This window comes from Propionimicrobium sp. BV2F7 (genome assembly GCF_000510445.1).
Classification (GTDB): domain Bacteria; phylum Actinomycetota; class Actinomycetes; order Propionibacteriales; family Propionibacteriaceae; genus Propionimicrobium; species Propionimicrobium lymphophilum.
Map to the genome: position 1 here is coordinate 401,996 of NZ_AZIS01000003.1, position 115,343 is coordinate 517,338.

95 protein-coding genes, 1 tRNA gene, 1 other RNA gene and 1 pseudogene (2 of these 98 running past the window's edge) are annotated in these 115,343 nt (G+C 52.1%); 41 read left to right on the forward strand and 57 right to left on the reverse strand.

Annotated elements, in window-relative coordinates:
* The 7 genes from hisI to gatC all read right to left on the reverse strand — a co-directional run.
* On the reverse strand, positions 1-52 hold the beginning of the coding sequence (gene hisI, locus HMPREF1255_RS02855; RefSeq protein ID WP_036916796.1) for a phosphoribosyl-AMP cyclohydrolase. The gene continues 296 nt to the left of window position 1, outside the view; only the first 52 of its 348 coding nucleotides appear in the window; it begins with the start codon at positions 50-52; its stop codon lies off the left edge, out of view.
* Positions 53-151: 99 nt separating this feature from the next.
* Positions 152-1,030: a class C sortase gene (locus HMPREF1255_RS02860; protein WP_024110981.1), complete on the reverse strand. Its 879-nt coding sequence runs from the start codon at positions 1,028-1,030 to the stop codon at positions 152-154.
* Positions 1,031-1,109: 79 nt separating this feature from the next.
* Complete coding sequence (locus HMPREF1255_RS02865) at positions 1,110-2,594, reverse strand: SpaH/EbpB family LPXTG-anchored major pilin (RefSeq protein ID WP_024110983.1); 1,485 nt, start codon at positions 2,592-2,594, stop codon at positions 1,110-1,112.
* A 73-nt stretch (positions 2,595-2,667) separates the two neighbouring features.
* Positions 2,668-5,211 carry a collagen binding domain-containing protein gene (locus HMPREF1255_RS02870; protein ID WP_024110920.1) on the reverse strand — a complete coding sequence of 848 codons (2,544 nt, stop codon included), beginning with the start codon at positions 5,209-5,211 and terminating at the stop codon, positions 2,668-2,670.
* A 385-nt stretch (positions 5,212-5,596) separates the two neighbouring features.
* Positions 5,597-7,084, reverse strand: coding sequence for an Asp-tRNA(Asn)/Glu-tRNA(Gln) amidotransferase subunit GatB (gatB, locus tag HMPREF1255_RS02875; protein ID WP_024110845.1), 1,488 nt, complete (start codon positions 7,082-7,084; stop codon positions 5,597-5,599).
* Entirely contained in the window at positions 7,081-8,592 is a 1,512-nt protein-coding gene (gatA, locus tag HMPREF1255_RS02880) for an Asp-tRNA(Asn)/Glu-tRNA(Gln) amidotransferase subunit GatA (protein ID WP_024110725.1), read from the reverse strand. Before gatA ends, gatB begins: the two co-directional genes overlap by 4 nt.
* Complete coding sequence (gene gatC / locus HMPREF1255_RS02885) at positions 8,592-8,888, reverse strand: Asp-tRNA(Asn)/Glu-tRNA(Gln) amidotransferase subunit GatC (RefSeq protein WP_016455923.1); 297 nt, start codon at positions 8,886-8,888, stop codon at positions 8,592-8,594. The genes gatA and gatC overlap by 1 nt, the downstream gene beginning before the upstream one ends.
* A gap of 150 nt (positions 8,889-9,038) precedes the next feature.
* Between gatC and HMPREF1255_RS02890 the strand changes: the two genes are divergently transcribed.
* The gene (locus HMPREF1255_RS02890; RefSeq protein ID WP_016455922.1) at positions 9,039-9,542 is read left to right on the forward strand and encodes a hypothetical protein; all 504 of its coding nucleotides are present in this window, start codon (positions 9,039-9,041) and stop codon (positions 9,540-9,542) included.
* Between the two features lie 212 nt (positions 9,543-9,754).
* Here the strand turns inward: HMPREF1255_RS02890 and mnmA are convergent, their stop codons facing one another.
* Positions 9,755-10,843: a tRNA 2-thiouridine(34) synthase MnmA gene (mnmA, locus tag HMPREF1255_RS02900; protein WP_024110759.1), complete on the reverse strand. Its 1,089-nt coding sequence runs from the start codon at positions 10,841-10,843 to the stop codon at positions 9,755-9,757.
* 25 nt (positions 10,844-10,868) lie between these two features.
* Positions 10,869-11,987: a cysteine desulfurase family protein gene (locus HMPREF1255_RS02905; RefSeq protein WP_024110803.1), complete on the reverse strand. Its 1,119-nt coding sequence runs from the start codon at positions 11,985-11,987 to the stop codon at positions 10,869-10,871.
* Positions 11,988-12,168: 181 nt separating this feature from the next.
* Here HMPREF1255_RS02905 and glgX point away from each other — a divergent pair, with 181 nt between their 5' ends.
* The 5 genes from glgX to HMPREF1255_RS02930 all read left to right on the forward strand — a co-directional run bounded on the left by glgX (position 12,169) and on the right by HMPREF1255_RS02930 (position 20,135).
* Positions 12,169-14,271, forward strand: coding sequence for a glycogen debranching protein GlgX (glgX, locus tag HMPREF1255_RS02910; RefSeq protein ID WP_024110715.1), 2,103 nt, complete (start codon positions 12,169-12,171; stop codon positions 14,269-14,271).
* Positions 14,272-14,364: 93 nt separating this feature from the next.
* Positions 14,365-16,338, forward strand: a complete 1,974-nt coding sequence (locus HMPREF1255_RS02915; protein ID WP_024110585.1) for a maltotransferase domain-containing protein — start codon at positions 14,365-14,367, stop codon at positions 16,336-16,338.
* Positions 16,339-16,354: 16 nt separating this feature from the next.
* Entirely contained in the window at positions 16,355-18,250 is a 1,896-nt protein-coding gene (gene glgB / locus HMPREF1255_RS02920; protein WP_024110663.1) for a 1,4-alpha-glucan branching protein GlgB, read from the forward strand.
* Positions 18,251-18,405: 155 nt separating this feature from the next.
* The gene (brnQ, locus tag HMPREF1255_RS02925; protein ID WP_024110699.1) at positions 18,406-19,752 is read left to right on the forward strand and encodes a branched-chain amino acid transport system II carrier protein; all 1,347 of its coding nucleotides are present in this window, start codon (positions 18,406-18,408) and stop codon (positions 19,750-19,752) included.
* Positions 19,753-19,841: 89 nt separating this feature from the next.
* Complete coding sequence (locus tag HMPREF1255_RS02930; RefSeq protein WP_197016962.1) at positions 19,842-20,135, forward strand: YciI family protein; 294 nt, start codon at positions 19,842-19,844, stop codon at positions 20,133-20,135.
* On the opposite strand, the gene HMPREF1255_RS02935 is transcribed toward HMPREF1255_RS02930, so the two are convergent.
* The gene (locus HMPREF1255_RS02935; RefSeq protein ID WP_024110690.1) at positions 20,132-21,019 is read right to left on the reverse strand and encodes a tetratricopeptide repeat protein; all 888 of its coding nucleotides are present in this window, start codon (positions 21,017-21,019) and stop codon (positions 20,132-20,134) included. The genes HMPREF1255_RS02930 and HMPREF1255_RS02935 overlap by 4 nt on opposite strands.
* 110 nt (positions 21,020-21,129) lie before the next feature.
* On the opposite strand from HMPREF1255_RS02935, the gene pgm reads away from it, so the two are divergent.
* Both pgm and mce read left to right on the forward strand, forming a co-directional pair.
* On the forward strand, positions 21,130-22,764 hold the full coding sequence (pgm, locus tag HMPREF1255_RS02940) for a phosphoglucomutase (alpha-D-glucose-1,6-bisphosphate-dependent) (RefSeq protein ID WP_024110922.1): 1,635 nt from the start codon (positions 21,130-21,132) through the stop codon (positions 22,762-22,764).
* Positions 22,765-22,813: 49 nt separating this feature from the next.
* Positions 22,814-23,251 carry a methylmalonyl-CoA epimerase gene (gene mce, locus HMPREF1255_RS02945; protein ID WP_016455911.1) on the forward strand — a complete coding sequence of 146 codons (438 nt, stop codon included), beginning with the start codon at positions 22,814-22,816 and terminating at the stop codon, positions 23,249-23,251.
* Between the two features lie 44 nt (positions 23,252-23,295).
* On the opposite strand, the gene HMPREF1255_RS02950 is transcribed toward mce, so the two are convergent.
* From HMPREF1255_RS02950 to HMPREF1255_RS02965, 4 genes are all read right to left on the reverse strand, one after another.
* Complete coding sequence (locus HMPREF1255_RS02950; protein ID WP_197016963.1) at positions 23,296-25,053, reverse strand: LpqB family beta-propeller domain-containing protein; 1,758 nt, start codon at positions 25,051-25,053, stop codon at positions 23,296-23,298.
* The gene (gene mtrB, locus HMPREF1255_RS02955; RefSeq protein ID WP_155948443.1) at positions 25,013-26,482 is read right to left on the reverse strand and encodes an MtrAB system histidine kinase MtrB; all 1,470 of its coding nucleotides are present in this window, start codon (positions 26,480-26,482) and stop codon (positions 25,013-25,015) included. The genes HMPREF1255_RS02950 and mtrB overlap by 41 nt, the downstream gene beginning before the upstream one ends.
* A gap of 58 nt (positions 26,483-26,540) precedes the next feature.
* The gene (gene mtrA, locus HMPREF1255_RS02960; RefSeq protein ID WP_036916805.1) at positions 26,541-27,245 is read right to left on the reverse strand and encodes an MtrAB system response regulator MtrA; all 705 of its coding nucleotides are present in this window, start codon (positions 27,243-27,245) and stop codon (positions 26,541-26,543) included.
* A 92-nt stretch (positions 27,246-27,337) separates the two neighbouring features.
* Positions 27,338-27,898: a YqgE/AlgH family protein gene (locus HMPREF1255_RS02965; protein WP_024110734.1), complete on the reverse strand. Its 561-nt coding sequence runs from the start codon at positions 27,896-27,898 to the stop codon at positions 27,338-27,340.
* 88 nt (positions 27,899-27,986) lie between these two features.
* Between HMPREF1255_RS02965 and HMPREF1255_RS02970 the strand changes: the two genes are divergently transcribed.
* Positions 27,987-29,276 (forward strand): DUF2254 domain-containing protein, encoded by a 1,290-nt coding sequence (locus HMPREF1255_RS02970; RefSeq protein ID WP_024110982.1) that lies wholly within the window; start codon positions 27,987-27,989, stop codon positions 29,274-29,276.
* 41 nt (positions 29,277-29,317) lie between these two features.
* On the opposite strand, the gene add is transcribed toward HMPREF1255_RS02970, so the two are convergent.
* The 3 genes from add to HMPREF1255_RS02985 are packed head-to-tail and all read right to left on the reverse strand — an operon-like array spanning position 29,318 to position 33,542.
* On the reverse strand, positions 29,318-30,313 hold the full coding sequence (add, locus tag HMPREF1255_RS02975; protein WP_024110891.1) for an adenosine deaminase: 996 nt from the start codon (positions 30,311-30,313) through the stop codon (positions 29,318-29,320).
* Between the two features lie 8 nt (positions 30,314-30,321).
* Positions 30,322-32,082: an adenine deaminase C-terminal domain-containing protein gene (locus HMPREF1255_RS02980; protein WP_024110705.1), complete on the reverse strand. Its 1,761-nt coding sequence runs from the start codon at positions 32,080-32,082 to the stop codon at positions 30,322-30,324.
* 32 nt (positions 32,083-32,114) lie between these two features.
* Positions 32,115-33,542, reverse strand: a complete 1,428-nt coding sequence (locus tag HMPREF1255_RS02985; RefSeq protein WP_024110842.1) for a cytosine permease — start codon at positions 33,540-33,542, stop codon at positions 32,115-32,117.
* 344 nt (positions 33,543-33,886) lie between these two features.
* On the opposite strand from HMPREF1255_RS02985, the gene HMPREF1255_RS02990 reads away from it, so the two are divergent.
* From HMPREF1255_RS02990 to HMPREF1255_RS03000, 3 genes are all read left to right on the forward strand, one after another.
* Positions 33,887-35,716, forward strand: a complete 1,830-nt coding sequence (locus HMPREF1255_RS02990; RefSeq protein WP_024110516.1) for a BCCT family transporter — start codon at positions 33,887-33,889, stop codon at positions 35,714-35,716.
* Positions 35,717-35,871: 155 nt separating this feature from the next.
* On the forward strand, positions 35,872-37,572 hold the full coding sequence (locus tag HMPREF1255_RS02995; RefSeq protein WP_024110905.1) for a dihydroxyacetone kinase family protein: 1,701 nt from the start codon (positions 35,872-35,874) through the stop codon (positions 37,570-37,572).
* Between the two features lie 18 nt (positions 37,573-37,590).
* Positions 37,591-38,634, forward strand: a complete 1,044-nt coding sequence (locus HMPREF1255_RS03000; RefSeq protein WP_024110628.1) for an alcohol dehydrogenase catalytic domain-containing protein — start codon at positions 37,591-37,593, stop codon at positions 38,632-38,634.
* Between the two features lie 197 nt (positions 38,635-38,831).
* Here the strand turns inward: HMPREF1255_RS03000 and HMPREF1255_RS03005 are convergent, their stop codons facing one another.
* From HMPREF1255_RS03005 to HMPREF1255_RS03035, 6 genes are all read right to left on the reverse strand, one after another.
* Positions 38,832-39,476 (reverse strand): molybdenum cofactor guanylyltransferase, encoded by a 645-nt coding sequence (locus HMPREF1255_RS03005; RefSeq protein ID WP_024110807.1) that lies wholly within the window; start codon positions 39,474-39,476, stop codon positions 38,832-38,834.
* Positions 39,477-40,263: 787 nt separating this feature from the next.
* Positions 40,264-43,812 (reverse strand): InlB B-repeat-containing protein, encoded by a 3,549-nt coding sequence (locus tag HMPREF1255_RS10030; protein WP_024110804.1) that lies wholly within the window; start codon positions 43,810-43,812, stop codon positions 40,264-40,266.
* Between the two features lie 648 nt (positions 43,813-44,460).
* Positions 44,461-45,309, reverse strand: coding sequence for an HAD-IIB family hydrolase (locus HMPREF1255_RS03020; RefSeq protein WP_024110862.1), 849 nt, complete (start codon positions 45,307-45,309; stop codon positions 44,461-44,463).
* Positions 45,310-45,445: 136 nt separating this feature from the next.
* The gene (locus tag HMPREF1255_RS03025) at positions 45,446-45,736 is read right to left on the reverse strand and encodes a hypothetical protein (RefSeq protein ID WP_024110957.1); all 291 of its coding nucleotides are present in this window, start codon (positions 45,734-45,736) and stop codon (positions 45,446-45,448) included.
* 225 nt (positions 45,737-45,961) lie between these two features.
* The gene (locus tag HMPREF1255_RS03030) at positions 45,962-49,336 is read right to left on the reverse strand and encodes a tetratricopeptide repeat protein (RefSeq protein ID WP_036916812.1); all 3,375 of its coding nucleotides are present in this window, start codon (positions 49,334-49,336) and stop codon (positions 45,962-45,964) included.
* A gap of 101 nt (positions 49,337-49,437) precedes the next feature.
* Entirely contained in the window at positions 49,438-49,884 is a 447-nt protein-coding gene (locus HMPREF1255_RS03035) for a hypothetical protein (protein ID WP_024110937.1), read from the reverse strand.
* Between the two features lie 336 nt (positions 49,885-50,220).
* On the opposite strand from HMPREF1255_RS03035, the gene HMPREF1255_RS03045 reads away from it, so the two are divergent.
* Both HMPREF1255_RS03045 and HMPREF1255_RS03050 read left to right on the forward strand, forming a co-directional pair.
* The gene (locus HMPREF1255_RS03045) at positions 50,221-51,033 is read left to right on the forward strand and encodes a class I SAM-dependent methyltransferase (protein WP_024110683.1); all 813 of its coding nucleotides are present in this window, start codon (positions 50,221-50,223) and stop codon (positions 51,031-51,033) included.
* A 16-nt stretch (positions 51,034-51,049) separates the two neighbouring features.
* Positions 51,050-51,388, forward strand: coding sequence for a cupin domain-containing protein (locus tag HMPREF1255_RS03050; RefSeq protein ID WP_024110836.1), 339 nt, complete (start codon positions 51,050-51,052; stop codon positions 51,386-51,388).
* Positions 51,389-51,542: 154 nt separating this feature from the next.
* On the opposite strand, the pseudogene HMPREF1255_RS10155 reads toward HMPREF1255_RS03050, so the two are convergent.
* The 9 genes and pseudogenes from HMPREF1255_RS10155 to HMPREF1255_RS03090 all read right to left on the reverse strand — a co-directional run bounded on the left by HMPREF1255_RS10155 (position 51,543) and on the right by HMPREF1255_RS03090 (position 62,490).
* Positions 51,543-52,043, reverse strand: a pseudogene (locus tag HMPREF1255_RS10155) (DUF4411 family protein).
* Positions 52,043-52,654 (reverse strand): ImmA/IrrE family metallo-endopeptidase, encoded by a 612-nt coding sequence (locus HMPREF1255_RS09915; RefSeq protein ID WP_197016966.1) that lies wholly within the window; start codon positions 52,652-52,654, stop codon positions 52,043-52,045. Before HMPREF1255_RS09915 ends, HMPREF1255_RS10155 begins: the two are co-directional and overlap by 1 nt.
* 72 nt (positions 52,655-52,726) lie before the next feature.
* Positions 52,727-53,200: a hypothetical protein gene (locus HMPREF1255_RS09920; protein WP_024110882.1), complete on the reverse strand. Its 474-nt coding sequence runs from the start codon at positions 53,198-53,200 to the stop codon at positions 52,727-52,729.
* A 102-nt stretch (positions 53,201-53,302) separates the two neighbouring features.
* Positions 53,303-53,917: a hypothetical protein gene (locus HMPREF1255_RS09795; RefSeq protein ID WP_024110829.1), complete on the reverse strand. Its 615-nt coding sequence runs from the start codon at positions 53,915-53,917 to the stop codon at positions 53,303-53,305.
* 537 nt (positions 53,918-54,454) lie between these two features.
* Positions 54,455-55,228 carry a respiratory nitrate reductase subunit gamma gene (gene narI / locus HMPREF1255_RS03070; protein WP_024110764.1) on the reverse strand — a complete coding sequence of 258 codons (774 nt, stop codon included), beginning with the start codon at positions 55,226-55,228 and terminating at the stop codon, positions 54,455-54,457.
* Positions 55,225-55,887 (reverse strand): nitrate reductase molybdenum cofactor assembly chaperone, encoded by a 663-nt coding sequence (narJ, locus tag HMPREF1255_RS03075; protein WP_024110730.1) that lies wholly within the window; start codon positions 55,885-55,887, stop codon positions 55,225-55,227. Before narJ ends, narI begins: the two co-directional genes overlap by 4 nt.
* The gene (gene narH / locus HMPREF1255_RS03080) at positions 55,884-57,413 is read right to left on the reverse strand and encodes a nitrate reductase subunit beta (RefSeq protein WP_024110668.1); all 1,530 of its coding nucleotides are present in this window, start codon (positions 57,411-57,413) and stop codon (positions 55,884-55,886) included. The genes narJ and narH overlap by 4 nt, the downstream gene beginning before the upstream one ends.
* Complete coding sequence (locus tag HMPREF1255_RS03085; RefSeq protein ID WP_016455881.1) at positions 57,413-61,135, reverse strand: nitrate reductase subunit alpha; 3,723 nt, start codon at positions 61,133-61,135, stop codon at positions 57,413-57,415. The genes narH and HMPREF1255_RS03085 overlap by 1 nt, the downstream gene beginning before the upstream one ends.
* Before the next feature lie 23 nt (positions 61,136-61,158).
* Positions 61,159-62,490, reverse strand: a complete 1,332-nt coding sequence (locus tag HMPREF1255_RS03090) for a NarK/NasA family nitrate transporter (RefSeq protein WP_016455880.1) — start codon at positions 62,488-62,490, stop codon at positions 61,159-61,161.
* Between the two features lie 303 nt (positions 62,491-62,793).
* On the opposite strand from HMPREF1255_RS03090, the gene HMPREF1255_RS03095 reads away from it, so the two are divergent.
* From HMPREF1255_RS03095 to HMPREF1255_RS03100, 3 genes are all read left to right on the forward strand, one after another.
* A complete protein-coding gene (locus HMPREF1255_RS03095) occupies positions 62,794-63,300 on the forward strand; it encodes a molybdenum cofactor biosynthesis protein B (protein ID WP_024110573.1) in 507 nt (168 codons plus the stop codon).
* Positions 63,301-63,458: 158 nt separating this feature from the next.
* Positions 63,459-63,599, forward strand: coding sequence for a hypothetical protein (locus HMPREF1255_RS09800; RefSeq protein WP_155948445.1), 141 nt, complete (start codon positions 63,459-63,461; stop codon positions 63,597-63,599).
* A gap of 171 nt (positions 63,600-63,770) precedes the next feature.
* Entirely contained in the window at positions 63,771-64,844 is a 1,074-nt protein-coding gene (locus tag HMPREF1255_RS03100) for a hypothetical protein (protein WP_155948447.1), read from the forward strand.
* A gap of 222 nt (positions 64,845-65,066) precedes the next feature.
* Here the strand turns inward: HMPREF1255_RS03100 and HMPREF1255_RS03105 are convergent, their stop codons facing one another.
* From HMPREF1255_RS03105 to HMPREF1255_RS10160, 3 genes are all read right to left on the reverse strand, one after another.
* Positions 65,067-67,517 (reverse strand): YhgE/Pip domain-containing protein, encoded by a 2,451-nt coding sequence (locus HMPREF1255_RS03105; RefSeq protein ID WP_024110828.1) that lies wholly within the window; start codon positions 67,515-67,517, stop codon positions 65,067-65,069.
* Entirely contained in the window at positions 67,514-70,168 is a 2,655-nt protein-coding gene (locus HMPREF1255_RS03110; RefSeq protein WP_231477443.1) for a YhgE/Pip domain-containing protein, read from the reverse strand. Before HMPREF1255_RS03110 ends, HMPREF1255_RS03105 begins: the two co-directional genes overlap by 4 nt.
* 179 nt (positions 70,169-70,347) lie before the next feature.
* Positions 70,348-70,659, reverse strand: coding sequence for a DUF6363 domain-containing protein (locus tag HMPREF1255_RS10160; RefSeq protein ID WP_285113415.1), 312 nt, complete (start codon positions 70,657-70,659; stop codon positions 70,348-70,350).
* Positions 70,660-70,671: 12 nt separating this feature from the next.
* Between HMPREF1255_RS10160 and HMPREF1255_RS03120 the strand changes: the two genes are divergently transcribed.
* Complete coding sequence (locus tag HMPREF1255_RS03120) at positions 70,672-72,222, forward strand: recombinase family protein (RefSeq protein WP_051394972.1); 1,551 nt, start codon at positions 70,672-70,674, stop codon at positions 72,220-72,222.
* Here HMPREF1255_RS03120 and ssrA read toward each other — a convergent pair.
* The 7 genes from ssrA to prfB form a co-directional block, all read right to left on the reverse strand.
* Positions 72,201-72,569, reverse strand: a transfer-messenger RNA (tmRNA) gene (gene ssrA / locus HMPREF1255_RS09585). The two genes, HMPREF1255_RS03120 and ssrA, sit on opposite strands and share 22 nt — an antisense overlap.
* A gap of 85 nt (positions 72,570-72,654) precedes the next feature.
* Entirely contained in the window at positions 72,655-74,502 is a 1,848-nt protein-coding gene (locus tag HMPREF1255_RS03125; RefSeq protein WP_024110881.1) for a DUF2207 domain-containing protein, read from the reverse strand.
* Positions 74,499-74,975 (reverse strand): SsrA-binding protein SmpB, encoded by a 477-nt coding sequence (gene smpB, locus HMPREF1255_RS03130; protein WP_024110538.1) that lies wholly within the window; start codon positions 74,973-74,975, stop codon positions 74,499-74,501. Before smpB ends, HMPREF1255_RS03125 begins: the two co-directional genes overlap by 4 nt.
* Positions 74,976-75,152: 177 nt before the next feature.
* Positions 75,153-76,484: a M23 family metallopeptidase gene (locus tag HMPREF1255_RS09365; RefSeq protein WP_024110986.1), complete on the reverse strand. Its 1,332-nt coding sequence runs from the start codon at positions 76,482-76,484 to the stop codon at positions 75,153-75,155.
* 27 nt (positions 76,485-76,511) lie between these two features.
* The gene (ftsX, locus tag HMPREF1255_RS03140; protein ID WP_016455869.1) at positions 76,512-77,426 is read right to left on the reverse strand and encodes a permease-like cell division protein FtsX; all 915 of its coding nucleotides are present in this window, start codon (positions 77,424-77,426) and stop codon (positions 76,512-76,514) included.
* Between the two features lie 21 nt (positions 77,427-77,447).
* Positions 77,448-78,134, reverse strand: coding sequence for a cell division ATP-binding protein FtsE (ftsE, locus tag HMPREF1255_RS03145; RefSeq protein ID WP_024110868.1), 687 nt, complete (start codon positions 78,132-78,134; stop codon positions 77,448-77,450).
* A 60-nt stretch (positions 78,135-78,194) separates the two neighbouring features.
* The gene (gene prfB / locus HMPREF1255_RS03150; RefSeq protein ID WP_016455867.1) at positions 78,195-79,304 is read right to left on the reverse strand and encodes a peptide chain release factor 2; all 1,110 of its coding nucleotides are present in this window, start codon (positions 79,302-79,304) and stop codon (positions 78,195-78,197) included.
* A 102-nt stretch (positions 79,305-79,406) separates the two neighbouring features.
* Between prfB and HMPREF1255_RS03155 the strand changes: the two genes are divergently transcribed.
* Both HMPREF1255_RS03155 and HMPREF1255_RS03160 read left to right on the forward strand, forming a co-directional pair.
* The gene (locus HMPREF1255_RS03155) at positions 79,407-79,874 is read left to right on the forward strand and encodes a GatB/YqeY domain-containing protein (protein ID WP_016455866.1); all 468 of its coding nucleotides are present in this window, start codon (positions 79,407-79,409) and stop codon (positions 79,872-79,874) included.
* Between the two features lie 65 nt (positions 79,875-79,939).
* On the forward strand, positions 79,940-82,153 hold the full coding sequence (locus HMPREF1255_RS03160) for an NADP-dependent isocitrate dehydrogenase (RefSeq protein ID WP_024110600.1): 2,214 nt from the start codon (positions 79,940-79,942) through the stop codon (positions 82,151-82,153).
* On the opposite strand, the gene HMPREF1255_RS03165 is transcribed toward HMPREF1255_RS03160, so the two are convergent.
* Positions 82,150-83,478, reverse strand: a complete 1,329-nt coding sequence (locus HMPREF1255_RS03165; RefSeq protein ID WP_024110770.1) for an MATE family efflux transporter — start codon at positions 83,476-83,478, stop codon at positions 82,150-82,152. The genes HMPREF1255_RS03160 and HMPREF1255_RS03165 overlap by 4 nt on opposite strands.
* 181 nt (positions 83,479-83,659) lie before the next feature.
* Positions 83,660-83,733: transfer RNA gene (locus HMPREF1255_RS03170), tRNA-Val, on the reverse strand.
* A gap of 88 nt (positions 83,734-83,821) precedes the next feature.
* Between HMPREF1255_RS03170 and HMPREF1255_RS03175 the strand changes: the two genes are divergently transcribed.
* Complete coding sequence (locus HMPREF1255_RS03175; RefSeq protein WP_036917035.1) at positions 83,822-84,523, forward strand: HNH endonuclease family protein; 702 nt, start codon at positions 83,822-83,824, stop codon at positions 84,521-84,523.
* On the opposite strand, the gene HMPREF1255_RS03180 is transcribed toward HMPREF1255_RS03175, so the two are convergent.
* Positions 84,520-85,329 carry a cytochrome c biogenesis CcdA family protein gene (locus HMPREF1255_RS03180; protein WP_024110659.1) on the reverse strand — a complete coding sequence of 270 codons (810 nt, stop codon included), beginning with the start codon at positions 85,327-85,329 and terminating at the stop codon, positions 84,520-84,522. The two genes, HMPREF1255_RS03175 and HMPREF1255_RS03180, sit on opposite strands and share 4 nt — an antisense overlap.
* Positions 85,326-86,039 (reverse strand): thioredoxin domain-containing protein, encoded by a 714-nt coding sequence (locus HMPREF1255_RS03185; RefSeq protein ID WP_024110958.1) that lies wholly within the window; start codon positions 86,037-86,039, stop codon positions 85,326-85,328. The genes HMPREF1255_RS03180 and HMPREF1255_RS03185 overlap by 4 nt, the downstream gene beginning before the upstream one ends.
* 205 nt (positions 86,040-86,244) lie before the next feature.
* Here HMPREF1255_RS03185 and HMPREF1255_RS03190 point away from each other — a divergent pair, with 205 nt between their 5' ends.
* Genes HMPREF1255_RS03190 through HMPREF1255_RS03200 form a run of 3 tightly spaced genes read left to right on the forward strand, consistent with a single transcriptional unit; the run spans position 86,245 to position 88,888 of the window.
* A complete protein-coding gene (locus tag HMPREF1255_RS03190; RefSeq protein WP_024110756.1) occupies positions 86,245-87,042 on the forward strand; it encodes a sirohydrochlorin chelatase in 798 nt (265 codons plus the stop codon).
* Positions 87,043-87,098: 56 nt separating this feature from the next.
* Positions 87,099-87,686 (forward strand): DUF3000 domain-containing protein, encoded by a 588-nt coding sequence (locus HMPREF1255_RS03195; protein WP_016455859.1) that lies wholly within the window; start codon positions 87,099-87,101, stop codon positions 87,684-87,686.
* Complete coding sequence (locus tag HMPREF1255_RS03200; RefSeq protein ID WP_024110660.1) at positions 87,683-88,888, forward strand: HRDC domain-containing protein; 1,206 nt, start codon at positions 87,683-87,685, stop codon at positions 88,886-88,888. The genes HMPREF1255_RS03195 and HMPREF1255_RS03200 overlap by 4 nt, the downstream gene beginning before the upstream one ends.
* Here HMPREF1255_RS03200 and dxs read toward each other — a convergent pair.
* The 3 genes from dxs to HMPREF1255_RS03215 form a co-directional block, all read right to left on the reverse strand.
* Positions 88,877-90,781: a 1-deoxy-D-xylulose-5-phosphate synthase gene (gene dxs / locus HMPREF1255_RS03205; protein ID WP_024110784.1), complete on the reverse strand. Its 1,905-nt coding sequence runs from the start codon at positions 90,779-90,781 to the stop codon at positions 88,877-88,879. The two genes, HMPREF1255_RS03200 and dxs, sit on opposite strands and share 12 nt — an antisense overlap.
* Before the next feature lie 141 nt (positions 90,782-90,922).
* Positions 90,923-92,368 carry an FtsX-like permease family protein gene (locus tag HMPREF1255_RS03210; protein ID WP_024110852.1) on the reverse strand — a complete coding sequence of 482 codons (1,446 nt, stop codon included), beginning with the start codon at positions 92,366-92,368 and terminating at the stop codon, positions 90,923-90,925.
* Positions 92,365-93,063 (reverse strand): ABC transporter ATP-binding protein, encoded by a 699-nt coding sequence (locus HMPREF1255_RS03215; protein ID WP_016455855.1) that lies wholly within the window; start codon positions 93,061-93,063, stop codon positions 92,365-92,367. Before HMPREF1255_RS03215 ends, HMPREF1255_RS03210 begins: the two co-directional genes overlap by 4 nt.
* Positions 93,064-93,175: 112 nt before the next feature.
* Between HMPREF1255_RS03215 and HMPREF1255_RS03220 the strand changes: the two genes are divergently transcribed.
* From HMPREF1255_RS03220 to HMPREF1255_RS03230, 3 genes are all read left to right on the forward strand, one after another.
* Positions 93,176-93,913: a sensor histidine kinase gene (locus tag HMPREF1255_RS03220; protein WP_024110917.1), complete on the forward strand. Its 738-nt coding sequence runs from the start codon at positions 93,176-93,178 to the stop codon at positions 93,911-93,913.
* Positions 93,906-94,574 carry a response regulator transcription factor gene (locus HMPREF1255_RS03225; RefSeq protein ID WP_016455853.1) on the forward strand — a complete coding sequence of 223 codons (669 nt, stop codon included), beginning with the start codon at positions 93,906-93,908 and terminating at the stop codon, positions 94,572-94,574. Before HMPREF1255_RS03220 ends, HMPREF1255_RS03225 begins: the two co-directional genes overlap by 8 nt.
* 86 nt (positions 94,575-94,660) lie before the next feature.
* Positions 94,661-95,563: a universal stress protein gene (locus tag HMPREF1255_RS03230; protein WP_016455852.1), complete on the forward strand. Its 903-nt coding sequence runs from the start codon at positions 94,661-94,663 to the stop codon at positions 95,561-95,563.
* Positions 95,564-95,624: 61 nt separating this feature from the next.
* Here the strand turns inward: HMPREF1255_RS03230 and acnA are convergent, their stop codons facing one another.
* Entirely contained in the window at positions 95,625-98,300 is a 2,676-nt protein-coding gene (acnA, locus tag HMPREF1255_RS03235) for an aconitate hydratase AcnA (protein ID WP_024110720.1), read from the reverse strand.
* Positions 98,301-98,372: 72 nt separating this feature from the next.
* Positions 98,373-99,470 (reverse strand): septation protein SepH, encoded by a 1,098-nt coding sequence (sepH, locus tag HMPREF1255_RS03240; RefSeq protein ID WP_016455850.1) that lies wholly within the window; start codon positions 99,468-99,470, stop codon positions 98,373-98,375.
* Between the two features lie 257 nt (positions 99,471-99,727).
* Here sepH and HMPREF1255_RS03245 point away from each other — a divergent pair, with 257 nt between their 5' ends.
* On the forward strand, positions 99,728-100,021 hold the full coding sequence (locus HMPREF1255_RS03245; protein WP_016455849.1) for a DUF4193 domain-containing protein: 294 nt from the start codon (positions 99,728-99,730) through the stop codon (positions 100,019-100,021).
* On the opposite strand, the gene HMPREF1255_RS03250 is transcribed toward HMPREF1255_RS03245, so the two are convergent.
* Complete coding sequence (locus HMPREF1255_RS03250) at positions 100,018-100,290, reverse strand: DUF4235 domain-containing protein (RefSeq protein ID WP_016455848.1); 273 nt, start codon at positions 100,288-100,290, stop codon at positions 100,018-100,020. The two genes, HMPREF1255_RS03245 and HMPREF1255_RS03250, sit on opposite strands and share 4 nt — an antisense overlap.
* A gap of 59 nt (positions 100,291-100,349) precedes the next feature.
* On the opposite strand from HMPREF1255_RS03250, the gene dut reads away from it, so the two are divergent.
* From dut to msrB, 9 genes are all read left to right on the forward strand, one after another.
* Positions 100,350-100,820: a dUTP diphosphatase gene (gene dut / locus HMPREF1255_RS03255; RefSeq protein WP_024110768.1), complete on the forward strand. Its 471-nt coding sequence runs from the start codon at positions 100,350-100,352 to the stop codon at positions 100,818-100,820.
* Positions 100,821-100,848: 28 nt separating this feature from the next.
* Complete coding sequence (locus HMPREF1255_RS03260; RefSeq protein ID WP_016455846.1) at positions 100,849-101,535, forward strand: DUF3710 domain-containing protein; 687 nt, start codon at positions 100,849-100,851, stop codon at positions 101,533-101,535.
* On the forward strand, positions 101,532-102,683 hold the full coding sequence (locus HMPREF1255_RS03265; protein WP_024110703.1) for a class I SAM-dependent RNA methyltransferase: 1,152 nt from the start codon (positions 101,532-101,534) through the stop codon (positions 102,681-102,683). The genes HMPREF1255_RS03260 and HMPREF1255_RS03265 overlap by 4 nt, the downstream gene beginning before the upstream one ends.
* Before the next feature lie 462 nt (positions 102,684-103,145).
* Positions 103,146-103,610 (forward strand): class I SAM-dependent methyltransferase, encoded by a 465-nt coding sequence (locus HMPREF1255_RS09925; RefSeq protein WP_197016967.1) that lies wholly within the window; start codon positions 103,146-103,148, stop codon positions 103,608-103,610.
* Positions 103,564-103,686 carry a class I SAM-dependent methyltransferase gene (locus tag HMPREF1255_RS10165; protein WP_369793278.1) on the forward strand — a complete coding sequence of 41 codons (123 nt, stop codon included), beginning with the start codon at positions 103,564-103,566 and terminating at the stop codon, positions 103,684-103,686. Before HMPREF1255_RS09925 ends, HMPREF1255_RS10165 begins: the two co-directional genes overlap by 47 nt.
* A 128-nt stretch (positions 103,687-103,814) precedes the next feature.
* Positions 103,815-104,036 carry a hypothetical protein gene (locus tag HMPREF1255_RS09935; protein ID WP_197016969.1) on the forward strand — a complete coding sequence of 74 codons (222 nt, stop codon included), beginning with the start codon at positions 103,815-103,817 and terminating at the stop codon, positions 104,034-104,036.
* A 6-nt stretch (positions 104,037-104,042) separates the two neighbouring features.
* The gene (locus HMPREF1255_RS03275; protein WP_024110583.1) at positions 104,043-104,981 is read left to right on the forward strand and encodes an alpha/beta hydrolase; all 939 of its coding nucleotides are present in this window, start codon (positions 104,043-104,045) and stop codon (positions 104,979-104,981) included.
* A 138-nt stretch (positions 104,982-105,119) separates the two neighbouring features.
* Positions 105,120-105,599 (forward strand): hypothetical protein, encoded by a 480-nt coding sequence (locus HMPREF1255_RS03280; protein ID WP_024110878.1) that lies wholly within the window; start codon positions 105,120-105,122, stop codon positions 105,597-105,599.
* 385 nt (positions 105,600-105,984) lie between these two features.
* Complete coding sequence (msrB, locus tag HMPREF1255_RS03285; protein WP_024110771.1) at positions 105,985-106,920, forward strand: peptide-methionine (R)-S-oxide reductase MsrB; 936 nt, start codon at positions 105,985-105,987, stop codon at positions 106,918-106,920.
* A 4-nt stretch (positions 106,921-106,924) separates the two neighbouring features.
* Here the strand turns inward: msrB and HMPREF1255_RS03290 are convergent, their stop codons facing one another.
* From HMPREF1255_RS03290 to HMPREF1255_RS03300, 3 genes are read right to left on the reverse strand one after another with little or no spacing between them, the layout of a single operon-like run.
* Positions 106,925-107,251: a DUF5960 family protein gene (locus HMPREF1255_RS03290; RefSeq protein WP_197016970.1), complete on the reverse strand. Its 327-nt coding sequence runs from the start codon at positions 107,249-107,251 to the stop codon at positions 106,925-106,927.
* Positions 107,235-107,591 (reverse strand): hypothetical protein, encoded by a 357-nt coding sequence (locus tag HMPREF1255_RS03295; RefSeq protein WP_024110634.1) that lies wholly within the window; start codon positions 107,589-107,591, stop codon positions 107,235-107,237. The genes HMPREF1255_RS03290 and HMPREF1255_RS03295 overlap by 17 nt, the downstream gene beginning before the upstream one ends.
* On the reverse strand, positions 107,588-108,997 hold the full coding sequence (locus HMPREF1255_RS03300; protein WP_024110812.1) for a Y-family DNA polymerase: 1,410 nt from the start codon (positions 108,995-108,997) through the stop codon (positions 107,588-107,590). Before HMPREF1255_RS03300 ends, HMPREF1255_RS03295 begins: the two co-directional genes overlap by 4 nt.
* A 222-nt stretch (positions 108,998-109,219) precedes the next feature.
* Here HMPREF1255_RS03300 and HMPREF1255_RS03305 point away from each other — a divergent pair, with 222 nt between their 5' ends.
* Positions 109,220-109,438 carry a DUF6767 domain-containing protein gene (locus tag HMPREF1255_RS03305; protein ID WP_024110826.1) on the forward strand — a complete coding sequence of 73 codons (219 nt, stop codon included), beginning with the start codon at positions 109,220-109,222 and terminating at the stop codon, positions 109,436-109,438.
* Here the strand turns inward: HMPREF1255_RS03305 and HMPREF1255_RS03310 are convergent.
* Both HMPREF1255_RS03310 and HMPREF1255_RS03315 read right to left on the reverse strand, forming a co-directional pair.
* On the reverse strand, positions 109,435-110,559 hold the full coding sequence (locus HMPREF1255_RS03310) for an alkaline phosphatase family protein (RefSeq protein ID WP_024110879.1): 1,125 nt from the start codon (positions 110,557-110,559) through the stop codon (positions 109,435-109,437). The genes HMPREF1255_RS03305 and HMPREF1255_RS03310 overlap by 4 nt on opposite strands.
* Complete coding sequence (locus HMPREF1255_RS03315; RefSeq protein ID WP_016455838.1) at positions 110,556-111,131, reverse strand: DUF5998 family protein; 576 nt, start codon at positions 111,129-111,131, stop codon at positions 110,556-110,558. The genes HMPREF1255_RS03310 and HMPREF1255_RS03315 overlap by 4 nt, the downstream gene beginning before the upstream one ends.
* A gap of 68 nt (positions 111,132-111,199) precedes the next feature.
* Between HMPREF1255_RS03315 and HMPREF1255_RS03320 the strand changes: the two genes are divergently transcribed.
* The 3 genes in view from HMPREF1255_RS03320 to HMPREF1255_RS03330 are tightly spaced (at most 45 nt apart) and all read left to right on the forward strand, a layout consistent with a single transcriptional unit that may run on beyond the window.
* Positions 111,200-112,249 carry an App1 family protein gene (locus HMPREF1255_RS03320; protein ID WP_024110951.1) on the forward strand — a complete coding sequence of 350 codons (1,050 nt, stop codon included), beginning with the start codon at positions 111,200-111,202 and terminating at the stop codon, positions 112,247-112,249.
* Between the two features lie 45 nt (positions 112,250-112,294).
* Positions 112,295-114,697: a DNA topoisomerase (ATP-hydrolyzing) subunit A gene (locus tag HMPREF1255_RS03325; protein WP_231477448.1), complete on the forward strand. Its 2,403-nt coding sequence runs from the start codon at positions 112,295-112,297 to the stop codon at positions 114,695-114,697.
* Between the two features lie 27 nt (positions 114,698-114,724).
* Positions 114,725-115,343 carry the 5' portion of a DUF368 domain-containing protein gene (locus HMPREF1255_RS03330; RefSeq protein WP_024110684.1) on the forward strand. Its footprint extends 302 nt past the window's final position, so the window shows 619 of its 921 coding nt (coding positions 1-619); the start codon lies at positions 114,725-114,727; its stop codon lies off the right edge, out of view.

A 115,343-nucleotide genomic window follows, 5' to 3' on the forward strand; every position in this document is an offset into this window, starting at 1 on the left:
GGCCATGAGAGTCGAACTTTAATCGTGACACAACTGATTCGGACAAAGTCATGCCTTATTATCTCTTTTCTGTCAGAAGAGCTTAGTCACGGCCACGGTTCAAGATTTCAAACCACAATATGGGCATTTAGGCTTTGAGCTTTTGCGGTTTCTACGCATCCGCCTCATTGGTGGAGCGCTTCTTCTTGACCACACGAAAAGTAAGCACGCCCAACACACAGATAACTGTTAAGACACCAACTCCATAAGCGACGGCGAACCACGGGAACCTGGGCAGTTCAGAAGCTTTTCCAGCATCATCGATGTCTTCTTGAGGGGTCGGAATTACGCGCTGTCCAGTTACAAGAATTCGGTGCGAGTTAATACCGAGAGGTGTGCAAGTTACCAAAGTAATTAGGTCTTCTCCTGGAGCAACCTTGAGCGTGTCCGTTTCCTCAGGAGCGACGACCTTCGTCTGTTTTACCTGATAAGTGAGTACTTGCCCGAACACCTCGATAACGAAGTGATCTCCCACTTCTATCTTGTCCAGATCGGTAAACATTCTGGCGTTTGCGAGACCTCTATGGGCTGTGATCACCGCGTGAGTATCGTTTCCGCCAACTGGAAGGCTGGTGCCCTCGAGGTGTCCGGCGCCCTTATCAAGGACCTCGTCAGAGGTGCCGTGAAAGACGGGAAGATCCACGTCGATCTTTGGAATCTTGATTCGCGCCATTAGGCCATGTTCATCGGCTTTCAGGATGTCTTCGTAGGCCCAAATGCCATCGGCGGAAGATAGCTCGCCTGTGCCTGTCGCTTTGCGTTGATTGACTCCGAGGACAGCGCCAGCATTGAAAGCGTCGTTGTAGTCGTGTGCCGCTTTCAACTGCGCCTCTCGTTCTGGCTTGACCGTGTCGATCTGCTCGGAATATGCGCCGACTATTTTGGACTGATCGAATTGCGACTTCCATGCAGCCGCATGCGGGTATACCAGCAAGCTCATGCCTAGTATGGCGAGCAAACCGATCAGATATGGAGTGAGAAGATTCTTCATATAAAACCTAACGTGGAGAGGTGGGATCACCCACCTCTCCACGATTTTAGATGTTGCGTCTAGGAATTCAGTTCACCAATTAGGCGGACTGACGGCTACGACGAACCTGCTTGACGGTCAGACCACCAGCAGCCGCGAGAACCGCGACGCCACCCAGGGTCAGCAGCATCTGGCCAGTTCCGCCGGTAAGCGGCAGGTTAGGGCCGGTCTGCTTGGTGTTGTCGATGCTGAGCTGAGCCTCAGCGGCCTTACCAGCCTTGACTGTCACCGTCTTGCACTCAGTATTGAGTACGTAGCCGGCAGGAGCCTTAGTTTCCTTGATAGAGAAAACCTTTTCGGTATTCGACTCAGCGGGCTCGGTGTTTGGCTTCTTGCCGAGCACGAGGCCCTCGAAGTAGACCTTACCGGTGGAATCGGAGGCCTTGGTGTCGATAGCATCTCCGGAGCAATCGGTGCTGCCATAAACCGTGAACTCGGCGCCTTCAAGAGCCTGCTTGTTTGCGCCATCCTTCTTCTGGAGCCATAGGTCGCCAACCTTTACGGGACGGTCACCAGGAGTCGGCGTAGGTTCATCACCAGGGGTAACGCCCGGCGTCGGGGTCAAATCATTAACAATCGGCAAGAACGAGTTTTTGATGGCGCCATCAGCAGGCAAGCCAGTGATCTTGGTGGTCAGCTTTACGTTAAGAACCTTCTTTGCAGCAACTTTAGCAAGACCAGTCTCGTTCAAACGCAGCTCAACCTTCTGGGTAAGTGAAGTGTCGTTATCAGCTTTAGTGTTGTTAGAAACCGTGACAGTGTAATCGGTGTTTTCTACGAGCTTCTCATCTCCGAGGGTTACCTCTGCAGAGACGTACTTCAGGTAAGCATTCAGCGAGTCATCAATGCCGAGCTTAGTGTAAGTTTCCTTAGCCCCGATTGCAGGCACAGTGTAGCTGATGTTCCAATCGGTGTTATCGCCGACCTTGAAGGCCTTAGAATCGTCAAGAATTTTCTTACCCTTATCGGAAACGGTGTTCTTCGGGTAGGCGTGAACGTCGTAAAGCCATTCATTATCGGTAGGTAGCGGAATGGAAACGAAGAACGGCTGAGCCTTCTTGGTTACGTTGTGCGTTCCGGTGTTGCCCTCGGTTACCAGGTATACGCCGGCAGCGAGATCATCAAACTTAGTTACACCTTTGTTGTCAGTTTTTTGGCTCTTCTCAGTCCCAAGAGTGAAGTTCTTGGAGCCAGAGGTTACATTTCCATTGTTGTAAGCCAAGTCCTTGATGTAAGCCCAGTCCTCAGCCTTGTTCAGATCAAGGCCGTTAACAGGCTGGATCTTGAACTCGACGCCATCAAGAGCTTTGCCAGCGTTAGCCGGTTTATCGGTGATTTCTCGGCCATCTGCTGTTTTGCCCCAGGCAGGGTTCTCGTACTTGTGAACGGTTATCGAACCCTTTTTGGTTAGATCCGGGTTGCCCGTTGCTGCGTTCGCGCTGGCGCCGAAACCAAGACCCATGGCCCCGATCATCGATGCGGCGAACACGGCCACTACGGCCCGCATTCTTTTCTTTAGCTGCATTTTGATTCCCTTCAATAGTTGCAACTTTGGTGTCAGTTTGGTTTTGCTGTTTTTGCAAAGGAGGGGGCGACAGTTAACCCGCTTTGACACCCGACTTTCGTCGCCTTACAGCAAGCACGCAGCAAGCAGCCGCTGCACCTGCTAAAACTGTTATTCCGGCAATCCGGAAGAATTGTTCGGCCCAGCCACCAGCCATCGGCATGATCGGGCCTTCTCGCATTTCGTTCTCTATCGCACCGAGATCCATCGGAACTGAGACGTTGTCTTTGTTAAAGCCGAATTCATAAATTTTGTCCGTTATTACGTAGCCAAGCGGAGCAGATTTTTCTGACAGCTTGTAATCAGCCCACTGGAGACCCTCAATCTTGAACTTTCCTGCCTCTGGATCTTTGTCAGCCCAGCGACCCGACCCACATTTGGCGGCATCTTTCTCGACACAGTCTGAGATATCCGCTACTTTCTGGTCTCCGGAACTTAGCGTCCAGACCGATCCTTTAAGAAGCTTCTCGCTCCCCGCAGCCTTTTTCTGCCAAGTAACTGTGCCGGTCATGCGCTTGTTGGGAACGATTTTTATGAGTTCCCCACTTGTCGCATCGAAAGCTAAATTAGCTGCCCGAATGTACCCCTGAGGAGCCTCAACCTCATATAAGACATATTTCTTACCAACAAAAAGGTTATTCCAAGTTATTGCCTCGTTTGTTGAAACCTTTTCACCGAGTAAGGGCTCGGTAGAATCACATTTTCCATTCGCGTTCTGATCTTGGCAAATGTTAAATTTAGCGCCAGGAACAATCTCTTCTTTGTATTTATCGTCTTCAAACCAATATCCGTCGTATTTAAGAACGCTAACCGACGTGGTCTTAGGAGAGTTGGTCACCGTACAGGTAACCATGCCACCGACTGCAGGAGTGACCTCCGTCTGAAGAACTCCACTGTTCAAGCTAGATGCTTTAACTGGAATACTTACGCCGTCTTCGCTTACGCATGACCAATTAGATTTATAGTCATCTAGCTTTGATTTGGAACCGTCAGCCATGCGTTCTTCAAGAATGTAAGGGCTTCCGGTCTGGCGGAGTAATGCTAAAGAATTCGGCTGTGGACCAGTCCCGCTACCGGTAGTGACGACAGTAGACTGACCAGTCCCACCTAAAATTGATTGGGTTGGAATTTTCTCCCTAACAGTGACCTCGAATTGATCTGAAGAGTGAACCCTTTCAACAATGTTCTTATTTACCGTAATCGTCGGGATATTTGCGGGACACCCCTCGAGGTCCACTATTTGTTGGTCAGCCCACTTACCGTTGTAATCCGGTCTACCGTCTGGCTTATTTGCGGCACGAGGTGCTTGAAATATAGGTTTCCCGCCGTTCATAAATTCGCCGGAAGAAATATTTACCTGGTAGACGCTAGAAATTGGCCTTTCAGCAGCAACATTCTGTCCTGAATATAAACCGCCCAGGTAGAACTCGCCGTTACCGCCAAAAGCGAGCCCACCAATTTCGAAACTGGGGGTATTCAAAACGATATCTCGCAGCTGAGTGGATTTGAGTTCTTGAAGCTTAAGGTTTTGAGCTTTTAAGTCGTTAGTTGCGTTTTTGCCTTCGACCAGCTTCTTAACTACAGCTTTTTTCTGGGCTGACTGGAGATCCTGCGCGTTGATTCTGAATATATGAACTAGCGTTTTCTTAGGAGGCAAATTAACGCCATCGCTGTGCTTACGCCCCTCGGCCGCCGCGGAAAGCAGGTAAAGATTCCCCTGCTTATCGAAAGCTAGATCGGAAAATTTCGAAGTGCTGAGGTTTTTATCCGCGATATCTCCGAGCATGGATAAATTTTCAGTGGCTGGATCGAATAAAAAGAGCCGAAGCAAAGATCCTGTACCGCTGAAAGCATTTGCTGCAGTGCCCGCGTCGCCAACCATAATGTATTTACCATCGGGAGTCATGGTGCCACCCTTGATCGGCATGCTGGGGTTAGTGAGTCTGTACTGTTTTATGGTTTGGTAACCATCCTTAGTAGAGTCACTTAACATGCCGTGCCGAATAACGGTCGGAGGATTCGCACCGGGAGTGGTAAGACCATCAATCTCGATATGCCACATCGACCCGTCTGCTGCAATAGCTAGCGCGTCATAGCCGAATTTCTTTTCACCAGGTAACGGACCACCATTCTTATCGTTCAGCCATTGAACTCTACCGATATGCTCATACCCGCCTGATGTTTTAATCAAATTAATTTCACCAGCGCCGCTGCTCATGGAGTAAAAACCATCCCCACAAGGGTTCATTTTGTGGCCAGCTCCAGATGCCGACGCTGCAGGCGACGCAGCGTATAAACCTGCGACAGACCTTTCAACCCCGCTTTTGAGAGCTGGAGGCTCTGTTTCTTCAGCAACCTGCAACTCGGAATTGATATTGCTAGTTTCAGAAGCGGACATGCCGTCGCCACTTTCAGAGGCCTCTACGGGTTCCTCTGGATCAGTCGAAATGGGCCCTGTGCTGGGTGACGAAGTTGATGAGGCATCAGGCTCTGACGCGGCCGGCGAAGCAATCGCGTTACCTGCCGTCAGCATCATCATTGCCGCGCACCATGCAGCAATAGCTATTCTGAACTTCACTATCGGTCTTTCTCTGTTTCCGCTCTCTTTGGAAGATTGCTCTTCCGATGGAGACCGGATGTGGGGGTGTTGGGGGGGGGATTTCAGAGGAAGCACCTGCTGAACATCTATTATTATATACAGGATTTATAAACTGGATAGGGTTAACTATTTTGACCCTAGGGGAAATTTCTTTAACCCCTTTTTTAACCCCTTGGAGTTGTTGTCTAAAAATATTAGATCTGCCATAAGAGCTCTGACCAGGTATTTTACGCTCAGTTCTCGAAAAGAGCTACCCCGAAAAAATTTGGCTTCATAGAGCGTCAAAAAGGGCTGCGCGGCAGACAAGTTCCATAAAATTCTTGGCAACTTTGCCTGGAGGCAGCCCCTTAAAGTAAATCTCCTATCAGCTGAGCTTATTTAATATCAACTCTCGAACCTTGCCGGCATCTGCCTGGCCCCTCATAGCTTTCATCACTGCACCGATTAGAGCACCCGCGGCCTTGACGCGACCACCCCTGATTGCCTCAGCGGTTTCGGGGTTAGCTGCGATAGCCTCGTCGACGGCAGCGCTCAAAGCCCCGTCATCGCTAACTACTGCAAGGCCTCTAGCCTTTACGACTTCTGAAGGATCACCTTCCCCGGCCACTACCCCATCAATAACTTGACGAGCCAGCTTATCTGTAAGTGTTCCTTCATCAACTAGCTTTTGGAGCTCAGCCACTTGAGTCGGGTTCATGCCAACTTCATCGAGCGGGCGTCCCGCCTCATTTGCTCGCCTAGCTAGTTCAGAGACCCACCACTTTCGCGAAGAAGCCGGATCGGCACCTGCATCTACAGTCTCTTCAATTAAGTCGAGCGCACCCTCGATGGCTAAAACGTCACGCATCTCTAAATCGGTGAACCCGTACTCGGACTGAAGCCTTGCCCTACGCTTAGCCGGAGGTTCTGGCAGCTCGCTTCTAAGTTTCTCTACCCATTCGCGACTTGCAGCAACCGGAACCAGGTCAGGTTCCGGGAAGTAGCGATAATCCTCAGCATGCTCTTTAGAACGACCAGCAGTTGTGTAGCCCTCTTCGTTCCACATTCGAGTCTCCTGCTTGACCTTGCCGCCACCAGCAAGAACTGCAGCCTGACGACAAATTTCGTAGCGCAATGCTGCCTCTACAGAGCGAAGAGAGTTCACGTTCTTTGTCTCGGTTCGCGTACCAAGCTCAGTAGAGCCCTTAGGCATCAGCGAGACGTTAGCATCGCAGCGAAGATTGCCACGCTCCATGCGAGCATCCGATACACCCAGTGCACGCATCTGATCGCGCAGGAACTCCATATACGCCGCAGCAACTTCGGGAGCCTTCGCCCCGGTGCCGTAGATCGGCTTGGTGACGATTTCTACCAGAGGAACACCTGCTCGGTTGTAATCAACTAAAGAGTACTGAGAGCCCTGGATTCTGCCGGTTCCACCAACGTGCGTTAGCTTGCCCGCGTCTTCTTCCATGTGAGCTCGCTCAACGGGAATCTGGTAGGTCTCGCCGCCAAGTTCAATCTCTACATGCCCCTCATAGCAGATCGGCTCGTCATACTGGCTGACCTGATAGTCCTTCGACATATCCGGGTAGAAGTAGTTCTTTCGCGCGAAACGACACCACTCGGCAATCTCACAGTTCAGGGAAAGTCCGATCCGAATTGCGGATTCGACTGCTTTACCGTTCACAACCGGAAGCGAACCAGGCAGACCTAGGCACACGGGACACGTATGAGTATTCGGCTCACCGGGACCGTTTACGCAGCCACACCACATTTTTGTCTTTGTCGATAGCTCAACGTGCACCTCAAGGCCCAAAACGGGGTCGAAACGCTCCATCGCCTCATCAAAATCCATCAGTTCGTCGATCATGCGATCACCTGCTTATCTGTCAGCTCTGGAGCTTGCGAAAGAAGAAGTCCACCCCAGCGATCCACGAGGGCGGCTTCTAGTGCGCCACCGACCTGATAGCAGAGTTCATCGCGCAACGCAGGCGCGATTACCTGCAGGCCTACGGGCATGCCGTTATCAGGCGACAATCCGACGGGAATCGAACCAGCAGGCAAGCCCGCCAAGTTGGCAGGAATGGTGCAGAGATCAGAAAGATACATACTCATCGGATCGTCGATCTTCTCGCCGATCTTGAATGCAGTAAACGGCGTTGTCGGAGAAATCAACACATCGCATTTCTGAAAAGCAGCCTCGAAGTCCTGCTTAATAAGTGTTCGCACCTTCTGGGCAGACCCGTAATAGGCATCGTAGTAGCCACTGGACAAAGCGTACGTACCGATGATGACACGACGCTTAACTTCTTCGCCAAGCCCCTTGGCGCGCGTCTCGCGCATAGTTTGCTCTACGTTCATACCAGATTCGCTCACGCGTAGGCCGTAACGTATGCCGTCGTATCGAGCCATGTTGCTGGAGACTTCAGCAGGCATGATCAGGTAGTAGGCAGCGAGTGCGTATTTGAAACTCGGGCAGCTGATCTCGACGACCTCTGCACCTAAATCAGTTAGGACATCTACCGCCTCAGAGAAACGGGTCTTAACGCCCGCCTCGTAGCCTTCCCCGTCAAGTTCCTTAACCACTCCAATCTTCAGACCTTTAATGTCCTTCTTGCGGGCAGCAGAAACAACGTCCGGAACCGGTTTATTGATAGAAGTCGAGTCCATGGGGTCGTGCCCTGCCATCACTGAATGAAGCAAAGCAGCGTCTTCGACAGTTCTAGAACAGGGGCCAGGCTGATCCAGAGAAGAAGCCATCGCAATCACGCCGTAGCGAGACACCGAACCATATGTTGGCTTCATGCCAACCGTGCCGGTGACCGATGCTGGGGAGCGGATAGAACCGCCCGTATCTGTGCCCACAGCAAGCGGGGCTTCATAAGCAGCAACAGCGGCAGCAGAACCGCCACCAGAGCCGCCGGGTATTCTTTCCAAATCCCACGGATTATGGGTGGGACCAAAAGCGGACGTCTCGGTCGAGCTACCCATCGCAAATTCGTCCAAGTTGGTCTTGCCCAAAATCACCATTCCGGCGTCTAGCAAACGCTTGACTACGGTTGAGTCGTACGGGGGCACCCACCCATCGAGGATCTTAGAAGCAGCAGTGGTAGGCATTCCCTGGTAGCAGAAGAGGTCCTTAACGGCCACAGGGATTCCAGCTAGCGGGGAAAGCTTCTCCCCTGACTTCCGCCTAGCGTCTATTTGTCTTGCCTGCTCAAGCGCCCTTTCCTGGTCTACAGATAGAAAGGCGTGAACCTTATCTTCGACCGCATCCATCTGCGCCAGGCTCTGCTTGGTAAGTTCCTCGCTAGAGACCTCTTCGGACTCAAGCTTCTTGACTAGTTCGGCAGCGCTTTGCCTAATTAGTTCGCTCATCAGGCTCCCTCACCCAAGATCCTTGGCACCTCGAATTGGCCATCTTCGACAGCAGGGGCTCCTGCCAACATGCTTTCCGGAGACCAGCTTTGCTTAACTACATCGTCGCGGAAGACATTCTCCATTTTGATTGGATGGGACGTCGGAACGATGTCCCTATCAGCCACGTCCGAGACGCTGGCAACTGATTCAAGAATCACGTCGAGCTGAGGTACGAAACGCTCTAGCTCATCATCGGTTAACTCGATTCTGGCAAGATCGGCCAGTCGAGCTACGTCCTGAACGGTTAGCGCCACCGCAAGACTCCTTATCTATAAATGCATCAACCTTGTTAATCCTAGACCTAAGCAAAGATAACATCTGTATCAGAAAGCGACCCTGGAAAAGTCCGGCGGTGCCAGACAAAGAAAATAATTTGCTCGGCTCATGGCAGAACGGAAGTTCGAATGCATCTTCTAGCAGCGCAGTTTTTTAGTGCGTTCGCGTTCGGGCTCCTCGCATCCATGATCCCCGTTTTTAACGCGGAAACATTCATTGCTGCGACCTTGGCCACTGACCTAATAGATCCTTTTCCTTTGGGGATAGGTCTCGGTCTGGGACAAGGCATCGGAAAGGCCGTTCTGTTTCAATTAGTTAGGCAAGGCAAAAAGATCCCCTGGCTCAGAAAAAGGAATGTACCTTCCAAGCCGAGCGGACCAGGCAAATGGCGAAAAAGGTGGCTCTGGCTAGTAGCCAAAGCTGAGTCGTTAATCACTCACAAGAAGCTGGGGCCCGTGGTCATTTTCTGTTCTGGAGCTCTCAGCATCCCACCTAACTATCCGACCACCCTGATTGCGGGTGCGACTAAAGCAAACGCTGTTATTTTTTCCAGCATGATGACGCTGGGGTACATCGCGAGAAACCTCATAGAGGCTTTTCTGCTTGCAGGAGCGCTAAGCGCATGGTTTTAGTGGTCAACCAAGCATGAGGATGTCGAAGAAAAATTTCATCGCGAGGCCGACAGCGGTCGCCGAGATAATCGTCGCAACAAAAACTAGAGCCCTGGCCCGTTTCTTCTGACTAACCGACGGGACACGTTTTGGCCCCCACTCATCGCTTTCAGGCTGGACTCTGACGGGGGTGTTCCCGTTTATATTTAAGTCGCTAAAACCCTTCATTTTTATTAAACCTCTGCGACGGAGTTGGTGTTAGCGACGATGGTGCTACCGACGACTCGGTCGCCATCGTAGAGAACGGCGTATTGACCTGGCGCCAAGGCGGTCAGATCTTCGTCCAACTTGACGATGACGTTTTCCCCATCGAAATCGATTTGCGCTTCGACTGGTCGGCCGTGAGCTCGAACCTGCACCAGACCGTGCCAAGCTTCGTGTACAGGGCCCTGCGTCCACTTCGGCCTGATGCCCTCAAAGCACCTCACGCCTAGCTCAGCCCTGCTGCCGACGACGACCTTGGACTGGTTCGGATCGATACCAACTACATAACGAGGCTTACCATCCGGAGCAGGGACACCAAGATTCAGACCTTTACGCTGACCAATCGTGAACCTATATGCTCCATCATGATGACCGATTGTGTTGCCTGCTGTATCTACTATTTCGCCGGGTTTTGGGCCGAGTTTTTCTGTTAAAAAGCCAGCGGTATCGCCCGTAGGAATAAAGCAGATATCAACCGAGTCTGGCTTATTTGCAACAGAAAATCCAAGCTCTGCTGCCTCGGCTCTAACATCACTCTTTACCGATCCACCCAGCGGAAAGAGCGAATGCGCGAGCTGGTCTTGGTCTAGAACACCCAACACGTACGACTGATCTTTTGCCGAATCTGCCGCACGCCAAAGCTCGTAATGGTCGTTCACCTTTTTAACTTGGGCGTAGTGACCAGTTGCCACAGCATCAAAACCTAGAGCTCTTCCCCGTTCCAGTAACGCCGCAAATTTGATCTTCTCATTGCACCTAAGGCAAGGATTTGGGGTCCTGCCCTGGGAGTACTCGTCCAGGAAGTCAGTAATTACTTCGTCTGCGAACCTTTCGGAAAAGTCCCAAACGTAAAAGGGAATGCCCAATTTATCTGCCACTCTGCGCGCATCATTAGAGTCAGCAAGAGAACAGCATCCTCTGGCGCCAATTTGCTGGGCAAGGGCCGTTCTTGACAGAGCTAGATGCACGCCGGTGACTTCGTGGCCAGCATCTATCAGCCTCGCAGTTGCAACAGCGGAATCGACGCCTCCGGACATCGCAGATAAAACTCGCACCATGCCAGTGTATGCACTACGAGTTAAATCACCACTGCACTGATCTTGCGGTTTCCACCACTTCCCGAAACGCGGCTACGAAGAAACGCACTTCTTCTTCTGTAGTGGACCACCCCATGCTGATACGGATAGCTTGACTCGCCTCCTGGGCGTTCTGTCCCATTGCTAATAGCACCTCGCTGGGCCCGTGTACGCCAGCTCGGCATGCCGAACCAGTGGAGATGCAGATTCCACGTTGGTCGAATAAAAAGAGGAGGTCATCGGCAGAGGCTCCGTCAACACCAATATTGATTACGTACGGATTAGAGCCGTCTCCATTATCGCGAGTTCCTGGTGTGGAGTTGACCTTTTCGATAATCTGATTCCTGAGGTTGGAGATCCTTTCAAATTCTCCGTCGATGGCATTTACTGCTTCTGATGCTGCCGCCGCAAAACCGTTGGCCAGTGCGACTGGTTGAGTACCAGAACGAATGCCGCCTTCTTGTCTTCCGCCTAGTCCCCACGGTGGTAGATTCAGACCACGCTTGATAATTAAAGCTCCAATGCCCACAGGACCGCCCATTTTGTGGGCTGAAATACTTAATAAATCGATACCGCTCTTATCGAAGTCAATGGGAAAGTGTCCTGCCGCTTGAACCGCGTCACAATGGACTAAAGATCCGGCCTCTTTCGCAGAAGCGACAATCTGGTCGATTGGCTGTATCGACCCGACCTCGTTGTTCGCCCACATCACGCTGACAAGACCAGTCTTTTCGTTCAGCTGCAAAGATTCGAGATCCACGACGCCTTCGGAATTGACTCGTGCCTTCCGCAACCTAGCGCCCAGCACTTCCGAAGATTTTTCTACCGCCTGATGCTCAATAGGGCTTATTACAAGCTCGGGGCGACTAGTCTCCTGCATCGCTGATGCGCCAAGAACTGCGATGGTGTCTGATTCGCTTCCTCCAGAGGTGAAGATAACCTCGTCTGGCTTAGCACCGAACAAATTAGCAATCTTTTCCCTGGCGTCTTCAAGACTTGCCCTTGCTAGCCGACCTTTTCGATGAAGCGAAGCAGGATTGCTCAAACCCGCACATCCGACCATTGCCTCAAGCGCTACCGGCCTAAGGGGTGAACTTGCGGCGTGATCAAGAAAAGCGCCGTCCATCTATGAATATTCCCTCCTTTTAGGGTTTCCTCGGACCTGTTGCTTTCACAATATGTTTTAGCCCTAGTTAATGGTTAAAATAGCTTGTTTGATTTTAAAATTTTTGCTTTTCTAACCCCCGAAGCAAACGTTTTACTACTATTCAGCACCAACGCTCTAAGCGTCACTAACCAGGAGTTTTATGTTCCCGTTTTCAACTGCAGAGCGCGACACCAGCCTGGGAGCAAACCTGACTGACGATGGCTGCTCTTTCGGGTTGTGGGCTCCGCGTGCTGAAAAAGTGGAACTGGCGCTAGTCGATGAAGACGGCAGCCAGCGCATTTTCGAAATGCAGCCCAGCGACGGAAGCTGGAATATCTTCATACCTGGAGTTAAAGCTAAACAACGATACGGTTTCAAAGTCCATGGGCAATGGGCCCCCGACAAGGGAATGAGATCTAACCCCCATAAGCTACTTTTAGATCCGTTGGCTAAGGCCATCACTGCAGGGATCGATTATTCAGGACCAATTTTCGATCACGCTAAAGAGTCTTATTACGTACCCGACGTAAAAGATTCGGCTGCTTACGTGCCTCTATCTGTAGTGGTCGAACCCACAAAGCCGGCTAGGCCGATCAAAAACCGAAAGGCTCTCAGCGATTCAGTAATTTACGAATTACATGTCAAGGGATTTACAAAGCTACACCCTGCCGTTCCAGAGCATTTACGAGGTAGCTACGCAGGGCTCGCCTACCCCGCCGTGACCGACTACTTAAAGAGCATCGGGGTAACAGCAGTTGAGCTACTTCCCGTCCACCATTTCATCAGCGAGCCGTTCCTGATTCGACGCGGTTTAGTCAACTACTGGGGCTACAACCCAATCGGCTTTTTCGCGCCGCACTCCGGGTACTGCTCTGTTGGCTCTCTCGGCGAGCAGGTCAGCGAATTCAAAGCAATGGTCTCAGCTCTTCACGACGCTGACATCGAAGTGATTATCGACGTTGTCTACAACCACACTGGCGAGGGCGGCATCGACGGTCCAGCACTTTGCTATCGCGGGATCGATCATCAGGGCTACTACCGGCTCACCCCTGATCTTCGCAGCGACTACGACGTCACGGGGTGCGGAAATTCGATCAACACTTCGCACGATGACGTATTAGAGCTGATCATTTCCTCGATGCGCTATTGGGTCCAGGAAATGGGCGTTGACGGTTTTAGATTCGATCTTGCTCCGGAACTGATCCGAGACAAGCACCACAATGTGGACTTAGCCCACCCATTCAAGCAAATCATCGATTCGGATCCGATCCTGAGTGATATAAAAATGATCGCAGAGCCGTGGGACGTCGGCCCTGACGGTTACCAGATTGGAGCTTGGGGAAGCCGCTGGAGCGAGTGGAATGATCAATACCGTTCGCAGATCCGCGATTATTGGCGGGGCTATAACAACGGCGTCGGACAGCTTGCCACCAGGCTTTCCGGATCATCCGATATTTTCAACCAAAACGGTAGACCTTCGAGCTCCTCGATCAACTTCGTGACGGCCCACGATGGCTTCACGATGCGCGATCTGACGACTTACAACAACAAGCACAATAAGCGCAACGGCGAGAAGAATCATGACGGTTCCAACGACAACCGTTCGTGCAACTATGGGGTCGAGGGCGAAACAGACATTCCAGAAATCAACGAGCTTCGCACTCGCCAAGTCCGTAATATGCTCGCCACGCTAATGCTCTCTCGAGGCGTTCCAATGGTTACCGCTGGCGACGAATTCGGACGTACGCAGATGGGCAACAACAATGCGTATTGCCAAGATTCACCTATCGGATGGGTCAATTGGGAAAGCGACCCAGAGTGGGCGCACATTCGTGATCTGATGGCTAAGCTAGCTCAAATCCGAGCTGATTCTGGTTTAATCCGTAACCAAAGGTTCCTTGGTCACGACGAAATCAAAGACAGCGAAGGACGAGGTCTTGGTAGATACGAGTTGGCTTGGCTAACTGAATCAGGGACCGAGATGAACATGGACGACTGGCACGACAAGAGCCGCAAGATTCTCGGCATGTACATGTCCGATGCTGATAATGCCGAACTGATTTGGTATTACAATGGCACTGAACCACTCGAAGTAACTCTTCCGGACGATTCGTGGGGGAAAAAATTCAGTATCGAACTGCACACAGGATTGGATGAAGAGTTCGCCGAGAAAGAGTTCTCTTCAGGTGAGATTTTCGTTATGCCTGCAAGGACTGTCGTTTATATGAAAGTTTCTGTAGACGACAAGCAACAATGCGCCTAAATCGGCGCTTTCTAAGCGCTACAAGAATAATTTCATCCAGCTAACACTGGCAATTGTTCACTTTAGGTTCAACTCTCGGATACCGTTTGTTACGTGAACAAAAACATTGGATTCGGCCGTATTCCAGTTGGTCAGGTAGAGCCCGTTATTGAGCACGGCGCTTACCCCTCTAAGGCGACAGTTAACGAAGCTATCCCCATTAGGGCTCGTATCATTCGAGAAGGACACGATGAGGTCGCCGCTGATGTGATCCTCATCGCACCAAGCGGAAAGCAGATCCGCCAGCCACTCCCCCAGGTATGGCCTGAAGGACTAGACATTTTCGAGGCTTGGGTTCGCCTAGATGAAATGGGCGAATGGAATTTTTACATCGAGGGCTACGGCGACGCCTGGCACACCTGGCACCACAATGCGGAAATCAAACTTCCGATCGACCAGGATGTCGAGCTGGTGTGTTTGGAGGGTCAAGAACTTTTTAAGCCAGCCATAAAGAACGCTAAGAGTGCCGGCGACGATAAAGCAGCGCAGCTTATCGCCGAGGTAGCGGCAAAGTTAAAGCCTGAAAACGATCACAAAGAACTTGCCCGCTTGGTTGATGGCAAAGAGATCGACGAGGCGATGAGTCTCTACGCTCCTCGCCAGTTTGCAACGCCAACACAGAAGTTCCCGATTCGTGTCGAGCGCAAGAGGGCGCTGTACGGAAGCTGGTACGAGTTTTTCCCTCGTTCGCAGGGCGCCTACCAGGACGAGTCCTGTAAATGGCACTCGGGGACTCTGAAAGAATCTGAAAAAATGCTCGAGCGCATCGCAGAACTGAAGTTCGATGTCGCTTATATCACCCCGATTCATCCGGTTGGGTCCACTTTCAAGAAGGGCCCTAACAACTCTCTAGATGCCACTGAAGAAGATCCCGGTTCGCCTTGGGCAATCGGCTCTCCTGCAGGCGGGCACGACGCTATTCACCCTGATTTGGGAACCATCGAGGATTTCGATTCGTTCACCGATAAAGCAAAGTCTCTTGGCCTTGAGGTCGCACTAGACTTCGCCTTGCAATGCTCTCCGGACCACCCATGGGTTAAAGAACACCCGGAGTGGTTCACCATCCGTCCCGATGGCACTATCGCATACGCAGAAAACCCACCCAAGAAATATCAGGATATCTATCCGATCAACTTTGACAATGATCCCGAAGGGATCTTCAAGGAAGTATTACGGCTAGTCCGATTCTGGATCGACCACGGCGTGACGATATTTCGCGTCGATAACCCGCACACCAAGCCTCTTCTTTTCTGGGAAAAGCTGATCGCAGAGGTCAACAAGAAGAATCCCGAGATTGTATTCCTAGCGGAAGCTTTCAGCCGCCCAGTAGTGATGGGCAATCTTGGCAAGGTCGGTTTCCAGCAGAGCTACACATACTTCACCTGGCGCACTTCCAAGAAGGAACTCGGCTCCTACTTGATGGAGGTCGCACATGAGACGGCCGACTTCATGCGGCCTAACATGTTCGTGAACACACCGGACATCAACCCATGGCAGGTACGTTCTGGAAAGCCAGCAGCTTTCGCGCTTCGCATGATTCTAGCTGCGACGATGTCCCCGTCTTGGGGCGTTTACTCCGGTTACGAACTCTTCGAACACAAGCCGTACCGCCCGGAGATGGAGGTCTACGACCACTCCGAGAAATACGAATACCGCCCGAGGGATTACGAGGCTGAGCCGAATCTAAATGGGTTGATGCTCCAATTGAACGAGATCCGCAGGAAACATCCTGCTCTTCAGCAGCTGCGGCAAGTCGAACTGCTTGAAACGAATAACGATGACATCTTCGCATTCATCAAGAAGGACGGCGACAGCGAGATAATCGTTGTAGTCAGCCTTAACGAAAACGAAGCAGTTTCCGGAGAAGTATCAATTCCGGATAGGGCGTTACCACTAGGAAACTACGAGCTAATCGGCGTGCACGATGAGCTCAGCGGCCGAAACTTCGTTTGGGGACGGAAGAATTTCGTGGCTCTCGACCCTGCAAACCCCGCTCACATCCTGGTCGTGCAGCGGACTATTCACTAATTGGAAGGACACGCCAATGCATGACAAGTTTGGCAACCTGACAGGCTGGGATCTTGAAGGATTCCACAGCGGTGGCGACACAGAAGCCTGGCGTAGGCTTGGTTCTCACGTCGTCACGGTCCACGACGACGAACGTGGTGAGCTTCGCGGCACGCGTTTTGCGGTCTGGGCTCCGAACGCCAAGCGCGTTCAGGTTATGGGCGACTTTAACTGGTGGCAGGGTGACGACATGGAACTGATCCCTGGTTCCGGCGTTTGGGGTTTGTGGAAGGAAAACGTTCTCGAGGGCACGCTTTACAAGTACAAAATCCAACACGCAGATGGCACTTGGCAGGAGAAGGTAGACCCGTACGCGCGGTTCGCACAGACTCCCCCAAGCAACGCATCCATCGTTTGGGAAAGTAACTACAAGTGGGGATCTGCTGAAGACGAATGGCTTGAGAAGCGCGCCGGAACAGACATCTACAAGTCTCAGATGTCTGTTTACGAGTTGCATCTTGGCAGTTGGCGCAAAAGCCTTTCGTACCGCGAACTAGCCCATCAGTTGCCTGAGTACGTTAAGTGGCAGGGCTTCACTCATGTTGAATTGATGCCTCCGATGAGCCACCCCTTCACTCCTAGCTGGGGTTATCAGGTAACCGGCTACTATGCTCCGGACTCCAGACTCGGCAACCCGGACGACTTCCGTTATCTGATTGAAAAGCTTCATGAGGCAGGAATCGGCGTAATCATCGATTGGGTTCCAGGGCATTTCCCCAAAGATGACTGGGCTCTTGGCCGCTTCGATGGCACCGCTCTCTACGAGCACTCCGATCCTCGCCAAGGCGAACAGCTGGATTGGGGCACGTACGTATTCAACTACGGCCGCAACGAGGTCAAGTCTTTCCTAGTTTCGAATGCTCTCTATTGGGTCCAAGAGTTCCATGCGGATGCTTTGCGAGTAGACGCAGTTGCATCCATGCTTTACCTGGACTACTCCAGACCAGAAGGCGAATGGGTACCAAATATTCACGGCGGACGTGAGAACCTCGAGGCTATCGATCTGCTTCGCTACGTAAACAAGCATCTTTATGAACGCGAGCCAGGCGTAGTCATGATTGCTGAGGAATCCACCAGCTTCGACGGAGTCACCAAGCCCGTTGATTGGGGCGGCTTAGGTTTCGGTTTCAAGTGGAATATGGGCTGGATGAATGACACCCTGCGCTACTTGAACGAAGATCCTATCTATCGTCAATGGCACCACAACGACCTTACCTTCGCTATGGTCTACCAATATTCGGAGAACTTCATCCTGCCCATCAGCCACGACGAAGTCGTGCACGGCAAAGGTTCGATGATCAACAAGATTCCGAACGACGACTGGCAGAAGTTCGCCACGCTTAAGGCTTTCTACACCTACATGTGGAGCTTCCCAGGTAAGCAGTTGCTATTCATGGGCCAAGAGTTCGCTCAGCGATCTGAGTGGAACGAATCAGACAGTCTCGAATGGTGGGTTGACGGTCTTTGGGGACACAACGGCAACCGACAACTTATTCGGACTTTGAACCATCTTCAGGCGGAAAACCCAGCTCTGTATGAGCTCGATTCACAGCCAGAAGGTTTCACTTGGATCAATGCTGATGACAATCAGCGAAACATGATTAGCTATCTGCGTCACAGTTCAGATGGCCAGCACATCGCGTGCATCATCAATTTCTCCCCTAATCCTTACGTTGGCTACCCAATTTGGATGCCTTATTCGGGTAAGTGGGTGGAAATTTTGAATACTGATTCCGAGAAATTCGATGGCCTGAATGAATATCTGAACCTCGATCCCATTGAAGCGGTTGCCGGCGATAATGAAGGCGACTGGGCTCATACTAATATCACTGTTCCTCCGCTTGGCGCTGTGTTGCTCAAGTACGAAGGCTAGATCGTTTAGTTAAAGCGGCCTGCCGAACAGCGGGCCGCTTTAACTTTGCTGTTTTATATGTCGTCTCAGGGTTAGAACCTTCGATTCTGAAGGACTTTTTTTCTGATAGAACCCATGGGATACGGCCAATAGGGCTATCTGATGAGGAAGTTTTAATGCGAAATTCAAAACCTTACGTAATCGCCGTTACTGGCCTTGCGTTATTTGCCATGTTTTTCGGAGCAGGCAATTTAATTTTCCCGGTAATGATTGGCTACCAATCAGGCACGAACGTATTGCCAGCCATCGCCGGTTTTCTACTGACAGGTGTGCTACTTCCTGTCTTCGGTATTATTGGCTCGGCTAGGGAGCCAGACAAAGTCGGGGGCATCGCCGATCGTATTGGTCGGATTCCGGGCAAAATTTTGTTGATCGCGATTTTTCTTTCGACAGGCGTCTTATATGCGGTTCCGCGTGTGGCTGCGGTTAGCTTCGAGATCGGGATCGCACCACTGATAGGCGATCACCAGCAGCTTGGCCTCCTCATCTACAGCGTAATTTTCTTTGGTCTTTGCTTCTGGCTAACGTTTAACGAAAATCGAGTAGTTGAAAACATCGGAGCTTGGTTGACACCCATCTTGCTTGTCTTCCTCATAATCCTGATCATCAATTGCGTTCTCAGACTCGCTTCGGCACCTCTCGAACCGGACCCAACCTACGTCGATTCGCCAATGCTGACTGGCTTGCTGCAAGGATATTTCACGATGGACGCGCTTGCCGCTCTCGTGTTCGGAATCGTGATTATCACTTCGCTTCGCCGTAACGGATTCGACACTAAAAAGAAGCTGTTCCGCGCTACTGCCATATCGGGCATCATCGCAGGTGTTTGCCTGGCTATCGTTTACCTAGGCCTGACCGCAATCGGCACTAGGATTACCGGCAAAGAGTTCGACAATGGTGCATCCGGATTGGCCTATGCGGCTTCGCTGATGTTTGGACGCAGTGGCCAGATAATCTTCGGCATCATCGCGTTCTTTGCTTGCCTTACAACGGCAGTGGGCCTAATCGGAGCTTCCACCTCCTACTTCAAGACGATGTACCCGAAGGTTCCAAGGAAGACGATGCTCATCATCCACATCGCAATTGCCCTTGTGCTCTCCAACCTGGGCTTAACCATGATTCTGAAAATCGTGGCGCCGTTAAACCAGTTCATTTATCCGGCAGCCATCTGCTTGATCGTCCTTGCTGTGATCGACTGGTTAATTCCAGGGTCGTTCCACTGGACCTACCGCTTGTCGGCTTGGACCGCTGCGTTCATCGCTTTCTTTGATGCCTTGTGGACTACGAATCTCCCTGTTTTCGAGGGACTCGGCCATTTCCTCAATTCGCTTCCGGGCGGACCACAGCACATGGAATGGGCTCCCTTCACGCTCGTCGCATTGATCATCGGATTGATCATCGATGCAGTTCAAGGGCGTCTCACAAGAGCTAATACTCCGGAGGCTGAACTAAATTCTAACTAATAATTCAAGAAACTAATCGTTAAGGAGAGGGTCCCAGAAGGGGCGCTCTCCTTTTTATGTGTCTATACCGGCAGGTAGAGGGTATTTTTATGTGCATGAAATATTACGCAGTTGAGTACACCTACCGCAGCGATGCAGACGTGGCCGCGACGCGTCCCGCTCACAGGAAATACCTTGCGAGCCTACGAGATCAGGGAAAGCTGCTAGGCGGTGGCCCGCTTATCGACGCGGCTGCCAGCGCCCTGCTTATCTTCAAAGCTTCCGATGAAAAGGATTGCGAGGAAATGATCGGGAAAGATCCCATGCAGACAGAAGGCGTCATGGAGTACTACTCGATCACAGAGTGGAATCCCGTTACCCGAGACTTTGACGTCGAAAGCTAGAAGAGAGCCAAGCTCAACTCTCGACGGGCCTTCTTAAGATCCTCGTTATTTGGCGGCAAAGTCTCAAACAACTCGAGCAACCGTACACGGATCTTCTCCCGATCATCGCCATAATTGGTTTTGATCAGGCCAAGCAGGCGATCGAAAGCTTTGCCGGCCTGCCCCGTTGCCAATTCGACATCGGCAGCGACGAAGGCCAAACCAATATCCTGGGGGTCAGCATCAGCCTTCTCGATACACTCCGGGTCCACATCGGCGGTTCTGGCTAGCAGGCCAGTTTGGGCCTTACCGGCTTTCGCTTCGGCGTCCCTTGGATTTGCCTCGATCAGCTTGTCGAATTCTTTTAGGGCTGCCTCGTAATCACCCTTCGCAAGCGCCTCATCGGCGGCTTTGAATCGAGGATCGGTCTGAGGCTCATCATCAGTCTGCTGTCCTGCAGCTGGCTTGGCCCTTCCCGTAATTCCGCTTGCAACTGCCGCCTGCTCGACCTGCTTCATTAAAGCAGCTATATCCTTCTCGTCCCGGGTGCCCTGGAAGAGCGGCATCGCCTGACCACCTAGCAGCGCTACGACGGTCGGAACAGCTTGGATTCGCATCGCCTGGGCAATTTGCGGGTACTTGTCAACGTCTACTTTTGCGAGAAGCCATTTACCTGCAGCCTCATTTGCCAGCTTAGTTAGAACGTTAACTACCCCAGAGCCCGCGGTGTCTCGTGGAGAATGAAAGATCATTATGACCGGATACCGAACTGACTCGCCGGCCGCCCATTCAAACTCCGCCTCTGTGACGTTCATCGCATAGCTGGATCCCTCGGCTTCGGGGGTGGCCCCAGCAATATTTGATAAATCAACGGCTCCTGGCCGCGAAAAGTTCTTATCGGTCATATTGTCTATTTTGTCATCTATTTCTCGATAACCAATTATTCGAGAAACGCCTGCTGACGAAACTATGCAACCGAGAGAAATTATTCCTAGTTGGAGGCAAGATAATAGTTATGGCTCATCCACGTGCCGGCAAACCGGCTGAAAAAAGCGATTTAATTGATGTAGATGCACTTCTTGCTGCATATTACGATCTAGTTCCAGATGTTTCTAACCCCGACCAGGCGGTAGTTTTCGGCACTTCCGGACACCGCGGTTCGGCGTTTGACGGGGCTTTCAACGAAGCCCATATCACGGCAATCACGGCTGCGATCATCGAATATCGCGCCTCGCAGGGCGTCACCGGCCCGCTCTTCATTGCCAAGGACACTCACGGCCTTTCATTACCCGCTTGGAAGACCGCTATTGAGGTTCTAGTAGCTGCAGGAATCGAAGTCTTCGCTGAGAAGGAGGACGAGTACACGCCTACCCCGGCGCTTTCTCGCGCGATCATTCGCTACAACCGTGAGCACACAGGTGGTCCTCAGGCAGACGGCATAGTTGTTACCCCCTCGCACAACCCGCCTCGCGATGGTGGTTTCAAATACAATCCGCCGAATGGTGGCCCGGCAGATACCGACGCAACTAGTTGGATAGCAGATCGCGCCAACGAGCTGGTGCCTGACTTCAAAAAGGTCAAGCGTATTCCTTATGAAAAGGCGGCAAACAAAGTAAACCGCTTCGACTATCGCAGCAAGTACTGCGAGGAACTCTCCTTGGTCGTCGACATCGATAAGATCAAGTCCTCCGGACTTCGCATCGGCGCCGACCCGATGGGCGGAGCCTCCGCTCAATACTGGGAGTACATCTCCGAGAATCTGCTGCCGAACCTTACCGTTGTGAACCGGGTTATCGACCCAACCTGGTATTTCATGACATTGGACACAGACGGCAAGATCCGAATGGACTGCAGCTCTCCGAACTCGATGGCGTCCCTAGTTCACCAGCGCGACAAATATGACATCGCTACAGGAAACGACGCTGATGCCGATCGGCACGGCATAGTAACTCCAGATGCGGGTTTGATGAACCCGAACCACTACCTAGCGGTGGCCATCGAATACCTGTTCGGGCACCGTCCGGGTTGGCCTGCTGACACCAAGATCGGTAAGACGTTGGTGTCCAGCTCGATGATCGACAACGTCGCGAAGGAACTCGGACGAACCCTCGTAGAGGTTCCTGTCGGTTTCAAATGGTTCGTGCCAGGTCTGATTTCAGGCGAGCTCGGCTTCGGAGGCGAAGAATCAGCGGGTGCATCGTTCCTAGAGATGAACGGCAGCACTTGGACGACCGACAAGGACGGAATCATCCTTGATCTCCTCGCAAGTGAGATCACGGCGGTGACCGGTAAGACCCCAAGCCAGCGTTATGCGGAACTTGCCGAAGAATTCGGCGAATATGTCTACCAGCGGATTGACAGCGACGCTAGCCGCGAGGAGAAAGCCCGACTCAAAGCGCTGTCTCCTGAGGACATCAAAGCTACTGAACTGGCTGGAAAGAAAATTACCAACGTCTACACGAACGCTCCGGGTAACGACGCACCGATCGGCGGAATCAAGGTTACGACTGACGAGGGATGGTTTGCCGCACGTCCGTCCGGTACCGAAAATAAATACAAGATTTATGCCGAAAGCTACGTCTCTGAAAACGAGCTTAGTAAGATTCAAGATGCTGCTAAAGAGGTAGTCTCTGAGGCCCTCGAGGGCTAATCAGCTAGGCTTTAAAGCGACAGCTATCGATTTTTGAAAGGAATGCTTCATGGACAACTCTGATCTGTTCACTTGCATTGACCACATCGCTTACGTCTGCCCCGACGCAGAAGAAGCGGCTAAGCACTACACCGAGGTTCTGGGCTTTCACGAACTCCACCGCGAGGTAAACGACGAGCAGGGTGTTTTTGAGATCATGCTCGCTCCCGCTAAGGAACTCACAGAGCACATGACCCAGATTCAGATCATTTCGCCGACGCGTGAAGATGCGACCACTGCTAAGTGGCTGACCAAAAACCGTCCCGGCCTGCACCACATGGCTTGGCGCTGCGACGACATCGAAGCTGTTTCGAAGGTCCTGCGCGAGCGCGAAATGCGTCTGCTCTACGATGAGCCTCGCATCGGCACCGGTGGCTCCAAGATCAACTTCATCCACCCGAAGTCGGGCAAGGGTGTTCTGATCGAGATCGTTCAGCCAGGTAAGTAGTCTGAAATAAAAATTGGGCAACGCTTTGAGCGTTGCCCAATTTTTTATGCCTTGTCTATGGCGTAGCTGATGTTTGATAGGTCATTGGCAAAGACGGGCCAGCGATACTGGTCCTCGAATTTTAGAACCCTGCCGGTGTTGGTGAGAACCATCGTAGATGTGAGCGATCCCACGGGTGCAGCGATAATTTTTACTGCCTCGACTTCGCTATACGGCCCAAGTGAGCTAACTATTGCTGCGTCCATGTCTGTGGCAAAAGCAATAGTTTTACCGTCAGAAGCAGAAGATCCAAGATAAACGATCCTGTTGCCGGATGCCCAAGCTGCATCTTTAACCGACGTAATTTTTCCGTCTTTCCAGTTAAGCGGTACTTCTCGCCAGCCATCGATCTTCAAGCCATCGACGTTGTTAATCCGGACCATACCGAATAACTGGCCGTATTCGTCGTTAACGACTAAGGCGGCATAAGCATTGTTTTGGCAAACGGATAGAGCGGAAATCTTTCTGCCGCGAAGAGCTATTATCTCTTGGGAGTCAATCGTGCCGTCGCCAGACCTTCTGAAGATGCTCGTTCCTGAAGCTGTATCAGCTAGCCACCACAGATAGTCTCCGGTGAACTGTAAAGAGCTAATGGATTCACCGTCGAAGATTTTTTCAGCCTGCCCTGAATCTTTGCTCAGCCAGATCTGGGAGTCAGAATTTGATGTGGCAGCGATGTTGGAATCATTGGCTGCTACCTGAGAAACAAGAAGTTCTGGAATTCCGTCAAACTGTGGAAGCGGGACAGCCCGTCCCCCATCGTCGATCTCAACTGGCTTCTCTGTTGCTACTCCGACAATTTTGTATGCATCTTCCGTGACTGGCTTAAGCAGCCCGCAGTCTTTTGCTAACAGAGTTCCAGATTTGCTTCCAGACATTCGTAAATCTAAATCATCAACTTTAATTTTTACGCCTTGAATTCGTTGAAAGTTCGTCAAGGCTGCCAGCAATTGAGCTGCGAGAAGTTCAGCTTGATCGGGAGAAATATCCTGGCTAACTCCTTTTAGGCTAACCCTTGCGATTTTGTCATTGTCTATCCAGGTTTCAGAACTAAGCGATGCATCCTGGGCGTAGTTTTTCACCACTGGTGCTAGCCACTTATTCGGGCCACGCAGAACCGTTTTTACGATCTCATCAAGATTTAAGCGGGCGGCTTGCAGGAAGACTTGCTGAGGAACCACGGAACTCTCATCAAGAGCCACAAAATACGCCTTAACCGGCGCGAAGGATCGTTCGAACCGTTGGGAAGACAGAACGATTCCCGGCATAGGGTTGGAAATTCTGAGCTGCCCGTCAACCTGCTGCAGACGCAGATTAATTGTTACTGCGTGCGGTTTCCTAGATGTATAAAAACCCGAACCGTCTAGGTTGCCGACTTCTTCTAACCGCAAAGAAATAGAATTCGATGGGCCTTGTTCGTAAGTAGACTGCTTCGAATAGACGAGGACGCTGGCTTCCGGATCCCACTGATCAGATGCCTCCGGAGTCAGATACTGCTTTGCCACAGCGTAGTCATCGGCTGAGGATTCCATCGCTGCTAAAAAACCCTCGATAATCATCTGTGCCGAAGCGTCCTGTTCCGGAGGCAGCGGGGCAACATTGATTTTAGGTCTTTGTTCGTGCGGTTCTACTTCTTGCAGGTATTCGACCGGACCGCTTGTTGGCAATGCTGAGCACCCAACCATAATAGAACTAAAAACTAAAGCTAAAACGACGGCTATTTTACGCATCGGAGCCTCCGGGATCAGCCGTTTCAGAGCCATTATGAGCTTGCTTAGGCAGGGTGAGCGTGAACGAAGCTCCGTTGCCGGGACTGCCCCAGACCTCAAGGCTTCCTCCGTGAAGCAGGGCATCTGCTTGAGCAATGGAAAGGCCTAATCCGGTTCCACCAACGGTCCTAGCCCTTGAAGGATTAGCCCGCCAAAAACGGTTAAAAACTTGTTTTAGCTGATCGGCATCCAGCCCAACACCGTGGTCTGTTACAGTGACTCGGACGTAATCTCCCAGATCTGAACAATCAACTTGCACTGGCTTCTTCTCTCCGTGCTCCAGAGCGTTAGTAAGAAGGTTACGAACAATACGACGGATTCTCCTCGGGTCGCAGTGAGCGACGCAGTCTCCTTCGCTGTTCAGCTCGACTTCGGTTTCCAACTCGTTGCTCAAAGAGGCGACACCTGATATTTCGTCCTCGACAAGTTCACTTAAATTCACGTATTCAAGATAGAGAGCTTCTGCGCCTGCATCGAAACGACTAATTTCTAGTAAATCCGAAAGCAGCCTTTCGAATCTTTCTACTTCACTGTGTAACAGTTCTACGGCTCTGTGCTGGAGGGCATCTAGAGAATCCCTGCCCTCGTAGAGCATGTCGACACCCATCCTTAGTGTTGTCAACGGAGTGCGGAGCTCGTGACTAACGTCAGAGACGAATCGCTGCTGCATTGTGGAGAGGTTCTCTAATCTGGCGATCTGGTTTTGAAGCGTGGAAGCCATCGAGTTCATCGACCGGCCTAGATCGGCTATTTCATCGCTGCCGCTTACCTCCAACCGCTCGTTTAGGTTTCCATCAGCGATTCGTTGGGCGACATTTCTAGCCTCGACAACTGGGCTAGCTATGCTCTTAGAAATTAGCCACATGGTCGCTGCGAGTGCGAAGAGGAGAATCAGCCCTACCGAGTACAGTGCCTGCCTCACAACGCTTAATGTTTGAATCTCTCTTGTCAGCGGAAAAAGAAAGTAAACGGGAAATTCCTTACCATCAGCAGACTGAAGATTGCTACCAATCACAATTCCGGGGACGCCGGTATCGTCGTCATAAAGGATTTCCGTAGAGGTAATCCACTGACCGGTGCCGCCTTTGGAGACTTCCGTTTTCAACTCCTCCGGAACACTTTCGGGCAGTACCCCGCCGAAAAGATATACGCTCAGGCCGGCTTCCAAGACGATTGAATACTGGCTTGGTTCAGAACCGATCTGCTGCGCGACGCTGCTTAAGCGCTCGAATATAGAGTCGCTAGCCAGATCCATTCCCAAGATTTCATTTTGCATTCTTGATAATGCCGCTGCGGCCTCTATCTGGCTGTTTTGCCGTTTGCCTTCAAGGACTCCATCCGTGACCTGATCAGTGACGAGTAGACCAGCTATGACGCTGATAAAAACACTCGTTAGAACGGTTGAAATGACTACTCGGGCCATCAAGGAGGACTGCCACAGCCTACCAAGGGTGGTTTTAGGCAGTCTGAAAAACGAAAAATCAGGTTTGAGAAGTCCCACCGGCCCGGTACCCAACTCCACGAACGGTTAAGACGATCACTGGATTTTCCGGATCTATCTCGATCTTTGAACGGAGCCTCTGCACGTGCACATTGACTAGCCTGGTGTCTGCCGCATTTCGATAGCCCCACACGTCTTCGAGAAGTTTCTGACGACTAAGCACCTGCATCGGATTGCTCGCCAAAGCAACCAGCAAGTCGAATTCGAGGGGGGTCAGATTAATCTGCTCTTCTCCCCTAAAAACGGTGTGACTCATAGTGCTGATTTCAAGGTCACCGATTCGAAGAATGTCCCTAGAAGCGTCAGAGTTATCGCGCAGCCTTGCCCGAATCCTCGCTAGCAGCTCCTTAATTTTGAAGGGTTTAGAAACGTAGTCATCTGCCCCAGCCTCAAGGCCTCTTACGACGTCGTTGGTCTCATTTCGGGCAGTAAGCATGATGATAGGGACACCGCTTTCGGATCGGATCTCCCTACACACTTCAATGCCATCCTTGCCCGGAAGCATTATGTCTAGAAGAACTATCTGCGGCGAATGCTCTCTAAAATCAGCTACCGCCTTGCTTCCGTCAGCGCACCAAATAGTGCTGAAGTCTTCCTGACGCAAAACTAATTCGAGCATTTCGGCAAGCGCAGCATCATCGTCGACGATCAAAACTTCAGGTCGCGTTTCCCCTAACTGACCCATTTTTCCTGCTTCCGTACGACTGATAGAGCTTGCCTCGACTTCTTTCAAACGGCTACTTAATCCTAGCCAGTTTTGACCGATAACATGAATCCTTAGTTCATCTGAGGGTCTGCAGTCCAGCTCGCCATGATGCCGAGGCTGCCGCCCTGCCTGCGAAGAACGTTTCTCCACAGCTCCTCTGGCTTGGCAGTGAAAATATCTCCAGGATGCGACTGAACTATCTGCCACATCTCGTTTTCGATTTCGTCTTCTAACTGCCCCGGACCCCAGCCTGAGTATCCAGCAAAAATTCTTAGTTGCTGGTAGGCGCCTTCGACTAACTCGACTGGCGTATCTAATTGTAAGAGCCCCAAGTCGCCTGAGATACGACGCCAGCCAAGAGGGCTGGTTTCGGTTGAGTTAGCTACTGCCAAGCAGACGGCGCCATCAGGAGATACGGGGCCCCCAGAAAATAGGTACTGAGGCGGATTTGTTAAATCTCGCCACAGTGGAATCACGCGGTTCAGATCAATATTGCTTACCTTGTTCAAAACAATGCCGAGGGCACCTGTTTCGTCGATATCGATTATCAAGACCACGGCATGGGTGAAAAAACCTGCATTTGTTGATGCGTCAGCCACCAACAGACTGCCAGGTTTTATCACTTTTGCCATATCTAAAGGCTATCTCAACGTTCTAGCAATCCACTGGTTCTACAGATGAAGAAGCCCTCGTCGTTACATTTCTAGTTACTGTTGTGACATGAGAGTCATTTTTAACCGCGTTCGCCAGTTCTTCAGTTCAAGGTTGTGGACTTGGCCTTTATTCATGGGAATCTTGGCATTATGCCTGGGTAGTTTTCTTGGTTCCCTGCACCTTCCTGAAGACGGAGTCCTTGCAGAATATTTATGGCCGGGTTCGGCATCATCTGCGGCCGACATGATCAGCATGATCTTCTCTACCGCGTTGACTGTCCTAACCACGACGATTTCGATGACTTTGATTGTGCTTCAAGTGGCGAGCGGAAATTTCTCACATCAACTGCTGAGAGACTTCATTCAGTCTCGCGCAGTTCGCGGGATTATATCGGTCTATGTATTCATCATTTGCTTCTCAGTTGCGGCTTTGCGCTCGATTCACACGTCAGATATCGATAGACCTCCGCAGTTTGCAGTCGCGGCAGCAATTCTGCTCATCTTCATCGCCGTCGTCACTTTCATCTGGTACGTAACAAGAGTTGTCGAAATGGTTCGGGTTGATTCGGTAATCCGAACCTCGATCGATAAATCTGCTCAGGTTGCCCACAAAGTAGAGAAGGAACGTAGGGAAAACTTAGAACGCCCATATGTTCCTGAACGCGCCCGTACGGTGACATCTAACGGGTTTGGCTATATCCAATCGATAGATGTCGATCATGCATCGCAATGGGCAAGGGAAAACAATGCGACAATTGTTATAGATTGCCGTCCCGGAGATATGGTCATCATCGGCATGTCCTGGGCAAGGTATTGGTTCGAAGAAGATAGAGAGGACACTCCCGATTTACCCGAAGTCATCTACCTAGATGACGGTAGAATTTCCGGCTCTGATTACACCCTCGGACTGAGGCAGGTGTTGGACATTGGTGTACGAGCCTTAAGCTCTGGAGTTAATGATCCGACTACTGCCGTTCACGCTTTTGGTCAGTGCTCAACGATTCTTAGGGACCTAGCTGAAGATCCTATTTTTCCGGAAGTCAGGCGTGACGATGACGATCGGCTATTGGTATGGGCAGCAGCGAGAAGATTCGACGAAATTCTTGAAGATTTTTGCGGTGAAATCAGAAGGTACGGTTCCCACGAACCTCTCGTATTGATTTCACTTCTCCAAGTTTTAGAGTCGGTATACGAAGTTGGTGACAAGCAAATCAAGGAAATGGTTTTGGCACAGCAAGAACGAATCATCGCTGCTGCTAAGAAGAAAATCGAAGATCCAGTAGACCTTCAACATGTTTTAGACGCTGCCTGGGAGGAGGATCTACTAAAAGATCCCCCACCAGATTGCGGAGTATAAAAAATTTCCCCCGAGATAATTCTCTCGGGGGAAATTTTGTTTTAGCAGGATTTAATCTCAGCTCGGATCTCTTCCTTAAGGCTAGGAGATGCCCAAGAAATATCAACCGCGTTCAAGCAGAGCAGCTTGAGGAATTCTTCGTCGCTGCCAAGCTCGTCTGCCACTAGCTGCAGGTTCTCACCAATGTATCCACCGAAGTAGGCGGGATCATCGGAGTTGATGCATACCTTAACGCCCTTGTCTGCTAGCTCTTTGACCAATTTGATCTTCGAGCCATCGGAAACCCATGTGTTTGAGATTGGGCAGCTGGTCAGGCCAATCTTGTTATCTATTAAGTACTGGACATACTCCGGGTTTTCGATCACGTTCGTGCCGTGGTCGATGCGGTCGACCTTGATCTCCTCGATCAGTTGACGAATATGTTCGATGGAATCCTTAATGTCCACGTCGGCGTGCATCGTCAGCAGGAAGCCTTCCTGACGTGCCCTAGCGAAAACATCGGCAAACTTGTCGGGAGCATTTCCGGTCTCGTCAGAATCGAGGCCGACGCCCACAATCCAGTTTTTGTAATCAAGAGCCTGCATCAAAGTGGCCATCGCAAATTCCGCCTGGAAATCGCGAAGGAAGCACATGATAAGAGCCGACTTGATGCCCAGGTTCTTTTCTGCGTCCAACTGAGCACGGTGTAGACCTCTGATGACCGTGTCGAATGAAACGCCACGACAGGTATGGGCCTGCGGATCAAAGAAAATCTCGACGTAGCGGACGTTCTGTTCGGCAGCCTTAGCTAGGTATGCCATCGCAAGATCGTAGAAGTCTTCGCAAGTGCGAAGAACGTTCATGCCGTCGTAATAGGCGTCGAGGAACGAGGCAAGATCATCGAAGTCATAAGACTCACGAACCTCGTCCGGAGTAGATTGAGCGAGCTTGATGCCGTTGCGTTCAGCGAGTTTGAACTTGAGTTCTGGCTCAAGCGTGCCCTCGATGTGGAGGTGAAGCTCAACCTTCGGAAGCTTCTGTACGAATGATGAAATCACTATTACTCCTACTTGCTTTCGATTACTGGGTCCGCAACTACAAACTTAACGCAATCGATCAGGCCGAGGTCGGTAATCGCCCATTCGGGGATGGCAGTAATCGAAAGGAAAAGCAGCTGGCCAAATGGTGAAGGCAGATCGCTGCCAAGCTCGTCACGGGCGATGCGATCCAACTCACGCTCGGCCTTCGACATTTCTTCAGCTGGAATGTCAGCAACGATTCCGGCCACCGGAAGCGGAAGGCTCCCGATAACCTTGCCATCAGCGACAGCAACTTGTCCGCCGCCTAGCTTGGCGACCTCGTTAATTGCCAAAGCCATGTCTTCAGCGTTCGTTCCGGCAACCACCACGTTGTTGTCATCGGGAGAGTTGGATGTCGCGATCGCACCCTTCTTGATGCTGAATCCGTTTATGAACGCAACGGGGAGATTGTCTGTTTTTCCGTAGCGCTCTGCGACTGCAACCATGATGGCGTCCTTTTCGACATCCGGCTGCACAACTCCATCTACGATGTCGAGTTCGATCTGCGCGCCTGGACGACGGAAGGCCACGTCCTTGCTCAGGACAATGGCCTGAACGAGAGCCTTCGATCCTTCAGCGGTTACCTTAATTCGAGCGGGATCGATCTCCTTCAACTTAAATGTGTCTGCCACAACAGGGGTGCGCTCAGGAGCAACAGGAGCCTTGAGAGACTTTCCGTTTTCTGCGACAAATCGACCGGCCGTCATAACCTTAGCAGGACGGAAGTCGTTCAAATCGTCGACGAAGAGAATATCAGCGAAACGTCCAGGAGCGATAGCACCGATCTTGTGATCGAGCTTGTACATGCGGGCAGTGTTGATGGAGCCCATCTGAATTGCCTGCATCGGGGTTACGCCACACTCGATCGCTAGCCGAACTACGTAGTCCAGATGGCCACGGGTCAGAACGTCGGTGGATGTGATGTCGTCAGTGCAGAAACCGACTCGATCGCTAGGAGCACCCATCTCGGTGACCAGCTTGATGTTGTCCCGAAGCATCGGAGCTGCGGTGGACTCACGAATGATGATGTCGATGCCGTTACGCATCTTTTCCAGCTCTTCTTCCGGAGAGTAAGACTCGTGACAAAGCACAACTCCGGAAGCCGCATACCCAGCAACTCGGCGAGCATCAACGAGAGGAGCGCAGCCGAATGCGTGTAGACGGTTCTTTTCGGCAAGATCCATCGCAGCTAGGACGTCTTCATCGCCGTCCTCAACCATCTCTTGGACCGTTTCCCACAGGCCGACGCACTCTGGCATGTCCTGAGCGATCTTGTGATCCTCCGCCTTAAATGGAAAGCCGACGTTGGATTCCGGAATGGTGTATGGAGCCTTGGCGGGTGCGCCCCACCAAACGTGCATGGAAGACTTTTCTGCCTCTGCCAGGAATTCTTTAACTCCGTCGATGCCGGCAGCAACCAGAACTTGGTCTAGTCCTGAGATAACGGAGGTTGTTCCGTAACGCGAAACCATATCGGCAAGCATCGTCACTGACAGCTTGGAGCATTCGATGTGCAGATGTCCGTCGATAAGGCCCGGGGTCAGGTAGCGTCCTTCGGCATCGATGATTTCGGTATCAGGGCCAAGCTGAGCGGAAACGTCGCCAACTGCGGCTACACAGCCATCAGCAATTGCTACATCCGCCGGATAGATTTCACCGGTCAGAACGTTTACCAACTTACCGTTCTTAATAATTTTTTCTGCGTGTGCCCTACCGTAGGCCACATCGAGTAGTTGCCTGTTCGGCATTTTCTCCTCCTTGCACTTTTCGGATGCGTTTTCTACGCGAGTCCCAAGTTTTTGTTTTTGTTAGAGGCATTCAGCACCCAGTAGAGGATTCCACTTGTCAGAATACCTGTTGGAATTGCAAGATCGGCTGCAAAAGATGGGTTATCAGGCGACATCGCCGCTGCGATCGGGCCAATGAAATAGCCAGTATTGGCAAACAGCGCAGACACGATCATGCCGACGATTAGGGCGATGAAACCAGAAAATTTCACACCTCCGCGCCCCCAATACGGCCCGCCCGACTCATTCATTAGGCCTGCAAGATCGTAGTTTCCGCGACGCATAATCCAATCAACCAAGTAGACACTTACCCAAGGTGCCAACCAGATGCTTAACGAGCCAACGAAGGCGCTAAGCAGTCCGTAGAACGAAGACTGGGCGACTGCGAAGCAGGTGATGAGTATGCAAATAATGGAGTCGGTAACCACTACGACCGGACGCCTAGCGGGAATGCCAGCAGTCTGAAGGTTCAGCGAAGACGAATAGAGGTTAGTCCCGTTCTGCACCATCAAGCCGAAACCGACCAAAAGCAAGAATGGAACGGAGAATCCAGCCGGCAAAATTGCAGGAACCGCGAGAGGATCGCTGAGATCCACCTCCGGACCAACCGCAACAGTGGCCATTGCTGCGCCTAGGCTCTGGAGCAACATGTACGGCACGAAACCGCCGAGTGCGGCCCAAGTTCCGACAGCCGTTAGCTTTGTATTTGCCGGAAGATATCTAGAGAAGTTAGATCCCGAGCAAGCCCAGCTCAGTCCACCAGAAACGATTACAAAGCTAACAGCGCTGATGACAGAGGCAGATCCTGCTATGCCCTGCGAAGCTGAAATGTCTGCCTTGGGCAAGATCAGAACCGCGAGAATAACGAAGGCGCAAGCAAAAATGATCGTCGCGAATTTTTGGGCTGCCATCAGGAAGTTGTAGCCAATCAAAGGAAGCAGCATCTGGATGAGACCGAGTACGACGATCAAACCAACCTGCAATCCCCCGCTAAGCTGAAAGCCAAAGATGCCTAATAAAGCGGCAATTGCGTAGTAGACCAGCACTAAACCTGCAGCTTCGAAGCCAAGCAGCATTAACCAGGAGAACAGGCCGTTCACCCTTGCCCCACGGGGCCCTAGGCTGGAACGACTGATGGTCATGTTGGTGGTGCCGGTCTTCGGGCCCTGCAGCGAAGCCAGAGCTAAAAGTGGGTAAGCAAGAAGATTACCGATAACGATCGCAATGATCGCCTGCCAGAAGCTCAATCCGAAAAGAATTACGAGAAGCGCACCGTATGAAACAGTAAAAATATTCGTGGTGGTTCCGGCCCACAGAAAAAATAGGTCTTTTGCTTTTCCGTGACGAAGATTGGTCGGTACTAGATCGATGCCCTGCTGATCGATACCTGAGGTGGTCTCTTGGGCGATGGGATCTGACAAGTTGTCTCCTTATTTCCTAAAGGTGCCCAGCCGAACTGGGTTAGGATCCGTGGCAAATTCTATATATCCAAAGATCTCCAAGCAACTCACCGATGTTTAAGCCGTTTTCAGCAAACCAACCAAATTTGCTTATCTGTTAAACCAAAAATATCGCTTACGCTTTAGCACGCATCCAAAAGGTAATTAATTAAAGATTAGGGATAGTCGATCATTTCGATTATTCGGTTTTCTCAGCACAATGAGAATAGGGATGTTCTTACTTTTCAGTAACCAAACCGCAAATTAACGCTCTCTGATTAGACCGGTCTTTGCGGCAAGTGGCTTGGGCACGAGAAGATAGAAACATGACAAAGGATAGTTCAGAGGAAAATTCCGAAACTAATTCCAATCGTGAAAGGTCTTTAGAAGAAAAAGATTACACAGTAAGCAAGCCGCTAGATGCATCTTCATCTGCAACTTCGGAGCTTGCAGCGCTGCTATCTGTTGAGCAGGAAATCAACACTTCAGACTTTGATGAAGAAATCGAGATTGCCGCAGAATCAGGGGAAGCTAAACTCTCCTGGCCCGTAGTCATTCCCGCTCTAGCACTTACTATCGCGGTTGTGGTTTGGGGTCTAGGTTTCCCCGAAAACTTCTCTCACACTGCAGACGTCGCATTCACTTGGCTGCTAGACAACTTAGGTTGGTCGTTCGTATTCTTCGGCACGATCTTCGTAATTTTTGTCTTCGTCATTGCTCTATCTAAATTCGGCGCAATCCGGCTTGGAGCAATTAACGAACAACCAGAATTCACTACGAAGTCGTGGATCGCGATGATGTTCGCAGCCGGTATGGGCATTGGCCTGATGTTCTTCGGTGCTGCGGAGCCACTTAATTTTTATCGCGACGGCATCCCTGGCCACCAGCCTAAAGAGGTGGCTACCGCATTGGCTCAGACCATGTTCCACTGGACGCTGCATCCCTGGTCCATTTATGCGATTATCGCCCTTGCGATTGCTTATTCAACATACCGGGTAGGACGTAAGCAGCTAATTTCTGCCGCTTTCACTCCCCTTATTGGAGAGAAAAACGCAAACGGAGCTCTAGGCAAAGCAATCGATTCGCTTTCCGTCTTCGTCACCATCTTCGGCACAGCGAGCTCCCTTGGTGTAGGCGCTCTGCAGATTCGTGCTGGACTCAAGGCCTCAGGGTTGGTCGATAACCCAGGAATGGGACTAATCATCGGAATCGTGTCCGTCTTGACAATTGCCTTCTTGATTTCGGCTATGTCTGGCGTCGGTCGTGGAATCCGAATGATTTCAAACGGAAACATGGTGCTCGCTTCCCTGCTAGCCATCTTTGTTTTCGTTGTTGGTCCGACTGTTGCCCAGCTGAATTTGCTGCCGACAGCTTTGAACACCTACATCCAGAACTTCTTCGAGATGGCTAGCCGCACTGGAGCTTCTGCCGATGGCACGGCCGGAGAATGGCTGTCGGGCTGGACCATCTTCTACTGGGTTTGGTGGATGTCTTGGTCTCCGTTTGTTGGCATGTTCCTGGCGCGCATTTCCCGCGGCCGTTCGATTCGAGAGTTCTTGCTAGGCGTCACTTTGGTGCCTGCAGGTGTATCGACCATTTGGTTTGTCGTCTTCGGTGGCACCGCCATCTGGATGGAGCAGAACGGCCAGTCTGCATATGGCGAAGGAACCACTGAAGAGATCTTGTTCAACGTTCTCCACAATCTTCCAGGCGGCTTCATCGTCGGTATCGTGGCGGTTCTGCTGCTAGGCATGTTCTTCATCACTTCGGCAGATTCGGCTTCAACGGTTATGGGCTCCATCTCTCAAGATGGACGCGTCAACGCGACTCCGTGGGTCAGCGGCCTCTGGGGTGTCGCCACTGCACTGATTGGCCTGACCATGCTGATCTCTGGCGGCGATGAGGCGCTATCAAATATTCAGAACGTGACCATCGTGGTTGCCTCACCGTTCTTGTTGATTCTCATTGGTTTGATGATCTCGACGGTTAAGGATCTTTCCAACGACGTCATCTATCTAGATCACAAGGAACAACAAGAGTTTGCCCGTAACCTCGCGATCGAGAGGCGACATGCGCGAGAAAGGGCGCAGAGGGCTAAGTATCGCGAAGAGCACAGGCTTCGTCTTCGCTCTCCGATTCGTAAGCGCAAGCATTAAATATATGAGGCTCGGCTAAACAAGCCGAGCCTCTTTTGCTTATCGATTTTTGCTCTTTTTGATTGTGGTAATTGGTAAAATTTTTTAGGGGCCAAAATAGGCAACGAGGCCTGGCGGCCTCGCTCTAAATCCCGGATATCACACAGGAGTGATCAATGACTTATTTGGTAAACAATGAGGAAGATTTCGCAAAAGAAGCGGTAGAGGGATTCGCCGCAGCTTACGAAAGTTATGTTCAGCCCGTCCACGGTGGCGTTGTACGAGCTACGACCAGCCCGAAAAACGAAGTCAGCATCGTGGTTGGCGGAGGCTCTGGGCACTACCCCGCCTTCGCCGGGTGGGTAGGGCCCGGTATGGCCCATGGTGCCGTATGCGGCAATATTTTCTCTTCACCTTCTGCATCGCAGGCAAAATCCGTCTGCAAGGCTGCTTCTAACGGAGGCGGCACCCTGATTCTTTTCGGCAACTATGCAGGTGACGTGCTTCACTTCGGCAACGCTGCTCAGCAGTTGCAGGCAGAAGGCCAAGATGCGAGGATTTTCGCGATCACTGACGACGTGGCCTCCGGTACACCGGATAAACATCTTGACCGCAGAGGAATTGCAGGGGATCTTTTCGTCGTAAAAATCGCGGGAGCCGCAGCGGCTGCGGGCAAATCTCTTGACGAAGTGGAAGAAATCGCAAAGCACGCCAATGACAGGATACGTTCCCTTGGCGTGGCATTCACCGGCTGCACTTTCCCCGGCGCTAAGGAACCTCTCTTCGAGGTGGAGCCAGGGACTTTTGGACTTGGGCTGGGAATCCACGGCGAGCAGGGCATCTCTAGTCACGAGATGATGAGTTCAGACGAAATCGCAAAGATGCTAGTCGACAGTCTCTTAAAGGAAGAACCTGCTCGCGAAAACGGATACGAGGGTCGCGTCGGTGTTCTAGTCAACGGCCTTGGCGCCACCAAGTACGAAGAGATGTTCGTCTTTTACCGCACCGTCAAACGCCTGCTCGAAGAGCATGGACTAACAATCGTCGCTCCTGTAGTTGACGAACAGGTTACGTCCCTAGACATGGCAGGTCTTTCGGTAACGCTATGTTTCTTAGACGATGAGTTAGAGGAGCTATGGCTAGCACCTGCCGACACGCCTGCTTTCAAAGTCGGCAATCTGAAGTCTTCTAACGAAAAACGAGTTGTGGAGGAAGAATCCGCTGAGAAGATCGAGCCGGGGTCTGCAGAATCTGCAGCACAATCCGAGATAGCCGCGAAAATCTTCGCTGCCTTCGAGAAGAAAGCACGAGAGACCGAAAAAGAACTTGGCAAAATGGATGCGGTTGCCGGAGACGGTGACCACGGTCAAGGCATGGTTTTGGGAACTACCGCCGCCGCTAAAGCCGCAGCAGAATGCGTCAAGGCTAACGCTGGTTTGAGAACTACCCTTGCTCGGGCCGCTGCTGCTTGGTCCGAAGGGGCAGGCGGAACAGCGGGCGCTCTGTGGGGCAGTGCAATCGCTAAGGCGGCAGGCAAACTCTCTGATACCCAAAAGGTAAGTCTCCAGGATGTAGCTCAGGCCGCGATTGTTGCGGCCCGTTCCTTCCACGAAATGGGTGAAGCAGAAGTCGGTGACAAGACCATCGTCGACGCGGCTTCCCCATTCGCTGATGCGCTTGAGGAAGGCAATGCAGACGAACTCCCAGAAGTTTGGAGGTCTGCAGCCGCAAAAGCGGCACAAGCGGCTAAAGAAACGGCGAAGTTCGTTGCTAAGAAGGGCAGGGCTCACAACCATGGGGAGGCTTCGATAGGCACCGCTGATCCAGGAGCGACTTCGTTCGCGATGCTGATGAGTGTCGTTCCAGAGTTTTTATAACCAGTAGGAGATATTTCAATGCGTGCAGCAACGCTGAATGCACCCGAAGACCTGCGCCTGGTAGAAAAAGACAAACCGAAGCCCGGTAAAGGCGAGGTGCTGCTAAAAATCGAAGCTAACACCATGTGCGGCACCGACTACCGGCTTTACACCGGGGCAAAGACGTCTGGCGTAGATTACGGCGTGGTTCCTGGTCACGAGATTGCAGGACGAATAGCAGAAATTGGTGAAGGCGTAGAGGAGATCCAGCCGGGCCTCAAAGTTGGTCAACAAGCCACGGTTTCAATCGTCGTCTCGTGCGGTCGTTGCGACAATTGTCTGAAAGACCGGGAGCACCTCTGCTCGGATTTGGAGCTCTTTGGTTACGCAATTGACGGTGGCCTTCAGGAATACATGCTTGTACCCGAAAGAGCCCTGCGCAGAGGAAACCTAATCACTACGAACAAGGAGCTAGATCCGAAAGCGCTTTGCCTGGCGGAACCTATATCTTGCTGCCTCAATGGTTTAGACCAGTTCAAGGTTAATTTGGGTGACGTAGTAGCTATTCTTGGCGCCGGCCCTATCGGGCTTATCCATGCGCAGTTAGCGCGATCCAGCGGAGCAAGCTATGTGTTTGTTTCTAACAGATCAGAGACCCGTCGGGAAGTCGCCGATAGGGTTGGCGCTGTTGGAGTTAGCCCGGATGAATTAGACAGCCGCGTTAAAGAAGTTACGAACGGTGCTGGAGCGGATGTCGTTATCGTCTGCATAGGCGCAACAGAACTAGCACAAGATGCTTTGGAGCTGGCAAGAGACGGCGGACGGGTTAACTACTTTGCGGGCTTCCCGAAAGGATCAACTTCTCAAATGGAGCCGAACCTGATCCACTACAAGGAACTGCAGGTAACCGGAGGATCTAACGCAAGACGCAGGGACGTCAAGCGCGCCATTGAAGTGCTCGAGTCCGGAGCAATCGACGTCGACGAGATAGTGACACACACTTTCCCCTTGTCCAAGGTGCACGAGGCCTATCAGGCAGTCGCCGATCGAATCGGCGTGAAGATAGCTGTCATCCCCGACTAAACGAATTTAGGGTTCGTAGTTGAACTGCTCCCCATTAGTTGGACTGAGAAAATCAGTTATCTACTAGTGGGGAGTATTTCTCCGTTGTGCCTCTCAGCTTTTTGGAGAAGGACTCCCCTGATAGATTCATCACGATTTTCCTGGGTCTCGCCTGATAAAAATCTGTTACGTCGCTAACCGAGACCTGATTTAGCGGATTAAAAGACTCGCCACTTTCTTTTGGTGAGTAAATCTGCGAACGCCCGAGCGTCTTCTGGGGTATCCACGTCCATGCACAATCCCCTGCTATCTGGAACCAGACAAACATTTAGCTTTTTGAAAGCAGAATGAATCGACCGGTTTCGCTCGTACTTAATCGAACGCAAGGCGCCCATGCTATAAACCCCATGAGCGAATTGGGGCCAGCCATCGCTCGAAATAGGTGCAACACCCGCTAGCCGTAAATCTGCTGCGACGCTTTTCTTCTGACTAATCAAAGTACCTAGCAATTCGGGGATAATTAACGTGGCCATTGGAGCATCGCAGGTAGCCAAAGCGACGAGGCTATCGTCTTCAAGATCGCGGAGTGTCTCAACCGCGGCTCCGATACCCGCCAACGGCCCGCCAAGAGGAGGATCTTCCAACGTCTTTGTAACGTGATCCGGAAGTTCGACGCATTCTGGTACGACAGCTATAACTCGACCTGAAAAACCAATTACGTCTAGCTGGTTGAATAAGAGGTCGATCAGTCTGGTTCCTTTGACGCGATAGTCGGGTTTAGAGACTCCCCCTAGTCGGCTAGCTGTTCCGCCTCCAAGCACGACAACGCTCGCAACATTGCAGATCTGCCTGGTAACACCCACGGTTTCACCACCTTAAAATATATAAAAGCAAGTCTAAATCGATAACGGTAAGGCACCTGGTGTTACGCGTGAAGAACACGGGCGCAATCAGGCATCTTGAACGTGAGAATACTGAGTTGCGTCGCGCTAAATAGATTTTGGAGGCAGCTTCGGCTTTTTCGCTGCCGAGCTCGACCGACCGGCCCGATGATGATCGCTCATATCGATGAGTTTGAGCATCAATTCGGGGGCGAGCCGATATGCCGGACCCTTAATGGCTATCTGAAGGGCGGATTCATCACGCTGACCAAGAGCCCCAGTATGTAAGCATTAGATACAGAGAAAGGCTGGCAGCCACCATTATCAAGTCATCGACCGGAACTGTTGGTGATTCCTACGATAAAGCCCAAGCAGAAACCGTGAACGGGGTATACATAACCGAGTTGATTTACTCTCGTACCTGGCACTCGTCCGGACAGGTCGAGTGGTCAACCCTGGATTGGGTGTGCTCGTGGGACAATTCCCGCCTCGACGATTCGCTAGGTTACTCTGCCCCGGAGGAGATTGTCTCAAACTTTAATCAACACCGGGTCGGTGAACTAATCCCCGCATAAGTAGCGGAACAAAACCCAGTACGGTTCAGTCAAGCTCACGAAGCACTGCCCTACTACAAGAACCTTAGGAAACTTTGCTTTGCAGAGAGCAGAAGCAGTTCCTTTCTTCCATATATATAAGTTCCATGGAAATAGCGAAACCGCCCATATTCACTGTTCGTATGGGCGGTTTCGGCTACTTTAACTTTTTAGTTTTAGTGCTTTTTGATTTTCTTCCTACCAGCGATTACTAATCCGCCGGCTGCAAGAATCATCGCTGCAACTTGATACGGCATTCCAGCATTTCCAGTTTTCGGGAGTTTCCTGGACTTACGGGTTTTAGACGCTTTAGCGGCGCCATCGCCATTCTTGTTGCTTCCACCATTCGGGTTATCAACCGGGATCTTCTTCCAGATAGCCTTGATGACTGTGTTGTCTTTAACAGTGATCTTGGCGCCTGGCGCAACTTCCTGACCATCGACCTCCCAAGCCTTGAATTCCTGGGTGTCATCGGGGGCAGTGAAACCGTTAGGCAACACCGCGTACTCACTGCCCTTATCAACAGTCGCACCATCCATGCTGCCCTTACCGCCGTTGGCGTCATAAGTGATGTTTACCGGGATCTTCTTCCAAACAGCCTTCACAACCGTGTTGTCATTAACAGTGATCTTGGCGCCTGGCGCAACTTCCTGACCATCGACCTCCCAAGCCTTGAATTCCTGGGTGTCATCCGGAGCAGTAAAACCACTGTCTAGCAGCGTGTACTTACCGCCCTTATCCACGGTTGCAGGTTTCATTTCGCCACTACCACCGTTGGCGTCATAAGTGACGTTTACCGGGATCTTCTTCCAAACAGCCTTCACAACCGTGTTGTCATTAACAGTGATCTCGGTGCCAGGCGCAACCTTCTCACCATTAACCTCCCAAGTATCAAACTCCTGAGTGCCATCCGGAGCAGTAAAACCACTGTCTAGCAGCGTGTACTTACCGCCCTTATCAACAGTCGCACCATCCATGCTGCCCTTACCGCCGTTGGCGTCATAAGTGATGTTTACCGGGATCTTCTTCCAAACAGCCTTCACAACCGTGTTGTCATTAACAGTGATCTCGGTGCCAGGCGCAACTTCCTGACCATCGACCTCCCAAGCCTTGAATTCCTGGGTGTCATCCGGAGCAGTAAAACCACTGTCTAGCAGCGTGTACTTACCGCCCTTATCCACGGTTGCAGGTTTCATTTCGCCACTACCACCGTTGGCGTCATAAGTGACGTTTACCGGGATCTTCTTCCAAACAGCCTTCACAACCGTGTTGTCATTAACAGTGATCTCGGTGCCAGGCGCAACCTTCTCACCATTAACCTCCCAAGTATCAAACTCCTGAGTGCCATCCGGAGCAGTGAAGGTGCTTTCAGGCAGGGTATATTTACTGCCTTTCTTCATGGTCGCAGAATCCATACTGCCACCGCCACCATTAGCGTTGTACGAAACCTTAACTTCGCTGTCTTTCCAGATGGCTTTCACCACGGTGTCCTTGTCAACGGTGATCTCGGTACCCGCAGCTACCTCTTTGCCGTCGACCTCCCAGGCTTTAAATTCCTGAGTATCATCCGGAGCAGTGAAGGTGCTTTCAGGCAGGGTATATTTACTGCCTTTCTTCATGGTCGCAGAATCCATACTGCCACCGCCACCATTAGGGCTATAGGAAACCGTCACCTCGATGTCCTGCCAGATTGCTTGGATAGAAGTGTTTTCCTTAACCCGGATTTTATCTCCTGCTTTGTGTTCGGCAGTGCCAATCTGCCAGGTCCTGAATTTCTCGTTCGCGGGAGCCGTAAAAGCATTGGCTAGAATCTCATATTCAGCGCCCTTATTTACGGTCTTGCCTTCCATTTCTCCGGTGCCTTTGTTGGCATCGTAGCTAACAGTGGCAGTTTCGAGCTTCTTGCTTTCCTCAACTGAATCGAGTTTATCGGTGTCACCTTCGAGGCCGCCATTATCTTTTGCGGTTGCCTTGATGGTCCCGGCGAGTTCGATGTCTCCGATACTCAGAGTGATCACACCGGATTCTTCATTAACACCCGGTCCGCTCCATTTATTGGTGTCCGAAGCTCGCGTTGCTTTGACGGTTTTCTCCGCTCCCGAAGCATCCTTATAGGTGACGGTGTAAGACAGCAAGTCGGTATCATCGCCAGGATCTTTATAAGCCGGTGGGGTAATAGTTACTTCACCCTTATCCGTATCTACCGCAATCGCAGGAGATTTAGGTGCAATATTTTTCACCAGATCTTTTGCTGGGATTGTTATTACTGGTTTAGCTCCACCATTTAACTTATATGAACCATCTGCATTTTTTACAGGTACCGGATTGTAGTTACTATCATAAGTAACTTCCACATCATTACCGCTAAATATCTCAACATTGCCGCTGTCATCAATTTGTATAACTGCCGGAACTCCATCCAAGTCTCCAGTTCCGTTTGGTAATTTAGATTCTCCACCTACTGTATATGCATTTCTTATAGCAGCATCAATTGCTTTTTTATCTTCAGCAGTTAATTTTCTGGGGTCTCTAACTTCTATTTTTTCTACCGGTACCGGTATAACAGTTGTTGTGGAACAAGATACAAATTTATGGGGTTCTTTTACAGAAACACCAACTATTTGGTCGAGAGTTAAACTATCCCATGCTTGTAAAGTATAGGAAAAATTTCCATCGCTTTGTACATTTACCTCTATTGGCGTAGATGAGTCTTTATCAACTGTACACTTATTTTCATTAGTATATTGACCTTGTTTATCCTTATTAACATTAACGACTAATTGTACTTTTATGCCGTCAAAAGGTCCTGGTTCGGCCAGTTTTCCCTTAACTACATTGTCTACAATTGTAATACTGTCAATCTCAGGCGCTCTTGAGGTTTCTGTAACTTGTTTTATTGTTAAATTTGTAGCTTCGACTTTGCCTGATGTCGAACCATCAGTATAAGTTACTTCATAATAAGCATGGTCAGTGCTATCAATGGAAAACTTAACAGATTTAATATCCCCTGCTATTCCGCTGTTCGCATCTTTCAACTTTTGAATAGCTTCTGTTTGTTCATCTTTATTAACTATATTGGATGAAGTTTGCTCTATCCAAATTTCGCCTGTCGGCATTTTAAGAGTAACTGTAGATGCCTTAGATGGTTGTGCAGTTTTAGTTACCTCCGGTGATTTATCTTCACCTATTTGTTGGTAGACAGTAACCGTATCGCCTTTTGCAACTTTAACGCCCCCAGGTAGATCTACCTTCCAGGTTGTTCCAGTTGTAGGTGTAACAGAAAGACTGGCTTTTTCAGTCCCACTACTATCCTTTAAGCTTACATGGACTGTTGCTATTACAGTCTTTTTATCAACTTTAGCTTTTGCTAAATTGGCTCCGGAAATCGTTGTAGCATCGTATAATAGATCATTAACGGTCGGTGCTTTTACAGCTGCACCCACGGGTTGCCCAATAATCTCCGGCCCTATCTCTAGCCCATCGCCCGCCTGGGTATCAGTTTTGACGCCTGGAGTGCTCACTGGCGTCGGATTGACGCTTTGTTCGTCACCCTGGGAGCTAATCTGTAGATCCTCGGCATGAGCCAGGGACGGGGTCGATAGCGTAAAACCCAAGGCGCAAGCCAAGGTTACGATCAGTAATTTTCTAAGAATACGAGCTGGTTTCAGCAGCGCTCTGCCGGCAAGCGTTGCAAAAGAACCGGGCTTGTCCTTGAGGTCGAACATGAGACCTTCCTGTCCAGTGTGCTAGTTGCATATATTCCTCCTAAAAGTACCACCGCTACAACCAGAAAACCAGCCCGTTGAGCTCAGGTTGATGGTTACAGCTACATAAAGATAGCTAACCAAATAAAACAGATTAGCTATAATTCCATTACGCATAATTTATAGATGTAAAAATTGCTATACCTAATCAATTATTTTTTGTACTCTAATCATTCATTAACGGCGATTTGTAGTAAATGTCTACGAAAAACGTGAGAGCTTTTACTGCTTAATTAGAAGGTCTAGCTTCGGGCAGTTACTCCACGACCGCTCTAGGTTATAGATCCGGCCTGCGAAACCGTAAACCTTTTAGCGACTCGCACGCTTTTTGGCGGAAACCATACTTTTTGTCACTTGCTTCTCTGAGACTTCCGTAAGCCTAGAAATCTGACTAACTGAGCCATGCCAGCGACACCTCAGACAGCTAGACGGAGGGGGGACGTATCGATCACACCCGGGTGGGCTACTACCTGCTTGCGTCCAACGCGATGGCGGACGGCTCCGATCCGGTATCCCCCCATTCCGAGCCACTACCGCCGGCCGCAGCCCCTCAACGAGCTCACTCCGAAGAGCATGAGGAGGAGCCGCCCGCGGCCAGCCCAGCGAAAGCTAGAACCCGAGGTCGAAGAGCTCGTTGAGCACGGTGAGCACACCGTTATCCGCGTTGGAGGGCGCTACGTAGCGGGCGCACTCCAGTACATCCGGCTGGGCGTTAGCCATCGCGAAGCTAAAGTCGGCGTGTTCGAACATAGGAATATCGTTATTGAAGTCCCCGAAACAAAGGGTCTGGGCCGTGGTTATCCCCAGGCTGGCTTGCAGGCCAGCTAGACCGGTGCCCTTCGTGGCTGCCGCGGGGTTAACATCCGTCCATAGCTCCCCGCTGCGCACCACATCGACTCCTGGGCCGAGGGCGCGCAGGCGCGGGATAACCTCCACGAAAGGATCGGAGAAACTTAGCACCCCGATTTTGTACAAGCCCTCCGTGTGAGGCAGGAGATCAGCGACGATCTCATTGGCGTGGTAATAAGCAAGAGCTTCGTCCAAAAAAGCGCGGTCGGTGCGCTCGGCATACGCTTTTTCACCGCAGAGGACCGTGCCCACGTCCTGGCCCGCGCGCGCGAGCTCCCGCACAATCTCTACCACGCGGGTGCTCGTGGCCTGAGGGAGCGTCGTCGTCGCTAGGGGTATACCACCCCGGCGAACATTCGCACCGTTTTCCGCGATAATCGGCATACCCTCCACGTGGGCGGAAAACATATCCGCGAGCGTTTTATACTGGCGCCCCGAGGCTGGGCAGAAAATAATGCCGCGCTCGCGCAGACGGTCAACCAGTTCGTTACCCCATGCGGGAAACACTTTCCCGGGGAGCAAGAACGTTTCGTCCATATCAACGACAACAAGCTTGACACCCGCTGCGGCCGCGCGTAAGGGCGCGAGATCGGTCGGCGTAACAGGCACAAAAACCCTTTCTGAAAAGATGCCACAGGGACAACGCCGCTGCGGCGCGGCGCGTAATTTCGCGGCTAGCCTGCTAAAGGCTACCACATCCCAGCTGGTGGCCCAGCGGTGGCCGAGGCTGCGTTCAGTTTGCGGATCAGGCGTGATCTTTGAAGCTGATGCTGATGGAGCTGTCAGTATCTATGATGGCTTGCTCTACTAGGATGTTCCATGCCTCGTCACTGTATTCGAGTGGCGGCTGGGTGGCTAGACAGTCGCGGACTAAGGAGGCTTGTGCTCGGCGAGTAGTGAGGTCAGCGATCTGGTAATTGATTGCCTGACGTTCTTGTTCTTCCTGTTGGTAGCGTTTCTCGAGCTTTTTGTAGCGGCTGTCGTATTCACCAGGGTCGCGCGTGGTGATGGCGTTTTCTGCGATGGTACAAACCAAATCGGCTTTGACGATTTAGAAGCCGCCAAAGCCGAAGGTAGGGTTCGCGACATAGTGTTCGACACACATGTCGTGAGTTACTTAGACGTTCATATTGATACAAGGCTCTGGGTGGGTGCATGGAGCAACAAGGTGGGTGCAGTTGGCGCGAGGGTGGGTGCACAATCGACCTTTCCCAGGCACGCGGGGCTGTCAGCTCTAAACGGTGCCGACTAGCAACAGATGTCAACTAGAGATGAGTCCCGACAGAATCTGCTCGAGGAACCCTACGTTGACATTCCCTAAGTTCTCAGGGGTTTCATTACTAAGTTGCCCCATGAGGCCAACTGCTCGCTCTTTGTTTGTTTCAAAGACATCACGGATATCAGAGGTGAGCTTGAGGGAAATAAGCATGCCCATCATATTGATAGAGATCGCCAGCATTCTCGAAGCCATTTCTACCACTGCTTTGTCAGGTGGTATGTCGCCGGTCTGCCTTGCCTTCGAGAAGAACAACTTCACGAATTTATCGGCAGTTCCGAACGCTTTGTCTGCCTCGTCAATGTTGCCAAGCCTCCAGTAGCATGACCCCAAATTCATGTAGGCACGGCTGAGGATACCTAGATACAAGGCCCAGTGTTCCGGTATTTGGTCAAAGATCCTTTCGGTATCGCGAATCACAGCTACCTGATTGGCGATTTCGGGGAACTCTCTCCCGCCTTCAATGAACCAAAGTGGGTCACTGTCTACTCCAGTTCCGCTCAGGCGTCCGAAACGACCGTTCTTCTTTTGCACCAGAGGGTAGAACTCAATATATTCCATTTCATTGTTTAGTTCACGCAATCGTGCATCGACCAAATCGATAAGTGTATACCCGTTACTTGAATCAATAGTCAACGCTGCGCGTACCCTCGTAAGTCGCTCAATAGCTTTAGCACCTCGCCCTTGAATTTGGTAGATCCAGGAGAGAAGGACTTCCGCTCGCACTGTGCTGCTTCCTGTAGCACCGACCGCTATGCGCGCGTTCTCTGTCAACGTTTCAACAACAGACCGCGCCTCATCGAATTGCTCGAGTTGAAGCAACGCGTATCCAAGCTGGTACGCGGCACGCAGGCCCAGTGGATCATAGGCTCCGTGGTGCCGATGGACGATGGAAAGGCAGGCAGATAGCCATTGCTGAGCATCGGCGAACCTCTTCTCGTTGAGAGCAATGTCTCCCGCCCAGATATACATATCGGCCCGGAGAGTTGCATGAATTCTCGACTCTGGGATTCTCCCATCCAAGTCACGGAACGCCTGCTCAACATCCGTAATCTGATTGGCATGATATCCAAAAAAGATCACATTCGCCTCCACCTCGAGCGCAGCAGGCGAATCCTCGCCGACTGCTTCTCGGATTCTTGCTAGAAGTGCTTTCCCTTGGTCAAAGGCTTCATCGCAAGAGGAATTTCGTGCATTCACCGCGCGAAGTCGCTTCATCTGAAGCATGAGAGTCTTAGGAGAATCCTCCCCGAAAATCTCTGTCGCCGCACCGATACCTTCCTCGTAAAATTCGATGGCCTCCTCGTATGCCCAATTCTCGAAGGCTACATCTCCCTTTAGCGTTACCAATGGGATGTATACAGCTTCCACAACATCCGCTGAAACTGGTTCGTCCGAGTACCTTTCTCGGAGCATCGCTGTGATGTGCATCAGGACTGGCTTGGCTTCTAGCGGGTCTCCACTCCTCATCAGGAGTCTCGCGTGGAGGAGCTTGACCACCAATGTGTCAGGATGGCTTTGCCCATCCAATTTAATCTGTAACGGTAGAAGCTTCGAAAGGATCGCTTCGGCATCAGTAAACTCAGACATTGCGTAATAACAATCCGCAATTTGCCTGAACACGAAAATCTGATCGCGTACGTCAGCGTCCCCGCCAAGAGCGCCAAGAGCAAAGTTGAAATGCTCGATCGCCTTTGAAAAATCAAATGCCGCTATGTTGCGTCTCGCAACGTGGATGTGCGCCGCCGCTGTTGTGAGAGGTAGCCCCTCCCCGCCGAAGGTGAGATACCAGTCCACCACTGCGTCTACTTGAGAGCTGCTGGGGAGATCGAGATGCTCACGTTGATCATCAAGCCAATGTGTGCAAGCTTGTTGCGCGAATCTTTGTGCATGCTCCTTTAAGGTGGACCGGTCTTGAACGGTTTTCCTCACGTGTCGGGTCAACAAGGGATCGGCGAAGTTGGCTACCTCTGTTGATCCCTTGCACCATCCGATGGGATTTCGAGCTTTATTAATCGCATCGTGAGCGCTTTCCGGTGACTCTTGGTAAATCTCGTTGATGACCTCGGCGATGACTGTCGGCACGAATCGATTAAGTATGTCCTGAGCTGGATCTAAGGGGTTTCCTGCGACCGCTGCCGTCAGCGCGTTTCTCACACCTTCAGGCAGAGCCTTCCAGCGGCTCTCGACTACTCGTTCGACACTGTCTGGTAGCTTGAAGTCATCGGAAAGAAGAATCTTGTGACCTGATAGTCGAATCTCGATCGCAACGTTGGGATCGGTAATCCAAAGAAGGAGAAACAATGGCGTATTAAGTTTCTCCACCACCTGTTTCGCAACGTCGGCAGACGTTTCTGGGGCAAAGCGCAATAGGAGTTCGACGAGCGAATCCTCCTTGAGAGAAGGGACATCCACATCAATAAGTTGCGCTTGAACGTCCGAGTTTTCTTGCATGTCTGAATGCCATTGTTCGAAGTCGTCCTCGACCATTCCCTCAGGCCAGGCAGTACCAATCACCATCACGGGCCGCTTCAGGTCAGGCTCGCTGAGCACTGTCAGAAGCGAACGAAGTTCCGGCCCCATCAGGTGCATATCCTCGATGACGACAATTCCGGGGAGGCCTTTTGCAGTCAAGGATCGAATGGCTTCAGCTAGTTCCGCGCCAGCGTCCTTCTTCGACTTGAGGTGCTGTTCCCCCATATATACGTCTCGGTGAAGACTCTTCGAGTTCTTTCGTCTCTTGCCAAACCAACGAAATACATCGCCTAGCCATGATGTGAGAGTAGCTGGAAGCGGAATACCAATACTCAACGCTTCAAGAGAATACTCAAGCAATGTATCGGCTGCATCAGCCTGCAAGTCCTTGCGGACCCGAGGAACTACTTCAGAGAGCACTTTCCCAGCACGAGCGAGAGCTCCAGAGGCATCCCACCACGCCAACGACAAGGGGGCCAGGTGGGTCGCCATCTGTTTCTTACCCGTTGCCACGACATCGAGTTTTTGGTTGTTCCGCAGGTCTTGACAATTGAATGACCACCAACCAAACGTCGGGAGCGTGTCTTCCTTCCAAATGAAGGAATCCAAATCAGGGGAAAGAACCGCGCGGCCTCGTAGTGGGTCCGCTTCACCATCTGCGGAAGTCAGCTCGGGCCAGTATTGCCCATATCCGTCCTTGGATTTTTCCGCCTTATCCAAGCGAAGTAACTCGTAAAGGCGCTGAATGATAGCTGTCTTCCCAACACCGGATGCCCCCCGAAGCATCAAAACAGTAGGACCGTCATAGCAACCGCCGGAAAGAGCCTTCACCCGATCATGCAGGTCTCGCGCGATCGATTCGTGTTGTCCAAGGAGCTCAGGCACCCTAGTTCCTCCCACAAATAACGCATGGCTCACAACCACAGTCACGTGACGTCACCGTCAAGACAAGGAGACCTAGAATAATCGCCATGTTAACTGCCAAGTTACATTCCATTCTCACCGAACATCGAGTGCTTCTCAACCGATCCTCTGAAATTGGCATCCTTAAGCCCGATTCTGAGGGTGCCGTCCGTGTCGACCTCGGCGTGGTCGACGAGGGTGTTCCATGCTTGGTCGCTGTATTCGAGGGGTGGCTGGGTGGCGAGGAAGTCGCAGACTTCTATGGCTTGTGCTCTGCGGTGTCGCAGGTCGTCAATCTGCTTGCTGATACGTTGATGGTCGACTTCGAGTTGGTAGTGTCGGTTTTCGAGCTCGTGGTAGCGGCGGTCGTAGTCGTCGGAGTCGTTGGGTGTGGATGCTGCGGTGGTGATGAGCTGGTTCATCAGCGTGATAGTTTCTTCGATCCGCTCCCCTAGCCTGGCCTGCTGGGTTTCGAGCTCGCGGGTGTTGTAAACGGTGTCGTCAAGCAGGTGCATGGTGTCATCAAGCACGTCAACACGTGATAGAAAGACCCCCGGACGGGTCTAGTCGCTAGCAACACAAACAAATTCAATCGCTTATTGTTTAGATGTTCTCTTGAAGATACCCCTTGAGTGGACGCAAACGACGGTTTGGTGGGCGCAAACACCTGGTTCGACCTAGTTTTAGCAAACTTTTTGACTGCAAAACTGTCTAAGGGCTACTGCCGTCGATCATTCGCGCTCAAAGCAAACGCAGCCCGGAATATCTCCATGCCGCGTAGGCAAAAAGTTGACCCAACTAGCCGGTTGCGAGTTTTTTAATTGAATAACTAGGTTCACCTAAGCTAATTCAGATAGTATTTTGTTGTGTCAAAGAATCCTTCCATTCCGCAAAGTGATCGCTCTACAAAAACCGCCGCCGGGCATTGGGTGCTAGCGCGCGCCGGGAAACGGGTCTTGCGTCCCGGTGGCCTGAAGCTCACCACGCGCATGCTGGATAAAGCAGATATTTCCGGCCGCAAAGTGGTGGAATTCGCCCCAGGTTTGGGGCGAACAGCGAAACTCATAGTCGACCGCGGCGTTTCCTCATATGTAGGAGTCGACCAAGATCCCGATGCCGTCGCAAACGTGCAAGACGTCGTCACCCCGCATGGCGGAAAGGTTATTAACGCGCAAGCCCAGAACACCGGCCTGCCAGACGCCTCGGCTGACGTAGTGATTGGCGAAGCCATGCTGACGATGCAGGGCGAAAAGGGCAAGGACGAGATCGTGGCCGAAGCGTTTCGGCTGCTCGCTCCAGGCGGCTGCTACGCGATCCACGAGCTTGGGCTCACCCCCAACGATATTGACGCCCAGCTTGCCGACAACTTGCGTAAGCAGTTGGCCCAGACGATTCGCGTCAACGCCCGCCCGCTAACAGAAAACGAATGGTGCAAGGTGCTTGAAAACGCTGGCTTTACCATCGAATGGGTTGGTTTCGAGCCGATGGCGTTGCTATCGCCGCGACGCAATCTAGCCGACGAAGGGCTGCTCGGGGTAGCGCGCATTATCAAGAATGTTCTCCGCGACAAGGATCTACGCCAGCGTATTTTGACCATGCGCGCCACGTTCAAAGGATACAAAGATCAGCTCACCGGAATCGCGGTCGTTGCCCGCAAACCCAAGACGCAAGAAGACTGAAGAAAGAACACCAGAAATGAGTGACCCCAAACCCCTCCCGACGGCCATGCTCGGCTTCATAGACAACCTCGCCGACCGCATCGAATACGCAGAAAATTCCACCGTCTCAAAGACGCTTATGCAGGCAGAAGGCGTTAACGTCGTGCTGTTCTCTTTCGACAAGGACGAGGAGCTCTCGGAACACACCGCGGCCATGCCCGTAATAGTGCAAGCCCTAGAAGGCGAACTAGAAATCACCGGCGACGGCAAGACCGTCATATTGAAGCCAGGAGGCCTGGTTCACTTCACGACGAGACTCCCCCACGCGGTAAAAGCCCTGACCAGGGCAAAAATGGTGCTCTACATGCTCAAGTAGAGCGGATGGCAGTTCGGGGGGGGCACAGTCTCTCGCGCCCGCCCCTAAATCTATTCACGCGGTTTTCTCACGACTAGCAGGTTCAGAACCTACTAGTCGTGAGACAAACTTATATTCCCATCTAAGTGCTCAGCATCTCGTTAGGTCTTACTTCCTAATGGAACCGAAGCCCCAGTTTCCGATAGAGATCGAACGGGCCGAAGTAACTCACGGTCATGGCATCACAGGCATCCGGAATCTTAATCTTCCTCTTCGAGTTGGGCGCCGGTTGCTCTGAAGTAACTACAAGACACTTTCTGCTATGCGCTTGAGCTACTAACAGATAGTCCGCGATGCCCATGAATTCTCTCCTTGCTGCATCTGTATAAAGCCGATCCTTGTGCATCACCCACGATGATAGCTTCGACAAGGAAGGAGCCGTGTTCTCGTCAGGTTTCATCCAGAACGAGACGGGCAACTTTGCAGCCCATTGCTGAAGATAGCCTTTTTCTCCTTAGCTTTCACCGTCGTCTAGCTCTTTTTTAACAGACGCGATCGACGCCAGGTTCCCTTTCTTGTGTTCACCTATCAGCCACGTCCAAAAAGTTGGGGCGATATCTGGGTGATAATAACGGCGAGCAGCATCGATAAATACGTTAGCGTCTAGGAGATACATCAGACACCCCTTATGTGATCAGCGTATTTATCAAACATCTGGATTCTGCTGAAAGAAAGCAGGCGAAGAGCTTCTGTCATGGAGGTATTTCCACTCTTCGTGTCGCTCACGATTGCCCGGCTTAACGTTCTGCCTATCCTGTAAGGCTGGTTGTTGTAAAAATCTCCTCCGGCACCTTTAGCTGGCTTGTTTTCAAGAATCTCCAAGATCCGAGCTTGTTCCTGCTTGTACAGCTCAGAAAAAACTTTTTTATCAACGAGACCAACGTCACGAAGCCGCAATAGAACCACCAAGGTAGAACAGAAATATCGTTTTGCGAGTCTCTCCAACTCGTCTATTAACTCGTGTTCAGAAGAAAACTCTCGTTTAAGGTCTGTAGATGGAACGGCAATTTCAGCCGCCACACCATCACACCACTTCTCAAGCTCAATATCTCTGTCTTGAAGTGGTGCTCCCCCTTGGCTAACGCCAGTTTCTCCACGCCAAACGTGAGCAAACTCGTGTAGTAGAGAAAAGACCTGGCCATTCTTCGTGTCGTTTGCATTGACGAAAACCAAGGGAGCAAATTCAGATTGGAGCGTAAAACCCCTGAACTCCTCGATATCTAGCATCCGATGAGTGTTGTTGGCGACCATAGAGTTCAGAACAACTAATCCACCCAGATCTTCAAACGTCTCAATGAGTTAAAGGCGAGCATCATCTATACTTCTAAATTGCGCACGCTTTTCTACACCATATTCGAGCGCATTGGAAATCGTGGAGGCAGCTTTTTCTACGCTAAAGTCTGCCGTACTTCCAACAAATGTGAGGCGCTCAGGCTCACCGAAATCAGCCAGATAATCCTCATACCAAGCTTGCCTTCGCTGATTAAGGTATATCGTCTCGAAAAGATCCTCGCTAGCCTCAATTGGAGCAGAGCGCCCAACTCGGAAATCAGGAATTGGCAATTTCTCGGTCGAGGGCACAGGCAAAAAGAAATAACCAAGCGGTACGCGAGTGAAGTCAGCAACTTTCTCTACCTGCGCAAAACTTGGTTTCTTTTCAAAGCTAAGCCACTTATCCCAATCAGAAAATTTCTTTCTGATCTCGTCATCAGCTCGGCCACTACGACGTTGAGCCCACGTCAGAACCGGCGCAGCCACTGCGATACCAGACACTATGCCCTCCTCTCATGCTCATCTGAAGTGAAAACCATTTTACGGTAGAAAACTTCGGTAGCAGTAAGACTCTTCGTAGATCCCTAGTCTCGGCACGATTCTTTAGCACGACCAGCTAAATAAGTCTGCGGCTGAGTAACAAGTGCAGGCACTCCGGATCTTCATCCTCAAAAACGTTGTTTGATAGGCAGTGACGGTATCGCCTTCTGCAACAGTAACGCCGCCAGGTAGATCTACCGTCCAAGCAGTTCCACTTCTAGGGGTAACGGAAACAGTGGCTTTTTCGTTACCATTCTTATCTTTTAAGGTCACATATACAGTCGACCTTACGATGCTTCCACCAACTCTTTCTCGTTGTACATTAGCGCCGGAAATAGTTGTGGCGTCATAAAAAACCTTGCCAATGGTCGGTGCCGGTAAAGTTGATTGCCGCACGGGTTGATCGATAATCTCCGGCCCAAGATCTAGTCCATCGCCCGCCTGGGTATCAGTTCCAACTTCTGGAGTGCTTTCTGGCGTCGGATTGACGCTTCGTTCGTCAGCCTGGGAGCTAATCTGTAGATCCTCGGCTTGAGCCAAAGACGGGTTCGATAGCGTGAAACCAAAAGCGCAGGCCAAGGTTACAATCAGTAACTTTCTAAGAATATGAGCTGGTTTCAGCAGCGCTCTGCCGGCAAGCGTTGCAAAAGAACCGGGCCTGTACTTAAGGTCAAGCATTAGGCCTTCCTGTCCAGCGTACTAGTTGAATCTATTCCCCTTGGAAGTACCACTACTTCATCCAGAAAACTAGCCCGTTTAGCTCAGGTAGGTGGTTACAGCTACAGGAATATAGCTAAACAAAAAAGCAGATTGGGGTGTCTTGGGTTTTTAGGTTCAGGTGACTTGAGTGTTGTCCATTGATGGCCTGCCTGTTGGTGGGAAGGATGTATTAATGGTGGAAAAGTTCAGCAAGCATATTTTCGAACAGATCGTTCGCAAGCTTGATAAGCCCGAGAGATGAAAGAATCTGGATCAACGACGGCTCAGACCCTCACCGAACTCGGGATCAGCGAAGCCACTTTGAACCGGTGACAGTCAACGTATGGGGCGATGACCAAAAACGAAGCCAAAAAACTCCAGCGTCTGCGAGAGGAGAACACGCACCTGAAGCGGCTGCCGGGTCAGGCCGAGCCGGAAAAGAAGGCGTGAAAGAACTATCAGAGAAAAACTTCTAATCCCAGCTCGCCGCCATCCCCTCGATTAAATCGGTAGTTCTTATGCTCCTTGAGAGCGAGAATCTCGATTCTGCGGACGAGTTTGCACTGGCTCCCAGCCGCGAGGCACATCCGTTGACTGAATGGATTCTTCCCGTGAACGGTACACCACGTAGGGACGCGTCGGATACATCACCGGCGCCGAAACAACATGCACCAGCCTCGTAAACGGCCAAATCGCGAACAGCAAAAATCCCGCGATAATGTGGAGCTTAAACGAGGTTGGAACCATAGCGATCAATTCCGGCTGCGGTTGGAAAGACAAAATCGAACGCAACCACGGACTAATCGTCTCCCGATAGTCATAACCACCTGGCACGCCCAGGATCTGGTTTTGCAACGTCGCCCAAAACCCTAGCCCAATCGGCAAGCACAACAGCACGTACATGAAAATGTCGTTCTTCGTAGTCGCGAACCGCACCGACTTTGTAACAAGACGCCGATACAGCAGACCAATCAGACCCACAATCGTCATAACACCCGCGGCCGCTCCACCAATCGTCGCCACAAAGTGGTAAGCATGGTTGGAAACCCCTAGCGCTTCCGTCCACGACTTCGGAATCAACAGTCCCATCACGTGTCCCAGACCTACAAACAGTATGCCGAAGTGGAACATCGGTGACGCCCACCTAAGCAAGGCAGACTCTTGTAACTGCGACGAACGCGACGTCCATCCAAATTTGTCATACCGATAACGCCACACTAGGCCCACAATCAGCATGACCAGCGCTAAATACGGGAAACCCATCCAAAAGAAAGTTTCGAACGCACTCATCTGCGTGCCCCTTCACTCAAAATCGGGAATGGAAGTGACTGCACGCCAACCAGTTCCGAAGGCGGGCCTTGCAGCACAAGTTTACGAAAGGCCTCCTGTGCTTTCTTATCTAAGGGCAGTAGAGTCATAACCAGGCCATCAACCACCGCTTGCCAAGGGCTATTTAGCGATCCAAGAGCGGAGCGGAGCACTTCGAGGCCTTCACGATGGATAGCAAGCAAATGCTCCGCAAGCTCATCACCCGTACGAGCACTGAGCTCGAGGACGGCCGGCAAATAATCTGGGAGCTCTCCCCCAGTCACCTTCCAACCCATCGCCTCAAACGCCTGCTTGAAAGCTAAAATAGCTGAGCCCCTCATGCGCGTGTCGCCCGCTAGATAGTACGACAGGTACAGGTTGCACTTACGTTTTTGGTCAAACGTGCGCACATAAAGGTCCTCAATCTCACGCAGTTCAGTGGACTGCGCCCAATCAAGAAACTCCTGAAACCGATCAGCCACACGCTCGTCAACGTTTCCAAGTTCGAGGCGGATAACACCCAGTTGCTCGTGAAAATCCTCCGGAGGATAATCCAACAACACTGACGCAATCATGTGCGCCGTGCGCTTATTGCCGGCCTCCACAGAGTTCAACGCCTCCTCGGCGCGCTGTTCACTCATCGACGCACCCCCAACGGAACAAACGTCTTCGTGCCGCCACCGGGCTGCGCCCATCCGGCGCCCCCCATGCCCGGCCCGCCCAAAGAGTCAAGCGAACAGCCCAACTCGGCCAAGCCGCGCGGCGTTTCTGCGGAGGTAGTTGGAATCACGTAACGGTCACCATACTTCGCAATCGCCAATAGCCGGTACATTTCCTCCATCTTTGCCCCCGTCATTCCAACAGCCTTCGCCCCCGTCTCGTCGGGCTCATCATTGAGATGGAGGCCGCGCATGTAAGTGCGCATCGCAGCGAGGCGGCGAAGCGATTTCTCCACCGGAGCCGTGTCGCCCGCCGTGAACAGGCCAGCTAGATATTCCAGCGGGATACGCATAGTAGCGATCGAAGTCATCAAGATCTTAGCGTCTTCACCATCTTCACCGGCCGCAGTAACCGCGTCCACCACGGGAGAAAGAGGCGGGATGTACCAAACCATTGGCATCGTGCGGTATTCCGGGTGCAGTGGTAGTGCAACTTCGTACTCGCTAATTAGTTTCCAAACCGGGGACTCTTGCGCGGCGCGAATCCACGAGTGCGGAACACCATTTGCTTCCGCCTGTGCCAACACCTCCGGGTCGAACGGATCTAACAAAAGACCACGCTGCGCCTCATACAGGTCCTTCGGATTCTCAACCGAGGCTGCCTCACCTACCCTATCCGCGTCATAAAGGAGAACGCCCAGGTAGCGAAGACGCCCCACGCAGGTTTCTGAACAAACCGTTGGCTCACCCGCCTCAAGACGCGGATAGCACAGCGTGCATTTCTCGGCCTTACCCGTGTGGTGGTTAAAGTAAACCTTCTTGTACGGGCATGCCGAAATGCACTGACGCCAGCCGCGGCACTGATCCTGATCCACCAATACAATGCCATCTTCGCTACGCTTATACATCGCACCCGAGGGGCAAGACGAAACACACGTAGGATTCAAGCAGTGCTCACAAATGCGCGGCAGGTAGAACATGAACGATTCCTCGATCTGCGTCTTCACCTGCGTTGTCATCTGCTCCAAAATCGGATCCTGATGCATTGTTTCTAGCGAGCCGCCAAGGTCGTCATCCCAGTTTGGACCCCAATTGGGGTTGTCCATTTTCTCGCCGGTAACCTGCTTGACCGGCCGAGCCGTTGGCAAATGCTTCGAATCCTTTGGAGCGCCAAGAAGTTTCTCGTACTCGTATGTCCACGGCTCGTAGTAGTCCGCTAGCGCAGGCATGTGTGGGTTAGCGAAAATTGTTGCGAGCTTATGCAACCGGCCTCCGCCCTTTGGCTTTAACTTACCCGACTTCGTTCGTTCCCAACCACCCTTGTAACGCTGCTGGTCTTCCCACTGCTTCGGGTAGCCAACACCAGGTTTCGTTTCTACATTGTTGAACCAGACGTACTCCATACCCTCACGGTTGGTCCACGCCTGCTTGCAAGTAACCGAACACGTGTGACACCCGATGCACTTATCGAGGTTCATCACCATTGCGATCTGAGCCATTACCTTCATTAGAAGTCCACCTCCGTAGTGCGGCGACGAATAAGAGTTACTTCATCGCGCTGGTTACCGGTTGGGCCAATGTAGTTAAACCCGTACGTCATCTGCGCGTGACCACCCGCCATATGAGTCGGCTTCAGCAGGATCCGCGTAAGCGAGTTGTGAATACCACCGCGGAGTCCTGACTTCTGCGAAACCGGTGTTCCCGCAACACGCTCTTGAGCATGATGCATATACACCGTTCCCTCAGGCATCCTGTGCGACACCACTGCACGAGCCGCCACGGCACCATTGCGGTTGTACGCCTCAATCCAGTCGTTGTCCTTCACACCAATCTTGTGCGCATCAGCCGGCGACATCCAGATAGTCTGCCCGCCTCGTCCAAGCGTCAGCATGTGTAGATTGTCGTAGTACTGCGAATGGATCGCCCACTTGTTGTGTGGCGTCAAGTAACGCACAGCAACCTGGGCGACGCCCTCGTCCTTGGACAGCTCTCCCACAACCGCGTCTCCATAAATCCGTGCGAGGTCAAGCGGCGGACGGTAAACAGGCAAAGATTCACCGATGTCAATAATCCAGTCGTGGTCAAGGTAGTAGTGCATGCGTCCCGTGAAGGTGTGGAACGGTTTACGATGCTCAAGGTTGATAACGAACGCCGAATATCGCCTGCCCCCATGCTCCGAACCTGACCATTCAGGTGACGTAACCACAGAGCGCGGCTGGATTGTGATCTCACGGAACGTGAGGCGCTTTTCCTCATCACCCAAAGCGAGCTGCACCAGCTCCTGGCCTGTCTGCTTCTCATACTGGCGGAATCCCTGCACAGCCATACGCCCGTTAGTGGTTCCCGACATCTGCATGACAGCATCTGCGGCCTTGATCGGCGTATCCAAGAGAGGACGCCCCGCGCCAACCCCGCTCGTTGCGGTTCCGTTCATACGTCGCAGAACATCTACTTCCTCATCGGGCTTCAACGTTATGCCCTTTATCGGCAAGCCAAGTTTTTCAACGTTCGGGCCAAGCGTGGTGAACTTCTCATAGATCTGCGTGTAATCACGCTCCACCGGCACGAACTTCGGCAGTGTCTTGCCCGGAATTAGCTCGCGTTCCTCCAACGGCTCAACGATGCCATGCGGTAGCGCAAGCTCGTCAGGCGAATCATGCGCGATTGGAGCCATCACCACATCGTTTTGTGTCTTGAGGTGCGTCTTAGCCATCTCTGATACGAGATAGGCAAGATCCCTGAACAGATCAAAGTCCGAACGAGCCTCCCACGGCGGCTCTACCGCCTTATTGAACGAGTGCAAGAACGGATGCATATCCGTAGACGAAACGTCGTACTTCTCGTACCACGTTGCCGCCGGCAAAACAATATCCGAAAACAGTGTTGTAGAGGTATTGCGGAAATCCGCGGTGAACATGAGGTCAAGCTTGCCGATTCCCGGATTATCACGCCATTTCATCAGCTTCGGACGCTTACCCTCGGCAAGCTCCTGTGCTGATACTGCGTTATCCGCACCGATCATGTGACGCGCAAAATACTCCGCACCCTTCGCGGACGAACCAAGCAGATTCGTTCTCCAATTTGCAAGAATCCGCGTGAAGTTGCGCGGATTATCCGGATCCGTACACGCAAAGTTCAACCGGCCGGCCTTGAGTTCTTGCACCACATATTCGCCCGGAGCCATTCCGGCCTCGTTCGCGCTTCTACCAATCTCAATGGAAGACCTGTCAAACTGCGGGTAAGACGGCATCCAACCACGCTGTGATGCTTCCACGAGCGTGTCCGCGTTCGTGAGCCCCTTCCAGTCCGCGAGCGGCGAGCCAACTTGACCCGCAAGAGAGCCGTCGTAACGCCACTGATCCGTTAACAGGTACCAGAATCCGGTTGAGATCATTTGGCGAGGAGGACGCGACCAGTCAAGGCCCATCGCATACTGCTGCCAGCCTGCAATTGGGCGAACCTTTTCTTGGCCCACGTAATGCGCCCAGCCCCCGCCATTAACGCCCTGAGTTCCACACATGGATGTGAGGGCGAGGAAAGTGCGGTAAATCGTGTCAGAGTGGAAGAAATGGTTTGTGCCCGCGCCCATCACGATCATGGATCGCCCCTGGGAGTCGATCGCGTTTTGCGCGAACTCTCGGGCAACGCGGATGACGGCGTTCATGGGAACACCCGTGTGTTCTTCCTGCCATGCGGGAGTTCCGGGAGTTGAGGCATCCTCGTAATCTGCTGGCCACTGCCCAGGCAGGCCCTCCCTCTTCACCGCATATTCTGCCAGGAGCAGGTCATAAACCGTGGTTACAAGGTCCTCGCCCACCTTGAACGCAGGCACCCCGCGGCGAACCAACCCCGCTCCGATTGCCATAGTTTCAGATTGCGCTGCGGGAATGTCGAAACGGGGAAGAACAATCTCCACACCCTCAGCGTCGCTTCTGTTCAACGCAGACATTGCCGGTTTCACACCGTCGAGCGCGAGGTTCCACTTTCCGTCCTCACCACCCCAACGATCTGCAACTGTGCCACCCGGATCCTTAATCGTGCCGTCCTCGTCAAGCACCAAAGCGCGATGCTCCGGGTGCGGCCTACTGCTCAAATCACCAGCGATATCGTTTGGCAAATCAGAAGCCGTTAGGAACTTCCCTGGTACCAGCCCCTGCTTAGTTTGTTGCAGTTTCACCAAAAACGGCGAATCCGTGTAGCGCTTCATGTAATTCAAGAAGAACGGCTCTTGCCGCTTAACGTGAAACTCTGAAAGAATCACGTGTCCCATCGCCTGCGCGAGAGCACCATCCGTGCCCGGATTTACGCGTAGCCACTCGTCGCCGAACTTCGTATTGTCAGCGTAGTCAGGAGAAATAGCCACCACTTTCTGACCGTGGTACCGCGCCTCCGTCATGAAGTGCGCGTCGGGCGTGCGAGTAAGGGGAATGTTTGAGCCCCACATGATCAGGTACTTCGCGTTGAACCAATCTCCGGCCTCGGGCACGTCCGTCTGGTCTCCAAACACCTGCGGCGAAGCGGCTGGAAGATCTGCATACCAGTCGTAGAACGACAACATCACACCGCCGAGCAACTCGTAAAAACGCGAACCTGCAGCATACGAAATCATTGACATTGCGGGAATAACGGAGAACCCCGCCATGCGATCCGGACCGTACTCCTTAATCGTGTACACGTGCGCTGCCGCGAGGATCTCGTTTACCTCGTCCCATCCCACGCGAACCATGCCGCCTTTGCCGCGCTGCGACTTGTAAGCCTTCGCTTTCTCGTCGTCCTCAACAATCGCTCCCCACGCCTCAACTGGATCCTTACCCGAAGCACGTTGCTCGCGATACATGTCCAGCAGAACGCCGCGAATATGCGGGTAACGAATACGCGTTGGCGAATACTCATACCAAGAGAACGCCGCGCCGCGAGGGCAGCCGCGCGGCTCATACTCGGGCATGTCCGGGCCGGTAGACGGGTAGTCTACTGCCTGTGACTCCCAAGTGATCACGCCGTCCTTCACATAGATCTTCCACGAACACGAGCCCGTGCAGTTCACGCCGTGTGTTGAACGCACAACCTTGTCATAGGCCCAACGTTGGCGGTAAAACGAGTCCGCGTCACGGCCTCCTTCCAGGAAAATTTGGCGCGCGTCACCTGAAACTTCACCGCGGCGTAACCTTGAGCCGAGCGCGAAAACGCCGGAAGCAGATTCGCGATAGCCCTGCTTAGTCGAATCAGTCATGATTTCCTCCAAATCGGGGCCGTTTAACCTGGGAACGGCGCGTTTTTGCGTGCGTAACGCATCCAACAAATCGCGGAACAAATGATGCAGTAGATGGCCGCACCGAAGAAGAACGTTGCGGCCGCCATCATCGACAGGCAAACGCCTACGAGGAATGGGCCAAGCGCTGCCACTGCTGCTGTGAAGCCAATCGCACCGCCCGCCTGGCGTTTGGGCATGATCATCGGCATCTGCTTGAACGTGCCCGCATTACCGACACCGGCAAAGAAGAACATGATCAACATGGCCCACAAGAAGCCTTTAAAATCAGCGTTCGATCCGGGATTTACGACGAAATATCCCGAAATCAGTAGGGTCACAGCCATTCCGACGCCCGAAACGAATGTCCAAATGCCACCACCAAAGCGGTCACACAGCGGCCCCCACGCCACGCGCACCAACGAACCGATCAGCGGGCCGAGGAATGCATATGTTGCACCCTGCACTGCGAGCCCCAATGCGGATTGAGCACCGTAATTGTTATTGATTAGGAGGCCGAACTGAGCGGATGCACCCGAAAAAATGCCAAACGTCATTACATAAAGGAGCGTCATGTACCACGTGTTCGGGTTCGAGAAAATGTCTAGCTGTTCACGAATGTTTGCTTTTACGGGCACGTCCTTCAACATCGCGAAAGACAAGATTGCAGCGAGTATCGCCCAAGGAACAAAGAAAATTGCGGGATTTGAAACCCAAATCGGGTTATCCGCCGAATCAGTTTGCGGCGCGATCCACGTCATTCCGAACAACGCCGAGCCCATGAGGGCGGGAGCGGCGAGCTGGATGATGGACATGCCCAGGTTACCGATACCCGCTTGTAAGTTGAGAGCGGTGCCAGCCAAGCGCTTCGGGAAGAAGTAACCGGTTGAAGGCATGTAACCAGAGAAGGAACCGCCACCAATACCGCACATGAACGATAAAACTAGTAGCCACCAAAACGGCGTAGAGACGTCTTGGACGGCAAAGAACCAGCCGAACATCGGGATAGTGAACAGCAACGACGAAACACCTACAAGCTTGCGCGTACCAATCATGGGCGGCAAAAACGTGTAGATGAGGCGGATTAGGCCGCCCGAAAGGCCCGGCATTGCGGCGAGCCAGTACAGCTGCGCGGGAGTTAGCTGGAATCCAATCTCGTTTAGTTTTGGAGCGAGCGCCGATACGAGGAACCATACGCTAAACGCGAGAACCATCGAATATGTGGAGATCACGAGTGTTGTCCACGCAATCTTTGAGCTCCACTGATCTGGATTTTCTGGATTCCAGTTTTTTAATACGCGCCCGGATGCGTCCAGTTGTTTAATTTCGTCAGCCATTTTCGCCCCTCACTGGAATATGCGTACTCCCAATTGGAAAGTAGCAAGATTGTAGACGCTTAGAAGGCAAACTTAGGAGCATGGCTACAGACCACTCACAAACCGCATGAACACGGTATTTTGCAGTCTGGCACCTTTGCCGAAAGTGAGCCTAACACCAAACCTACACGATACAATTAGAAAAAGAGTGGTCTACACGATCCAATTAGAAAAGGATTGCTGCGCTAAAACGGAAAATACTTGGCCAAAAGAGTGTGCTGTGATTTTTCAATAAAACTCCGCTATTAAAAAAAGGGGCACGATATGACTGAACCTGAACTCTCAAACATTAAGGCCGCCGTCGTTACCGTGGATTCGCGCGTAGTGTCTGGCACGAAGCCGCCAAAGGGCGCGCAAACCGCTGTCTCCATATTACGTGAGGCTGGGATCAGCGTTGTTCGAGAGGTCGTTATCGACGATCTGGCAGCTCCTTTACGCGGCGAGTTCGACCGCGCCCTGGAGGCTGGAGCCCGCTTAATCATCACTATAGGTTCGACGGGGGTTTCTGCACGCAACATAGTTCCAGAAACCACCATGGCGGTATGCGACGTTGAACTTCCCGGAATTGCAGAGCAGATTCGCCAAGAAGGCCTAAAGAACATGCCTCTTGCTGTGCTTTCACGCGCCGTAGTTGGAGTTACATCCAGAACCTCGCGGGGAGCAGTTATCGCTAATTGTCCGTCATCCTCGGGCGGCGTTAAAGACACACTGGCAGTCCTGCTCCCGCTACTGCGTTACATTTACGAACAATTAAACCAGACGGAAGCCTAAACGCACAGCCATGCCTTCCGCATTGGCTGGGATATCCACATCCCTGCAGCACCAGTTCACAACAGCAACATGCGCGGCGGTAGCCGTTGCAAATCCACGCCGAACACAGACGTCTTGAGCGGCTGAAAGATCTCGTAGTGCGCGAAGGCAATAACAACATGAAGATATTGCGGCCACGCCTGCGGCTAGGCCCGCGAGCGGCCACCATGGGGAAGATCTTCAAGCATCAGCTCCACGTCTTTGCACACCGCCAGCTCGCATGGGGCTACAACAAATATCCTGCCATCAAACCCGGCTGATCTATCTCATCTAGAACGATCTCGATGAGGTGATAGTTGCCGATTCTATAGTGGGGTTTTTATACTCCCCCGAAGCACTTAACACTCCCTCCCGCGAAGATGATAACTGTGCTTGGATGAACCGTGAAATCAGGCCAAGCACACGCGCACCTACCTAACATGGCTGTGACGATGGAAAGCGGTTTCAAAATTCTCTTTGACTCTATTGTCAATTTAAAATGGCGCCGGAAAGATTCTTCTAAGATTGGCACCAACACGCGCATAATAACCAAAACTTCCGCTGGATCACGCCCTACGGGGAAAAGTGGAGACCAGGGGGCACGTGTCGAACTTATCGCCACCGACACCCACCTTGTTGCTGGGCGAGTTGTCGAGCGTGTTGATCGTGCCAACGATGCGTTTTCATCTCTTGTCAGTGTACGCGCAATGGGTACTGGTGTTGAACAACATCTTATTGGCTTCGACGCGGAGTTTGTTTGTACTTGTGGTCATGATTCGGAGTCTGACCACGACCCGACAAAATGTCGTCGCGAAATTTTGTCCTACCAGTTTTCGACGCCTCTGCTGGTCGACTCCTCAAAAATGGCTGAAATCATTGTTTTCCCGCTGATAGGACAGCGCATAGAGCTAAAAGACGCCCTTTTTGTTGTCACCCTTTTGTGTGGCTTAGACAGTCTCAGTGCCGAGGCCTGGAATGACCGTTATTGTGCGGTGTCTAAATCTGGTTATTGGGATGGTGACTGGTGTCTGGGCACGGATGGCAAGCCTCTGAAAGATGATTCTCTATCTATTGCGCGCCAGAGGTATTTATACAAAAACTATGGCGTAAACCTTACGCTTGCTGGCCACTACCTCAACGCTGATCTAACAGCCTTTAGAGAGCCGTATGCGATGGACGGCTACGACACAAAATGGGTTGATGTAAGGCGGCGTGTCATTAGCGCTGGTGGTGGTCTCATATCTATGAAACCGGTACGTGTTAAGCGCTACAGCCGTAACCAACATTGGGTGTCGCCGTTTTCTATTACGGTGCGTGACACTATGACACACGCTCCGACAGGTTTTCACTCTCTCGATTTTCTTGGTGATGCCTGTGGTGTGGCGAAGCTGGACGTTTCTAAGACAGTTAAGAGCAGGATGGACAAGCTACTTTGGCAATCTGGACGCTACTGTCCTGGGTGGCAACTCTTATTTCAGCGGCACGCCGCAAAGGTCAGCGCCCCATGCCCTATGATCCGGCACTGACTTTTAAGAAGGTTCCTTCGGTGTCTTCGTCCTTGGGGGCAGACTCTGCCAATAACGTTGAGGACTTTGACCAAAGCACCCGCCAAGCCAAAGAAAACCTGCCTAGCTGATTGTGCCGGGGAGCGTAGGTATTAAGCGGGACAAAAGATCGGTTCCTGTAAAACTTGCCCACTCCACCATTATGCACGGGAATAAGTTTTATCCGAGTCGGCTAGGCGGGCGTTAAATCCGAAAAAGACGTTGTCTTTTTCGGATTTTGGGCAGGAGGAAAAACTTATTCCCGTGCTGGACGGAGTGGGAGGTGCCCGGTGTGCGCCTGGCTACATGACTTTCGTTTTTTCGTACCTCTTTGGCAATATCGTGGATCCGCCCGGCAATCGTATGCCGTAATACCAGACCGAGCACTAAGTTCGGAATCACAAACACCAGGATCATCACCAGGTTATAGGCAAAGTCCCCTGCATAAATCCCGGCGATAGCTGAACGCATCAAATTAATAGCATAGGTGGCGGGCAGCCAGGGACTGATGTTTTGGAACCATTGCGGCAACAGTTCCAACGGATAAGCTCCACCAGCGGCAGAAATCTGTACCACCAGTAACAACACTGCTAAGGCTTTACCCGCATTAGCCAGTGCCATCACCAGCGTATAAACGATAACGGTAAAGACGGTGGAAATAACCCAGCCTGCCAAAATCAGCAGGAAGGGATGGGCTGGTTCAATCTCCACAAACACAATCAGCCCGACCATCAGCAATGTGGATTGTGCCATCCCAATTACCCAGAACATAAAGTAACGCCCCAGATATTCTTGCGCCCCGGTAAATATAGACTTTTTTTCTGCGGCTTTCGCGGCTGTTTTCGCATCGGGAGTAGGTGCGGTTTCACTTGCCTTCGTTTCCGCCCCTTCCGACCGGGACAATTCCTCTGCATTCGCATCCGCACCGGCGACTGCATCAGGATCTTTCCGGACTCCCCTGCTGGCCAGATAGCGTTTAGCCACATTCTCAGAAACATCAGTGCGCAGGAAAACCCCCGCCAGGAGCGCCCCCACCCATAGAGCGATAACGGTGAAAAGCGGAGTCATCCCCACCCCAAAGGTGGCGACTGGGAACACCGCATTGCGTTTTACCGCTATCGGGGAAGAAATTAGTAGGGCAAAATCTTTGGGGTCAGCTCCTAACGTGGTGACGATTTTTTTCAAGTCCCCTTGCGACTGGGCAGACGAAATCTGTTCCCGAGCCTGATCCAAGCGGCGGGCTCCCTCACGCATCTTTGTCGCGGTATTGTCCAGGCTCTTTTGAGCCCGACGCATACTCGCTATCATCCCGCCCGCACTTTCCGACAGATCGGTTTGCACCGCCTGCAGATAGGAGCGGAAAATCTCCACATTTTTTCCGGCAGAATCCAGGTTCTTACGCAGGCTCTCAATTCTTGGCTGTAAGTTTTTCTCAAAATTGGATCGAGCGGTGGCAATAGCCTGTTGCGCGTCTGCTATGGCTTGGCGGGCTTTCTTTCTCAGGTCAGAATCGAGGGTTACTCCCCTGCGTAGGTCAGATGCAATACTGCCCAGTCGCTCGGACAAGGTTTGTTGGCGAGCTATCGCCGCGTCCAGCTCGGACAGCAATCGGTCAACGGCTGGATCCTTCCCTTCTAAATCCGCCCCGTCCGGTCCCAGTGCCTGCTCGAGTGCGTCCCGTGTTTGTTGGAAGCCAGCGATTTGTTTATCCAACAAAGTTTTCAGCTCTTCGACTGTGGCCGCACTGCTCTGGCTGGTGCTATTGGCCGAATTCAGCAACTTGTCTAACTGCTTTTGCAGATCGGAGATATTGCCTTCTGCCAGTCTCACAGCATCGTCGAGCCTAGAGGATACGGATGCGAAGGGATTGGTTGTTCCGCCGGCACCTTTTTTCCCGGAATCAAATGTGGAGTCAACAGCCTCCTCAAAGGAATCCTGCACCCCTGCAGCCAGCTGTTTTGCTCCGGTGGCGAGTGGCACCGCCGAACCTATCAAGGTAGACAGAGAACTAACGGTGTTCGCCCCGGAATTCAGTTCTGCAGAGAGGGTTTGGAGGTGGTTGCTCAGCCGATCCAGAGCTGCCTGAGTATCAGCATGCTCTAGATAAGAGGACACGTCCTCAGCGATAGCCACGGCGGCTTCTGCCAAGGTTTGCGAAAACACCGTGTTGATCTGCGCGGTGACTCCCTGGGCGCCTTGCCTGGTGAGATTGGCTGAGAGCGGGTTCTTCTTTTCATTGGTGTGCAGCGTGATATTTGCCGGGGCTGCTCCGCCGGCATAGAAGGTAAACATGGACTTTGAAAAATCCGCCGGTAACACAATTGTCGCGTAATATTCCCCCGAGCGCGCACCCTCCAAAGCCTGATCTTTACTGGTTATTACCCAATCAAACTGGTCGTTTACTGCCAGTTCCTTAAGTACCGTGTTCCCCACATTTACTTTGACGTTCAGTATTTTGCTGGTGTAACCGTCGTCGGTGTTAGCCACAGCAATCTTCAGCCGTCCCGAATTTGAGAAGGGATCCCAAGTAGCCAACACGTTGAACCAGGTGAAGAACATGGGCAAGACAATCAACAGGACCAGGGAAATCCGAACCATAATGCTGCTGCGAATCTGACGGAAATCGTCTCGGATGATGAAAAGTACTTCGTTCATCGCGTCTCCTCGCTGGTTGCGGAGGCATCGGATTCGCCAGCCGACTGCTCAGAACTATCATCCGCAGCGTCTACCCGCACAGACGCGCTAATGAGGCGACGTTTACTGCGACTGCGGTAATGTTCGCTGCTCAGGTTCTCCGACCGATTTGCGGTTTTTATAGCATTCGCGTCTCGCTGGCGAGCTAGGCTCTCGAAAAGTTCATCTTCCGTCAGATGCGACAGTCCCTCGGCTCGTTCGATTGAGCTCTTTAGTACAGCTACGCCAACCAGAATCCCCATGATGGCCACTCCCCAAACCGCTACTAATCCCAGGAGCACGGTTTTACTGGCGGAGGTGAGCCAGGAAATCATCCCGAGCACAACCAGTCCCAAAATCCCCACGCTACTCAGTCCCTTAATCAAAGCGGGATAGCGGGCATTGAACTCTTCTTGACGTCGCCGGATACGGGTGGAAAATTCTTTCCGGTTCGCCAGCAGCGCAATGATGTTACTCAAGCGGTAACCCCGACTTTGTAGCTGAACGTCTTCATTCACGACCAGTTCAGTGCGAGCCAAATCATCGTAGAACAGCTGGGTGAAGTAACCGAAACGACGCCTCCCCACAAACCCTAGAAGGAACATGGTGACGCTCATGAGCAATAGAACCGCCATAACATGCCAGAACCGCCCGTGATAGAACCCGCCGATAGTTTCTCGGATCGCGTCGATGCCGTAAGAAAACGGGAGCATCGGGGAAAGCTGGCGGAAGAATCTGGGCATGAGCTCGATCGGATAGATGCCCGAGGCACCGGGAATCTGCAACACCACCAGCAAGATTGCCAGGGCTCGTCCCACGTGACTGAACGCGGCTGCTAAAGCATAGATAATTGCCAAATAACACGGGCCGATCAGCATGGAGGTAGCAATGAAAGCGGGAGCGTTGGCGGCTTTCACTCCCAGCAGCAAACTGCCTACGCTGACAATTAACCCCTGCCCTATGGACAGCACCCCGGAGAGCATGAAGCGCCCCAGATAAGCCGAGCGCAAACTCAACCAGTCAAAGCCTTCTTTATCGACTTCTACCCGGAAAATTATGACCAGGATGAGCGCACCAATCCACAGGGACAGATTGAGGAACATGGCCGCCATTCCCGAACCATATGAGTTGATGGGAAAGAGGGGCTTCTGGTCGAATTTTACTGGTGAGGTTAAGTAGCGTCCGATATTGGTCGGATCGAGCCCAATGACTGTTTTCAAAGTTCCCGTCCGGAGCGCGGTAGCCAGAGTGTCCACATCGGTTTGCGCCCCGCTAGTCGTATCGGACAGCAGGTTCAGGTTGTCCTGCACCTGATCAAGCACCTTTTGGGTGTCCCCAATCTGGTCATCGATTCCGCGGGTAAGCGTAGAAATTTCTTTAAGGGAAATCCGCGCGGTACTCACCGCGGAGTTGATGGCTCCCAGCTGCGCCGACAGTTGCGTCACCTGGGAGTTTAACTGAGATGCGGTTCGAGTGGACTGTTCCCGCAGACCAGTGGCGCCGTGTTGCGCGTCCGTCAGAGCCTGATTAAAGGATTTCATCAGTGCCTGCAAATCCTTGCTAGCCTTGGTGGCATCCGCCCCGGTTTTCCCGACCTTGTCGAGCAAATCCTGCATCTCGTTCAGCTGAGATTTCAACTTTGCAGCGAGCTTTTGTGTCTGCGGGAATCTTTCTAAAATCGCAATCTGCTCACGCATTTTCTCTATCGAGGTATTAGCTCTTTTAATTCCGGATTGCAGCTGCGAGTCTATTTCGGTAAGTTTATTTGTCGCATTGGAGACCGCCGAATCCGCCGCCGCCGAGGATTCATTGAGTGCTTTTTGGGCGTTAATACTGGCTTGTCCCGCCTGAGCAGCAAACTCGGAAGCATCAGAGACGACCGTCCCTAAAATTCCTTGCGCATCACTTAAAGCCGCGGAAACATCAGCCAATGCCGGGTCAGCTGTAGCCAGCGTAGCCCGGACTTTTTTCATAGTCTGTAAGGAAGCCGTCAAAGACGCACTGGCGGAATCCAAGGTGCCTTGCGCATCGACCAGATCCCGGTTAATACCGCTCAAGGCGTCTAAAGCACTGCCCTCAGCACCAGCAATATTTGCGTCGATCTCTAGGGCACCGTCGCGCAAAGCTTGCGCAATGGCCTCGCCTACCTTGCCCCGGAAAGTTGAGGTGATTTGAATATCGAGTTCATTTGCTCCCGCACCGGTAATTTTGGGGGCAATGGCGCCTTTCTTTTCATTCACGTTGTATTCGATGGTCGGCTGATGGAGCTGGCCGCTGAAAATATCAACTAAATCTTTACTAAAGGTATTAGGGATGACAAAAGTCGCATAAACTTCCCCGGTTCTGATTTTGTGATTGGCTGTGGCTTGATCAGTAAACTGCCAGCCCAGCTGCTTATTCTCTGACAATTTGTCGACTACCAGGTTGCCAACATTTAGCTGACCAGTTAGTGCTGATTCCGTTCCCACATCGTTGTTCACTACCGCTATGGGTAGGTTTTCCGTCGCGTTGTAGGGGTTCCAAAAGGCCAAAATATTCAGCCAAGAGTACAGGGCTGGGGTGACCAAGATACCGATGACCATAATCAGGGATCGCGGGACCGCAAAAATCCGCTTTACGTCACGAGCAAACACCCGGCAGCCATCTTTCACTTTATCATAATAGCCTTGTGTTCAGATTCTGCAATTTCGCCCTACATCCCATTCAAAATCCCACGCGGAGGAATCCTAGTATGCGAAAGTTTTAGGCGTTCATCGCGGGATTTAAGTCAGGCAGACCCGCTCTAATTACATCCCTAAGAACTCTTTGACCTTTAGGAGTTCCCTCGCATCTGTTCGTATCCGGCGGCGAAGCTTTCTTCCAGTTTCTCGGGATTATCTTCAAAATTCGCCACCCCCATATGCTGCGGATAAAACACATAAGCCTTTCCCTCGGACTCCAAACGGTCTAGTTCGGCTCGGGTTCGGTTGTAATTTATAGGGCGTTCAATAAGACTCTGAGCTGCCTGCGGGTACCGCTCTAGCAAGCAGCGGTACGCCAAATCAGGTAGGCGATTTTCTTTCACGTATTCCCGCGGTCGGGTCAATAAAACCAGGAACTTTTCGTAACCATCTGCCTGCGCCACGTCCAAAGGAATATGGTAGTTGCCTACTACCGCTATTCGTCTGCGAGCCAAAACGAGGCATCCACTGATCAGCAGCGTGAGATGGTGAAGCGTTGGGCAGATTCTGAGGATTTAGAGGTTGTTCAGGAGTACTACGACGCGGCTATGAGTGGCACGACTGCTGATAGGCCGGGTTACCAGCAGATACTGGCAGAGCTGCCAACAATCAAACCGGCGTATGTTGCTGCCTGGAAGAATGACAGGTTGGCTCGCGATTATGTTGAGCTGGCGCTGGCTAAGCGAAAGATACGCGCGGTCGGTGCGCAAATTAAATATATCGAAGGGATTTCACCCACAGACTCGCCTGACTCAATTCTTGTAGAGGCGATTAATGACTCATTCGCCCAGTACTACTCCGTTCAACTAGCAGCGAACATCAGGCGAGGCATTAACTACAATTATGAGCACGGCTTATATAACGGCAAAAAGATTTTTGGTTACACCGTAGATGCTGAAAAGCACTACATACCAGATCCGGAAACAGCACCTTTCGTCAAACAAGCTTTCGATGAGTACGCCTCCGGTGTGCGGATGACTACTATCGCTGATCGGCTTAATGCCCAGGGTGTAAGAACCATACGAGGCAATAAGTTCACAGCAAAAACAGTGAACGCGATGCTCAAGAAAAGAGCTTACATTGGCGAGTACTACAGCAAACTAAAGGCGATTCCTGGTGGTATGCCACAGCTAGTAGATGACGAGACCTTCGAGGAGGTTCAGCGTCGCATGACGATAAATAAGCGCCGTGTCGCTAGAACAAAGACTCAGCTGAGCGCCTTGGGTGATGATGCACCCGACTATTGGCTGACGGGTCGCATGTACTGCCGTGAATGCGGTGCGTCGATGCAGGGTGTGTCAGGCACGTCAAAAACCGGCAAAAAACACCACTACTACTACTGCTCTAACCAAAGAAAAAAGAAGTGTTCAACAAGGCCGGTTCGTAAAACACAGATTGAGGAAAAAGTAACAAGAATAATCGAAGATTTCCTTGACGATACCGAGATGCTGGCGTCTTTAGCTGTTGATCTTGCTGCCTACTACAAGGAGTCTCACTCCCGTGGTGACGAGAAACTGCGTGCGCTAGAAGCCCGCCGCAAAGAGGGCGAGATCAAACTCGGTAATTTCGCTAAAGCCATCGCCCAGGGCATTTTTAACGACACCACAGCCGAAGCGATGCAGACGCTAGAAGAGCAGAAACGCGAGCTGGACAGCGCTATCCAAACAGAGCATGTCAAGGCCGCTCTGCTTGAAGATGAGGCCAGCATCGGGTCTTTCTACAAGAAGTACGCCGAAGCCACTCTTGACTCACAAGAAACAAGAGATCAGCTTTTCGAATATTTCGTAGACAAGATTTTTGTTGATGGTGATGAGGTCGTAGTCGTGACACGTTACTACGACACGCTGGAGACCTTCGATCTTGAAGAGCTAGAAGAAGCTCTCCAAGACGAGGCTCCAGTGCGGGAACTGCGAATCTATGGAAAAGAGTTCGACAGTTCCCACTCAGGTGGAGGTGGCGAGAATTGAACTCGCGTCCTGACAAGGCAGTCCAGGTTTTCTCCGGGCGCAGCCGACGTTTTCGGGATTCTCGGCTTCTGCACTCATGTCGGCAAGTTGCAGCCAAGCCTAGCTTGATAAAAGTCCCGCACGCCGCCTCAAGCAAAAGACGTGCAGCAAGCCTTCTAAACGAGGCCAGGAACCGGACGGAAGGCTACATCCGGGCTGACCCTTCGATCACTACAATTAGGCAGCGAGAGCGAAGTCAGTGCGATTGTTGGCACTTATTGTTTTCCAAGGAACGTTAACGAGTCGACCTTGGCTTCTCGGCCCGCTTCTCCTAGAGCTACTCTCCCCAGTCGAAACCAGTCACCCCCATTTGGGGTAAATCCCCTCTTCAGTTTTCAAACAACTAACGCCATTGCGCCGTCGAATATTTGATTTTACCAAGCGAGGCGACAACTACCAACTACTCATGCTTGATCCACCGCCGCCACCACCGGAGAACCCACCAGAGAATCCGGAGCCGCCCCCAAAGCCAGAGCTGTCGGTTTGGACGGGCTCAGGTGAGGAAGCCTTTTGAACGCTAGAAGCCATCCTCGACCAAGAATTCAAATACATCATGTCGTAGAAGTTTGGCCCATAGTACCAATAAGGAACCGTATCTGGTAGTCGTCCCATCTGGATCAACTGCTTGCAAACGTTGGTCCAACGGTCAGCAACACCGAACACAATGGCCCAAGGCAGATATTGACTGAATATGTCTTGACCTTCTTCAAATCGGAGTTGATCCGCCTCTGCTTTTGAAAGGTATTCGCGGAAACCTATGACTTGATCGGTAAGCGCCCTGCCTGTGGCAGTTCTAGTTCCGCGCTTTGTCTTACGCCTTGCCCAGATGATTGCGATTACTACCGGTATCAGCAAAGCCAAAGAGAACAAAGTCGCTCCGTTAATCAACGCGCTCAACGCGGAGATTCCGCTGAAACCAGTAAAAACTACGATCAAAGGAAGAAGAGCACCCACATTTATCGACCCGGCAGAAAAACTCGAGCTCAGACGTTTGAATAGACCCTCATTCTGCAGACCATTTGTAACGTCCTTTTTCAATTGATTGTGCCCTGACTCAAGCTCGCCATAGTCGTCGAGCCTAGCTTCGTCGCCAGAATGATACTTGAAGATGGAATCCAATAGACGTTGTTCATATGGCAAAACCAAATCTTCACTTTGACTCTTGCGAACAGTCATACCGCCATCGTTAGCGTCTGCTTTGATCTGGATATGTCCCCTAACAGCAAGCGAGACCAAAGTTGCTGTAGTTTCTCGAGAATTGAAGACGCCATCTTCGAGAACCCCAGCGTAGGCAACCGGAAGCTTCGGGGGCGTGAAGAAAACGGGAATCTTGGTTTTACCGTCGTCTAAAATCTTTGGAGCGTTCTCCGGGTCAGGCGGAATGTTACCGGGTGCGACGCCCTCGAACCGTTCATCCCTGCGACGCTTTACGTATCTGTTAGCGACTAATCCACAAGCAACTCCAGCGCCCACCATGCCCGCTGCCGCTAAACCAGCATCTCGGAGCATCTCCTGTTTCTTTTGAATCGCTTTATTCTCCACAAGAATCGGCTCAACGTTGCTTACCGCACCAGGCTTCAACCCAGCAACGATAGTAAAAATATTTCCGCTGGTTTGTGGAGACTGTGCGAAAACAGCAGTTCCGTCTTCAATACGAGAAGACTGACATTCAGAGTCGCTTTTTACCGGGCCAGAAAAGCACGCGACTTTTTGCACACCCTGAGGAGCATTAACCATAATTTGGAGATTTTTGATTGTGGGCACCGAAGAGGTCAAGACATCCCAGTAGAGTTGTTCATCGCCGTCTGAGGTGCGAAGCGCGCCATGTAATTCGTACGAAAAGTTATATGTTGCGGTCGGCGTGAATACCGTACGATCTGGGCTACCTATCCGATAGCGAACTTGTTCTTCTCGGCTGGCGGTATCGACCTTTTCCTTGCTCACCTCAGCAGAAGCGTCCGGGCTGGTCACCTTCATGTTTTCTAACTTGAAAACGGCATCGCTTTCATCATCCCAGGCTTCGCGTACTACGAAATCTCTGTTGATTCCATGCCTGCCAGATTCACTTCCGAAACGCCATACGATCGTCTCATTAACTTCCACAACACCGTCCTCACGAACGTTGTAAGTGCCTGTGAAAGAATCGATTACGTCATCGCTAGCATGCGCCGAAGGAGAAAACCCCAGGCACCCCAGCATTATTAACAGTGAGACGGAAAGGAGTCTGGCGATTTTCTTCATCGACCTTGCTTTCTTCTGATGGAAAGTTCTCGTTCAACGTCACGTTTCATGTCTCGAGCGGCGATAGTCTGACGCTTATCCCACTCTTTCTTGCCCGTACCGACGGCGATCTCCACTTTGGCGTAACCATCTTTGAAATAAATGGAAAGTGGAACCAACGTCCTGCCTGAATCGGCAATTGCCCTCTCCAGCCTATGAATTTGTTTTTTGTGAAGCAGGAGTTTGCGTTTGCGCTTCGCTGCATGGTTATTGAAAGTGCCAAATTCGTACTCAGGAATGTGAACATTTCTGAGCCACACCTGACCGCCATCGACAGTTGCGAACCCGTCGGCCAAAGAAGCACGACCAGCGCGCAAAGACTTAACCTCGGTGCCGGTAAGGACCATTCCGGCCTCTACCTTCTCACCTATGTTGTAGTCGTGCAGGGCCTTTTTATTGCGCGCAACAACCTTTTCGCCTTTTTCTCTGGGCACTATCATTCCCTCGCGGTGTTAGCTGGATGTCAGTATCTAGCTTACGGCACCAACGAAAACGAAAAATGGTCCCCACAATCAATAAAAGAAAAAGCTTAAAGACTCTCTTATTAAAATTAATGCCCCTTGCGCATTAGCTAGAACATCTAGCCATCCACAAGGGGCAATGCCAATGTTTTATAGATAAGGAGCTGCGTCGGTAATCTGTCCGTTTACCCAAAGCTCAAAGTCAAGGTGGCATCCGGTCGAATACCCGGTCGTGCCCACATAACCGATCACTTGGCCCCTGATGACTGACTGACCTACCCCAACTACGAAACTAGTCGCATGGTTATAAGCCGCGGTCATGCGGTTCCCTCCGACCACACCGTGATCAATGACGACTCGGTTACCGTATCCCCCAGAATATGCGGTAGGCACATACTTAACGACCACTCCTGATTCTGCGGCATAGATAGGAGCACCACAAGGGGCACCAATATCAGTTCCCGTATGAAGCATGCTGTATTTGAGGATCGGGTGGAATCGCCATCCAAAAGGCGAAGTGTAAGGTCCGTTAGCGGGTTTAAATAGCCTGCCACTCCTGCTAGGTGCGGGCGCTGGTGCCGGGCGAGCAGCCTGGCTCTGCTGCTGAGCCTTAGCGGCCTGTTCTGCCTGACGAGCTGCTTCGATTTGGGCGGCTCTTCTCTCAGCTGCAGCGTCGCGAGCATTGATCTGCTGAGTAACCTGGTTCATCTGAGCCTGCATGGAATCGCGATTAGAGATTGCTTGATTAACCGCCTGCTTAGCACTAGCTTCGGCCTGCTCGTTGGCGGCCACGAGTTCGTTGACCTTAGTCTTCGCGTTCTGGGCAGCGAGGCTTGCTGCCTTCTTGGTTTCAACCTGCTGAGCAGCACTATCACGAAGCTGTCGCGCTTGATTCTCGGCAACAGCCTTATCTTCTTGCGCCTTCTGGTTGTCCAGCTGCATCTGTGTTAGTCGCTTAATCTCGCCAACGTTGCTGTTGTAGAGAGTTTGTGCCCACTGGACTCGAGAGTTGATGTCCGATGTGTTGCCGTTTTCACTGAGCAACATACCGATGCTTAGCAACGCAGTATTTTGCTGATGCATGGTACGCATCTCGGCAGCAGCCTTATTACGCTGCTCGTCGATAGCTTTCTTGCCCTTGGTTATCTTCTCATTCTGCTCATTAAGCTGCGCCTCTGCAGCCCCAAGTTCTTTAGCTCGTTGCTGTTCGGCGTCGTTTGCTTGAGACAAATCGGCTTCTGCTTTAGCAAGAACTGCTTGCGCATCTGCCAGTTCGCTGCGGGACGAAGCTAACAGCTTCGATGCTTGGTCCAGCTTTTCGTTGGAGTAATTGATGCTCGAGTTTGCTTCGTTAATACGCCCAGCCAACTGATATTTCTTGGCATCAAGTTCATCGGCGTCGGCGGGCACTGCCAGAGAGAAGCACGTGGCGAATGTGATTGCACCCACCATGCACTTCAGCGCTTTTTGATTTAACGCCACTACTATCACTCCAACGTTTCATGCCGGTCACACCTTCAGGTAGCGCCGGGTTACGAATAACGTTGGAATAATAGAGAGCACCACGCCTAATAAAGCAACCGATCCGACGGCCAACCAGGCGTCGCTCCACGTAATCCAGGGTAAAGCCTTAATTGAGACTTTAGCTTTCTGATCAATTAAGAAGTAGTAGGTAGCAAGCAGCGAAATACCCGAAATAGTTATCGCTATGAGGCCTGCAAACAACGCCTCAAGCAGGAACGGCAACAAGATATAAGAGTTCGATGCGCCCACCAAACGCATGATCCCGATTTCCTTGCGTCTGGTGAACGCACTCATCGTGATCGTGTTACCGATTTGGAGCATAGCTGCAACCAGCAAGAGCCCGGACATCCCCAGTGTGCCCCACTTAAGCCCGTTCAAAACACTGAAAACAGGGTCCAGGACCTCGTGCATGTCGAGCACATTCTGAACTCCAGGCAATTTTTCTGCCTCTGCGACCACTCCCTGATAATTCTGCGGATCCACCAGCTTTAACCGGAAAGAGTCCTGCATTTGTTCGACGGTTAGGCTATCCAACAAAGGAGAATCGGCATAGGTGCGACGGTATTCGTCATAAGCATCCTGCTTCGACTCATAGAAAACCTGCTCAACCTGCGGGTTAGCTTCGAGCCTTTCCCGAATCAGGTCTCGTTGCACCTGAGAGGTGTCTTGACCAGGCTCACAATTACCGCCAGCCGTGCTGCCCGCACTGTCTTTAGCGCACAAGTACACCGAGATCTCAATTTTGTCGTACCAGCGTCCCTTGACGCGGTCCACCTCGGCAAAGGTCAATACAGAAAGACCAAAAAGGGTTAATGAAACGGTCATGGTTACTATGACCGAAATGGTCATCGAGAGGTTTCTCTTAAGACCAGACCAGGTTTCGCGGAGTGTGTAACGCATTATTTTCCTTTCGAAACTGGCTTACGCCGTGCCGTAGACGCCGCGCGCCTGGTCGCGGATGAGTTTGCCGTCTTCAAGTTCGAGAACCCTACGTCGCATTTGGTCGACGATGGTCGAGTCGTGCGTAGCCATGATGACGGTGGTGTTACGCCTATTTATTCGATCGAGGAGCTTCATGATACCAACGCTCGTTTGGGGATCGAGGTTGCCAGTGGGCTCGTCAGCGATCAAGATTTTCGGATCGTTTACCACCGCTCGCGCGATAGCAGTGCGTTGCTGTTCGCCACCCGAGAGCTCTTCCGGGAGTCGGTCGTCTTTGCCGCTAAGCCCAACTAGCTGAAGGGTATCGGCAACCTTCTCATCGATTTCTGCCGGTGGCCTGCCCAAAACCTGAAGACCGAAAGCAATATTTTCAGCCACGGTTTTCCCCGGAAGCAGACGGAAGTCTTGGAACACCGCGCCAATCTGGCGACGCAACGCCGGAACCTTCCACTGGTGAAGCTTGCCGAGGTCTTTTCCTAGCACAAACACCCGTCCAGAAGTTGGCCTGTGCTCGCGAATAATCATCCGCAGAAAAGTGGACTTGCCGGATCCAGAAGCCCCAACAAGGAAAACAAACTCGCCTTTTTCTATCTCTGCGCTAACGCGACTCAGCGCAGGCTCCGTTTGGCCTGGGTAGACCTTGGAGACATCTTCAAACGTGATCACTTTTGAAGGCTAACCTAACGATTTAACCAACTGGCGACATACACGCCTAAGCGGGAATTCTTATGCGTTTTCCTGCTGACGACGCCACCGGATCCCAGCCTCAATGAATTCGTCGATCTCTCCATCGAACACTGCATCGGTGTTACCGGTCTCGTAATTTGTGCGGTGGTCTTTAACCATTTGATATGGGTGTGTGACGTATGAGCGCATCTGGGAGCCCCAAGAATTGCCACCATCGCCCTTTAGGGCAGCCATTTCGGCCTCCCTTTCCTGACGGGCTCGCTCTAACAGGCGAGCTTGAAGAACTCGCATAGCGGCAGCCCTGTTCTGGATCTGGCTCTTCTCGTTTTGGCAGCTAACAACTATTCCGGTTGGCAGGTGAGTAATTCTAACCGCAGAGTCGGTGGTGTTAACCGACTGGCCGCCGGGCCCGGAACTGCGGAAGACATCGATTCTGATGTCCTGTTCGGGAATGTCGATGTGGTCGGTTTCTTCAACTACCGGCAGGACGTCGACACCCGCGAATGAAGTTTGCCGACGCGCCTGGTTATCGAAGGGACTAATCCTAACCAGCCTGTGAGTGCCCTGCTCTACACCCAACGTGCCGTATGCGTAGGGAGCCTTTACCGCAAATGTGGCGGACTTAATTCCGGCCTCTTCGGCGTAGCTGATGTCATAGACCTCGACCGAGTAGCCGTTGCGTTCGGCCCAGCGTTGGTACATCCTAAGCAGCATTGAGGCGAAATCTGCTGCATCTACGCCTCCGGCTTCGGAACGAATCGTCACGAGTGCATCTCGCTCGTCGTATTCCCCGTTTAAAAGTGTGCGAACCTCAAGAGCGTCGATTTCTTTGCTCAGGGCGGTTACTTCTTTGCTAGCTTCGGACGCAGCTTCTTCGTCGGCTTCCTCTGAAGCCAACTCAATGAGCACCTGGACGTCTTCCAAGCGACCACGCAATTTCTCTACCCTCTCGACCTCTGATTGAAGCCGCGACAGCTTGCTAGTGACCTGTTGTGCGTTTTCTTGGTCGTCCCAAAGATCGGGTGCAGCGGCTTGCTTCTCAAGGTCGTGAATTTGATTTTTCTTTGATTCAACGTCGACGACCGCCTCGATAGAGCGCATGGAATGCTCGAGGTCTGGAAGCTTTTCAAGAAGATCTGCGATAGCCACGACAAACAAGTCTACTGCACCAGTGCAACGTGCTGACTAAGCGAAGCAGGAAAATTGTCGTTGCTTAGTGCCAATATAGAAATAAAACAATAAGGAGAAGACATGGGTACCCTTAAAACTCAGCTAAAGAAAGACCTGACCGCCGCGATGAAAGCGAAGGACGAGCTTGCCAAATCGACTATTCGGATGGCCCTGGCCGCCTTCCTGAACGCGGAGGTTTCGGGCTCTGGAAAGCACGAACTTTCCGATGCCGAAGAATTGAAGATTCTGACTAAAGAGGTTAAGGCTCGCGAAGAGTCCGCTCAGACTTATATCGATGCGGGAAGGCCAGAGCTAGCAGAGTCGGAAACTGCTGAAGCAGAGTTCTTACACCGCTACCTACCCAAGCAGCTAAGCGAAGATGAACTGGCGAAATTGGTCGACGAAGCAGTCGCAGCTGCGGAGGCTGAGCTAGGCGAAAAGCCCACCATGCGTCAGATGGGATCCATCGTAAAGGCCGTAAACGAAAAGGCTGCTGGCGCCGCAGATGGCAAGACCGTCGCCACGATGGTTCGCTCCCGACTGAGCTAATAAAAGATGTTATCTTAACGTCAAGATATCCGATCTGATCTTTTCGGCTGAAAAGGAAGTGTTTCATGCCCATCATCTACACGAAAACGGACGAGGCTCCCGCGCTAGCCACTGCCTCACTGTTACCGATTATCGAGGCCTTCACGAAGAAGGCCGGAGTAGATATCGAGGTAAGCGACATTTCTTTAGCCGCACGCATCCTTGCTGCTCTCAAAGAGTGGTTACCAGCCGAAGATCAGGTCGTGGACGCACTGGGCAAACTTAGCGAGCTTACACACAGCCCCGATGCGAACATAATTAAACTGCCGAACATATCTGCTTCTATTCCCCAGCTAAAGGCAGCAATCGCTGAGCTTCAAGATAAGGGCTTTTCGGTGCCCGATTACCCCGACGAGCCAGTTAGCGACGAACAGGAACGAATAAAGAAAGCCTACGATTCGGTAAAGGGATCAGCGGTGAATCCCGTGCTTAGACAGGGTAATTCCGATCGTCGCGCTCCCCTTGCCATCAAGAATTATGTTCGCAAGCATCCCCACGAGATGAAGCCTTTTGCTAGTGACAGCTTGACGAATGTCGCAACGATGCAGGACGAGGACTTCGCCCATAACGAAAAAACATTCGTCTCTAACAGAGATCAAATCCTGACTGTTCAGCTCAAACAGAGTGACGGAACCGTGGTCTCGTTACGGGACGATCTTCGCCTTGCAAAGGGCGAGATTTTCGATGCCACAGTTCTGAACTCGGCAAAATTAGACGAATTCCTTAAAGAGTGCGTTGTCCGGGCAAAATCGCAGGATCTGCTGTATTCGATTCACCTGAAGGCAACCATGATGAAGGTAAGCGATCCGATAATTTTCGGCCACGCAGTAAGAACCTTCTTTGAGCCAGTTTTTGAAGAATACGCGAAGCAGCTTGCCGACGCCGGAGCTCGTCCGATCGATGGTTTGGCTCAGGTGCTTGCCTCCTTAGAAAATCTCGAATCTTCTGAACGCGAAGAGATTAAGCGAGCTTTCGCCGAATCGCTAGAGTCCGGGCCACGTCTTGCGATGGTCGATTCCGATAGAGGCATCACGAATTTGCACGTGCCCAGCGACGTGATCATCGACGCTTCGCTGCCCGCCATGATTAAAGCGGGCGGCAAAATGTGGAATTCCGATGGCAACCTTCAGGACACGCTGGCCGTCATCCCTGATAGCTCTTACGCGGGTGTTTACCAGACTGTTCTTGACGACTGCAGAAATTTTGGCGCTTACCAGCCCGAAAAACTCGGCACCGTTCAAAATGTTGGTTTGATGGCGATGGCTGCGGAGGAGTATGGCAGCCACGACAAGACATTCGAAATTCCTGCTGACGGTGTGGTTCAGGTAGTTAACGACAGCAGTGAGCTGTTGCTCGAGCACGTTGTAAAAGCTGGAGACATCTGGCGTGGCTGCCAAACCAAGCGCGTAGCCGTCGAGGATTGGGTAAAGCTAGCAGTAAACAGGGCCAGGACGACAGGAATGCCAGCCATATTTTGGCTGGACCAGGATAGGTCTCACGACGCCAAACTGATTGAGTTGGTAAACGAATTCTTACCAAACTACGACACCGTCGGCCTCGAAATAAAGATTCTGGACCCGGTCTCGGCGACGAGATATACCCTCCAGCGACTGCGTAACGGAGAAAACACAATCGCCGTAACCGGAAACGTTTTGAGGGACTACCTCACCGACCTTTTCCCGATCATCGAGGTGGGCACTTCTGCGAAGATGCTTTCCATAGTCCCTTTGCTGCACGGCGGCGGAATGTTTGAGACCGGTGCTGGTGGCTCGGCCCCTAAACATGTCCAGCAGTTTGTTTCAGAAGGACACCTCAGGTGGGACTCGCTTGGCGAATTTATGGCGCTGGGCGCATCCCTAGAGCAGTACGGAGAGTCAAACGGGAACGAAAAGGCAAATATTCTTGCCGAGACCCTAGACAAGGCAATACAGAGCCTGCTCGAAGACGATTGCTCACCGAGTAGGACTGTCGGAGAAATCGACAACCCAGAAAGTCATTTTCACCTTGCTAAAAGATGGGCACGCGAACTCTCCGCACAAGACGAAAACGCAGAGTTGTCGAGAGTTTTTTCGCCACTAGCAGAAAGACTCTCTTCGGACAGCGAACGGATTGTCTCGGAGTTTCGACAGGCGCAAGGTTCAACTGAGGACCTTGGCGGATATTATCTTCCTGCTCACGATAAATTAAGTTCTGCCATGCGTCCCAGCAAGACACTAAACCGAATTATTGAAAGCTTTTAGTCGCCCACTCGAATCCATTTATTGCTGCGCTGGCGAATCCAGAGCGTAACGGCTCTGAGCGCCATATACCATCCACCGTAGGCGATCCACAGCCAAACCAGCCCTGGGTTAGCCTGCAGGCCCAACCAGATCCACAAAACGATGGCGGGGATGAAGCAAAGCAGATTGAATGCGCTGACTTTAGCCAGATAAACGGTATCTCCTGCGCCCATCAACACCCCGTCCAGCACGTAAACATAGCCAGCCAGTGGCTGACAGATAACGACCACCAGCAGCGTAACGCTAATAGCACCCTGAACGTCTACGTCTGGTGAAAAAAGTTTAGGTAACAGCCACGAACAAGCTAGGACTAATGCGGCTGCACCCGTCCCACCAAACACGCCCCAACGAGTCATCTGCCTGGTGGCGCTTCGTACATATTTCACGTCACCGGCGCCTAAGTATTTTCCGGTTATAGATTGGGCCGCGATTGCAACCGCATCGAGTCCGTTAGCCAGCAAATTCCACAGGTTCAGAACGATCTGATGCGCTGCAAGCTGCGTGGTGCCGAGTTTCGCTGCGCACGCAGAAAGCATCAACATCCCGATTCTCATGGCCAATGTTCTGACCAGAATCGGCACTCCCCCGCGCCATGCGCTAGCTACACCACTCATTTCTGGGCGCAGACTGATCTGATGTTGAATGGCTTTCTTCCAAACAATAGAAACGAGTATTACTGCCATCAGGTATTGAGCGACGACGGTTCCGACAGCGGCACCAACCACTCCCCAACCGGCGGTAAAAACTAGAACTACAGATAACGGAACATTCACGACCGCAGCGAGCAAAGAGACAAGGAGCGGCGTCCTCGTATCTTGAAGCCCCCTGATCACGCCAGTTGCTGCCTGGACAGAAAGCATGGCAGGCAACCCAATCGCGCTGACCGCAAGATACTTCGTGCCTTCAGAAATAACCGATGGCTCCGCAGCAAAGAGTCCAAGTATCCAGCCTCCGAATGAAGCCGTCAAAGTTGCGACCGCTATGCCGATGAAAATAGCTAGCCAGATTGCGTCTACTCCAGCCTTTAGACCGTTAGCGAGTTTTCCTGCGCCAAGCGCCCTAGCCGTGGCCGCAGTGGTCGAGTAAGCCAAAAAAACGCAGAGCCCGACTATCGTCAATAAAACTGTTTGCGCTAACCCAAGTCCGGCGAGTGAATCAGTCGACCAGTGGCCCACGATTGCCGAATCGGCAAGGAGCAAAACAGGTTGTACGAGCAAAGCGCCAAGAGTAGGAACCGCGAGACGCAAAATTTCTTTCGCTGCGGTCGGCTTCCTGGCTTCATTCATAACTTGGACCTCTGGAATAAAAATAGGTTTCTACTCACGATTTACGAAAATGACTTTCTAAAGCAAGAATTTTTTACCCGGTATAAATAAATGCGGGTTAAATTCCCGCAAAAAACTTGACAGGAAATCTTTGGGAACGATTAAAGGCCTAGTCAGAGGCTGAAAATCTGGTTTAAATCGGTGGGCGCACACGGACTCGAACCGCGGACCCTCTGCTTGTAAGGCAGATGCTCTAACCAACTGAGCTATGCGCCCGATTTGCGATGCTGAATCGCACGAGTTGTAAGTTTAAACGTCTTTTACCTAAAAACTCAAACTGAACAAACCACATATTATGAAACGCATGAAGTCACGAGCAGATCGTAAGAAGGAGTCGGTCCCCGGCTCCATCAAGATAGTTACCGCATTAGTTTTCGCCCTCGTGGCAGCTTGGGCATTTTTCGGGGCTCCGAACCCGCACGAAGGCGGGAAAACAAACGACTCTGCATTGGTTGCGCAAGCGAAACAATCGTTGGGCAGCTTGAAGGTGGAACAGCCAGATCGAAATGGCGACTACGAACGAATCCGCTTCGGAGAATCCTGGGAAGACGTCGATGGAAACGGGTGCTACACACGAAACGACGTCTTAATCAGAGACTTAAGTGACATCGAATTTCGTCCAGGATCGAACTGTGTGGTCATTGCCGGCAAATTAGTGGATCCCTACACCAATCAAACGATTGAGTTTTCAAAATCCAGGTCCGAGGAAGTACAGATCGACCACGTCGTAGCGCTCGCAGAGGCGTGGCGCTCTGGCGCATGGGCCTGGAACGATAACCAACGCCTGCAGTTTGCTAACGACCCGTTGAATCTGTTGGCAGTTTCCGGCGAAGCTAACGACGACAAAGCTTCAGCCGATGCAGCAGGGTGGCTGCCACCGAATAAGGACTTCCGCTGTGACTACGTAGCACGTCAAGTGATCGTCAAGCAGAAGTACGCACTTACGGTGGACAGCAGGGAGCTAAAGGTCATTTCTCAGCTCTTAGACGGCTGCAAAGTTTCCTAATTTCTTTGTTTCGAAGTTCGGCTTACGGCCAACCAGGCCAGCAGGCTGATAACCACAACGAGCAAAATTAGAACGACGATATCCGGTACGCAGGACGCGATCTTTCCGAGGCTAATTTCAAGTTGCTGCTGAGCACCAGCATCGAGCAATCCACCAAGAGCGCCGGTTGCGTCCGAAGCCAAGAACAAAACACCCAGGCCCACAAACAACAAACCCGAGACGATCGCCCAGAGCGTGGTTTCAAAAGGCCCGATTTTAATTACTCGTGGACGCAGTTTGCTAGCCAAATCCACCTTGTCCCAAAGCAACGCCAAGATTGCCAGAGGCACCGCCATTCCAGCGGCAAATATGGCGAGGAGAAAGGCGCCGTAAAGGGGAGAAGAAGAAATTGCAGCCATGGTCAAGATGGCACCTAGTAGCGGACCGGTACACGTTCCAGACAGCCCGTAGACCATCCCCAACACCAAAACTGATAGTGCGCTAGATCCTCCTCTAGCCCGCAGCCCTGGGATGGGCAGCGAAAAGCCAAAGACAATACACAGGCCGATAACAATGAGTACGATTCCGCCGGCTAAAGAGATAGTTTGGCGATGCTCGGCAAGCAATGTCCCCAATGTTCCAGCAGCGAGCCCTAATGGAACCAACGTGAGCAGAGAGCCAATATAAAAGATTCCAACCCGCCCGAGTAGGGTTCGAAGTCTTGCCCCGAACGCAATCGCAAAGAACGAAGGAAGCAACATTGCCGAACAAGGGCTAAACACCGCCGCTATGCCGCCTAAAAACGCTGCAGCAAATCCGATATTCACCGTTGAGACGCCTTAGCTAGTTCCTCTTCAATTACTGATTCGAACGCATCCAAGGGCTGAGCGCCTTCCAAAGCTTGCGTGCCGATAACAAAAATCGGAACCGAGGAGATCCCAAGCTGTTTCGCCTCTGCGTAGTCGCGTTGAATAAGCTCGCTCAGCTCATCGCTTTCCAGATCGGACTTGAATTTATCCATATCAGGAACCCCGACCTTCTGGGCGGTTTCAAGAACCAGCTCCTCGCTGACCGGCGGGTGTCCGCTATCTGGCAGCGCCCGATAAAGAGTCAGTTGATACTCATGGTATAGCCCCTGCTCCCCTGCTGCTCTGGCAGCCATCGCCGCATACACTGAGTCGTCACCAAAGACAGGCATATCCCTGAACTCGAAGCGCACTTTACCCTCATCAAAATAGTGCTGAAGCTTGGGCAAAGTCTGCTCAGCGAAAAGGGAGCAGAACGGGCAGCGGAAGTCTGCCCACTCGATTAGTGTCACCGGAGCATCAACGTCACCCATAGCCATGCTGTCCGAGGCATCGCGCCTGGGAAGGTTTAAGTGGAATCTCTCCTGGTCCGATAACTGGACTGAATTTGTTGAGGCCTGAGCGCCAGTTTTCTTTTCAGCATTATTGCTATTTGAAGATATCGCTAACACTCCGATAATCAGCACCGCGATCACGGCAGCAACAATCGTGACAATAGCTTTTCGGCTCATTCGGCCTCTCCTTTTTTAAGCATGGTGTACGCCTAACCCTACCTATTTATTCTTGTTGCAAGCTCGGCAATTTCACCACCATTCACTTAGCTGTTTTTGGTTTGCCAACCACAAAACAACAAAGTTTGTCTCCATATCTCGAATCATGAAATGATCTGATCAAGGTTTGAAATAGTTGGTTTCGAGTTTTGGGGAGGTGACCAGCATGACAGCCCCAGCATTAGTTCTGGTGTCTAATGGTCCCGCTGAGATAGCAACCGAACAGGTTGTTCACGCACTTCGCAAAGAAATGCAGATTCGTCGCCCGGAGCTTTCCATCCATCTAGCTTTTTGCGGCAAGGCATCCCCCACAGGCAAGCAGACGCTGAAGGCCCTCGATAGTCGCGGCACTAAAGAGACTGTTCTAGTTCCGCTAGATTTCACCAGCGTTGCTAGCGCCACAGAAGACGTGGTTGCCATGCACGAAAGCCTCAAGTCCGCTTTCCCTCAGATGAAGATCGGGCTGGCAAAACCAATCGGACCCGTCTCTGAGCTCCTCAACATTGTCGATGAGAGGCTGCGAGCCGCCTTGACGGCAAACCGCTGCCTGGAGTTAGACGGCCTGGTACTGGCTGCACCGAGCTTTGGCGACACCCGTGGCTCAGGGGTGCTGCTTCGCCGAGCTCGTCAATGGTCGTCGCACCACAAACTACCTGTGGTATTTGCTTGCGGTGATGGAACTGGTTCGTCCGTGAAATCGGCCATTTCCTCACTTCACGATCAAGGCAGAAGATCAATTGCCGTCGGATCTTTGTTCTTAACTCCTGACGATTGCTATCAAGCGCTTTACGAAAATGCTTTAGCCAACAGAGCGATAGCCATCAGTTCGCCTTTCGGTCCAGACCCTCGACTGTGCAATCTGATTATGGCTCGCTATTCTTTCGAAGCCATGAAAATGCTCGACATGGCCTTCGAGAATCAAAAGCAGGCGCCTTCTAACATTGCCCAGCTCCACCTGGGATAGCCTGAGCATAGGCGCGCCTACCGCAGCACGGCCCCTGAACCCCGTAGGGTTCAGATGTGTCAGTTAAGCCTTCGGTCGCGAAACTGCCGACGCATCAATTCGATGATGTCTGCAGTGGAGTCCTGAATTTTCAATGGCGTCCCGAGATTAAAGTTTCGCAGATGCCGTCTCCTCAACGAATTGCGCCGTTTTCTGTCGCAATCGAGGCTGACATCGATCGGCTCGGCGAAGAAGTCGGCACTGCTCGTCTCGTCATTCTTCACGACCCCGACGGCAATCCAGCCTGGGACGGCACTTATCGTTGCGTGTCATTTGTGCAGGCGGACGTAGACATCGAGATGGCGATGGATCCGTTACTAACCGAAGTAGGTTGGAATTGGCTGAACGATTCTCTGGGGCAGTCAGATGCCGAATTCCACGCCGCATCCGGAACAGTTACTGCGGTGACCAGCAGGAGCTTCGGTGCCCTAGCTGAAGAGCCGGACACAGCAGAGATTGAAATCAGGTCCTCATGGACTGCAGACATTGATGACCGGGGAATAATTCCCCACCTAGAGGCCTGGCAACAGCTTATGTGTTTCACATGCGGCATGCCGCCACTAGCTCCCGGAGTAGTAAGCCTAAGCAGGCGAACGAATAAATGAAGACTTTGACCCAGCCGGCAGAAGAGCCGGTAATTGTTAACGACGAGCCATCCTGGAATCGGATGATCGATAAGGTATCCGAGGCTGAAGGACCAATCGCCATCGACGTTGAAAGGGCGCAGAGCTTTAGATATTCAGACAAGGCCTATCTTGTCCAAATAAAAAAAGATGGCGCCGGGATTTTTCTAATAGATCCGATAAGTTTCGAGCACGGCAAAATTGCAGATTTCAGCGAATTGAATGAGGCAATCGGCGATTCCCAGTGGATTCTGCACGCAGCGACACAGGATCTGCCTAACCTCTGGCAGCTGAATATGCGTCCGGCAAGCCTCTTCGACACCGAACTGGCGGGCAGACTACTCGGATACGAGAAAGTTAACCTGGCCGCTATGATCGAACACTACTTCGATCTCCACCTCGAAAAACAGCATTCCGCTGACGACTGGTCGACTCGCCCCATCCCTCAAGACTGGATCGCATACGCGGCCTTGGACGTCGAGCTTTTGATCGATCTTCGAAAGAAAATGATCGTAGATCTCGAAGATGCAGGCAAGGAAGAATGGGCGAAACAAGAATTCGCCCATCTGGTTTATTGGGCAGACCATCACGAACCGAAATGTGCTGATGAGCGTTGGAGACGAACTTCGGGGCTCCAGGACGTCCACACCAGACGTGGGATGGCTCTGGTTCGTGAGCTTTACGAGCAACGTGACAAGATCGCCCGCGAGCTGGACAAGTCGCCGCACAAAGTTTTGATAGACAAAGCAATAACCGAAATCGCTAGCCAAGCAAGCGAAGAAAGCGTCCCAACCATCTCGAAATTGCGCAGGGTAATGGGATTTAGACGTCGTGAGCCTAGGAAGCACATGTCTGCCTGGGAAAATGCGCTGGACACGGTAGCCGGGCTTGATAAATCCGACCTACCGCAACTCAGGGTGCACAAAACCGGAATTCCCAAACCACGAAATTGGCAACGGATCAATCCCGAGGCTGCGGAGCGCTGGAACCGGATCCGGCCAAAAATTATCGAAAAAGCTCAAACGCTAAAACTTCCTGTCGAGAATCTGGTTTCCCCCGCAGCACTTCGTGAAGCGCTCTGGCAGCCCAGTGAAGACATGGAATCGCAGCTAACTGATTTGGGTGTTCGGCCATGGCAACGCCAAGAAATCCTGGAGATAATCCAATCAGGGCTAAGCTCTTAGTCGGCTAGAGATGACCTGCGAGATCGCCTCTGGAGTCAGGCCCATCTGCTCAAGCAATTCTCCGCGGCTGGCGTGTGGAAGGTACTTTCTGGGCACCCCGAAATGACACATGTTCGGATTTCTAGAGGAAATCTCGAGTTGTTCGCCCATGCCACCAGCCACAAGGTTGTCCTCTAGCGTTGCTACCAGTTCGTACTTCTCAGACAGTTCGACGAGCTCGCTACTGATCGGCAATGCCCAAACTGGATCGACGACATCAGCAGCAAAGCCCAAAGACTCGAGTTTTTTTGCGGTTTCGAGCGCCAGAGCAGCAAACTGACCATAGCTAACGATCAACACCCTTGGGTTGTTTGAGACCTTGAGAAAATCTATGCCACCCTCGGTTTTCACGGAAGGCACAGGTTGCGAAAGCTTTTCTTTAGAGTACCTGATTACGGTTGGCACGTCGTCGACATCAACAGCCGTACGCAATGCCGCACGCAAACGCTGCTCGTCACGAGGAGCTGCAAGCCTCAAGCCAGGAACGATCGAAAGCAGCGGCACATCCCACATACCGTTATGGCTTGCTCCATCAGTGCCAGTTACACCGGAGCGGTCCAAGACGAACGTAACACCGGCCTTGTGCATACCCACGTCCAGCAAAATTTGGTCGAAAGCTCTATTCAAAAACGTGGAATAGAAAGCTACGACTGAGTGGATTCCGGTGGCCGCCAGCCCCGCCGCAAAAGTCACGGCATGCTGTTCGGCGATTCCGACATCGAACGTGCGCTCGGGAAACTCTTCTGCAAACTTAGCCAGCCCCACGGGATGAAGCATCGCCGCGGTGATGCAAGCGACATTCTCTTTATCTCGCCCAATTTTGACGATTTCGTCGGAGAAAATATCTGTCCACGATTTTCGATCGTCAACGACGAGCTTCTTACCAGTTACATCATCAATTTTTCCAACTGAGTGGAAAAGGTCTTCGGAGTACTGCTCCGCAGCTTTAAATCCTTTGCCCTTTTGAGTGATCACGTGGACGATAATCGGGCCACCATAATTTTTAGCCTGCTGCAATGCCACCGCGAGGGCTTCTAGGTTATGCCCGTTTATCGGACCTAGATACTTTATGCCGAGGTCAGAAAACAGGCTCTGCGGGGCAAGCACGTCCTTGATGCCAGCCTTCAAGCCGTGCAAAAGTTCGAATAAGGGCTGACCAATGAGCGGCGCACCCTTGAGCGTCTTCCGTAGAACGTTCAGGGTCTCTTCATAACGCGGGTCGGTTCTGAAACCCGATAGTTGGCGAGAAAGACCACCGACAGTTGGAGAATAAGATCGACCGTTGTCGTTGACGATAATCACTAGCGGCGAATCCTCATCAACCGCGATATTGTCGAGGGCCTCCCAGGCCATTCCACCGGTCAAAGCACCATCGCCGATAACAGCTACAACTGTGCGATTCTTTTCACCACGCAGCCTGATGCCCTTCGCTATTCCCTCGGCCCAAGAAAGCGACGTCGACGCATGAGAATTTTCCACCCAATCGTGCGCAGATTCTTGCCTAGATGGATAACCGGATAGCCCATCTTTTTGTCGTAGGCACGGAAAGTCTTTCGCCCGACCAGTCAGGATCTTATGCACATAGCTCTGATGGCCGGTATCGAAGATAAAAGGATCTTTTGGTGATTCGAAAACGAGATGCATTGCCAACGTAAGCTCCACCACGCCCAGATTCGGCCCTAGGTGTCCGCCAGTTGCGCTTACGTTTTTGATCAAAAACTTACGGATCTCTTCTGCCAGATCGAGAAGCTGCTTGTAGTCGAGTTGACGCAGATCTTTGGGGTCATTGATTTTGGCGAGCAAAGGATAATAAGCGTCTAGCACGTCGCTTTTCCCCACGCTTTTGGCCCCCATGCGCAGCCCCTTTCGGTCACCTCAAGTCATTTCGCAGCATGAATCTAACAAGATTCCACTGTAGCGCCCCGAGAGACAATGGCGAACTCGAAGTAATCAAATCGTCATCTACGCTCGGGGCGCTTGAGGTGCCAACCAAGGTTAGTCGTTAGTACGACGTTGCTGAGCTAGAACTCTTCGATAAAGAGGGTGGCAGGCAAGAATTGCCAAAGCTGAGACGAGCAACCCGGCTGCCATCAGCATCGACATTTGCAGATAGCTAGTTTCTGGCATTTCGCCGGTGACATTGTTGTACATGTTCACCATCGGCATGGAAAACATGGTGCCTAGCAATCCACCCATTAAAACAGCCAGCGCGAGCGGGCCAAGGGTCTCAAGCCAGATGACTCGAAGCTCGAAAGACTTGGGCGCACCGATCTTCGCCAGCGCCCGTGACTGCTCTGCCCTTTCGATAACGTCCGACGCCTGATTAACTAGCATCGACACCGAATTGAGCACGAAGCTGATTACGAGCGTAATCATCACGCCTTTGTTTATGTCCCAGCGACTTAGTTCGACGAAAGATTTTATGGTCTGCTCAAGATGCTGATCTGAGTTAAACGAAACCGGCATATTGGACACGTAGCCAGCTATGAAAGCCAACAGTCCCATGCCAAAAACTCTGCGCCAAGTCGCTTTGGGATCTGCGATAATTCTGCGTGCCGCGACCATCAAGGCGGGCCAGCGAAGCTTAGAAATTAGCCTCGCCAGAATCTGCAAAAGGTACGGGCCGAGCAGGTTGAAGCCGTAGACCACAGCCAAAACGATCGAGCCCAAGATGATGAACGTGGTAGTTTCCGCGCTACGCACGAAGACCTGATTGGCTATCAGAGCACCCGCAATTAAGGCAAAGAATGCCGCAACTCGCCAAACCTTAAGAGCAGGTTTGTTTGACTTCTTGGCAACTCCTAGCGGCGAGATCCTGACTTGCTGCATTCCCCACCAGGAAGAGGCCAGAGCTATCAGCATTAGGAAGCCGAGGACGCTCAGCAGAAGCCACCACGGCAGCAGCATTTCTTTTGCCTCGATCTGTGTTGCCTGAACGTTGAGCTTCGTCCAAAGTTGCAGACTAAGCAGGTAAATAGCGATTCCAGCGGCAGCTCCGATGATCGACTGAACGAAGCACTCGAGCAGGGCCATTCGAGTCACCTCGCCGGACGAGAGCCCAAGCAGCCTCAGCGAGGCAAGCCGATTTTCGCGTCCCTTAGCTCCCAACACAGCAGACTTGGCAGCCAGCGAGATGATGGACGGAACGATTAGCGCGCACGCGAAAATCGCTAGACCGAAGTAGAAAAAGAGCACGCTCTTAAAACTCGGATCAATCGCGACGACCTCGCCCATCAGCCCTCTGGGGTGATTTGCTCGGTTATAAAACATCCAGGTACCGCCTGCGATCATCAGAGCTATCGAAATGGTAACTGTGTACGCCAAGATTCCTGCCAGATAAAGCAGTGATTCCCCTTCGCGCTGGACCAGCCGGGCGCGCACTAGGCGAGCGGTCAGGCCGCCCAGGCCATGCACCGGGCCAGTAAGTTCCTTTTGATTCATCGCGCGCTCCCCTGGTCTAGCGTGCGGTCGGAGTGAATCAGGCCGTCACGAATCTCGATGAGCCTCGAGCACCAGCGGGCAACGTTCAAATCATGGGTGACTAGCACCAGCGACGCGCCTGCCTGCTTTACGACAGTGGTGAGCATCTGCATCATCTCGTGGCCGCTATTCTGGTCGAGGGCACCCGAGGGTTCGTCTGCGAAGACGACCTTTGGGTTTCCAACCAACGCCCTAGCAATTGCCACACGCTGGGACTGGCCACCAGACATGTCACCGGGGCGTCGATTAATCAGATCGCCGATACCAAGCCGAGCCAGCGTCTGGTCGGCCATAGCCACCGCCTTACTCCTGGAAGTGCCGGTAAGCATTAACGGCAGAGCGACATTTTCGCGGGCCGGCAGCTCGGGAATAAGTTGGCCGTCCTGAAAGACAAACCCGAACTGGGTTAGGCGAAGCCTAGAGCGCTTGGCGTCGCTCAAATCTGAAGTGTTTGTCCCACAAAATTCAACCTGTCCACTGTCTGGAACCAGGACTCCGCTGAGGCAATGCAACAGGGTCGATTTACCGGATCCCGAAGGCCCCATCACCGCCACAGATTCGCCCTTGGCAATCTGAAGCGAAACGCCTGCTAGAGCATGTACCTGACCAAATTGTTTCGTAATGTCTCGAGTCTCGAGCGCTATGTCGTTTGTCATGCTTATATTCCAGTTTCTGAGCGGCAGTTTTTGAACAGTGCCAGCTAGCCTTTTAAAGGTAGTGCCAGCACTACCCCAGTTTGAACTGTTTCAAAGTTATTATTGTTAAGTGATGTTTGGTAGGCGCAAGAAACATGTTTCGCATGAGGACGAAAATGCCAAAAAGATCGCCGACCTGATTCGCTCTAGACGGGCAATCGTAGACGCCTACGAAATTGAACGGCAACGCATCGAACGAAATCTGCATGACGGCACTCAGCAGTATCTGGTTGCTGCGGCTATGAAGTTGGGCGAGGCACAGCTATCGCCTTCGCTATCTGCAGACCTGCAACTTGCCTCGCTGATTTCCGAGGCCAAAGACGCAGTCAGGCAGGGGCTGGATTCTCTTCGAGAGACTGTGCGCGGCATTCACCCGCAGGTCTTATTGGAACTTGGCCTGGTTGCTGCCATCAACGATATTGCTAGCAGATCGGGCGGCAGGGTTCGGGTGGTCTGCCCCAATCCGCTTCCCCAGCTACCCGAGGGGGTGCTGGCAGCTGCTTATTTCTTTGCCAGTGAGGCGATTGCGAACTCGGCGAAGTACGCCCCTGAAGCGTCAGTCAGCGCGCTAATTACGAGTGGCGAGAGTTTGTCCATTTCGGTAGTAGACGATGGGCCAGGAGGCGCTCACCTAAAACAAGGCCATGGATTGGCTGGTCTTCGCGAGAGGCTGGCGGCTTTTGGTGGCGTACTGCTTATCTCTAGCCCACCTGGAGGCCCGACTCGGATCTCTGCCGAGCTACCGCTGCTAGTAGAGCGCTGGCAGCCCACCATCAACCTTGCCCAAAAGAACGGAGAGAAAAATGAGTGAAGCCAAAACTCTTGTTTTAGCTGATGACTCCGCTCTACTTCGCGAAGGTCTGGTAGGTCTACTAGAGCGGCAAGGTTTCAAAATAATTGCCCACGTAAGCGACGCAACGCAGCTGGACAAGACGCTAACTGATCTTGCAGATAATGACGGCCTACCGGATGCCTTGGTGACAGATGTCAGGATGCCTCCAAACATGAGCAACGATGGCCTCGAGGTAGCCATCGAGTTCAAGGAGAAATATCCACAGCTGGCGGTGATGGTGCTCAGCCAGTACGTGGCACCCGGTTATGCCCAGCAGCTCTTCGCTCTTCCCGCCAGCAGCGGAGGCACCGGCTATTTGCTCAAAGATCGCATCAGCGAAGTCGTCGATTTCATCAGTTCGCTTCGCCTAATCATCTCTGGTGGCGTGGTAATCGACCCGCAAGTCGCTCAAGTGATGATGAACAACAGCCGTATGGGGCTTGGCTCTCTGACAACGCGCGAGACTGAGGTACTAGAGCTGATGGCGCAGGGCCTATCGAATAATCAGATCGCCCAGCAGCTGGTGCTTTCTGCTGCCGCTGTAGCCAAACACGTGTCGAATATCTTTTCCAAGCTAGGCCTGGAGCCAGGCGAAGAGAACCGAAGAGTGCGGGCAATTTTAACTTTCCTAGCCGAATAGCCGTCGAGTTAATTTCTCTTTCTGGCAACGCCATAAAATTGTTATTTCGATGAGATAATTAACAGATAACAGGAAAAGGAGGAGAAATGACATCTACAGATATCTCCAAGGTGCACAGCACTGTGGTGGGCATTGATGGATCTGAAAACTCCTATCTAGCCACGCAGTGGGCCGCCAAATGGGCGAAGAGCCACGGTACGGGCCTGACCATCGTCATGGTACAGCCGGAAGTTATGCTTCCTCGCAAGTCTCACGTGTGGAAGGCGATGCTCGAGGCCAATTACAACGAGCGCCAGAAGGACAAGTACCTAGCTCGCCTGCACAAAGCTGAACTTCAGGCAAGGGAAGTTGCGCCCGCCATTGAGGTCTCAAGCATTTTGCTAGAGGGGGATGTCGCAGGTTCTTTGGTCGAAATAACCAAGAAGTCCGAAACCCTTATCTTGGGCAAGCGCGGCTCAGGGCAGGCAAGCATCTTCACACTTGGTGGCGTCGCTGACTCTGTGGTGACTAACGCTGGTGGAACAGTGATCACCATTCCTCACGACTTTAAGGAACGCCCTGGTGGCCCCGTCCTGGTAGGCATCGATGACGATTCTCGCGCTAAGCAGACCGTCCGCTACGCCTTCGAGCAGGCAGACAAACTTGGCGCTCCCCTCGTCGTTATGCACGCTTGGTACGCACCACCGGCTGCAAGTGAGGCGACAATGGTCGTGCTCGTCGATGCAGACGAGATCAACGAAGAAAGCCATGCCTTCATTCAGTCCACAGTGGCTGAACTAGCGCAGGAGTACCCGAACGTCAAAGTCACCTCTAAGGTGGTAAATGCCAATCCAGGCGACGCGTTGGCCGCGGAGTCTAAGAACGCTCAGCTAATCGTCGTTTCTAGCCGCGGACGAGGAGGCTTCACCGGTTTGCTGCTGGGAAGCACCAGCCGCCGAGTAGTCCGGCTAAGCAGCGCTCCGACAGCCGTCATCCGTTGTCATAAGTAAACAAAATCTCATAAGTAAACAAAAATGCGGCCAGCACAAAAGCTGGCCGCATTTTGTTTGGTTACTTGTTCAACAGGGAACGCAGTACGTACTGCATAATTCCACCATTTAGGTAGTACTCACGTTCAGCCGGGGTGTCGATGCGAAGCTTCGCGTCGAACTCCGTTACTGCCCCTTCCGGTGAAGTCGCCGAAACCCTCACGGTTTCTGGAGTCTGGCCGGAATTGAGCTTGCTTACACCGGTGATCTCGAAGATCTCCTCCCCGCTTAAACCTAGTGAATCGGCGTTCTGCCCCTCGGGGAATTGAAGCGGTAATACGCCCATGCCGATAAGGTTGCTGCGGTGAATGCGCTCGTAACTGACCGCAAGAACAGCTTTAACGCCCAGCAGCATCGTGCCTTTCGCCGCCCAGTCGCGCGAGCTTCCAGAACCGTATTCTTTACCCGCCAAAACGACCAGAGGCTTATTATGCGCCGAATAGTTCATTGCAGCCTCATACACGGTTGTCACTGGGGCATCTTTTCTTGTGAAATCCCTGGTGAACCCACCCTCTGTTCCAGGAGCGAGCTGATTGCGCAACCTGATGTTGGCGAAGGTCCCGCGAATCATCACTTCGTGATTACCACGCCTTGAGCCGTAGGAGTTGAAGTCTTTTCGCTCGACTCCGTGCTCCAATAAATATTTTCCTGCCGGAGAATCCTGCTTAATAGCGCCTGCGGGGCTGATGTGATCCGTCGTTACGGAGTCTCCAAGCTTAAGCAAAACTCGTGCTCCGCTAATGTCACTAACTGGTTGCGGTTTGGCCGGCATCTGCTCGAAGTATGGCGGCTTTCTCACATAGGTGGACGCGTCGTCCCATTCAAAACTATCGCCTGTGGGAGTCGGCAAACTTTGCCAACGCTCGTCACCGGCAAAAACGTTCTCGTACGAATCTTGATACATCTTGGTGTTGATGTATTTCCCTACGACCTCGTCGATCTGCTGAGGGCTAGGCCAGATATCGCTTAGCATCACATCGTTGCCTTTCGGGTCCTTGCCGAGAGGCTGCGTAGTGATGTCAAAATCCATGTTTCCTACCAGCGCATAGGCCACCACTAGAGGCGGACTGGCCAGATAGTTCATCTTTACATCCGGGTTGATTCGACCCTCAAAGTTTCGGTTGCCAGACAGCACAGAGGTGATCACCACGTCAGATTCGTTGGCGGCCTTCGAGACTTCATCGATGAGAGGCCCCGAGTTACCAATGCACGTCGTGCAGCCGTAACCGACAACATCGAACCCAAGCTCCTCCAGGGGTTCGAGAAGACCAGAATCCTCTAAGTAATCGGTGACGACCTGGGAGCCAGGAGCAAGCGTGGTCTTAACCCACGGCTTACGAGTCAGCCCCTTAGCCACTGCGTTCCTAGCAAGCAACCCAGCGGCGACCATAACGGAAGGGTTTGACGTGTTAGTACAAGAGGTAATTGCGGCAACGCCTACCGTACCGTTGGTCAAAGTCACGTTTTCGCCATCGATGGTTGCCTCATAGGCGCGGCTGTTTTGAGTCGCATAGTCGCCTACTGTTTCCTCAAACGTCCCAGCGGCTTGCGACAACGCGATCCTGTCTTGCGGACGCTTCGGGCCTGCAATCGATGGATGCACATCCGCAAGGTCAAGCTCCAAATATTCGGAATAATCTGGCTCGGCATTTGGATCGAACCAGATGCCCTGCGCCTTTGCGTAGGCTTCAACAAGATTGATCTGGTGCTCATCGCGTCCTGTCAGACGCATGTAGTCGATCGTCGCTTGATCGATCGGAAACACCGCGATGGTCGAGCCGTATTCAGGGCTCATATTGCCAATGGTCGCGCGGTTAGCAAGAGGCACCTCGCTAACGCCAGGTCCGTAGAACTCCACGAACTTGCCGACGACGCCGTGCTCACGCAGCTTCTCGGTGATGGTTAAAACCAGATCTGTTGCAGTCGCGGCAGCGGGCAGCTTACCCGTAAGCTTGAAGCCAACTACACGAGGGATAAGCATGCTGACAGGTTGACCCAGCATCGCTGCCTCGGCCTCAATGCCGCCGACTCCCCAACCGACGACGCCAAGACCGTTAACCATCGTCGTGTGCGAATCGGTTCCTACACATGTATCCGGGTAAGCGAGAAGAGAACCATCGGTTTCCTTCGAGAAAACGACCCTAGCAAGGTGCTCGATGTTGACCTGGTGGATGATGCCGGTGCCGGGCGGAACAACTTTGAAGTTATCGAATGCGCCTTGGCCCCAGCGCAGGAATTGGTAGCGTTCTTTATTGCGCTGATATTCGAGTTTGGTGTTGATCGCCAAAGCCTGTTCGGTGCCGAACGCGTCCGCGACAACGGAGTGGTCAATGACCAACTCAGCCGGGCTTAGCGGGTTGATTTTCTTGACGTCTCCGCCAAGCTCCTGCATCGCATCGCGCATTGCAGCAAGATCGACCACGCAAGGGACCCCAGTGAAGTCCTGCATGACCACTCGAGCGGGTGTGAACTGAATCTCGTGGGAGGGCTGCGCCTGGCTGTCCCAGTTGGCCAGCGCCGAGATGTCATCTGCGCTGATGTTTTTACCGTCTTCGAGCCGAAGGAGGTTCTCCAAAAGAACTTTCAAGCTATACGGAAGACGGACCTGACCTTTAACGGCATCTAGTCGATAATAATCGTACTTTTTACCGTCTACGTCTAGGGAAGATTTTGCTTTGAAACTGTCGAGACTGGCCACTTAAACCTCCAAGATATCTTGATGTCAAGATATCTCAATTGAACAGTCAGCTCAAAAAGGGTGCCCTAAGCTCTAGTCTTCTTTTTTAGGCGCCCCGAAGATGATTTCGTCCCAGCTTGGCACAGTGGCACGCTTTCGATTCTTCCGCTTCTTTGGCGCCTCGCCTTCAACCAACGGATCCTGCTTGGCGGTCTGCGGCTTACGGAGTTTACGATTACTGGGTTTAGCAGCCTTTTCAATGGGCCTCTCAGGCTCGCCAACCACTCGGACTTCTTCACTGGATTCAGTCTCGAGTTTCGTCTCCGCCCCTTCAGGAGCCTCTTCAAGCTCATCCGTGACCGATTCCTCTTCAAGGATAGGTTCGGTGTCCTCGTCATTGGCAGGAGGACGAGTCAAACCGGTGTAAATCCGAACGGAATCTTCGTTGAAGCCTGACAACATGTCATAAAGAACGTCCAGGTCTTTATCGTTGTTGGGGACGATGTCATAGACGCCATTTACCTGCTCGAACTGGGCCGGAACATAGTCTTCAGGATCTTCATAATCGACTTCGACGTCAGGCAAAACCGCAGGCGGCCTGACGCCACCATTTTCTTGAGTGGCTCGAATGAGGGCCATCTCGTCGTGCAGATCGAGGGTCGGCTCGGATTCCAGCTCTTCTTCCTCAAGCGCCAGGGGCTTCAATTCGTAGTCACCAATTAAAACCCTGGCATTGTCATTGGCTGCGACGCTGTAGCGACCGTGTAAGTCGAAGTTGAACAAAGCGACTGCATTGTCACCTTTCTGCGGTGGAGCGTCGTAAGCCAACTCGTCGAGCTCACCGTCTAGAGGCTGCGGGCTGAACTGGAGCGCCGGCCAAGACACCTGAACAAACCAGGCCTTATCTTCACCACGCCAAGCGTCCCAATGCACATCATCGAGATTCACATCGTTTGCCTCGAGAGTAGCGTTAACTGTTTCTGCTAGCTTTCTGGATGAATTTAGCTCGCCCCTTTTGCGCACCTGGCACTCACCTGCGAGCGACACGGCGTGCTCGCGCTCGGCTAAAACTGGCCCAGCAAAGGCGTCAATATACGACTCGCTGACGCCTGCGGCCTTGGCCACCTCAGCCACCGTTTCGCCCCCACGTAGACGAGCCTGAATATCGCGTGGGCTAAGTGCGCTTTCCATGTAATTAACTCCGAAAAATAAAGCTTCTACAGCATCACTAGATCTATACCCTGCCAACTTAGCGCGACTGGCCGAAGTTATTCGACCCATTTCACGCAAAGCACCCGGAAATAAAAGACGTAACCGAAGTGGTTTAACACTAAGCGATTAACAATCAGTCCCCTGAGCATGGTATTAAGTCCACTAAGTGATAGCTTAGCCGCTGACAACACGAACTAACCGTTAAGGTTCAATTCAACTAGCTCTAAGGAGAAGAAATGGCGACTGACTACGACGCTCCACGCAAGTCCGACGAGGAAATGCGCACCGACTCTATTGAAGAGTTGAAGGGACGACGCGACAATAATTCCGGAAACGTAGACGAAGACGAAGTTGAAGCTGCTGAATCGTTCGAGCTTCCCGGAGCCGATCTATCTAACGAAGAACTAACCGTCAGGGTGCTGCCCCGACAGGCCGGTGAATTCACCTGCGCTGGCTGCTTCCTAGTGAAGAGCAGTAGCCAACTGGCCGAGGTACGCGGAGACCAGTCTTACTGCGTCGACTGCGTTTAGTTTTGGGCTCTTCGCGCCGCCCTCGCCTGGCCAACTAGTTCGTAGCGATTCTTAACGAAACGCTGCACAGCAAGCTGCGAGACTGCGGCGCCGACAGCCGTCGAAGCGACCCACATGAGCGCCTCGCCAGAAGTCGCTTCCAGATCGTAGGGATCCGGCGGCTCGTTGCCAGTTACCTTCTTCCAAACAGCAGTAATCAACTTCTGCGTCGCAAAGGTCGCTACCGCTCCAAGGGCGGTGGCGACAACTTTTGTCTCAATATTGGCCATCGAGGTTCCTATCCATACGTTGTGGTCCCATCCATCATAACCAAGGTAACGTTGGGAGAGTGAATAATCCTTTGAGGGTTCAGCTCAAACTGCTCGACCCAAAATTGCCAGTTCCGACCTACGCGCACCCCGGTGACGCAGGCGCTGATCTGTACGCACGAGTTGACGTCCAGATCGCCCCTCACGAGCGTAAAATGGTGCCTACCGGTATCGCTATCGCACTGCCCGATGGGTATGTCGGGCTGGTCCATCCCCGCTCTGGATTAGCAGCTCGGGAGGGCCTCAGCATCGTTAATTCTCCCGGAACCATAGATTCGGGGTATCGCGGAGAAATCAAAGTTTGCCTAATCAACACCGACCCCGAAAAAACGATTAGCCTTCGACGCGGTGACAAGATCGCACAACTTGTCATTCAACGTTTTTGGCAGGCTGATTTCGAAATAACAGATAACTTAGGCGACACCGAACGCGGCGAGGGCGGCTATGGCTCTACCGGAGGTGTCACAAAATGGGGCGAGAAGCTAGGCTAATCGCGTAAGAACGTTAGGAGCAGCATTGATGTTTGGCCGTAAGAAGCGTAAAGGCGCGGAGCAGGACGAAGTCGAAGAGACCACGAAGGCTCCGGCACGCGCTGCCGAAGATCCTTGGGAAAAGCTCGATGCCAGCAAGGACTGGCGGGAAGACGGCCCCTTCGATATTTCCGAAGTGGATCTGGATGCGGACGACGTCGAGCGCCTCGATTTTGGCGCGCTGATCTTCACTCCCTTTGAGGGCATGGGAATGCAGCTACAGATAAATCAGCAGACGAACTCAGTTCAGGCGGTACTCGTTAACAGTGGCCAGTCTGCGATTGAGGTCGCACTTTTTGCCGCTCCCTCCCAATCGAGCCTGATGCGCCAGGTCAGGGACGACATGATCCGTTCCACCGAACAGTCCGGCGGCGAAGTAACACTTGCCGAGGGGCCGTTCGGAACTGAGATCCGTCGCGTGCTTCCGCTTCAAGACAAGGACGGCAAACGCGCCTACCACATTTCGCGCACTTGGTTTGCCGAAGGACCGGGGTGGCTGCTGCGTGGCGTTCTGATGGGACAAGCTGGAATGGCCAAAAATCTCGAAGGCCCCGCGGAGCTTCTCTACGAGTTCTTCTCGAACATCGTTGTGAATCGCGACGAATCGCCACACGTGCCGGGACACGTCATCGAGATGGAGATTCCCGAACAGATCGGCATCACCAAGCAACAGTGACATACCAGGTTAGGCTCGGGGCGATCGCCCACGGCGGATCATGCGTTGCGCGAATAGACGGCCGAGTCGTATTTGTCAGGCACGGGCTACCAGGCGAACTCGTCGAGGTATCCATCACCGATTCCACCAAGGATCGTTTCTGGTGGGGCGACGTGGCCAAGGTGATCGAGGCTTCGCCTGACCGCGTCGATCCGCCTTGCCCGGTGGCGTTCGCATGTGGTGGATGTGATTTTCAGCACGCAGATCTGGCCGTACAGCGGGAGCTAAAAGCGCAAGTTATCGCGGAGCAGCTTCATCGACTTGCAGGCATTAATTGGCCCGTTGAAGTTGAATATGTTCCTGGCGATGATCCTGCTGGCTCTGGGCTGGGATGGCGCACCAGGATGCGCTACCTGGTCGAAAACGGCAGGGTCGGGCTGCGTGAGTGGCGAAGCAATAACTTAGTTGAGCTACCAGAGGGTGGATGCCGAATAGCTCACCCGAAAGCAAAAGCAGGCTTAGAAAAGTTCGCTAAAGGCGCAAAGGAATTGCAGGTATGCGTCGCCGATAGCTCTGTTAGCGTTCTGGACGAGAAGAACTCGGCTTTGAGTGGACCAAAAGTTGTCTCTCAAACGGTATTGGGACGCGACTACAAGGTCAGGGCCGATGGCTTTTGGCAGGTACATCCCCTCGCCGCAGAGGTCTTGAGCCAGACCGTAATGAAGTTCCTTTCTCCTCGTAAAGGCGAACATGCCCTAGATCTCTACTGCGGGGTCGGATTATTCGCCGGGGCGCTTACAGATGCAGGATGCATTGTGAGCGGAATCGAGATCGCTAAACCCGCGATCCGGATGGCCAGGCAAAACGTGCCGGAGGCCAAGTTCCACGCCGGCGACATGGCACGAAGCCTGAACGCACTACCTCGACGCACAGACCTGATCGTATTAGACCCGCCCAGATCTGGCGCTGGAGCCAAAGTCGTCAAAAGACTCGCCATGCTCGGTGCCCGAGCGATCTGTTACGTAGCCTGCGATCCTGCCGCTTTGGCTAGAGACCTAAAGACTTTCTTCCAAAATGGTTATGAATTGCGCCAGCTGAGGGCGTTCGACCTGTTCCCGATGACCCACCATGTGGAAGTCCTAGCATTGATGTCGGGAACGCAAATGTAGCGAGATCAATTGCAGTTCTCATGCAATTTTAGCTTGTGAAGCCAAGCAAGGCGGCAAGGGCTTAACGTAAAGCTGCCTAATGCTGGAGACGATCCATTTAAAACGTCATAGTTTTCTTATTATTATTTTTATTTGGCTGTAATAACCTTTATAGCTCAACAATTACAAGATGTGCGTACAGATATAAAAGCCCTAATTCTGAGATATACGAATGTACTTGCAGTAAAGCGTTAACTGAAATATCTGGTTTTGATTTCTCGAAAGACAATAAAAGATTTCGCAAGTTTTGAGATATTGTATTGAAAATTAGCAACACCATAAATATAATGTTAGCAGAAGCTAACTTCAAGAAATAGAGGCAGTGTGGCTGTTTCTTGAAATAAATTATGGATAATTCTTAAAAGTTTGGTGACATTATAGTAAATGTGTACATTAAGCGAATGTGCTTCATGAGGATTGAACATGAAAGTGGATTATAAAAACTGGGTACCTAAAGGCATACTTATTGCAATGGCTGCAATAAGCCTACTGTTGTTGTTATTTTCTGTCGAATTTTATATTTTGCTTGACGGTATATTGGGCATTACGCTTACCACGATTACCTTCGTAGCATTTCTCATATTTGGCGCAACTTCGATAAAGTTATTTCGTACGCATCAGGCATTTTCCTATGATGGCAAGAGAAAACTTTCTAAGCGGATTATCGAAGGAAACGCCGCGTATGTAATCCTTCCTGAAAGAGGAGTGGGGCTTGACGTTGGCTGCGGAAGTGGAGCACTGACCATAGCTTATGCCAAACGCAATCCGCAGGGCAAAATGACAGGACTGGATCGCTGGGGAAAAGAATACGCCTCTTTTAGCAATTTACTCTGTGTTCAGAATGCAAAAGCCGAAAGGATCAATAATATTGCTTTTTCACAAGGGTGATGCGAACAAGCTGCCCTTTGCTGATGAATCGTTTGATGCATTCGTGAGCAATTATATATATCACAATATTCCCTGAAAAAACAAACATAAACTGTTGCTTGAAACTCTTCGCGTATTAATAACAGGCGGAACCTTTGCTATTCATGATTTGATGAGCAAAAAAGCTACGGTGATATGGATGTGTTTTGCCAAAAACTTATAGAAATGGGTTACGAAAAGGTTGAACTTCTCGATGCGGCAGAAGGAAGCTTTATGAGTCCGAAAGAAGCAAGAGCCTATATGCTTACAGGGTCAAGGCTGCTTTTTGGGAAAAAAATAATAGCTTGCCTTGAGGGAATGGCGGCAGAGCTAAGAGCTTGGCTACTTGCGCATGATTATAACGAGGTTTGTGAATTGGAAAAGTATTTACCTAAGGAAATGGAGTAAAAGAAAATGAGTTTAACTTATAAAGTTGCATCAGGCATAGTAAGACTTTTAGAAGTCAAAAAAATGTTTTTAAAGTCTAAGGAAGAAATGCTTGAGTATGCGGAGGGAGAAAAAGCAAAAAAAGTATTTAACATAGATAAGGCACTGAAGAGGGCAAAGAGAAAGAATTATTATCTCTACGACAGAGATATTATGGGATACAGGTTACTTTCCTATCAAAAAAGTAAGAACCCTGCAAACGGAGCGGTTCTTTATTTCTTTGGCGGAGGAATGATTACACCGCCGGACAAATTAGATTTTTCTTTGTCGGAAAGAATAGTGGAACAAACCGGCAAAGATGTTTGGTTTTTATTCTATCCCCTTTGCTCGGAAGATGTAAAGATAAATAAGACATATAAAGTTTCCTTTGAAACCTATAGGCTGATGACCCAAACTTATAAGGCGGAAAACATAAGCGTCCTGGGCTTTTCGTCAGGAGCTTGCTTGGCTCTTGGAATATTTTTGCACAACAATGCATTGGGCAGACCCGTTAAAATGCCTGGAAAGATTATTTCAGTTTCACCCGGCAGCATACCTGATGTAACTCTAAATGAAAATAAAGAGATTTGGGAAAAAGTAAACGCCCTTAACCATAAAGACATAATTATTGAACCTACATATTTTAAAACTGCAAGAGAAATTTCAAAAGGCGATGAAGATTTACCGGAATATATGTTAGACGGAACGGTAGGAGATTTTACCGACTTTCCGAAAACATATTTTTATTACGGCGAAAATGAATGCCTCTACGCCTTTGCTGAAGAATTTAAAAAAGCAATGGACAAATACAAAGCCCCATATGAAATAATTGTAGGCAAAGGAATGTGCCACTGCTACCCCTTGCTAAGATTTTTTAAAGAAGGCAGAGAGGCGCAGGATGAAATTATTGAATTATTGAAATCTTAATCTAAAGACGAAGAAGAGAAAATTGGAGATGCGAGAACTCAGAGTTATTATTTATAAGAAGGATAACTCAAGACAACTCGCCTGTTATGGATAATAGGTCATCGGTGGAACGTAGGGAAAGAAGAGCCTTGAAAATCTATGCTTGTAATTGAAACCGTCATTTTATGCTCTGCCTTTTTTGGACTCTGTTTTTTTGGCACCGGCACGGACGAAAAAAACTTAAGACATTACCTATCCTATCCTGATGAAGTTCAAAAGCAAATCAAAGAGATTCGAGAGTATCAGGGAAAATATAAGGAAACAGGCAGATTCGCCGCGTGGATTGCGAATTTTTTACTATTTGCTATCTTGTTTTTATTGTTGGGCATCTTCATTCGTCAGGCAAACTTTATGCATAACTTTATTAATTTGCTGATTTTAGGCGAGATGTTAAATGCTTTTGACCTTATCGTTATTGATCTAATATGGTGGAGAAATACAAAGAGGATCAGGTTATTAAAAATACCGCAAAAGGAACTCTACCAAAATCCTAAAAAGCACATTGAAGCTTTTTTAAGAGCGCTGGTTCTGTATTTTTTTGTTGCGGTGCTTGACGGATATCTATTGGCTCTGTTTTGACCAACAACTCCAAAGGCAATTCATGCTTTGACTGTTGGATTATTAGAAAGATAACCACGAACGAAAAAGCCCGTGAAAGTATCCGCATTACACCTAAACAAAAAGAGTATTTAAAGTCGCTTAAACCATAACAGATTTAGTTTGCGCCGATCTGTAACTTGCACCATTATACGACATTCCCTTTGCCAGCTTCCCTCATACAACGAGCGTGCAGACCCATTTCTTTATGTATGGTTATCATCAGGGTAGTCTTGATACACGTGGAGACGGTTGCACTGTTGGTCAACGCAAATCAGCCCCTGCCCTAATCTGCGGAATAGCTGCCGCCCTATAGACGTTTGAAAATGTAGCTTTCGAGACGAAACTAAGCGAGGACGAAATGGGCATGGAACGGGTTAAGCAGATTCTTTTGGCAGCCGGATGCTTTTGGGGTGCCCAGGGTTATTTCAAGAAGATCGACGGCATTCTCGACACACTCGTCGGTTACGCCAACGGCAAAACCAAAGACACCAGCTATCAGCAGCTTGCCCTGACCGATCACGCCGAGACTCTGCAGATCGACTACGACGATAACCGCATCTCGCTCGCGGAGATTTTGCGTCACTTCTTCCGCATCATCGACCCGCTCTCAGTCGACCGCCAGGGCAACGATGTCGGACGCCAGTATCGCACCGGAATCTTCTTCAACGACCCTGAGGATCTGCCGATAATCGAGAAGTCCATCGCCGCGCTCGAGAAAGAGCTCGGGCAGAAGACCGCTATCGTCGTCGAACCTCTCGAAAACTTTGTGATTGCCGAGGACTACCACCAGGACTACCTGGATAAAAACCCGATGGGCTACTGCCATATCAACCTGGCCCTGGCCGATCTCCCGCTGGAGGGCTCTTACCCGAAGCCAGGCCTGGAAGAGTCGAAGAAGCAGCTCTCCGAGCTTGCCTTCGAAGTCACCCAGAATGCCGGAACCGAAGCCCCCTTTACCAGCGAGTACGCACAGTCTGGCGAACGCGGAATATACATCGACGCCGTCAGCAAAGTGCCGCTGTTTTCCTCCCGAGATCAGTACGACGCTGGCTGCGGCTGGCCGAGCTTCACCAAACCGATTTCACCCAAGGAAGTGACCTACCACTCCGACAAGTCGCTGATCGTTGAACGCACCGAAGTAAAAAGCTCGCAGGCCCAATCTCACCTCGGCCACGTTTTCGCCGACGGCCCCTACGAGGAGGGCGGCTTGCGATATTGCATCAACGGCGCAGCCCTCGAGTTCATCCCCGAAAGCCAGATGGAAGAGCGCGGCTACGGATTATACCTGCCCGACCTTTAGCTGATCATTTCGCAACCTGAAGGCCCTCGCCAGCCGGCTTCTGCCCCTTCGCGCGGCGCAGGTATTTGAAGTTCGTCACCTGCGGGTTGTCGTTCTGCGCGCTGCGCTCGAACAGGAAGTAGTAGTCGCGGCCGTCGCTGGTGTAGTCGCGGCTCAGCTTGAAGAAGTTAAGACCGCCGGCCACCATCATCTTCAGGATGTCGTCTGTCAGAAATGCCAGCGGCACGGTGACCTTCGCGACCTCGTAGAAATCGTCCTCGAAAGCCTCGTAGTTCTTCGAGAAATAGTCGAACTGGGCGCTGTTCTTCTCGAACTCACTGCGCATTCTCATCACCGACCAGCTTCAGGCTGAAGATATCGGCCAACCCGAACGCGTACACCCTGCCCTCGCTGCGAAAATGCATGATCTGCTGGCTGAGATCGCAGATTTCGCCGCAGAACGGCTCTTTTCTGGCCGTTGTGAAGCAGAGCACGGTCAGCTTGTTCAGGTAAACCTGGCCGAGCTCGAAAAGCTTCTCTTCATCGGGCATCTTGAGAGAAAAATCCACCTGGTCGCCGATTCTGGACATCGCGCTGGTGTGTTCTGAGAGGAAGAAGCCCATCCACTTCGCCATTCCCCTGTCCACGTAGCTGCGGGCAGACTCGAAGGGCAGATACGAGCGATCAATCATACGATGCCGTCCAGACCGCCGCAGTGGCCGCCGATCAGGGTGCTTCGCTCCTTGACACGCGAGCCCTCCAGCAACGAGCTGGCGTTTTGCACCGAGATGTACGAGAACTTGTCCCTGATCTTGTCAATCGTCCTGTCCAGCTGTTCCTCTTTGTCGAGCCGCTCGACGTCGTCGAAAAGCGTATAAACCCCGCAGGCCTCATCGACCAGACCCTCATAGTTGACGCCGATCCGTCGCACGCTGCCGTAGACGTACTTGCTGCGAAACAGCTCGAGGACGTGTTTAGCTAGCACCTGCGTCGACTGACTGGCCGGCACGGTCATCCTGGCGTTGATCGAGGGCAGCTCCTCCCGGTGCGAAAAGCCGATGTGAATGCCGACCATAGTGGCCTTCTTGTGCGCCCTGCGCAGCCTGACGGCCACCTGCTCTGCCATCTCGCGCAGCACCAGCTCGATCTCGCTTTTGGCGTGGTAGTCGCGTGGAAGTACCTGCGAGTTACCCAGCCCCTTTGACTTGGGCTGATAGGGCCGGCTCAGCTTGCTCTCGTCGACCCCATTGGCGTGGAACCAGAGCTGCACCCCGATAACCCCGAACTCCTTTTTGAGCCTGTTCGGGTTGGAGTTGGCCAACTCCCTGACAGAAAAGATGCCGAGCCGGTTTAGCCGCTTGGCGGTGCGGTTGCCGATGCCCCAGAAATCAGTCAGGTTCTTTATACCCCAGACCTTGGTTTCGACGTCCTGATACGACCAGTTGATCTTCATCGTCGGGGTCTTTTTGGCTTCGTTGTCGAGGGCTAACTTGGCCAGCAGCGGATTGGAGTTGCTCATGCCGATGGTCGAGAAAATGCCGGTTTCTCTTTGGATATCTGCCTGTATCTGGCCAGACACCAGGTTCAGTTTTTCGGCCCTCGACATGTGGTCCGCAACAAAAAAGTCCAGAGAACCGCTTAGATCGACAAATCCCTCGTCGATCGAATAGGGATACACCTTGTTCTCAGGCGCATACCTGCGGAAGATGTTCTGGATCTTCAGATTTTCTTCTATGTAGAGCGCCATCCGAGGCGGAACTATCAAGGTGCGCTGCGCCCACTCCTCGACGAAGCGAACATATTGTTTAGTCAACCGAACATTTTGGCTGGCAGCGTTCGCGTAGTTAAATCTGCGGGTTCTAACGTCGAACGGCAGATCCCTGGCCCTGCCCACGTTGTCTTTACCAAAAACCTGTTTGAACACCGGAGAACTGGCAAGGATAAGACCATTTGCGTTATCCGCCCTGCTCATTACGCAAAGAGAGGTTTTTAGCGGGTGCAAATTTCTTTTGACGCATTCGACGCTTGCATAAAAGCTTTTCATATCCACGAAAGCGATATCGGAGTTCGGCTCCCTCGAATAATCTATGTACCCCACTAAAATCACCTCCCTTCGTTAGCATTCTGCGGCGCCTGGCAAGCGAAGCAGCACGAACCGAACAAGCCCAATCACGACTTCAAGCCAAGGCAGGTAATCGAATATTTGTACGATAAACCTAAATCAATATTAGATCAAATGTTCGATACTTGAGTGGTGGATTTGCACTCCAGAAGGGGCAGCAGGTTAGCTCCGCGCAGGTTGAGGGAGCATACTGGCTACATGCCAGCTAAATTCGCTCCGAAACCGCGCTGCCCATTGCGCCCGGACGATTACTGCAGTCTGTGCGTTCCGGGAGCAAACGGCCCGCAAGATTGCGGGCTCGTCTATCTGGTTATGAGCGATCCTGAAGCGCGCGAGATATACGCTAAAAAACGCCGCGAGCGGCAGGCCAGGCTGCGTGCAGAGAAGGCAGCACGAAAGCAAGATAAGGCAGGCTAGCCCTCGTCGATCAGCAGCGGAACCATCATCTCAGCAGAAGTTAGCGAGCCATGCTGTCCCACTAGGTTGAACTCTCTAGGCTGGGCAAGAGTCATAAGTGAATAATCGTATTTAGCGGCCACCAAAACATCGCCGATGCGGTCGCTAACGTTAGGCGCCACCTCGCCAAACCAGCCGTCCTCAATGGCTTCCTGTTTGGTGTAAACCTCTGCCCTATCGCCCAGCGCCTTGGCCCAGCGAGCAACTACATCGGATGGATAATCCGTGTAGAGCTGACGCATCCTGCCCTCGCCAGCCACCATATCCACTTCGCTTGTCAGGCCGGGTATGTCTTCAATGACTATTTGATGACGCTCGGGGACGTCGACCATCCCGTGATCGCCAGTCACCATCAGGCAGACGTCTGACGGAAGGGCGTTCCGCAACGATTCGAGGTATTCATCGATCTGGTCTAGAACCTGACGCCACTCCACCGAAACGCATCCGTAGCCGTGCCCGGTGTGGTCAAGCTCCCGCTCATACAAGTAAACGAAGCTTCGCTGACCCTCCACAGCCGCAGAAACAGCCATCTCGATACGTTCGTCGCGGGGTTCGTCATCAAAGTATCCCCAAAATTTTGCCCCGCGCTGGGCGCAACCGGTCAAGCCACTGTCGACGAAATGGTCGATAGAGACATTGCTCACCGCCACCCCGGAAGAGGCCATCTTCTCGAACCACGTTTTACGTGTTTGAACCTTCTTTGGCTCAAGATCCGTGTTCCAGATGAGCGGATTGACGTTCTCACCAGCCAACCGGAAAGTGTAACCCGCAATGCCGTGTTGGCCCGGGGTTACGCCCGTGCCTAGCGTAGTCAGCGATGTGGCGGTGGTGCTCGGCAAAGCGCAAGTTAACTTTCGAGCCGAAGGCAGCAGGCTACCCAGGTAAGGAACCCTGTCTCTACTGTTATGCAGCAGCTCGTAGCCGAGCCCGTCGACAAGCACGAGGACGTACCTTTTTACGTGCGGGAGCCCAAGCACATCCACCGCATCTGCCCAATCAGGGGCAATGTGGCTGGCTATGGCCGGCAGCACATCAGCTAAAGTCGACCTCCCATAGTTTGGTCGGACGAAAGCGTAACTCATCGCACTCTCCTCTGCAGTTGCGTAGCGAAGTGTACTAGACGCTCGACTTCTTCCTGGCCATCAGCTGCCGGGCTCATCCGAATGACCATGTCCTCGGAGGAGCTAACGCCCGTATAGCCATGATCAGCTTCGCAGGCCGGATCCGAACAGCCCGCCGGTTCAAGATCGATTCTACGAGTCGTTCGCCACCCGAGGGTCAACCAGGTCTCGACCAAATGCGGAGCGAACATCTCAGGATGCTGGCTAGCATCCGGGCGCATCCGCTGATTAACAACCCGCGTTAGAGTTACCGCCCCTAAATCTCGCAGCGGAACCGAGTCTACGGAGCTCGTGGCGCTGATCCCCCGCGCTTCGTCGGCTACCTCATCCGTGTGGCAGCAGAGCAGACGCGAAGGCGTTAACACCAGAACAGTCATGTGCCGCCCCAGGGAATCGTGGGCAAAAGTCGGCTCGTAATGAACCAAGAACTCGGCTATCGCCTCGTCACCCAGCGATGAATAGACCGATTCCAGGATCAGCGAGGGGAAGAAGCCACGGCCAACGATTGCCTCTCGCAAATCGCTTTTATGCACAGAATTATCGCTGCTGAACGGTTCCACAATGCCTATCTTGCCATGCTGAGCGGGTAGTGTGAGGAATCATGAAACATCGTCGAAGTCTGCAGCTTCGCGTTCAGGACGCATTCACAAAGTTCATGAATCGCCACTTACGCAAACACGATTGGAAACCCCAGATCGTTCCGTTCACCGGATACGGCACGGCCGACCATGTTCGCGTACTTGCGCGCGTAGTTTTAAGGCCCTCGAAACCCAAGTCTCACTTGGGGATGTATGCGGAGCAGTTTCTCAACCAGCGCGGTTGGCGAAACTTTTTCAGGATTCCCGTGCCAAACTTTCCCGTCACCATCGAGGCCGGAGAGCACACCATTCACGCGCGAACCGACCACGCGGGATACATAGATCTTCATGTCAAGCGTCCTGGGTTAGAGCCAGGCTGGCACAATATCGCACTCGAAAGTGCAGAATGCAAGACGACGATGGCGCCGGTGCAGGTAGTGTCGGCCGACGAAACATTCGGGATCATCAGCGATATCGATGACACGATTATCTCTACGTGGCTACCCCGTCTTTTCTTAGCTGCCTGGAACTCCTTCGTGATGACCGAGGGGAACCGTCAGGCGGTGGCAGGAATGGCCAGAATGTATCAGAAACTGCTAGACGATCATCCGGGCGCGCCGCTCGTCTACGTCTCGACTGGATCTTGGGATACGCTGCCTTTCTTGAATAGGTTCATGAAGCGTCATGGATTCCCCAAGGGGCCGATGCTTCTTACTAATTTTGGGCCTAGTCAGACGGCATGGTTCCGCAACGGACGCGACCATAAACGCTACTCTTTGTTCGAGTTGGCACGGGATTTCCCGAACATCTCGTGGCTGTGCGTAGGCGACGATGGTCAACACGACCCGATGCTCTACCGACAATTCTCGGAGCTGATGCCAGACCGCGTCAGAACCATCGCCATCCGAGAGCTATCGCAAACGGAGCAGATTCTTGCACACGGCTCGACCACGATGCTTGCCGACAACAAGGACGCGCTTTGGAAGCCAACCATGGTTCCGGAGCTGAGCGGAGAAGACGGCGACGAACTGCTGTTGCAGTTGCAAGAGCAGAAGGACAAGGAGAAAAACTAGGTGGCAAAGAATTCCACGTCTGTTCAGGACGAAGACGAACGGATCATGGATGTAAACGTCTCCAACGAGATGGAGACGAGCTTCCTTGAATACGCCTACTCAGTCATCTACTCCAGGGCCCTGCCCGACGCCCGCGACGGCCTAAAGCCGGTGCAGCGACGAATTCTGTACATCATGCGCGAGATGGGTTTGCGCCCAGATAAACCGCACATCAAATGTGCTCGCGTGGTTGGCCAGGTCATGGGTCTGTTACACCCGCACGGCGATACCGCCATCTACGACGCGCTAGTTCGTTTGGGCCAGAACTGGGCTATGCGCCTTCCATTCATAGATGGCCACGGCAACTTTGGCTCGCTAGATGCTGGCCCTGCGGCTTACAGGTACACCGAGTGCCGTCTCGCTCAGCCGGCGCTTGCCATGACCGAAGGCCTGGAAGAAGACGCGGTCGATTTCCGACCGAACTACGACGGTAAGGAAACAGAACCGGCTGTTCTTCCCGCCGCGATCCCTAACCTGTTGGTCAACGGAGCCACGGGCATCGCCGTTGGCATGGCCACTAACATGGCTCCGCACAACCTCATCGAGGTGGTCGGCGGCCTTAGATACCTGCTGAAGAATCCAGACGCTGAACTCGACGAGTTAATGCGGTTCATCCCTGGCCCCGACTTCCCCTCCGGAGGAAAAATCGTCGGCCTCAAGGGGGTCCGCGATGCTTACGAGACGGGGCGCGGTTCTCTGAAGCAGCGCGCCACGACCCGAATCGAGCAAGTGACGGCTCGCCGTAAAGGCATCATCGTCACTGAGCTGCCTTATATGGTCGGCCCCGAGAAGATCATCGAGCAGATCAAGCAGTTGGTTCAGAAGAAGCGCATCAAGGGCATCTCTGATGTTAAGGACCTGACCGACCTTGAACACGGCACCCGCCTAGAGATCACCGTAAAGAACGGCATCAACCCCGATGCTCTTCTAGAGCAGTTGTTCAAGATGACGAAGCTCGAAGATAATTTCGCCATCAACAATGTGGCACTGGTAGAGGGCCAGCCGCGCACGCTGAACCTTAAGCAAATGCTCCAGGTTTATCTAGATCATCGCTTGGACGTCACGTTGCGCCGAGCGAAGTTCCAGTTGAATAAGGCTACCGAGCGGCTGCACCTGGTAGAGGGCATGTTGTTGGCGATCGTGGACATTGACGATGTCATCGCCATCATCCGTTCTTCGGAAGATGTCGCCGAGGCCCGCACAAGGCTAATTGAGGCTTTCGAGTTGAGCGAGGCCCAGGCCAACTACATTTTGGATCTGCAGTTGCGCCGTCTCACTAAACTGTCGAAGCTGGAGCTCGAAGCAGAGCAAGACGAGCTGCTAAAGCGAATTGCCGAGTTGAACGAGCTGATAAACGACGAGGGCAAGCTAGCCGAAAAGGTTAGCGACGATCTGAGCGAAGTAGCCAAGAAATACGGCACGCCTCGCCGCACGGTTCTGCTGGAGGATTCCGGCTCTCAGGTTAGCGCCTCTACCCCGCTGGAAGTCCCTGATGACCCCTGCTTGGTGATGCTCGGCTCGACTGGGCTTCTTGCCAGGATGGAATACGAAGAAGACAAGCTGCCGTCGCTTGAAGGACAAAGGGCAAGACATGATGCGATTATTTCTTGTGTGAGAACAACCGCAAGAGGTGAGTTTGGTCTGCTAACGAATACCGGACGCCTGTTGCGCGCCCAGGCTATCGAGTTGCCAACTGTTCCTGTCACTGCTCAGGCACCAAACTTGCAGGGTGGTTCCAGGGTGCAAGAACTATACCCGCTCGAATCGAACGAAGAGGTAATCGGCCTTTGCCGCATCACCGAAGAAGGCCTAGGCCTAGCGGTTGGCACGGCCAACGGCGTCGTCAAACGGGTAACGCCGAGCGTCCTCACCAAGGATGACTGGCCGATCATCACGCTAGAGGATGGCGATAGCTTGGTCGGTGCTCTCGAACTTAGCGACGAGAAACAAGATTTGGTTTTCATCACCTCTGACGCTCAGCTTCTCCGATTCGAGGCGGCAAAGGTCCGTCCCCAAGGTCGAGCAGGTAAAGGTGTGGCAGGCATCAAACTTGCCGCCAAAGCGAAGGCCATCTGGTTTGGTGCTGTTTCTGCCGACGACTCGGTTGTCGCCACCGTGTCCGGATCTTCCGATTCTCTTCCGGGAACGGAATCGGGCAGCGTGAAGGTCAGCGAGTTCGACGAGTTCCCGAAAAAGGGTCGTGCAACGGGTGGCGTCCGCTGTCACCGATTCCTCAAGGGTGAAAATGTTTTGCTCCTAGCTTGGGCTGGAAGCAAACCTGTCATAGCATCAGCAAGTTCGGGCTCCCCGATCGACCTGCCTCCTGCCACAGGAAAGCGCGACGGCTCTGGAACTCCGAATCCCCAGCCGATCGCAGCTATCGCTAGCAAGAAACTAGATTTCGCCTAGCCCGCGACCAAAGACGAAAGAGCAAAAATGAGTGAAGATAAATACGCCTACCTGGATCAGCCCGAGAGCGTAAAAAACTGGTTGGTTCGCCTGTTAAAGGGCATCCTCGTGGGAATCGGTTTCATCCTCCCGGGACTTTCGGGCGGCGTTCTTGCGGTCATTTTCAAGGTCTATGACCCGATGATCCGTTTCCTCGCTAAGCCTTTCCACCGATTCGGACGCCAGGTTCGCTACTTCGTGCCAATCGGAATCGGCGCATGCATCGGAATTCTGCTGTTTTCGATCGTGGTCGCAGCGGCGTTTGGCAGGTTCGCTCCGCAGTTCATCTGCCTGTTCATCGGATTCGTGATTGGCACTTTCCCCTCGCTATTCCGAACCGCCGGTAAGCAGGGTCGCAAGCCGCTTCACTGGGTGATCATGTGCATCTCGGCTTTGTTCATCTTCGCTCTGATGATTTGGGGAGGAAACATCGCTTTGAACGTGACCCCGAACATCCCGGTCTGGTTTGGTTCGGGCGCCCTGATCGGTCTGGGCGTAATCGTTCCGGGCATGAGCCCCTCAAACTTCCTGATTTACTTCGGCCTGTACGACAAGATGGCTGAAGGCATCAAGGGCTTTGATATGGGCGTAATCATCCCGCTTTTCA

Bases quoted from the DNA above. Each gene is read 5' to 3' on its own strand.
- HMPREF1255_RS02860 (WP_024110981.1), bottom strand. From the start codon at position 1,030: ATGAAGAATCTTCTCACTCCATATCTGATCGGTTTGCTCGCCATACTA.
- HMPREF1255_RS02865 (WP_024110983.1), bottom strand. From the start codon at position 2,594: ATGCAGCTAAAGAAAAGAATGCGGGCCGTAGTGGCCGTGTTCGCCGCA.
- gatB (WP_024110845.1), bottom strand. From the start codon at position 7,084: ATGATCGACGAACTGATGGATTTTGATGAGGCGATGGAGCGTTTCGAC.
- gatA (WP_024110725.1), bottom strand. From the start codon at position 8,592: ATGAGCGAACTAATTAGGCAAAGCGCTGCCGAACTAGTCAAGAAGCTT.
- HMPREF1255_RS02890 (WP_016455922.1), top strand. From the start codon at position 9,039: ATGCATCTTCTAGCAGCGCAGTTTTTTAGTGCGTTCGCGTTCGGGCTC.
- mnmA (WP_024110759.1), bottom strand. From the start codon at position 10,843: ATGGTGCGAGTTTTATCTGCGATGTCCGGAGGCGTCGATTCCGCTGTT.
- HMPREF1255_RS02905 (WP_024110803.1), bottom strand. From the start codon at position 11,987: ATGGACGGCGCTTTTCTTGATCACGCCGCAAGTTCACCCCTTAGGCCG.
- glgX (WP_024110715.1), top strand. From the start codon at position 12,169: ATGTTCCCGTTTTCAACTGCAGAGCGCGACACCAGCCTGGGAGCAAAC.
- glgB (WP_024110663.1), top strand. From the start codon at position 16,355: ATGCATGACAAGTTTGGCAACCTGACAGGCTGGGATCTTGAAGGATTC.
- brnQ (WP_024110699.1), top strand. From the start codon at position 18,406: ATGCGAAATTCAAAACCTTACGTAATCGCCGTTACTGGCCTTGCGTTA.
- HMPREF1255_RS02930 (WP_197016962.1), top strand. From the start codon at position 19,842: ATGTGCATGAAATATTACGCAGTTGAGTACACCTACCGCAGCGATGCA.
- HMPREF1255_RS02935 (WP_024110690.1), bottom strand. From the start codon at position 21,019: ATGACCGATAAGAACTTTTCGCGGCCAGGAGCCGTTGATTTATCAAAT.
- pgm (WP_024110922.1), top strand. From the start codon at position 21,130: ATGGCTCATCCACGTGCCGGCAAACCGGCTGAAAAAAGCGATTTAATT.
- mce (WP_016455911.1), top strand. From the start codon at position 22,814: ATGGACAACTCTGATCTGTTCACTTGCATTGACCACATCGCTTACGTC.
- HMPREF1255_RS02950 (WP_197016963.1), bottom strand. From the start codon at position 25,053: ATGGCTCTGAAACGGCTGATCCCGGAGGCTCCGATGCGTAAAATAGCC.
- mtrB (WP_155948443.1), bottom strand. From the start codon at position 26,482: ATGGCCCGAGTAGTCATTTCAACCGTTCTAACGAGTGTTTTTATCAGC.
- mtrA (WP_036916805.1), bottom strand. From the start codon at position 27,245: ATGGGTCAGTTAGGGGAAACGCGACCTGAAGTTTTGATCGTCGACGAT.
- HMPREF1255_RS02965 (WP_024110734.1), bottom strand. From the start codon at position 27,898: ATGGCAAAAGTGATAAAACCTGGCAGTCTGTTGGTGGCTGACGCATCA.
- HMPREF1255_RS02970 (WP_024110982.1), top strand. From the start codon at position 27,987: ATGAGAGTCATTTTTAACCGCGTTCGCCAGTTCTTCAGTTCAAGGTTG.
- HMPREF1255_RS02980 (WP_024110705.1), bottom strand. From the start codon at position 32,082: ATGCCGAACAGGCAACTACTCGATGTGGCCTACGGTAGGGCACACGCA.
- HMPREF1255_RS02990 (WP_024110516.1), top strand. From the start codon at position 33,887: ATGACAAAGGATAGTTCAGAGGAAAATTCCGAAACTAATTCCAATCGT.
- HMPREF1255_RS02995 (WP_024110905.1), top strand. From the start codon at position 35,872: ATGACTTATTTGGTAAACAATGAGGAAGATTTCGCAAAAGAAGCGGTA.
- HMPREF1255_RS03000 (WP_024110628.1), top strand. From the start codon at position 37,591: ATGCGTGCAGCAACGCTGAATGCACCCGAAGACCTGCGCCTGGTAGAA.
- HMPREF1255_RS10030 (WP_024110804.1), bottom strand. From the start codon at position 43,812: ATGTTCGACCTCAAGGACAAGCCCGGTTCTTTTGCAACGCTTGCCGGC.
- HMPREF1255_RS03050 (WP_024110836.1), top strand. From the start codon at position 51,050: ATGAGTGACCCCAAACCCCTCCCGACGGCCATGCTCGGCTTCATAGAC.
- HMPREF1255_RS09915 (WP_197016966.1), bottom strand. From the start codon at position 52,654: ATGCTAGATATCGAGGAGTTCAGGGGTTTTACGCTCCAATCTGAATTT.
- HMPREF1255_RS09795 (WP_024110829.1), bottom strand. From the start codon at position 53,917: ATGCTTGACCTTAAGTACAGGCCCGGTTCTTTTGCAACGCTTGCCGGC.
- narI (WP_024110764.1), bottom strand. From the start codon at position 55,228: ATGAGTGCGTTCGAAACTTTCTTTTGGATGGGTTTCCCGTATTTAGCG.
- narJ (WP_024110730.1), bottom strand. From the start codon at position 55,887: ATGAGTGAACAGCGCGCCGAGGAGGCGTTGAACTCTGTGGAGGCCGGC.
- narH (WP_024110668.1), bottom strand. From the start codon at position 57,413: ATGAAGGTAATGGCTCAGATCGCAATGGTGATGAACCTCGATAAGTGC.
- HMPREF1255_RS03085 (WP_016455881.1), bottom strand. From the start codon at position 61,135: ATGACTGATTCGACTAAGCAGGGCTATCGCGAATCTGCTTCCGGCGTT.
- HMPREF1255_RS03090 (WP_016455880.1), bottom strand. From the start codon at position 62,490: ATGGCTGACGAAATTAAACAACTGGACGCATCCGGGCGCGTATTAAAA.
- HMPREF1255_RS03095 (WP_024110573.1), top strand. From the start codon at position 62,794: ATGACTGAACCTGAACTCTCAAACATTAAGGCCGCCGTCGTTACCGTG.
- HMPREF1255_RS09800 (WP_155948445.1), top strand. From the start codon at position 63,459: ATGAAGATATTGCGGCCACGCCTGCGGCTAGGCCCGCGAGCGGCCACC.
- HMPREF1255_RS03100 (WP_155948447.1), top strand. From the start codon at position 63,771: ATGGAAAGCGGTTTCAAAATTCTCTTTGACTCTATTGTCAATTTAAAA.
- HMPREF1255_RS03105 (WP_024110828.1), bottom strand. From the start codon at position 67,517: ATGAACGAAGTACTTTTCATCATCCGAGACGATTTCCGTCAGATTCGC.
- HMPREF1255_RS03120 (WP_051394972.1), top strand. From the start codon at position 70,672: ATGGTAGTTGCCTACTACCGCTATTCGTCTGCGAGCCAAAACGAGGCA.
- HMPREF1255_RS03125 (WP_024110881.1), bottom strand. From the start codon at position 74,502: ATGAAGAAAATCGCCAGACTCCTTTCCGTCTCACTGTTAATAATGCTG.
- ftsX (WP_016455869.1), bottom strand. From the start codon at position 77,426: ATGCGTTACACACTCCGCGAAACCTGGTCTGGTCTTAAGAGAAACCTC.
- HMPREF1255_RS03155 (WP_016455866.1), top strand. From the start codon at position 79,407: ATGGGTACCCTTAAAACTCAGCTAAAGAAAGACCTGACCGCCGCGATG.
- HMPREF1255_RS03160 (WP_024110600.1), top strand. From the start codon at position 79,940: ATGCCCATCATCTACACGAAAACGGACGAGGCTCCCGCGCTAGCCACT.
- HMPREF1255_RS03165 (WP_024110770.1), bottom strand. From the start codon at position 83,478: ATGAATGAAGCCAGGAAGCCGACCGCAGCGAAAGAAATTTTGCGTCTC.
- HMPREF1255_RS03175 (WP_036917035.1), top strand. From the start codon at position 83,822: ATGAAGTCACGAGCAGATCGTAAGAAGGAGTCGGTCCCCGGCTCCATC.
- HMPREF1255_RS03185 (WP_024110958.1), bottom strand. From the start codon at position 86,039: ATGAGCCGAAAAGCTATTGTCACGATTGTTGCTGCCGTGATCGCGGTG.
- HMPREF1255_RS03190 (WP_024110756.1), top strand. From the start codon at position 86,245: ATGACAGCCCCAGCATTAGTTCTGGTGTCTAATGGTCCCGCTGAGATA.
- HMPREF1255_RS03200 (WP_024110660.1), top strand. From the start codon at position 87,683: ATGAAGACTTTGACCCAGCCGGCAGAAGAGCCGGTAATTGTTAACGAC.
- dxs (WP_024110784.1), bottom strand. From the start codon at position 90,781: ATGGGGGCCAAAAGCGTGGGGAAAAGCGACGTGCTAGACGCTTATTAT.
- HMPREF1255_RS03210 (WP_024110852.1), bottom strand. From the start codon at position 92,368: ATGAATCAAAAGGAACTTACTGGCCCGGTGCATGGCCTGGGCGGCCTG.
- HMPREF1255_RS03215 (WP_016455855.1), bottom strand. From the start codon at position 93,063: ATGACAAACGACATAGCGCTCGAGACTCGAGACATTACGAAACAATTT.
- HMPREF1255_RS03220 (WP_024110917.1), top strand. From the start codon at position 93,176: ATGTTTGGTAGGCGCAAGAAACATGTTTCGCATGAGGACGAAAATGCC.
- HMPREF1255_RS03225 (WP_016455853.1), top strand. From the start codon at position 93,906: ATGAGTGAAGCCAAAACTCTTGTTTTAGCTGATGACTCCGCTCTACTT.
- HMPREF1255_RS03230 (WP_016455852.1), top strand. From the start codon at position 94,661: ATGACATCTACAGATATCTCCAAGGTGCACAGCACTGTGGTGGGCATT.
- sepH (WP_016455850.1), bottom strand. From the start codon at position 99,470: ATGGAAAGCGCACTTAGCCCACGCGATATTCAGGCTCGTCTACGTGGG.
- HMPREF1255_RS03245 (WP_016455849.1), top strand. From the start codon at position 99,728: ATGGCGACTGACTACGACGCTCCACGCAAGTCCGACGAGGAAATGCGC.
- HMPREF1255_RS03250 (WP_016455848.1), bottom strand. From the start codon at position 100,290: ATGGCCAATATTGAGACAAAAGTTGTCGCCACCGCCCTTGGAGCGGTA.
- HMPREF1255_RS03260 (WP_016455846.1), top strand. From the start codon at position 100,849: ATGTTTGGCCGTAAGAAGCGTAAAGGCGCGGAGCAGGACGAAGTCGAA.
- HMPREF1255_RS09925 (WP_197016967.1), top strand. From the start codon at position 103,146: ATGAAAGTGGATTATAAAAACTGGGTACCTAAAGGCATACTTATTGCA.
- HMPREF1255_RS10165 (WP_369793278.1), top strand. From the start codon at position 103,564: ATGCAAAAGCCGAAAGGATCAATAATATTGCTTTTTCACAAGGGTGAT.
- HMPREF1255_RS09935 (WP_197016969.1), top strand. From the start codon at position 103,815: ATGGGTTACGAAAAGGTTGAACTTCTCGATGCGGCAGAAGGAAGCTTT.
- HMPREF1255_RS03275 (WP_024110583.1), top strand. From the start codon at position 104,043: ATGAGTTTAACTTATAAAGTTGCATCAGGCATAGTAAGACTTTTAGAA.
- HMPREF1255_RS03280 (WP_024110878.1), top strand. From the start codon at position 105,120: ATGCTTGTAATTGAAACCGTCATTTTATGCTCTGCCTTTTTTGGACTC.
- msrB (WP_024110771.1), top strand. From the start codon at position 105,985: ATGGAACGGGTTAAGCAGATTCTTTTGGCAGCCGGATGCTTTTGGGGT.
- HMPREF1255_RS03290 (WP_197016970.1), bottom strand. From the start codon at position 107,251: ATGAGAATGCGCAGTGAGTTCGAGAAGAACAGCGCCCAGTTCGACTAT.
- HMPREF1255_RS03295 (WP_024110634.1), bottom strand. From the start codon at position 107,591: ATGATTGATCGCTCGTATCTGCCCTTCGAGTCTGCCCGCAGCTACGTG.
- HMPREF1255_RS03305 (WP_024110826.1), top strand. From the start codon at position 109,220: ATGCCAGCTAAATTCGCTCCGAAACCGCGCTGCCCATTGCGCCCGGAC.
- HMPREF1255_RS03310 (WP_024110879.1), bottom strand. From the start codon at position 110,559: ATGAGTTACGCTTTCGTCCGACCAAACTATGGGAGGTCGACTTTAGCT.
- HMPREF1255_RS03320 (WP_024110951.1), top strand. From the start codon at position 111,200: ATGAAACATCGTCGAAGTCTGCAGCTTCGCGTTCAGGACGCATTCACA.
- HMPREF1255_RS03325 (WP_231477448.1), top strand. From the start codon at position 112,295: ATGGATGTAAACGTCTCCAACGAGATGGAGACGAGCTTCCTTGAATAC.